A 111195-nucleotide genomic window follows, 5' to 3' on the forward strand; every position below is an offset into this window, starting at 1 on the left:
CGAGACCGAGCCGACCATCAAAGGCCAGACGGCTGCGTCCTCCTACAAGCCGGCGATGCTGGAAAACGGCGTGCGCGTGATGGTGCCGCCTTTCATCACGGCCGGCGAGAGGATCGTCGTCGACACCAACGAGATCGCCTACGTCAAGCGGGCCGAGTAGGTACGGCTCACACGACATGGCAAGATCGGCAATTCTCAATGTGATGGTGCGCGCCGCCACCAAAGCGGGGCGCGTGCTCGCCCGCGACTTCGGCGAGGTCGAGCACCTTCAGGTGTCGCGCAAGGGGCCGGCGGATTTCGTCAGCGCTGCCGACCGGCGCGCGGAGGAAATCATCCGCGAGGAACTGGAGCGCGCGCGGCCCGGCTATTCCTTCCTGATGGAGGAATCCGGCGAGAAGATTGGCGAGGATCCTCAGCACCGCTGGATCGTCGACCCGCTCGACGGCACCACGAACTTTCTGCACGGCATTCCGATGTTCGCCGTCTCGATCGCGCTCGAGCGCCAGGGGCGACTGACGGCGGGTGTCATCTACAATCCTGTCACGGACGAGCTCTATACCGCGGAGCGTGGGTCAGGAGCCTTCTTCAACGATCGACGCCTGCGCGTCGCCCAGCGCCGCATCTTTGCGGAGACGGTCATTGCGACCGGAATCCCGCATTTCGGCCGCGGCGAGCATGGGCCTTATCTGCGCCAGATGGCGGCGGTCATGGCGGAGGCTGCTGGCATCCGGCGGTTCGGCGCGGCTGCGCTCGATCTCGCCTGGGTCGCCTCCGGCCGCTTCGACGGCTTCTGGGAGAGCCATCTGTCGGCCTGGGATATGGCGGCGGGCATCCTCCTCATCCGTGAGGCGGGCGGCTTCGTCACCGATATCAAGGGTGGGGACGCCATGCTCACCTCCGGCACCATCGTTGCCGGCAACGAGGCGGTGCACCAGCATCTTGCCGGATTGCTCAAGGGCGCTGGCGGATAAATCGCCGGAATCGGCCGCGACTGTTTCGTCCTTCCGGCAAATCACGCTAGATTGGACCAAAGCGCGGCCGAACCCTGGATAATATGGCGAAAGAATACGATCCCTACCGTCTCTCTTCGCCCCGAATCTTTCTGGTTCGGATGCTCATCTTTCTGGTGATCGCGGCCTTCGTGCCGCTCATCCTGTATCGCCAGATCGCCGTCGGCTTCATGTCCAATCCGGGCCTCAACGGGCTCATCATCGGCGTGCTTCTGATCGGCGTGCTGCTCGCCTTCCGGAGCGTCATTATGCTGATGCCGGAAGTCAAATGGGTGAATTCCTTCCGCCGGCAGGAAGCCGGCTTTTCCGAGGATTCGCCCAGGCTTCTCGCGCCGATGGCGACGCTTCTGCGCGACCGGCGCGAGGCGATGCTGTCGACCTCCACCTGGCGTTCGATCCTCGATTCCATCGCCACGCGGCTTGATGAAAACCGCGAGATCCTGCGCTATCTGACCGGGCTTCTCGTCTTTCTCGGCCTTCTCGGCACGTTCTGGGGGCTGTTGCGCACCGTCGGCTCGGTCAGCGAGACGATCCAGTCGCTCAGGGTCGATTCCGGGGAGGCGGGCGTCATCTTCGAAGATCTCAAGGCCGGGCTCGAAGCGCCGCTTTCCGGCATGGGCATCGCCTTTTCGTCCTCGCTCTTCGGCCTTGCCTCCTCGCTCGTCCTCGGCTTTCTCGATCTCCAGGCCGGGCAGGCGCAGAACCGCTTCTACACCGAGCTCGAAGACTGGCTCTCCACGATGACCGACCTCGAGGATTTCGACCTGGAGGATGCGGAGACGGGCAATACGGTGCAGGAGATCCGCCTCGCAGTCGAAAGGCTGTCGCGCAACATGGAGGGCGGGGGACGGCCTTCGATTGCGGCGATGGCCAATCTCGCGGAAGGCATCCAGGGCCTCGTCCAGCATATGCGCAACGAGCAGCAGATGGTGCGCGACTGGATGGAGGGGCAGGCCGAGCAGCGCGAGTATCTGCAGAACACGCTCGATGCCATCGCCGAGCGGCTCGGCCATGACGGAGCCGAGGCCAAGACGCGGCGGATGCGCGAGGAAGACAAGCCCTATCCGCAGCGCATGCCGGGCCTGACGGAAACCGGCAGGGAGCGCTGATCCATGGCGCTCGCGCGCGCACGGCGCATGCAGCGCACGGATTACTGGCCGGGCTTCGTCGACGCCATGGCGACGCTCTTGCTCGTCTTCGTCTTCCTGCTCACCGTTTTCTTCATCGCGCAGTTCTTCCTCTCCCAGGAGATTTCCGGGCGTGACGAGGCGTTGAACCGCCTCAACGCGCAGATCGCCGAGCTGACCGAGCTTCTGGCGCTGGAGCGCACCGACAATCGCGACATGACGGAGACGATCGCCTCGTTGCAGGCGAGCCTTTCGAGCGCCGAAGGCGAGCGCGACCGGCTGCAGGGACTGTTGTCGTCCTCGTCGGGGGCCGCCGGCGAGGCGGAGGAGCGCATTTCCGGGCTCACCAGCGATCTCGCCAACGAAAAGGAAGTGAGCCAGCGCGCGCTGGCGCAGGTCGAGCTTCTGAACCAGCAGCTTTCGGCACTTCGCCGGCAGATCGCGGCCTTGGAAGATGCGCTCGAAGCCTCCGAAACGCGCGACCGGCAGAGCCAGACCAAGATCGCCGATCTCGGCCGACGGCTCAACGTGGCGCTCGCCCAGCGGGTGCAGGAACTGTCGCGCTATCGCTCCGACTTTTTCGGGCGGCTGCGCGAAATCCTTGCCGGGCGCTCCGACATCGAGGTGGTGGGCGACCGCTTCGTCCTGCCCGCCTCCGTGCTCTTTCCGACGGGGACGGACGAGATCACCGATTCCTTCAAGCCCGATCTCAACGAGCTTGCCGACGCCATCAAGGAGCTGGAAGCGGAGATTCCGAAGGAGATCAACTGGGTGATCCGCGTCGACGGCCACACCGACAAACGCCCGGTCTCGGGTGCCGGACGTTTCCAGTCGAACTGGGATCTTTCGGCGGCACGCGCGATCGCGGTCGTGCGCTATCTCATCGACCAGGGGGTGGAGCCGCAACATCTCGTCGCCGCGGGATTTGGCGAATACCAGCCGCTCGACGAGGGCGATACGGAAGCCGCCTATCGCAGAAACCGGCGGATCGAGCTGAAGCTGACGGAGCGGTGAGGGCGATCGAGCGTCTCGACCTGGAGGATTATCAATGATCGCGATCAAGCTGCATCCAAGCTTCGCGCTGCGTCCGGGCGGAGACGATGTTGCGGATGCAGGCGGCGCATGATCTTGCCAAGGCGCGCACGCATGAGGACGAGATCAAGGTCGAACGGATAACGCCGGCAGCCTAAGCTGGTAGCCTAAGCCGGTTCCCTACGACGTTGCGCTGGCGCTTCTCGATCCCACCGCGCGCTCGAAGAGATGCCAGGTGGCGTGGCCGAGCACCGGCAGGACGATAAACAGGCCGAGGAAGGTCGGCGCGAGCGCCAGGATGGTGAGTGCGCCAACGATCACGCCCCAGGCGAGCATCGGGCCTGGATTCTTGCGTACCGCCTTGAAGCTCACGATCATCGCCGAGACGAAGTCGAGCTCCCGGTCGAGGAGGAGCGGCATCGCGATCACCGTCGACGAGAAGAGGACGAGTGCCAGAAAGGCGCCGACCGCTGTGCCGACGAGGAGAAAACCCAGCCCCTCCGGCGTCGTCGTGACGACGGCGAAAAAGTCGGCAAGGCTCGAAAAGCTCTTGAAGCCGAGGAAAAGCGCCAGAAGCAGGCGGACCTGATAGATCCAGATCCAGAAGATGAAGAGGATGACGAAGGCCATCCAGCTCATCTGCCGCTGGCGCTGGCGGGAGACGGTCGTCAGCACGCGCCGCCATCCCGGCCTCTCGCCGCGGGCGCGGCAGCGGCTCACCTCGTAGAGCCCGGCGGCTACGAAAGGACCCAGCAAGGGAAAGCCGACGCCGAAGGGCAGGATCATCCAGGGCATGTCGAGAGCGATGAGGAGGCCGAGGACGACGAAGCCGCCGGCCACGAAAATCGCCGCAAAGAACAGGCCATAGAGAGGTTCGGCGAGGAAATCCGCGAACCCGTCTTTGAGCGCGGCCTTGAGATCGGCAAAGCCGATCTCGCGGACATCCGGCATGCGCGGCGCCTCGGCCGCGCGCGGCTCTCCCGTCATCGTCACAGCGTCCCTCCCAGGACCGTATGGACTTCTCTCAGCGGCCGTTCCGGCTCGTCTTGTTGAAAAATCTAGAGCGGTTCGCGTTTTGACGGAAGCTCTTGTGTCGCGTAGCGGATGGACGAGGCGGCGGAGAAAAGCTCCCGAAGACTGCGAAGGCGGCGCGTTTTGAAGGCCGCCGTTTCGAAATTTAATTATTGCATTTCAAAGTCAGATTTTTTAGCTGTGCCCGTGATCTTCCAAAGGACGGGTATGCTCGCTTCCTTCCTCATCATGCTGCGCGAGGGCCTCGAAGCCGCTCTGGTGACCGGCATCATCGCGACTTATCTGCGTCAGACCGGGCGTTCCGCATGGATGCCGCTCGTCTGGGTCGGGATTTTTCTCGCCGTCGCCCTGTCGCTTTTCGTGGGCGCCGCCCTGCAATGGGTGAGCGCGGAATTCCCGCAGAAATATCAGGAGCTGTTCGAGGCCTGCGTCGGTCTCGTCGCCGTCGTCATCCTGACCTCGATGGTCTTCTGGATGCGCAAGGCCGCGCGCTCCATCAAGGCGGAATTGCACGATTCCATCGATGCGGCGCTGTCCGCGCCCAAAGGTGCGGCCTGGGCGCTGATCGCCATGGTCTTCTTCGCGGTGGCGCGGGAAGGCCTTGAATCAATCTTCTTCCTTCTCGCCATTTTTCAGCAGAGTTCCGGCCCCGGGGTGCCGCTTGCAGCGCTTGCCGGCGTACTCGTCTCCGTCGCTGCGGGCTTTGCGATCTATGTGGGCGGGCTCAGGCTCAATCTGCGCCGCTTCTTCCGCTGGACGGGCGTCTTCATCCTCTTCGTTGCCGCCGGCATCCTGGCGAGCGCGCTCGGCAATCTGCACGAGGCGGGGCTGTGGAACGAGCTGCAGACGCCGGCCTACGACCTCAGCCGCGTTCTGCCGGTCTCCAGCGTCGTCGGCACCATCCTGTCGGGCATCCTCGGCTACCAGGAGAGCCCGAGCGTCGGCGAGATCCTTCTCTATGTCCTCTTCCTCGGCGTGAGCCTCTTCTTCTTCCTGAAGCCTGCACGGCCAGGGAAAGAGGCGAGCGTCTACGCGCCGAGCCCAACCGCGGAGCGTCCCAATGCCGGCGCCTGAGCCTCAGCCCAAAACGCCTCGTTCGGGGCTCATGTCCCTTGCCATCGCCGGCGCAGCGCTTCTCGCCATCGCCGGCGGTGCGGCCTTCTATTATGCGAGCCAGCATGCCGCGGGGCAGGCAGACACGGCCGATCAGTTCCGCGTCGCCGTCAGCGCCACGGCCTGCGAGCCGAACGAAATCACGGTGCCCGGCGGCAAGCGCTCGTTTGAGATCCTCAACACGTCGGAGCGGCCGATCGAATGGGAAATCCTCGACGGCGTCATGGTCGTGGCGGAGCGCGAGAACATCGCGCCCGGCTTCAAACAGACGCTGACGGCGCAGCTTCGCCCGGGCGATTACGAGATCACCTGCGGCCTTCTCTCCAATCCGCGCGGCATTCTGCATGTAACGGAATCGGAAGAGGCGCGGACGGCCGCGAGCACCGTCGGCCTCAGAAATTTTCTCGGGCCCTTGTCGGAATACAAAGTCTACCTCGTGCAGCAGGGGATGGCCGCCGTGTCCGCCAGCGAAGCGCTTGCCGAGGCGATCAAGGCCGGCAACCTGCAGGAGGCAAAGGATCTGTGGGTGGAGGCGCGGCTTCCCTATAAGCGCGTGGAGCCGGTCGCCTACCGCCTGTCGGATCTCGAAAACGCCATCGATCCGGTCGCGGATTATCTGGAAAAGCGCGAAGCCGATCCGGCGTTCACCGGCTTCCACCGTCTCGAATACGGGCTCTTCTCCGAGGAGACGACGGAGGGGCTGGCGCCGGTCGCCGACGAACTCGTCGCCAATATGGGCGAACTCAAATCCCGCCTCGGCAAGCTCAAGCTCGACCCGGCGCTTTTGATGGCGATCCCGGGCGACATGGCGCGGCAGCTTTCGGGCGGGAAGATCGAGGCCGGCGAGGACCATTACGCCCACACCGACCTTGCCGATTTCGCCGCGAATTTCGAGGGCATCGCCAAGATCACGGGGCTTTTGCAATCCGTCGTGGAGCCCGTCGATCCGGCTCTCGAGAAGGAGATCGACGCGAAGCTGAAGGCGGTGGAGATGAAGCTCTCAGAGCTTTCCGGGCCGGATGGCTACCCGTCCTACGACAGCGTCGACGAGGCCGCGCGCGCCTCCCTCTCTGCGGCCTTCCAGGAACTCGCCGACGTCCTCGACCGGCTCGACCAGGTGATCGGAGTGAGCTGAGATGACAGATAGGATCAAGGACAACACGGCGCGTTTGGGCTTCGGCTGCCCGTTTGCGAGCCGCCGCCAAGTGCTCCTCGGGCTCGGTGGCGCCGGCAGTGCGCTTGCCTTGGGAGCGGTCCCGTCACTGGCCGAAGAGGGGGACGGGCATCAGGTCACCGATGCGCCGACGGGTCTCAACAGCACGTCGGAGCGGGTGCCGTTCTATGGCAAGCATCAGGCGGGGATCGTCACGCCGCGACCGGCGACCGGCATCATGGCGGCTTTCGATGTCGTCGCACGCACGCCGGACGACCTGGAGACGATGCTGCGCAAATTGACGGAGCGCATCGTCTTTCTGACACAAGGCGGCGAGGTGCCGGAGCTCGATCCGAAGCTGCCGCCTCCGGATTCCGGGATTCTGGGGCCGGTGGTGGCCCCGGACAATCTGACGATCACCGTCGGGCTCGGCGCCTCCTTGTTTGAACGCCGGGAGTTTTTGACCCCTCTGAAGCCGCGCACGCTTCAGCGCATGACGCAGTTCCCGAACGACGCGCTCGATGCGGAGCGCTGTCATGGCGATCTTTCGCTGCAGTTCTGCGCCAATCTGCAGGACACCAATATTCACGCGCTGCGCGACATCGTGAAGAACCTGCCGGAATATCTGGTGCTGCGCTGGATGCAGGAAGGCGATGTCCCGGTCATTCCGCCAAAGCCCGACGGGGAGACGGAAAGCGCGCGCAATTTCCTCGGCTTTCGCGACGGCTCCGCCAACCCGGATTCCAATGATCGCGACCTCATGCAGAAGGTCGTGTGGGTCGGCGAGGGCGATGACGAGCCGCAATGGGCCCATGGCGGCACCTATCAGGCGGTGCGCATCATCCGCAATTTCGTCGAGCGCTGGGATCGCACGCCGCTCAAGGAGCAGGAAGAGATATTCGGGCGCAAGAAGGATAGCGGCGCGCCCTTCGGCGGGACGCATGAAAGCGATGTGCCGGATTATACGCGCGATCCGCAGGGCGAGCTGACGCCGCTCGATTCCCATATCCGGCTTGCCAATCCGCGCACGCCGGAGGCTGACGACAATCTCATCCTGCGGCGGCCATTCAATTATTCGAACGGCGTCACGAAGTCCGGCCAACTCGACCAGGGGCTCCTGTTCATCGCCTACCAGGCGGATCTGGAGAAGGGCTTCATCGCCGTTCAGACGAAGCTCAATGGCGAGCCGCTGGAGGAATACATCAAGCCCGTCGGCGGCGGGTACTTCTTTGTCCTGCCCGGGGTCACAAGCCCCGATCGCTATCTCGGACAGGACCTCATCGAAGCGGCTTCGACCGCCGATACGCCGATCTGAATTCACCCAGGGAAAGGAAAGACACCCTTATGAACTTCACCCGACATCTGCGCGCAGGCGCCCTGGCATTTGCCCTCAGCACCACGGCTCTCACCGGGGCCATGGCGCAAGACGCCTCCCTCGACCTCGTTGAGCCGCTCGCCCAATACAAGATCTACGTGGCCGAAAACACCGCAGAGCTGGTGAAGGACACGCAAGCGTTCGTTAAAGCGATCAAGGACGGCGACGTGGAGAAGGCGAAGGAGCTCTTCGCGCCGACGCGTACGAGCTACGAGGCCGTGGAGCCGATCGCCGAGCTCTTCTCCGATCTCGACGTCTCGATCGATGCTCGCGCCGACGATTACGAAAAGGGCGAAGAGGATCCGACCTTCACCGGCTTCCACCGCCTCGAATACGGGCTGTGGGAAGAGGGCTCCACGGAAGGGCTCGATGAATATGCCGACCAGCTTATGTCGGACGTGAAGGATCTCAACAGCCGGATCAACGAACTCACCTTCCCGCCGGAAGTGGTCGTCGGCGGCGCGGCGGCGCTCATGGAAGAGGTTGCCGCGACAAAAATCTCGGGCGAGGAAGACCGTTACAGCCGCACCGATCTGTGGGACTTCAAGGCGAATTTCGACGGCGCCTACAAGATCTTCGATCTCTTGAAGCCGGTTCTGGAAGAGAAGGATTCCGAAGAGTTCCTCAAGACGGTGCAGGGCAATTTCGACGACGTCTATGAGGTGCTCGAAGAGTACGAGACCGACGAGGGTGGCTACGTCTCCTACACGAAGCTCAGCGACGAAGATCGCAATCTCCTCTCCACCAAGGTGAATACGCTGGCGGAAGATCTTTCCACGCTGCGCGGCAAGCTCGGCCTCGGCTGAGCTCTCTGCGGAGAGTGGGAAAGGCCGTCTTCTCCGACGGCAGTTCACAACACGCGTGAAACAGAAAGCCCCGCTGCGGTTGGTCCGCAGCGGGGCTTTTTCGATGCGTGGCTCGGATGCGGCGTGACGCGCCGTCCCTATTCGGCGGCGGCAGATTCCGGTTCGCGGCCACCGTCGTTGAACTGCAGCTCGGCGAGGCGCGCATAAAGGCCGCTCTTGGAAATGAGCGCCTGATGCGTGCCTTCCTCGACGAGCGCGCCGTTCTCCATCACCAGGATGCGGTCGGCATTGCGCACGGTCGCGAGCCTGTGGGCGATGACGAGGCTGGTGCGGTCCTTCATCAGCGTTTCGAGGGCGGCCTGGACGGCGACCTCGCTTTCCGCGTCGAGCGAACTCGTCGCCTCGTCGAGGAGAAGGATCGGCGCATCCTTCAAAAGCGCGCGGGCAATGGCGATGCGCTGCTTCTGGCCGCCCGAAAGGGTGATGCCGCGCTCTCCGAGCACCGTGTCGTAACCTTCCGGAAGCGCGCGGATGAATTCGTCGGCATTGGCGGCCTTGGCGGCTGCCTCGACGTCTTCGCGGCTTGCCGTCTCGTTGCCGAAGCGGATGTTGTCGAAGGCGGTCGCGGCAAAGATCGCCACGTCCTGCGGCACGAGCGCGATGCGGCGGCGGACCTCTTCCGGGTCCGCCTCGGTGATCGGAACGCCATCGACCATGACGGAGCCCGTCTGCGGGTCGTAAAAGCGCATGAGGAGAGCGAAAACCGTCGATTTGCCGGCGCCCGAAGGGCCGACGATCGCCACTCGTTCGCCGGCTCGGATGTCGAAGGCGACATTGTGGAGAACCGGACCTGAGCCTTGCGGATAGGCGAAGGAGAGGTCGTCGAAGCGCACCTCGCCGCGGGCCGGGGTGGGCAGGGCCACAGGATTTTGCGGCTTCTTGATTTCCGGTTCCGTCTCCAGAAGCTCGACGATCCGCTCGGTGGCGCCGGCTGCCTGGCTGATCTCACCCCAGACCTGGCCGATCTCGCCGAGGCCCGCGGCTGCAAACACCGAATAGAGAACGAACTGGCTGAGGCGACCGCCCGTCATGGTGCCGTCGACGACCGCCTGCGCGCCCCACCAGAGGACGACGACGACGCTCGCAAAGACGATGAAGATGGCAAAGGCGGTGAGGGCCGCACGCGCTGCCGTGGCGCTGCGAGCAGCCTGGAAGGCATCCTCGATGCGCACGCCGAAATAACGCCGCGCCGGGGTCTCCTGATTGAAGGCCTGGACCGTGCGGACGCCCGAAATCGCTTCGGAGGCATAGGCGGAGGCCTCCGCCAGGCGATCCTGGGCGAAGCGCGAACGCTGGCGCACGCGCCGCCCGAACCACAGGATCGGCACGACGATGAAGGGGATCGCAGCAAGCACCAGAGCCGACAGGCCCGGGCTCGTCACCACCATCATGACGACCGAGCCAAGGAACATCATGATGTTTCTGAGCGCGACGGAGGCGGCAAAGCTGATCGCGGCGCGGATCTGTGTGGTGTCGGCGGTGAGGCGCGACAAAATCTCGCCCGAGCGCGCCGTGTCGTAGAAGCCTGCCGAAAGCTGCATCATCCGCGTGAAGAGACCGTCGCGCAGGTCTGCGACGATGCGCTCGCCAAGCGTGGTGACGAGGTAGAAGCGCGCGGCGCTCGCACCGGCGAGGACCGCGACCACCACGAGCAGCATGGTGAAGTAACTGTCGATGAAGCCGGCGTTATCGGCGGAGAAGCCGAAATCGACGACACGCCTCACCGCCATCGGGATCGCGAGCGTTGCCAGTGTCGCAAGGATCAGCGCCGCAAGCGTTGCTGCGACACGTCCGCGATATCTGGCGAAATAGGGGACAAGCGCCTTGAGAGGGCGCAACGACGAGCGGCCGGCCTTGCGCGGCCTTTTAGAAGAGCGATCGGTCATTTGGTTTTGCAGGGAGCACGATTGGACATGTGGTGCAAGGGCTGCTGCACGGACTTGATAGCGCATGCCGGCTTCTGTATATCGCCGACGACAATTGCCTTTCTGCGCGGTGAAAGCCGTGGCATGACGATGGGCGCAGCGACGTAGGGCACGGACCTTGGGCGAAAGCGCCGAAGGCAGGCGGGCCGCTCCAACCGACGAGACGAGACATGAAGAAAGACATCCATCCGGATTATCATCCGGTCAAGGTCGTGATGACCGACGGCACGGAATACTGGACCCGTTCGACCTATGGTGAGGATGGTGCCTCGCTGCAGCTCGATATCGATCCTTCGACGCATCCGGCCTGGACCGGCGGCGGCCAGCACCTCATCGACCGCGGCGGTCGCCTGTCGCGCTTCAAGAACAAGTACGCCGGCTTCCTCGGCTAAGTCGCGTTGGCCGCTCCGAAAGGGCCCTTTCCCTAGGGAGCGGCAAGGCGCGGCAGCCGCAAAACGCCGCCTGCGTTCGTTGAACGTCAGAATCAAAAAGGCCGCTCCGAAGGGGCGGCCTTTTTTGCTGGCGCGATGTTTGTCGGTGGCATCTTTGTCGGCGGCATCTTCGTAGGCGGCGTCGGCGAAGAACGCCGGCAATGCCGATGTGCGAGCCGAAACTGCGCCCCGGCGAGGGGCGTCGTTTCGCGGGGCGGCTCGAGCGTGCTTTGCCTTGCAGGCGTCAGCCGACACGTTTCTCGAAGGCGTCCTGAAGGGCTGCAAGCTGGCTTGCCACCGGGCTCGGCGCTTCCTCCAGGGTCGAACGACCATCGTCGAAAAGCGCCGCGTCGATCATCTGCACCCGCTTCTGCAGGGACACGGAGCGGTCGATCAGCGCCTTGAACCCTTCCGGAAGCTCTTCCCAGCCGGGACCGCGCATGGCGGTCAGCGCCTGATCGAGGTGGATCTTGTGCTTTTCTTCCGCCGCCTGATCGAGCGTCATCTCACCTTCGTTCACAGCGCGATGCAGGAGGAGCCAGGAGGCGAGCTGCATCAGCCGCGTGGTGAGACGCATGGATTCCGTTGCATAGACGATGGACGCGGGACGATTGAGCCCGGACGCGGCCGCGCGCCCGTCCCCATCGAGATAGGCTGCCGTCTCCTCGACGAGCTGCATGCCCGCCTGGAACAATTCGCTGAATGTCTGCGAATGCGCATATGCGCGCCCGAAAGACAGTGGCTCTTCGCGGCTACCCGTTTGACGCATGGACTTGATCCCTTTTGGCTATTCAAAGCCGAGGGCCGCGCCTCGGCAAGTGCGGGAGCCGGGTTCTCCACCGGCTTCTCGATCGTGGAGCCAGTTCAGACACCCCGACGAGGCCGAATTCAAACGGATTGTAATCAAATAGTAAAGATCGCGACGCGGCCTAAAAAAAGAGCCGCTGGGCGGCTCTTAGGCTGATACAGGGAGGCGTCAAACAGAGTGAACAGGATCACTCAGATCCAAACCTGATTGGATGGTGTCATTAGAAATTAGAAAGGTTAATCCGCGGTTAAGCGGGGAACGACAAGCTGAACGATCGGCCTTCAGCGCTTGAAAACCGCGTCCGCCGCGGCGCGTCCGCCCTTCTTGCGCGTCAGCTCCTGTTGGATGCGCGCAATCTCGGCCTCGCAAAGCGCGATGCGTTCTTCGAGCTCGTGTTCTGAAAGGAGCGAGAGGTCTTCCCCCACCGTATGGACCGGCTTTTTCACCGGCCTGTCGTCGTCTGCAAACATCGTCGCCCATCTGGTTTCGGCCTTTGGCGCGAAGGATAACGCTGCATCCGCTGGCTGTCAGCGTTTCATTGTCGGCGCTTCACCCATTCAAAATCCGACTTCCACGCGCTAGGTTCACGGCAGATTGTGGGGAGGATGCATGAACATTCCGCAGACGATGGAAGCCGTTGCCATCACCGAGCCGGGCGGGCCGGAGGTGCTGGCGCTCGAAGAGCGCGCCGTGCCGCAGCCGGGAGAAGGCGAGCTTCTCGTCAAGGTCGCAGCGGCGGGCATCAACCGGCCGGACGTCCTGCAGCGGCTCGGCCGCTATCCCGTGCCGAAAGGGGCCTCCGATATTCCGGGGCTCGAAATCTCCGGTCATGTGGTGGCGGCAGGCGAGGGCGCGGAACGCTTCAGCATCGGCGATGCGGTGGTGGCGCTTCTGCCAGGCGGCGGCTACGCCGAATATGCGACGGTGGCGGAGACGAACGCTCTGCCGCTGCCGCAAGGCCTGTCGCTCATCGAAGGCGCGGCCTTGCCGGAAACGACTTTTACCGTCTGGCACAATGTCTTCGAGCGCGGCTCGCTCAGGCCCGGCGAGACGCTCCTCGTTCATGGCGGCACGTCGGGCATCGGCACGACGGCGATCCAGCTCGCCAAAGCCTTCAACGCCCATGTTCTGGTGACGGCGGGGTCGGATGAACGCTGCGAGGCGGCGAGGCGCATCGGTGCCGACCGGGCGATCAATTACAACAGCGAAGATTTCGTCGAGGTGGTGCGCGAGTTCACCGGCGGCGACGGCGCTGACGTCATCCTCGATATGGTCGGTGGCAGCTATACGCAGCGCAATTTGCAGGCGGCGGCGGTCGACGGACGGATCGTGCAGATCGCCTTTCTCAAAGGGCAGCGCGCGGAGGTCGATCTCGCGCTGATCATGCAGAAACGGCTCATCCTGACGGGCTCGACTTTGCGGCCGCAATCGGTGGACGCGAAGGCCGAACTCGCGCGCATGCTGGAGGAAACGGTGTGGCCGGCGATCGCGGCTGGACGCTACACGCCGGTCATTCACGCGGTGGTGCCATTTGCCGATGTCGTGGAAGCGCACCAGATGATTGATGCTGAACATGTCGGCAAGATCGTCTTGAAAGTCGATCCGCGCGCATAGCTTTGCGACCTCAAGCTTATCGCAACGGCGCATTGCGTGCTTCGCCGGGTGCCCGTATATGTCGGGCAACTTCCCGTCCACCGACGTGAATCACGCTCTGCCGGAGACACTCCGGCAGAGAACACAGGAGGATCATGCCATGGCGTCAACGCCTCTGATGCCGAAAGCGACCGCCGTATGGCTGGTCGACAATACTTCGCTCACCTTCGAGCAGATCGCACATTTCTGCCGGCTGCACCCTCTCGAAGTCAAAGCGATCGCCGATGGTGACGCCGCCCAGGGTATCAAGGGGATCGATCCGGTGATCGGCGGACAGCTGGCGCGCGATGAGATCGAAAAGGCCGAACGCGATCCGACCTATCGGATGAAAATCCTGGTCTCCAAAGTGCGCGTGCCGGAGACGAAGCGGCGCGGACCGCGCTACACGCCCGTTTCCAAGCGGCAGGACCGGCCGAACGCCATTTTGTGGCTGGTGCGCAACCATCCGGAACTGAAGGATTCGCAGATCATCCGTCTCGTCGGCACGACGAAGCCGACGATCGAGGCGATCCGCGAGCGCACGCATTGGAACTCGGCGAATCTGCAGCCGGCCGATCCCGTCACGCTCGGCCTGTGCTCGCAGCTCGAACTCGACCTCGAAGTCCGCAAAGCGGCGAAAAACGCCCCGGCCGTGGAAGAAGAGGGCGCACGCCTTCTGTCCGCGGAAGAGACGACGCGCCGTCCGCAGCCTTCCGAAAGCGATACCGGACACGAGCGCGAGCCCGACATCGATCCGGATTCGGTTTTCGCCAAGCTCAAGAATTTGAAGTCGAGCGACGTCACCTGATCCCGCGTGAGCTCAGTTGTGAGCAGCTGAGTTTTCGGGAGGGCTTGTGGAGAAAATTCTGACGGTGGCGGGTGATCCGCCACCCTTTCTTTGACCCTGGTGGTGCTCGTTGCCGGCACCGTCAGAGGCTTTGCCGGGTTCGGCGCCGGCCTCGTCTTCGTCCCCTTTGCAGGATCTCTGATCGGACCTCGCGCCGCGGTCATCGTCTTGTGGGCGATCGATTCCCTGCCGACGCTTCCCATCCTCATTCCGGCTTTGCGTGTGTGCAATTACCGCTCCGTCCTGCCGGCGGCAGGCGGTGTGGCGCTGTGCGCGCCCTTCGGCGCCTATCTCCTTGCGACCGCGGATCCGCTCGTCTTGCGCTGGGGCATGTCGGGGGTGGTTCTCGCGCTCGTCGTCCTGCTCGGCTCCGGCCTGCGCTTCACCGGGCCACGGCGTCCCGCCTCCGCTTTCGGCGTCGGCATGCTGTCGGGGCTTCTCGGCGGTGCGACGCAGCTCTCCGGGCCGCCGGTCGTCGTCTATTGGATGAGCGGGCACGAGGCGGCAGCGGAAATCCGCGCCAATCTCATCGTCTTCTTCGCGCTGTCGACGGTGATCACGGGGTTGTCGTTCTGGGCGAACGGCATCTTCAGCGAAGACGCGCTGATACGTGCGGCGGTCGCCGCGCCCGTCTATTTCGTCGCGCTCATTCTCGGACAGAAGATGTTCGGCTTTGCCTCCGAAAAAGTGTTCCGGAGGGTGGCGCTCGGCCTCATCGTCGCCGCCGCCATCATGGCTTCGCCCGCCTTCGACGGGGTGCTGCGGTAAGCGTGCAATGCAGCCGGCCGGACGCCGGCTGCTGATTTTGGCGCGGTCTTTCCGAAGCCGCGTTTCTCAGATGCTCAGGCGGCGGAGAGCCGCTCCATGACATCTGCATCGACGTCGAAGTTCGCATAGACGTTCTGCACGTCGTCGTCGTCTTCGAGCGTGGCGATGAGCTTCATCAGCGTGCCGGCCTTTTCTTCGTCGACCGGTGTCAGGGTCTGCGGCTTCCAGATGGCGCGCACGGATTCCGCATCGCCGAGCGTTTCGGCAAGCGCGGAGGAGACGTCGCCCAGATCCTCGAACTCGGTGAGGATGGTGTGGCCTTCCTCGTCGCTTTCGACGTCGCTCGCGCCGGCTTCGATCGCGGCTTCGAGCACCTTCTCCGGGTCGCCGGCGGAGGCCGGGTAATAGATCTCGCCGACACGCTCGAACATGAAGGCGACGGAGCCGGTTTCACCGAGCGAGCCGCCGTTCTTGGCGAAATAGGAGCGCACCGCGCCGGCCGTGCGGTTGCGGTTGTCGGTCATCGCCTCGACGATGAAGGCGACGCCGCCCGGGCCATAGCCCTCGTAACGGATCTCTTCGTAATTGTCGCCGTCGCCGCCGGTCGCCTTCTGGATCGCACGCTCGATGTTGTCCTTCGGCATCGACTGCGCCTTGGCATTCTGCACGGCCAGGCGCAGGCGCGGATTCGAATTCGGATCGGGATCGCCGACCTTGGCGGCGACGGTGATCTCCTTCGACAATTTGGAGAACAGCTTGGAGCGGGCCGCATCCTGGCGGCCCTTGCGGTGCATGATGTTCTTGAACTGTGAATGGCCCGCCATTGCGGTTTTACCTGCGTCTTGTCGTGAATGTCTCTGGGGAACGGAGGATATAATGGGGAGTGGCGAAGGCGTCTAGGTGGGGAAGGAGACGATCGACTGTCGCCGCGCCGCATTTTGCGCCTGCGGCATAGCGGTCACTTGCCGCAATTGATGCCTGTGAGTAGGTGCTGAGGCAACGCGCGGGGTTTTGCCGCGCGATGGAGCCTTGATGCTGGAGATTGTCAGAGCCCTCTGAGGCTCCCCTGGACGTTTATCCAGGTGGAGACGCGAAGCGGCAGAACGAACGGGCGCGGCCTGAGGGCGGCGTGCGCGCTCTGCCCCGTGCTTTCTCCGATCCAGGCATTTTCCATGAATATCTCGAAGTTCGAGCAGCGCGTGTTGCACGCGCTCGCTCAGGGCGGACGCATTCGTCATGAACGAAGCGGTGGTCGCAAGATCACCCACGTCACCTGTTTTACCCGCGACGGTTTCGTGCTCTCCGATTGCACCTTGCCGGTCTTTTCCCGGCTTCTGTCGAAGGGGCTGATCGAATCGCGCGGCGGCGCGCCCTATCAGATTTCTGAACGGGGCCGCCGCAGCGTGCGGGCACAGCTCGATAATCGGTGAAAACCGCGGGCGGTGAAGGAAACCGTGGGCGGGGCGCTCTCCGGCTCTACGCCGTTTTGACCAGCAGAATACGGGTCGGTGGCCCGCCTTCATAAGACATCTCGGCATTCAGGCTCCTCGCCATGGCGGTGACGAGCTTGGTGCCGAGACCCGTGCCGGTGGGGGTTGCTGTGCCGTTGAAGCCTTTGCCGTCGTCCTCGACGCTGAGGCGGAAGCCGCCCGGCAGGGTCGTGAGATCGACGCGGATGTCGCCGTCCTCTTCCTCTCCATAAGCGTATTTGCAGGCATTGGAGACGAGCTCGTTGACGACGACGCCCAGCGAGACGGCCTGATCGGTGGTGAGGCGCAGCCCGTCGGTGGTGAGATGGACGCGCCGCGCCGCGGTCTCGCTCGACCAGGTCTCTTCCAGGCCGGCGGTGAGCGCGCTCAGATAGTCGCCCATGTCGACGCTGTTGATGTCCTGCGAGGTGTAGAGCCGGCGATGCACCTGGCCGATCGCATAGACGCGCTGCTGGGTGTCCTTGAGCGCGATCTTCGCCTCTTCCGCCTCGACGGCGTTGGCCTGCATCTGGATGAAGGAAGAGACGATCTGGAGCGAATTGGCGACGCGGTGGTTGGCCTCGCGCAGAAGCGCCGAGAGGCGCTCATTGGAGGCTTTGAGTGCGTGCTCCGCCTCATGCTGGGCCGCGATCAGACGCTGATGTTCAAGCGTCGTCGCGAAGGAGGAGGCGAGAAGGTCGAAGAATTCCTCACCGACGGTCTTCACGACGTAGTCTTGGGCGCCGGCCTTGAGAGCCGCCACCGCGATGGAGCTCTCCTCCGAGCCGGTGACATAGACGACCGGAGGAGGCGAGGGCAGCGCGTTGATGAGAGGAAGCGCGTCGAGCCCCGTCTTGCCGGGCATGTAATGGTCGATGGCGACGAGATCGAACCTGTCTTTCTCAAGAAGGGCGAGACCTTCGTCAGCGCTTCCGGCGGTGGTGAGTTCGTAACCTCGGCGGGCAAGCGCGCGGCGCGTCAGGCGCCGTAGCCCCTCGTCGTCGTCGATATAGAGAATGCGGGGCATTTCATCCGGTCTTCAAGGGGTAAATCAGGCTTCGATTTCGGGTTCGGGAACCTGGATAACCGAAATGAACAGGCCGAGCTGACGGATCGCCTGGGCGAAGGATTCGTACTCGACGGGCTTGGTGATATAGACGTTGGCGCCAAGATCGTAGCAGCGCTCGATCTCCATCTTGTCGTCGGTGGTCGTCAAAACCACGACGGGCGTGCGGCGGAGAGGACTGGTTTCCTCCTTCATCCTTATCAGGATGTCGGTGCCGCTCATGTCGGGCAGGTTGAGATCGAGAAGCACCAGTGCCGGGCCATTATGGGTCGGGCCCTCGGGGCTGTTGAAGAGGAATTCGACCGCGGCCGTTCCCTCGACGAAATGGCGGACCGGGTTGTTGACGCCTGCGCGCCGGATGTTTTTTTCGATGAGACGCGCATGCCCCTCATCGTCTTCGATCATGATGATGGTGACCGGTTGATGGCTCGACACGACGGGTTCCTACGCTTTCTGCAATTCTGGCGGCATTGAAAGGCGGAAGGTTGCGCCTTCGTCAAGCGTCGAATCGCACTCGATCGTTCCACCCAGGCGGTAGGCCAAAGCACGGACATGTGCGAGCCCGATGCCTTCGCCCGGCTGATCCTGCGATCCGGAACGGCGGAAGAGGTCGAAGATGCGCTCGTGATCCTTCGGATCGATGCCGCGTCCGTTGTCCTGGACCTCGATGATGATGCGCCCGGATTGCTGGCGGCCCCGCACCTTGATGAGGCCGGGGCGCCCGGGCTTCAGATATTTGACGCTGTTTTCCACGAGATTGGAGATGATCTGCTCGATCGCCAGGCGATCGGTCACCAAAGTCGGTATCTGCTCGATGCGGATCTCGGCGTCGAGCTCCTGCAGGCGGTGCTGCAGCGTGTCGGCGATGCCGGAGACGAGGCCGTTCATGTCGATTTTTTCCGGCGACAGAACCCGGCGTCCGGCCCGCGACAGATGCAGGATGGCGTTGATGAGGCGGTCCATCTTTTGCGTCGACGAGCGGATGAAGCCGATGGCCTCGGGCAGATCCTCCTCGATCGTCTGCCGCACCTCTTCGGTGACGAGGTCGGGCGCCTCTTCGCGGGCTTTTGCGATCAACTCCGTCAGGGGCTTGATCGCCACCTCCAACTCGCTGGTGAATCCCATGACGTTGACGAGCGGTGAGCGCAGATCGTGGGAGACGATGTAGGCGAAGCGCTGGATCTCGTCGTTCGCCCGCTGCAATTCCGCCGTGCGCTCGCCGACAGCCGATTCCAGATCTTCGTTGAGGAGCTGCAAGCGCTCGCCGGCGGTCGTCAGGGCATGCACGTTGCGGCGCGTCGCCCAGATCGTGCCCCCTGCGAGAGCCACGAAGATGATGCTCGATAGCGCCAGCACGACATAAGAGAGCTGCACGTTGCGGAATTGGCGGGCGCGCCGCTCGACCAGCAGAGCCTCTTCCGCCTGCAGCATATCGGCGGCTGCGGCGCGAGCCCGGCGGATGACAGCGATATCCTCGTCATCGAACGTCGTCGTGCCGGCCGCGGCGCCTGCCCTCTGGCGGCGATTTTGAAGCGTGTCGCGGGCATAGGCGAGATGGGTTGCGACGAGTTCCCGCAGGGCTTCGAGGCGCTTCTGCTGTTCGGGATTGTCGGTAATGCGGGCTTCGACCGCATCCATGCGGGTCTCGATCTCGCCGGCGAGCTCTTCGAAGGCGTTGGCAAAACGCTCGTCCGCCGAGAGAAGATAGCCGCGCCGCGCCGTCTCCGAGCGTTCGAGCGCAGCGCCGAGCTCGGCAAGGCTTGCGGCGACTTCCTGCGTGTGCACGACCCATTCCGCACTGACCTGGGTCTGGCGCAGCACGACCAGAAAGCTGACGCCTGCGGCAAGCAGCACGAGAAAGCCGCCGACGATTGCAGCCAAGATGAAGCGGCTGATGCGCCGTTCCGAATTTTTCATGGTTCTGGGTCACCCGGCAGGAAGAGAAGAGGCCATAGCCCGCTTGCAGGCGCGGCTCAATCGGCGGGAGGGACGCCGGCTAAATTGATCGCCTGGTCTTTCGAGCGGCGGCCGGCGATGGATCGACTGGCCGGGGTTCGGCCTCTCGTCGCCGTTTTCGGCGCGGTGACCAAGGCGCACGGCCGTAGCCCTCAATTGGCCTCCTGGTCGGGCTCCGGATAGACGTCTTTGAGAACGGCGTCGAAATGATGTTTGACGGCATCGTTGCACTTGCACGAGCGTGCATGGAGCGCGGAATGATCGCGCACCAGCAGCGAGCCGCGCTGCGTTTCCAGAATGCCTTCCGCCTTGAAGGTCTGCATGACGCGGCTCGTATAGGAGCGACCGACGCCGAGCATGCGGGCGAGCTGCTCATGCGTCAGCGGAACGATGTGGTCGCCTGTCCGCTCCATCGTCGCGACGATCCATTTCGCCGCCCGCTGGTCGACGGAATGAATGGCATTGCAGGTGATCGATTGCAGCATCTGTGCGACCAGGCAATCGGCGTAGCGCGCAAAGAGGTGCCGCACCGCCCGCGATTGCTGCTTCGCCGCCTCGAGCTCCGAGAGCTTCAGGGCGACGAACGGGCCTTCGAATTTGACGATGATGCGGGAAAATGCGGGGAGACGGCCGGCGCTGACAATGCCGCCGACGGCGCCTTCGCGGCCGATCAGAATGGTCTCGGTGTCTTCGCCGTCCTCGTTGGCGACGAGAAACGAGGCGAGCGCCGGTCCGCACGGAAAGTAGACGATGTCGACGTTATCGCCCGGATTGTACATGACATGGTCGCTGTTGCGGTGCAGCAGCTGGAAATGCGGTGCGAGAAGGGCGTAATCTTCGTCCTTCAGCACCTTCAGGAGATTGTTGAGGGGGCGCGTCTCCGCCGAAGTCTCCCGGGCCGGATCGTGTAACATTGGCGCTCGTCCCGCGCGTGTCTCAGTTTCCCGGTTTTATGTGTGGTAGTGAACACAGCGCAACCCATGATGTGTGGCGATTGTGCCGCACTCCGTCGCATCTGGAGGCGAGCTTGTTGCCTCTTTGCAGAGCGCTGTCACCCCCGCAGGACGCCCGGGAGGATGAGTAAACCCCGCAAAAGGCCGGTTTTTCGAGCCCTTTGCGGGTAAATAGGTATCCTTGCCCTGCCTTGTGTTCACAAGTGAACAGACAGCGGGGCGGAGTTCGTGCTTGCTAGCGGCCCAGAGCTGGCCGAATTCGTGCGTCAGATTCGCTCCGCCCACCGCATCTGGGCGTAACAGCCAGTGGCACGTGATGCGGTTGCACCCGACTGTTCGTTAGGAAATTCTTTCATTGAGGTCTGTCCGCGCTCTTCTGCACGCCGCTACGGCCGAGCTTCATGCCGAGGTCGAAGCGCGTCTCAATCCGATGCTCGTTCAAGGCGAGACGGGGTATGCTTCGTTTCTGCGCGCGAATGCGGCCGCGATCCTCCCCGTCGAAGAGACGCTGGAGATTGCCGGCATCGAGGCGCTGCTTCCAGACTGGGACGAACGCCGGCGGAGTGCGGTGCTTCTCGACGACATCCAAATTCTTGGGGCGGAGCGCCCGCAACCCGTTTCTGCGCCTGAAATGCACGGCGAAGCCTTCATGCTGGGGGCGGTCTATGTGCTGGAAGGCTCGCGCCTCGGCGCGAAGATCCTGACACGAGACATCCTCGCCGAGGCGGGCCCGCGGATGAAGGTGGCCTCACGGTTTCTTCGTCACGGCGAAGGCCGGAAATTGTGGCCGAGCTTCGTCGAAAGACTGGAGGAATCGGCCGCCGTGCACGACGCGCCGGACGAGGCTGTGAAGGGCGCCGAAGCCGTCTTCGCGCTTTTCGATGCGGCAGCAGAGAGCGTTGCAAAGGCCGACCGAGTGCTCGCCCATGTCTGATCCGACCCAATTCGAAGTCGATCTTACGAATTGCGATCGCGAGCCGATCCATCTTCTCGGGGCGGTACAGCCGTTCGGATTCCTCGTGGCTGTGTCGCGCTCGAGCTGGGTGGTGACGCGCGTCTCGCGCAACGCGGCGGAGTGGCTCGGACGTCTGGGCGAGGAGCTCGTCGGTCTGCCGATCGACCAGGTCTTTCTCGGGCAGGCCGTGCACACGATCCGCAACAATCTGCAGGGCGCGGTGATGGGCGAGACAGTGGCGCGCGCCTTCGGCGTGACAGTCACGGAAGCTGGCCTCGTCTGCGACATGGCGGTGCATCTCTCCGGCGACGAGGTGGTCGTGGAGTGCGAACGCTCCGTGGCCGAGCCCGCCGCCAATGCAGCCGCCATGGTGCGGGGCATGGTGGCGCGACTGCAGCGCACCGAGGATCTGAGGAATTTCTACCGCATCGCCGCGCGCGAAATGCAGGCTCTGACCGGCTTCGATCGGGTGATGATCTACCGTTTCGATCATGACGGGTCGGGCGAGGTGATCGCGGAATCGGCGCGCTCCGGCATCGGCTCGTTTCTCGGGCTGCACTATCCCTCGACCGATATCCCGCGCCAGGCGCGCATTCTCTACGAGAAGAACTGGCTGCGGATCATCCCGGATATCTCGGCGGAGCCGTCGCCCGTCGAGCCGGCGCTCGACCGCAACGGTGAGCCACTCGATCTGTCGATGAGCATTCTGCGCAGCGTGTCGCCCATTCATATCGAATATCTGCAGAATATGGGCGTCGATGCCTCCATGTCGGTGTCGATCCTGCGCGAAGGCCGTCTGTGGGGTTTGTTCGCCTGCCATCATTACGCGCCGCATCACGTCACCTTCGAGCGGCGGACGGCGGCGGAACTCTTCGGTCAGATGTTCTCGCTTCTGGTGGAAAACCGCGAGCGCCAGACCGAAGCCGAATATGAGGAGCGCTCCAGCAAGCTGCACAATCAGCTCGTCGCCGTGATGGCGACCGAAGCGACGCGGTTTGAGAGCATCGTCGACCATCTCGACGAGATCGCCGACCTTCTCGTCTGCGACGGCATCGGCCTGTGGGTGGAGGGGCGCGCCACGTTGCGGGGCCTGACCCCAAATGAAGACGACTTTGCCGGGCTTGCGGGGTATCTGCGCGACAGGGGCGTGAACGCGGTGTGCGCCGAGCACGAGATCGGGGCGAAATACGAACCCGCACGGCGCTTCTCAGATCGTGCCGCCGGCATGCTCGTCGTGCCCCTGTCTCGGCAGCCGGGCGATTATCTCGTCTTCTTCCGCAAGGAGGTGACGCGCAGCGTCAATTGGGCGGGAAATCCCGAAAAACCGGTGAGCGTCGGACCGCTCGGGGCGCGGCTCACGCCGCGCAAGAGCTTCGAGATGTGGAAGGAGACGGTGAGCGGACAGTCGATGCCGTGGTCGCCGGTGGAGGAGCGGATCGCCGAGGGCCTGCGCGTCAGCCTTCTGGAAGTCATCCTCCAATTGTCCAATCTGACGGAAGCGGAGCGCCGCCGCGCGCAGGAGCGGCAAAAGCTCCTCATCGCCGAACTCAACCATCGCGTCCGCAATATCCTGAGCCTCATTCGCGGCGTCATCAACCAGAGCAAGGACGCGACCAGCATCGAAGCCTTTACGGAAGTCGTCGGTGGACGCATCCAGGCTTTGGCGCGTGCGCATGACCAGATCACCTCGGACGATTGGAGCCCGGCTTCATTCCGCAATCTGGTGACGACGGAGGCGGGCGCTTATCTGGGCGGCAAGGCCGACCGGGTCGTGCTGACCGGCTCCGACGTGCTCGTGCAGCCGGAGGCGTTTACGACCGTCGCTCTCGTCATCCACGAGCTCATCACCAATTCGGCGAAATATGGCGCGCTGTCGGACAGCCGCGGCCAGATCGACATCATGACCGATTTCGATACGTTCGGCCGGCTCGTCATCGATTGGGGCGAGCGCGGCGGCCCACCGGTCAAGCCGCCGAGACGCTACGGCTTCGGCTCCACGGTGATCGAGCAGTCGATCGTGCACGACCTCGGCGGCGAGGCGAAAGTCGATTACGAACTGACGGGGCTCAAGGCGCGCTTCGTCATTCCGCCCAAACATTTTCAACGCAGCGAGATCGTCGTGGACACAGTGAAAGAGGCCGTCAGGGCCAACGAGGGGGAGATCGCCCTTCCGACGGACGTTCTCGTCGTCGAAGACAACATGATCATCGCGCTCGACACCGAACAGATGCTTCTGTCGCTCGGTGTCGGAAATGTCCGCACCGCGAGCGGCGTGAGGGATGCGCTGAAGGAGATCGAGCGTCAGGCGCCGGAATTCGCGCTTCTCGACGTCAATCTCGGCGCGGAGACGAGCCTCGAAATCGCCGAGCGGCTGGCGGAGATGGGTGTGCCCTTTGCATTCGCGACCGGCTACGGCGAGCAGGCGGCACTGCCCGCGCCTTTCGACGTCACGCACAAAGTGCGCAAGCCTTACAGCGCGCAGTTGCTGCAGGAGGCGATGGTCGGCGCCGAGCGGGCCTAGCCCGAGTGCTCTACGAGGTCGCCTGGAAGGCCTCGTCGAAGACGATCTCGCCGGCGGGCAGAGTGTCGGTGAAGGGAAGAGCGAGCAGGTTTTCCGGCGGCACGCCCGGAATTTGAAGCTGCGGCAGATTTTCGAAGCCGAAGCGCTCGTAATAAGCCGGATCGCCGACGAGCAGGCAGCCCTTGCTGCCGAGCGCGCGCAGCTTCGTCAGGCCAACTTCCATCAGCACCGAGCCGACGCCCTTCTTCTGCACCTCCGGAAGGACGGCGATGGGACCGAGCCCGTGCCAGCCAGTTGTCACCTGACCGTCGCTGCCGGTGATGGTGACGGGCGAGAAGGCGGCCTGGCCGAGGATGCGGCCATCGGCTTCCGCGACGAGGGCGATCGTCGCCATGCCGCGCGTCCATAGAGCGTCGATGATGAAGGCTTCGGTGCCCGCCGCGTACGGCTTATGAAGGAAGGCCTGTCGCACCACTTCCTTGACGGCGGTGCGGTCGGCCTCGTTTTGATCCCGGATCTGCAGCTCGCTCATCGTCCTCATCCGCCAGTCCGCGTTCGGGGCAGATAAAGGCAATTATTTCAAGGCGCAAGCGAGGCGCGAGGCCGCGGGAGAGAGGTTTGGAGGGAGCGCCCTCAGGCGCTCCCTCCCTGCGGGTGTCAGCCTGCGATCATGGCTTGCAGGCGCTTCAGCCCCTCGCGGGCGAAATCGAGGATGGCGGGGTCGACGAGACGACCGTCGCGCACCTTGTCTCCGACATTGCCGATGACGATCTGCGGCCCGCCGACGAGCCGACATTCGGCGGCGTGGAGCGTCTCGTTGAGCTGCGCCTGCGCCCTGACGCCGCCCGTGAAGGCGGGTGAGGCAGAGACGACCAGAACCGCCTTGCCCATGAGAGAGGACGATCCGCGCGGGCGGGAGGCCCAATCGAGGGCGTTCTTCAAGACGCCCGGAATGCCGTGATTGTATTCTGGCGTGGCGATGACGAGGCCATCGCTTGCCGCGACCGCCTCACGGAATTCGCGCACCGCCTCCGGTGCGTCGTCGCCATCGAGATCGGCATTGTAGAGCGGCAGATCGACATGGCCGATCTGAAGTTCGACCGTGCCATCATTGTCTGCCGCGAGGCCCTGCAGAACGGCGCGGGAGTAGCTCTCGCGGCGAAGGCTCCCGGGCAGTCCGAGGAGTTTCGTTTTCGTGGCTGACATCGTTCAGGCCTGCGGCATGGCCGGGCCGGTGCCGGCACCGGTCGTTTCGATGGCCTTGGCGATGTCAGCGAGATCGTCTTTGGTCAGCTCGAGCGTTGCCGCATCGATCCAGCCATCGACCTGACCCGGATTGCGGGCGCCGACGATGGCCCCGGTGACGCCCGGCCAGGCGAGCGTCCAGGCAACGGCGACGGCCGGCACCGTGGTGCCGTGCTTGTCCGCGATCGGCTTCAGGCTGTCGGCAAGCGCCAGGTTCTTTTCAAGCTTTTCGCCAGTGTAGTCGGGGTTTCTGGAGCGCCAATCGTCTGCCGGCAGGGCCCGCGCGCGCTCGACACTGAAGCGACCGCTCAAGAGACCCGACTGCATCGGCGAATAGACGATGACGCCCGTCTCATGTGCATCGCACCAGGGCAGTTCCTTTTCTGCCACCTCGCGTTTGATCGCCGAAAACGGCGGCTGCAGCGTGTCGACATGGCCAACGGCCTCGGCCTTTTGCAGCTGCTCGGCATTGTGGTTGGAGAGGCCCGCAGCGCGGATCTTGCCTTCCTTTTTCAGCTCCAGAAGCGTCTGCCAGTATTCTTCCACCGGCGTGCCGTCATTGGCCGGCCAGTGCATCTGGTAAAGATCGATGCGCTCCACGCCGAGGCGCTTCAGAGAGGCTTCCACCTCGCGGCGCAAGCTGTCGGCGGCGCCGATGCGCTCCGGCATTTTTTTGCGGTCGTTCTCGTCCCAGACGAGACCGCATTTGGTGAAGACATAGGGGCGTTCGCTGGCCGGGACATCGGCGAGCGCCTTCTTCACCACCTCTTCGGAATGGCCGAGGCCGTAGACGGCGGCGGTGTCGACCCAGTTGATGCCGCGGGATACGGCGTGACGGATGGCGGCGACGGATTCGGAATCGTCCTGCGCGCCCCAGCCGACGGCCCAGTCGGGACCGCCGATCGCCCAGGCGCCGAAGCCGACGCGGGTGATGTTCATATCGGTGCGGCCGAAGCGTTTCGTCGGCAGGTTCGTCTTCGCTGGTGTGTCGAGCATGGGGGAACTCCCGTTGTTTCCGTTGCGGTGCACATAAGGCCCGATCGGGGTTCTTCAAAGCGGGAGGCTGGATTGCATGACCGGCCGGCGCGGATTTCAGGCGGCGGCCTCTTCGACGATTTGCTCGGTGATCACCTTGAAACCGGCGAGACGCGAGGCGCCGAAACTCGTGGAGATCGCGACGTCGGTCGCATCGCGCCCGCGCGCCATGAGGATGCGCCCGATGCGCGGATGGTTGTGGCGGGCATCGAACGTGTACCAGCGACCGTCGAGATAGGCCTCGAACCAGGCACTGAAATCCATCGGGTTCGGATCTTCCGGCACGCCGATATCGCCGAGATAGCCCGTGCAATAGCGGGCGGGAATATTCATGCAGCGGCACAGGGCGACGGCGAGATGGGCGAAATCGCGGCACACGCCCGTCTGCTCGTAATTGCCGTTCACGGCGCTGCGCATCGGATCGGCCTTCAGATAATCGAAGGTGATGCGCTCGTGGGCGTAGTCGCAGATGGCTTCGACCATCCGCCAGCCTTGCGGGACGTGCCCGAAGAGCGACCAGGCGAGATCGGTCAGCCGGTCCGTCTCGCAGTAGCGACTGCCGAGAAGGAAGAGGAGCACGTCGTCGGGGAGTTCGTCGACCGGTGTCTGGCGGGCGTCGGGCGCGACCTCGTCGGGCAGGCCATCGTCGCGGATGGTGAATTGCGTCGACATGCGCAAAAGCCCGGCCGGCGCCACGATGCGGGTGCAGATGTTGCCGAAATCATCACGGTAATCGCGCGAGGGGATCTCCGGTTCGAAGGTGATATGGTGCGGGGTTTCAAGGTCTCGGAGCCGCGAGGGATGCACCGACAGGGCAAGCAGCATCGGAGTCGGCTGCTGGCACTCGTATTCGATTTCAAAACCGGCTCTGATCTTCATTTAACCTCAAGTGGTTGGAGGGTCGTGCGGTTCCCGCGGAAGCGGGCGCAATTTTAGGCAAACTTCACCCTTCATCCTCACGCTCGACTTTGACCATCACCTCCATGCCGAGATCGTCGTCCGGCATGCCGAGATACGAGCCCGACAGGGGCAGGGCTTCGCTCGGGTCGCGGGCGACGGCGATGCGGATCAAACCTTCATTGCCGAGGATGGCATTGGTCGGGTCGATGTCGATCCAGCCGGCGCCGGGGAGATAGACCTGCACCCAGGCATGGGTGGCGCCGCCGCCATGGATGTCGTGGCTGTCGCGGGCCGGCACGTAGAGATAGCCCGAGACGAAGCGTGCGGGCAGGCCGAGGGCGCGCAAAGCCTCGATCATCAATTCTGTGAAATCGCGACAGGTGCCGCTGCGCAGCGTGAGCGTTTCGGCGGGGTCCTGGATGCCGTGGTCGCGCCGACTATAGGCATGGTCGTGCCGGATCGCGTGGATCATCGCGGTCAGAAGCTCGAAGGTCGGAAGCGGCTCCGACGGGTCGAGGAAGCTTTCCGCCCAGCGCAACAATGTGCCGTCGGGGTCGGGATAGCGGCGGACAAGGAAGGGGCGCAGATCCTCCTTGTCCTCGTCGCTGAGCGAAACCGGCAGGAAGCGCGCCTCCTCGTCGAGATTGATGCCGGCGGGATGCGCGCGGAAATGGGCGACGCGGATGACGCTTTCGAAGACGAGCGACGGGGCGAGGACGGAATTGCTGCCGCCACTGAAGCGTGCGACGCCGACACGGTTGCCGAGCGCATCGTCGTGCCAGCGCAGGCTGACCGGCTCCGGCGTGATGGTGAGCGTGGAGGAGAGGAGATGCTGATCGTGCCCCTCGCGCGGCAGGAACATCATGCGATGCTCCCCGAAGCCGACCCGCTTCCGGTAGCGATAGGTCGTGAGGTGAGTGACTGTATAGATCGGCACGACGCTGCGCTTACCTCTCCTCGGGCGTTCCGGCAGGGTGTTCTGCGGGCGTCCTTCTGGGTGTTCCGGCTTTTGCTCCAACCATCATAGCGCCAAAACGCTTGCGCCGGCGTGGCGATCGCAACGTCCGCCTGCTCAGCCGCGGAATTGCCGGGGATGCGGCGTCAGGGGTGGGGCGCGTCCGGGCGGTGGCGGGTGTCGTCGTCGTATTTCGCCAGAGTGTCGTCGAGATGCAGCCAGAAGAGTTTGGCCGTCACATAGGCGTGGCGGTCCGGCGAGAGGCGGTCGGCCTCGTCGAAGAGCCCGGCATGGATGTAGATCTCGCCGGGCAGGCGAGAATCCAGATAGGTCAAGGGCGTGCCGCAATCGGCGCAGAAGGAGCGGGTGACACCCGGAGAGGATTGCCTGTCTTTCGGGGCGCCGTGCCAGACGACGAGATCGCTCGGAAACCCGGCCCAGACAACGGCGGGCGCGCCGGTCTGACGCCGGCAGTCGCGGCAATGGCACCATGAGACCTGAAGGGGTTCGCTTTTCGCCTCAAAGCGAACGGCGCCGCAAAAGCAGCGCCCGTGCAAAGGCAGGTCGACCATTTTACGCGCCTTTCTCTCGACGACCGGCCCGGGGGGCGGCGAGTGCTCGCTCAGTCTTCGTCGTCCCAGAAGGTCGGTACGGATCGTTCCAGATGCGGCCCGAGCCTCACGGCCGCGACCTTCCTCGCCAGCCCGGTCGTATCATCGACGTCGACGGCGATCCCCGACAAGGTCGCTTCTTCCATGGCAGGCCCGAGACGGCCGGAAGAAATTTTCGTCACAGCGCGGTGCAGAGGTTCGTCTTTCTGCATGCCGATGATGGAATCGTAATCGCCGCACATGCCGATGTCGGTCATCATGGCCGTGCCGCCAGGCTGAATGCGGTAATCGGCGGTCGGAACATGCGTATGCGTGCCGACGACGAGGCTCGCCCGGCCGTCGAGGAAAGCCGCCATGACCTGCTTTTCGCTCGTCGCTTCGGCGTGGAAATCGACGATGATGGCGTCGCAGTCGCGGCCGAGCGGCATCGCAGCGATTTCCCGCTCCACGGCGGCGATCGGGTCATCGAGGGCGGTCATGAAGAGCTGCCCCATGACGTTGATGACGAGGACGCGCGCACCGGAACGGGCCGTATAAATGTTGGCGCCGCGGCCCGGCGTCTGCGGCGGATAGTTGAGCGGACGCAGGAACCGCTCCTGCCGTTCGGCAAAAACGAGTGCTTCCTTCTGATCGAAGGCGTGGTTGCCCGTGGTGATGCAATCGGCGCCCGCGTCGAGAAGCTCCTGAAAGATCTTTTCGGTGATGCCGAAGCCGCCGGCGGAGTTCTCGCCATTCACGACGACGAAATCGAGCTTCCAGCGCTCGACCATGGAGGGGAGGTGATGTCGGACTGCCTTGCGGCCGGAGCGGCCGATAACGTCACCGAGAAACAGGATCCTCACAGGGCCTCCGTGGGCTTGGCGGTGGTGTCGATGAGCTCGTCTTCGGTGGCGATGAGGGGCAGGGGGATATCGTGGTCTTCCATGGGAACAATATCGACCTCCTGACACGAGAAGGCGAGCCCCACAAGACGAGGTGCGTGACCGCGCTCCCGCAGCTCGGCCAATGCAGTGTCGTAATAGCCGCGTCCATAGCCGATCCGCCCGCCGGCGCGATCGAAGGCTGCGAGCGGCGCAACGATCAGATCGGGCATCGCTTCGCCGTGATGGGGCGAGGGATGCCTCGTGCCGAAAGTGCCGGCCTCGAGGCCTTCTTCATCGAGAAAATGGCGGAAGACGAGGCGGTTCTCGACGATTGCCGGCAAAGCCGCTGTGCCCTCCTGTGCCGCGATCAGCGGCAGGAGCGGGCGCGGATCGATCTCGTCGCGGATCGGCCAGAAAAGCGCCACCGTCTCTTCGGGGCGCAAGAGCTTTTCGATGTGGCGGACAGCGTGGGCGGAGCGCAGGCGCCGCTCGCTCTCGCCGAGGGCTGCGCGCCGCAGCAATGCCTGCGTGCGAAGCTTGGCCTTGGCTGAGGAGACGTCCATGAGAAAAATCGACGAGGAAGGGGGTTGAGAGCGCGGCCGCCATGGCCGGTGGAGTGTACGATCCCGGGAAACCTACAAAGTAGGTGGGCGCCGTTTTGGTCAAGCCCACGGGCGAGACCAGGGACAGCTCCCTTCGAGATCGATAAGGCCCCGGGGAATGTGACTCCTGTCGAACCGGGCAGCCGCGCGAAGGCGAGATATAGGGAGAGGCTCAGGCCTCGGCAAACGAAACCTGATGGCGGGGTTTCGATATCCTCCAAAGAAGCTTGCGGCGGAGCGGTCTGAAAAATTGTCCGCGGGAGAGATGCGGGGCCGAGACAGGATGCCGCGCCGGTGTGTGCGTAACGGCGCCTCGTCGAGCCGCGTTTCTTTCTGGCCCACATGACCTAGGCTTAGGGACAGCACGACCAGGGAGGCTTAAGATGTTTCGGACCATTCTCGTGCCTGCGGATCTTGCCCATGCCGACAAGCTCGATCGAGCTCTGGAGGCTGCCGCGGGCCTTGCCAAACAATACGGCTCGCGCCTCATACTGGTGGGTGTCTCGTCTGCCCTTCCCGGCTCTCTTTCACATAATCCGGCAGAGTTCGCCGAAAGACTTAGTGAATTCGCAGCTCGGCAGAGCGATAAGCACGGCGTTACATTTGAAGCCAAGGCGGTGACAAGCCACGATCCGGCGCGAGATCTAGACCAGACGTTGAGCGAGCAGGTTCATGAGACGGGCGCCGATCTCGTCGTCATGGCTTCGCATGTGCCCGGTTTCGCCGAGCACGTTTTCTCTTCGCGTGCCGGCTATCTCGCGACGCATAGCGAGATTTCCGTCTTTGTCGTTCGCTAAGCGGACGGCAATCGGACGAGAGGGTGCGGCAAGGCCGGAGCTACCAGGAGGTGATTGTCGGCCGAGCCAGCGGAATGTACCAATTGACGGGGAGGAAACACATATGACAAGCCGATATCACGAGGTTTACAAGTCCTGGGAAGAGGATCCGGAAGCCTTCTGGGCCAAAGCCGGCGAAGAGATCGACTGGTCGAAGCCGGCCGATAAGATCTTCGATCCCGAGATGGGCATGTATGGGCGCTGGTTTGCCGGTGCCGAAACCAACACCTGTTACAATTGCGTCGACCGGCATGTGGAGCGAGGCCGTCCCGGCCAGCCGGCGATCATCTACGACAGCCCCATCACCGGTGCGAAACGCACGATCACCTATCAGGAGCTCCTCTCCGAGGTGGAGGCTCTCGCCGCTGTGCTGCGCGAGAAGGGCGTCGAGAAGGGCGACCGCGTCATCGTCTACATGCCGATGGTGCCCGAGGCGCTTTTTTCCATGCTCGCCTGCGCCCGGCTCGGAGCCGTACATTCGGTGGTCTTCGGCGGGTTCGCGGCAAACGAGCTTGCGACGCGCGTCAACGATTGCGAGCCGAAGGCGATCATCTCCGCCTCCTGCGGCATCGAGCCGAACCGGGTGGTGAAGTACAAGCCGCTTCTCGACCATGCGCTCGACATTGCCCGCCACCAGCCGGAGTTCTGCCTTGTCGTGCAGCGCGAGCAGGGCCCGTGCGAGCTGACCGAAGGGCGCGACTACGATTACCTGGAGCTCGTCGAGGCGGCCAAGAATGCCGGCACGAAAGTGCCGCCGGTGCCGGTCGCGGCGACCGATCCGCTCTACATCCTCTACACCTCCGGCACGACCGGACGGCCCAAGGGCGTCGTGCGCGACAATGGCGGGCACATGGTGGCGCTGAAATGGTCGATGAAGGCGATCTACGACATCGATCCGGGCGAGGTTTTCTGGGCCGCGTCCGATGTCGGCTGGGTCGTCGGCCATTCCTACATCGTCTACGCGCCGCTTCTGCACGGCTGCACGACGATCGTCTTCGAGGGCAAGCCGGTCGGCACACCCGATGCCGGCGTCTTCTGGCGCGTCATCGAGGAGCATAAGGTGTCCGCGCTCTTCACGGCACCGACGGCCTTCCGCGCGATCAAGAAGGAAGATCCGCAGGGCGAGCATGTCGGCCGCTACGATCTCAGCCAGATGCGCACGCTGTTTCTGGCGGGCGAGCGCGCCGATCCGGATACGATCCGCTGGGCGCAGGACCAGCTCGGCGTGCCGGTGATCGACCATTGGTGGCAGACGGAAACGGCCTGGGCGATCGCCGCCAATCCCGCCGGTCTCGGCCTGTTGCCGGTCAAGTACGGTTCGCCGACGGTCGCCATGCCGGGCTACAAGATCGAGATCCTCGACGATGCCGGCCATCCGGTCGGCGCGAACACGCTCGGCAACATCGTCGTCAAACTGCCGCTGCCGCCGGCGTGCCTGCCCACCTTGTGGAACGCCGATGAGCGCTTCAAGGAGAGCTATCTCCTGGAGTTCCCGGGCTATTACAAGACGGCCGATGCCGGCATGCTCGACGACGAGGGCTATGTCTACGTCATGTCGCGCACCGACGACATCATCAACGTCGCCGGTCATCGCCTGTCGACGGGCGCGATGGAGGAGGTGCTCTCTAACCATCCGGACGTCGCCGAATGCGCCGTCATCGGTGCCGCCGATGCGCTCAAGGGGCAGATGCCGATGGGCTTCGTCGTCCTGAAGGCGGGACGCGACCGCGACCCGATGGAGATCCAGAAGGAATGCATCCGTCTGGTGCGCGAGGAGATCGGACCGGTGGCCGCCTTCAAGACGGTGCATGTCGTGCATCGCCTGCCGAAGACGCGTTCGGGCAAGATCCTTCGTGCCACGATGCGCCATATCGTCGATCACGAGGATTTCCGCATGCCGGCGACGATCGACGATCCGGCGATCCTCGACGAGATCAAGGGCGTCGTGGAACACGTCGATCAGATGCGGGCGAGCTGAGACTTTTCTGGGCCGCCAGGGTTTCGCTGGTGGCCTTGATTGCTTCGCGTGAATGAGGTTGCTGCGGCCGCTTTCGAGCGGCCGCTTTTTTTTCTCGCCCGTTCCCGAACTTCAATCGGCCGCGGGTGAGGGGGATACCGTCACAGATGGCGGTGGCGTGTGTCCCGTTACGCCGGCTCGAAGCGGACGAGGCCGTGGCGTTCGCGGCCCAGATAGCGCGTCGTCAGAAGCACGGCCGCGGCGGCCAGCCCCGAAGCCAGACCCCACCAGACTCCAACGCCGCCCCAGTCCAGGACGAAGCCGAGGACATAGGCGGTCGGCGTGCCGATCACCCAGTAGCTGACGATGGCGATGATCATCGGCATCCGCGTGTCCTTGAGGCCGCGCAGGATGCCGGCTGCCACCGCCTGCAGCGAATCGACGATCTGGAAGACCCCGGCCACCAGGAGCAGCGGTACCGCATAGGCCAGCACCTCGTCGGCATTGACATTGGCGGGGTCGAGATAGAGCCCGATCAGCTCTTCCGGCAGCAGGCGGAAGGTGATCGCGGCGCCGACCGCGATCGCCGCGCCCATCACCAGAGCGACCGTGCCGGCACGCCCGAGCCCGACCTTGTCGGCTCGCCCGAACGCCAGGCCGACGCGTACCGTGGCCGCGCTCGCCAGCCCCAGCGGAATCATGAAGGTGATCGAGGAGATCTGCAGCGCGATCCCGTGGGCGGCGAGCGGCACGGCGCCGAGCCAGCCGATCATCACCGAGGAGGCGGCGAACAGTCCGACTTCGGCGATGATCGTGGCGCCGATCGGCCAGCCCAGCCGCACGATCTCGCGAAAGCCGTACCAGTCGGGGCGCCAGAACCGAACATAGAGTTCATAGCGGCGCAGCCCTTCCGCCTGTGCCGAATAGGCTGCGAGCAGACCCGCCATCAGCAGATTGGACACCAAGGTGGCGATCGCCGCGCCCACCAGGCCGAGCGCGGGGGCGCCGAGATGGCCGAAGATCAGGACGTAGTTCAAAAGCGCATTGGCGAGCGCGCCGACGATGATGACGGCGAGCACCAGATAGGCGCGGCCCACCACCGTCAGATACGAGCGCAGGCCCATGATCAAAAGGCTCGGAAACATCGACCACTGGGCCACATGTATGTAATCGGCCGCCATCGCGGCGAGATCCGGTTCCTGGCCGAAGGCGAGGAGGATCGCCTCGATCTCCCACAGCGGGATCATCATCGCTGCGCCGTAGAGCCCAAGAACCCATAGGCTCATTCGGACCGAGCGGCGCACGCCGCGCAGGTCGCCACGGCCCTCGGCATTGGCGGCGAGCGGCAGCGCGGCCTGGGCGAAGCCGACGCCAAACATGAAGCAGAGGAAGAAGCTCTGGGTGGCAAGCACCGCTGCGGCGAGCTCGCGCGCGCCCAGCCAGCCGATCATCACCGTGTCGGTGACGTTCATCGTAATCTGGGCGAGCTGTGCGCCGATTAGCGGCAAGGCCAGGACGGCGGTTGCGCCGGCATGGCCAAGCCACGACAGTTCGTTGCCGCCGGAGACGGCGGCCGGTACTTCGTATGCCGTCACTTCGCGTGGAGGACGGGTGCGATTCTCGCGTTGCATGTTTCACCACCAGGAGCCTGGGGGAGTACATGGCAAGGGCGATGAAAGCCAACCGGCTTTCGGTTGAGCAGAAAGGCCGTATTCAACCTATCGGTCGGAGAATGTCCGTCTGCACTGGACGGCGAGAGGGCGAGCGCTAGGCTAGTAAGCCGGCTCCTCGACCTTCAAGTATCATCCCCACATGACAGACAACGCGTTCACGCCGATCGAAGATCACGCCATCATCGGCGACATGCAGACGGCGGCGCTCGTCGCGCTCGACGGCACGATCGATTTCTTCTGCTATCCGAATTTCGATTCGCCCACCGTCTTCGCCTCGCTCCTCGACCGGGAGAAGGGCGGGCATTTCAAGCTGCATGCGGCCTGCGACGGGCTTCGCTCGCGCCAGCTCTATCTGCCGGACACCAATATCCTCATCACCCGCTTCCAGGGCGACGAGAGCGTGGCGGAGGTCTCCGACTTCATGCCGCTCGACGGGTCGGGACGGATCGTTCGGCGGGCGAAAGCGATCCAGGGCGATGTCGATTTTGAGCTCTCCTGCGCGCCGCGCTTCGATTATGGGCGCGGCACGACGCATGCTGAGGCGATCCCGTATGGGGTCAAGTTCTCCGATGGGGAAAGACAGCTTTTCCTCTATAGCCGTGTCGAACTCGGCATCTCGGACGGGGCGGCCGAAGCGCGTTTCCGTTTGAAGGAGGGTGAGCACGCCTTCGTCGTGCTTTGTCCCGGCCGCGCCGACGCTCCGCCGATCGATGCCGATTACGTTTCGAGGAGCTTCGTCGAAACGAGCGATTTCTGGCACGGTTGGGTGGCAAAGGGTCACTATCCGTCGCGCTGGCGCGATGTCGTGGTGCGCTCCGGGCTCGTCCTGAAACTCCTCTCCTCGCAGAAACACGGCTCGATCGCGGCGGCGGCCACTTTCGGGCTGCCGGAAGTGCCGGGCAACAGCCGCAACTGGGATTACCGCTATTGCTGGGTCCGCGACGCGGCATTTTCCGTCTACGCGTTCACCCGTCTCGGCCGCTACGAGGAAGCGCATCAGTTTACGACCTTCCTTCTCGGTCTGACCGAGGGGCGCGACGATGGCGAGATGCAGATCATGTACGCCATGGACGGACGCCACGATCTCAATGAGGTTTCGCTCGACCATCTGGAGGGCTGGCAGAATTCGCAGCCCGTGCGGATCGGCAACGCCGCCTACGAGCAATTGCAGCTCGATATCTACGGCGAGCTTTTGGACACGATCTATATCTCGGCGAAATCGCTCGGCCAGCCTTCGATCCGAGCCTGGCGGGAAATCGTCAAGATGCTCGACTGGCTCAAGGAGAACTGGCGTCGGCCGGACGAGGGCATCTGGGAGGTGCGTGGACCGAGGCGGGAATTTCTGTCTTCGCGGCTGATGTCATGGGTGGCCTTCGACCGCGCGGCCCGCATGGCGGTGAAATATTCTCTGGCGGGGCCGGTGGAAGCCTGGCGGGCGGAGCGCGACACCATCTATCGCTCCATCATGGAAGAGTTCTGGGACGAGGAAATCGGCGCCTTCGTGCAGTATATGGGCTCCAAGACGGTGGATGCCTCCGTCCTCTTGATGCCGCTCGTGCGCTTCATCAATCCCCGCGACCGCTACTGGCTGCGAACGATGCGTGCCGTGGAGCAGCGGCTCGTCAAAGACTGCCTCGTCCTGCGCTACGACGACGAGGCGGAGGGCGCCGAGGACGTCGACGGGCTTTCCGGGCGCGAAGGTGCCTTCACCACCTGCGCCTTCTGGTATGTGGAGGCCTTGGCGCGGACGGGCGATCTGCCGCGGGCAAGGCTTTTGTTCGAAAAGCTGCTCTCCTACGCCAACCATGTGGGCCTCTACGCGGAAGAGCTCAGCCCATCCGGGAGGCATCTCGGGAACTTCCCTCAGGCGCTCACGCATCTGTCGCTGATTTCCGCGGCGCACTGGCTCGAGCGGGCGCTCGACGGCGATGAGGGAACCCGGTTCGCAGCCTGACGTTCGCCACCCAAGGGGCGAAGTTTCAATGCAACGCTCCATCGGGAGACGTTCGACGAAGAGACTTTCCAACGGGACGCGGGACGGTTCAGGGTGCCGGCGGCTTCTTATGAGGTGATCCGCCGTAGCGAGAGGCTGCTCGGCCGACACCGCTTGCGTCCTTCCACGCATTCACGATCAGGAGGGGCTCAGTGGCAGCTCAAAACGGACTAAGCCTGGAAGGCCAGAACGCCGTCGTGACAGGGGCAAGCTCAGGAATCGGAGCGGCCGTTGCGGCGGGGTTGGCGAAGGCGGGTGCCGATGTCGTCATCAACTTCCATTCCGACGAGGAAGGGGCGGAAAAGACCCTCTCCGCCGTCGAGCGGGCCGGCAGCCGGGGCGTCATCATCCGCGGCGACGTCGGACGTGAGCGCGATGTCCACAAACTTTTCGATTGCTGCGAAGCGGAGCTCGGTCCGGTCGACATCGTCTTCTCCAACGCTGGCATCCAGCGCGACTGTGCCTTTGGCGAGATGTCGCTCGACGATTGGGAGGCGGTCATCTCCACCAATCTCACTGGGGCCTTCCTGGTCGCCCGTGAGGCCGTCAAACGCTTCCGCAAAAAGGGGTTGCGCGAAGAGGTGAGCCCGGCGCTCGGCAAGATCGTCTTCAATTCCTCCGTCCATGAGCGCATTCCGTGGGCTGGGCGCGTCAATTACGCGGCCTCCAAGGGGGGCGTTTCCCTTCTCATGCAGTCTCTCGCGCAGGAGGTGGGACATGAGAAAATCCGGGTGAATTCGGTGGGCCCCGGTGCCATCGCGACCGACATCAATGCCGATGAGCGCGCCGACAATGCGGATGCGATCCGCAGCCTCATCCCCTATGGGCGGATCGGCGATCCGGAGGATATCGCCCAGGCCGTCGTCTGGCTCGTTTCGGACGCTGCCGATTATGTGCACGGCCATTGTCTGTTTGCCGATGGCGGCATGACGCTTTATCCCGGCTTCATCGGCAACGGCTGAGGCGAGTCGGCCGCTGCCGATGGGCCGGAACGGGCCACAAGGGAAGATGCCAATGTCGCTGGAAAACAAGGTCGCCATCGTGACCGGTGGAGCGAAGGGAATCGGGCGTGCCGTCGCCAAGCGCTTCCTGTCTGAAGGGGCGCGGGTGGTCCTCGCCGATATCGACGACGATGCAGGCAGCGCTTCGGTGGAGGCGCTCGGCGACCTCGGGCCTGTGCGCTTCGTGCATTGCGACGTCGCCGAAAAGCTCTCGGTGCGCAATCTGCTGGCGACGACGGTCGACGCCTATGGGGACATCGACGTCCTCGTCTCCTGTGCCGCGATCGCGCTCAAGGCGGATTTCCTGGCGCTGACGGAGGAGGAGTTCGACCGCGTCCTCAACGTCAATTTGAAGGGAGCGTTTCTCGTCGGCCAGGCCGTCGCCAAGCGCATGGTCAAACAGATCGAAGCGGGCGGCGATCCGGGCGTCATCATCCATATGAGCTCGGTCAATGCCGTCGTCGCGATTCCCGACCAGGTGCCCTACACGGTCTCCAAGGGGGGCGTGAACCAGCTCACCAAGGTGATGGCGCTTGCCCTTGCGCCGCATGGGATCCGCGTCAACGCGATCGGGCCGGGCTCCATCATGACCGACATGCTGGGGCATGTGGCCGACGATGCCGAAGCCCGTCAGCGCATTTTGACGCGCACGCCGCTGCGCCGTATCGGCGAGCCGAGCGAGGTGGCCGCGGTTGCCGCTTTTCTCGCCTCCGACGATGCAAGCTATATGACCGGGCAGACGGTTTATGTCGATGGCGGGCGCCTGCCGCTCAATTTCACGGTTTCGGCCGAGGATGCGTAAGCTGCGCCGTTCCTCCCGGTCTTCGCTATGATCGGCCGATGAAGCAGACGATTCGCATCATCGGCATCGACCCTGGCCTGCGCCGCACCGGTTGGGGTGTCGTCGATATGTCCGGCACACGTCTCGCCTTCGTGGCGGCCGGCACGGTGCGCTCCGACGAAAAAGACGCGCTGTGTGACCGACTGGCGGCGCTCTATGACGGGCTCGTCGCCGTGATTTCCGAACACAGCCCCGGCGAAGCGGCGGTGGAAAACACCTTCGTCAACCGCGATGCGGGCGCCACGCTGAAGCTCGGGCAGGCGCGCGGCATTGCCCTTCTGGCGCCGGCGAAGGCGGGGCTCGAAGTGGCGGAATACGCCCCCAACATGGTGAAGAAGTCGGTCGTGGGCGCCGGCCATGCGCAGAAGGGGCAGATCCGCACGATGGTCTCCATCCTGATGCCGAAGGCGACCTTTGACAGCGACGATGCCGCCGACGCGCTCGCCATCGCCATCTGCCACGCGCATCACCGCGGCAGCGCCGTGGCCCAGGCGGGGGCAAACCCTGCGCTCGAGGCGAAGAGCCGGCGTGGCGGTCGGGGGATCGAGGCGATCAAAGGCTCCCGCACCGCGAACGAACATCTTTCGTCGGACGAACTCATGCGGTTGGTGCGCGGCCGGGGGTGAAGCCCAGGAGAATGCGCCTCGTCGCCTTGCCGACGTTTCTGTAATGTTCTATTCTTACTGCGCGAGGTAAGAGTGCCGAAGAGTTCGACGACCGTGACGACGAAGGGTCAGATCACCATTCCGAAGGGGATCCGTGATCGTCGCGGCATTGCGGTCGGGACGCGCTTTGAGGTGAGCGAACGTGGCGAGGAGATCGTCCTGCGCCGGGCGGGGCCGGCCGCGCCAGACACGGCGGAGGATGCGGAATTCGACGCCTATCTGGAGCGAGCCCGGGGCTCTCTGCGGACCGGCATGAGCACTGACGCCTTCATAAAGCTCCTGCGCGACGAATGAGCGAGACGCTGGTCGACACAAACATCCTGATCGATGTGTTGCAGGAAGACGCGGAATGGGCGGCGTGGTCACAGGCCCAGCTGCGTCAGGGACGGCAGCGGGGCGGGCTCGTCATCAACCCGATCATCTACGCCGAAGTCTCCTGCGGCTACAGCACCCAGCGCCAGGCGGAGCGGGCATTGAGCCCGGCGATCTACCGGCGCGAGGCACTGCCATGGGATGCAGCCTTCGCGGCAGGCCGTGCCTTTCTCGCCTATCGGCGCGCCGGCGGCGCCAGACGTTCGCCACTGCCGGATTTCTATATTGGGGCGCACGCCGATTTCGGGGGGTATTTCCTGCTGACCCGTGATCCGGAGCGCTATCGGCAGTACTTTCCGCTCCTTCAGATCATCTCGCCGGACACCCATCCATGATTGGCAAACTCAAAGGGCGCATCGATTCCTACGGACCCGACTGGGTCATCGTCGATGTCGGCGGCGTCGGCTATGTCGTGCATTGCTCGACGCAGACGCTGCAGGCGCTGCCGTCGCCCGGAGAGGCGGCGACGCTTTCGATCGAGACCTATGTGCGCGAGGACCAGATCCGGCTTTTCGGTTTCTCCTCGGATGTGGAGCGCGAATGGTTCCGGCTGTTGAATTCGGTGCAGGGGGTGGGCACGCGAATGGCGCTCGGCGTGCTCGGCACGCTGCGGCCGGCCGATCTTTCCTCCGCGATCGCGCTGCAGGACAAGGCCATGATCGCGCGTTCGCCCGGCGTCGGGCCGAAGCTTGCCGGGCGCATCTGTTCGGAGCTCAAGGACAAGGCGCCGGCGCTCGGCAGTGGCATCGGTGGCGATCCGTCGCTGTCGCGCCTGCAATCGGATCTCGGCGATCAGGTCGCGCCGCAGCCAATCGCCGATGCGGTTTCCGCCCTCGTCAATCTCGGCTATGCCCAGGCGCAGGCCTCGGCCGCGATCGCCAAAGCGATGCGTGATGCGGGCGAGGGGGCCGAAACCGCGAAATTGATCAGGCTCGGCCTGAAGGAGCTCAGCCAGTGAGCACAGACCGTCTCGTCAGCGCCGATGCGCGCGTCGAGGACAGCGATCCCGACGCCTCGTTCCGGCCGGAGCGGCTTGCCGATTTCGTCGGCCAGGAGAAGGCGCGGGGCAATCTCAAAGTCTTCATCGAGGCGGCGCGGTCGCGCTCGGAGGCGCTCGACCATGTGCTTTTCGTCGGGCCGCCAGGGCTCGGCAAGACGACGCTCGCGCAGATCGTGGCGCGCGAGCTCGGCGTCAATTTCCGTTCCACGTCGGGACCGGTCATCGCCAAAGCGGGCGATCTCGCAGCCCTTCTCACCAATCTCGACGAGCGCGACGTGCTCTTCATCGACGAGATCCACCGCCTCAACCCGGCAGTGGAAGAAATTCTCTATCCGGCGATGGAGGATTTCGAGCTCGATCTCATCATCGGCGAAGGGCCGGCGGCGCGTTCGGTGAAGATCGATCTCGCGCCCTTCACTCTGGTCGGCGCGACCACGCGGCTCGGGCTTTTGACGACGCCGCTCCGAGACCGCTTCGGTATTCCCGTGCGGCTCGATTTCTATACCGAGGCGGAGCTTGAAAAGATCGTGCGCCGGGGGGCGCGCATTCTGGGCGCGCCGATTTCCGATGAAGGGGCGAGCGAGATCGCCCGGCGGGCGCGTGGCACGCCGCGCGTCGCCGGCCGGCTTCTGCGGCGCGTGCGCGATTTCGCGGCTGTGGACGGGGCGGAGCGGATCGAACGCTCTCTAGCCGACAAGGCACTTCTCGCGCTCGAGGTCGATGCCCGCGGGCTCGATCTCCTCGACCGGCGCTATCTTTTCATGATTGCGGAGAATTTCGGCGGCGGGCCGGTAGGGATCGAGACGATTTCGGCGGCGCTGTCGGAGCCGCGCGATGCCATCGAAGACATCGTCGAGCCCTATCTGATCCAGCAGGGGTTTATCCAAAGAACGCCGCGTGGCCGCCTGCTGACGCCGAGAGCCTTCCAGCATCTGGGCCTGGCCGTGCCGACGCAGGACCGGGCCGCGCAGATGGGACTTTTCTTGAATGACGACGACAGCTGACGCGCCCGCCGAACTTTCCGGCCGGCTGACGGCGGATGGGCATATCCTGCATCAACGGGTCTATTTCGAAGACACGGATTTTTCCGGCCTCGTCTATCACGCCCGCTATCTGCATTTTCTGGAGAGGGGGCGCTCGGATTTTCTACGCCTTCTCGGCGTGCATCATCACGTGCTTGCCGCGGACAGCCTTGCCTTTGCCGTGCGGCGGATGACGATCGAGTTCGAAAAGCCGGCGCGTATTGACGATATCGTGACCATTCTCACGAGGCCCGAAAAGGTGGGCGGGGCGCGGGTCACGCTGGCGCAAGAGCTGCGCTGCGGTGACGCCATTCTCGTCAAGGCTGTCGTTGAAGCGGCGCTTCTGACCGGGGAAGGCCGTCCGGCGCGCCTGCCGGTGAAAGTGCGAGAGGCTTTGAGCGCCTCTTTCAAACAAAGCCCGTAAAAATTTACGCGGCCAGTCCTCCGAGAGCGACCAGGAAGACGGAGAGGCCAAGCGCAGAAACGACCAAGGTGTCGGTGAAGCGCGAGTCGGTCTCGGTCGGCTGATTTGCAGTCTGATCAAGGCGGGCGTCAAAGCGCGACATGGGATTCCTCTTGGCCTCAATGGCCTGCTGTTTCGAATTCCAAACGCCTTCCGACTCCAACGGTTCCAATCGTTTATCGTGGATAAGAAAAGTTTGCTGTGAGGACACGCTCCTAACGGTTCGTTAACCGTGATGATCTCTCATCCTTTAGACTGGTTTCATCAGGGCAGGCTCTCTAAGGCCGTGCTTTTGTCACATTCGGCGGTCAAGAGCCGCCAAGATCGAAAAAGAGCGATCTCATTCCATGGATCAAGTTGCCCAGACAGCGCTCGCCGATCCGGCGGGTGGCTTTTCCCTGCTATCTCTATTCTGGCAGGCGCATATCGTCGTGAAGATCGTCATGCTCGGCCTGCTCGGAGCTTCCGTGTGGTGCTGGGCGATCATCATCGACAAGACGCTCCTCTACCGCCGGATGAAGGGTCAGCTCGACAAGTTCGAGGACACGTTCTGGTCGGGACAGTCCCTCGAACAGCTCTACAACCAGGTGTCGGCGCGCGAAGCGCACGGCATGGCGGCGCTTTTCGTCGCCGCGATGAAGGAGTGGAAGCGCACCTATGAGGGGGGCGCGAAATCGCTCGCAGGCCTCGGGCAGCGCATCGACCGGGTGATGGATGTCACGATCGCACGTGAGGTCGACCGGCTCGAACGGCGGCTCCTGGTGCTCGCGACCGTCGGCTCGGCCGGCCCGTTCATCGGCCTCTTCGGCACGGTGTGGGGCATCATGACCTCGTTTCAGGCGATCGCGGCCTCGAAGAACACCAATCTCGCCGTGGTGGCGCCCGGTATTGCCGAAGCGCTTCTTGCGACGGCGTTCGGCCTTTTCGCCGCCATTCCGGCCGTCATGTTCTACAATAAATTCGCCAGCCAGGTTTCCCGGCTCGCCACGCGCATGGAGGGTTTTTCCGACGAATTCGCGGCGATCCTGTCACGCCAGATCGACGAGCGGAGAGCGGCCTGATGGGTGCCGGGATGATCGCACCGAGCAGGGGCGGCAGCAGCCGCCATCGTCTGCGCCGCCGCCATGCGCTGGTGGCGGAGATCAACGTCACGCCGTTCGTCGACGTCATGCTGGTGTTGCTAATCATCTTCATGGTGGCGGCGCCGCTTCTCACCGTCGGCGTGCCGATCGACCTGCCGGAAACGCAGGCGAAGGCGATGGATGCCGACACCGAGCCGTTGACGGTGTCGGTCAATGCCGATGGGTCGATCTATCTGCAGGAGCAGGAGGTGTCGTCCGACAAGCTGGTGGCGACGCTGCAGGCACTTGCGAAAAACGGACTCAACGAGCGCATTTTCGTGCGCGGCGATCGCAATGCCGATTACGGCACGATCATGCGGGTGATGGGCCGTCTCAATGCAGCCGGCTATCGCCGGATCGGTCTCGTCACCCTGCAAGAGACTGATGGGTAAGGAATGCGTGTCGGCCTCGGCGTCTCACTTGCGGCTCACCTGGCGCTGATCTCGCTCGGGCTCTTCGCGTTTCCGGACGCGAAGCCTTTCAGCGTGGATCACACGGAAGCCCTGCCTGTCGATCTCGTGCCGATTTCCGAAGTGACCGATCTTCTTGCCGGCTCCAAGACGGCAAAGCCGAAACCTGACGAAAAGCCTCAGCCCAAGGCGCAAGCCAAGGCGGATCGGCCGGACCCGAAACCGGCGGAAAAGCCGGCGCCGAAGCCTGTTCAATCGGTGAAGGAACCGACGCCGCGGCCGACGCCGAAGGTGGAGGAAAAGCCGAAACCGGAAGAGACCAAGGTCGCCTCTGTGCCGCCGGAACCCGAGCCCGAGCCGGAGCCCGCGCCACGTCCCGATGCGCAGCCGGAGAAGGCGCCAGAAGCGACGCCGCAAGAGGCGGCGCCCGCGCTCGATACCCTGCCGAAGATGCGCCCGACGCCGCCCAAGGACATCAAGCCGCCGAAGCCGGCGGAGACCAAACCCGCACCGGAAAAGCCCGTGCCGGAAAAGCCGAAGGTGACGCAAAAGCCCGAGCCGAAGCGGGATTTCCGGCCTGACGATATCGCGGCACTTCTCGACAAGCGCGATCCGACGGGCGGCGGGGACCCCGATCCCGCTCCCGATCCGCAGACGTTCGGCGCGCGCGAGGGCAAGGCCGAGGCAGCGATGACGCAAAGCGAGATCGAGGCGCTGAAGGCACGGCTTTATCAGTGCTGGAACCCGCCGATCGGCGTGCGCCAGGCGGGCGGGCTTCGGGTGACGGTCGCCATCAGCCTGCAGCCGGACGGAACGCTTGCGGCACCGCCCCGCCCGGTCGGCGGTGGTTTCGACGAGCTTTCCCGCGTGGCGATGGAGAGCGCTATCCGCGCCGTCCACGAATGCGCCCCTTACGACATACTACCGCCAGAGAAATACTCCTTGTGGCGGGATATCGAATTCACCTTCGACCCGAGCGAAATGCTCGGCGGATGAGATTTGACGGAGCTTCACGCCCATGTCCTTTACCGACCGCTTGAGAAGTCGGGCTTTCCCCTTCGCCATCGCCGCAGCGCTCGCCCAGTTCGCGCTGGTTGGCGCTCTCATTGGCAGCGCATCGGCGCAGCTGCGCGTCGACATCACGCGCGGCACGATCCAGCCGATGCCGATCGCCATCCCGACCTTCGTCGGGACAGGCGGCCAGCCCGATCAGCTCAGCCAGCAGATCTCTGACGTCATCACCGCGGATTTGAAGAATTCGGGGCTGTTCGCCCCGGTCGATCCGGCCGCCTTCATCCAGCCGACGATCCCGCCGGACGTGACGCCCGATTTCGCCAATTGGCGTCCGCTCAACGCGCAGGCGCTCGTCTCCGGGCGGGTCGAGGCGACTGCGGACGGACGCGTGCAGGCGGAATTTCGCCTCTGGGATATTTTTGCCGGCCGGCAGCTGACGGGGCAGCAATTCGTGGCAAGCCCCGACAATTGGCGGCGGGTGGCGCATATCATCGCCGATGCGATCTATGAGCGCCTGACCGGTGAGAAGGGCTATTTCGACACCCGCATCGTCTTCGTCGACGAATCCGGCTCCAAGGAACGGCGCATCAAGCGGCTGGCGCTCATGGACCAGGACGGCGCCAATGTGCGCTATCTGACCGACGGCAGCGATCTCGTGCTGACGCCTCGCTTCTCGCCCACGCGCCAGGAAATCACCTATGCGGCTCTTTCGGGCGATCAGTGGCAGGTGTTTCTCCTCAACACGGAGAACGGGCAGCGGGAGAAGATCGGCAATTTCTCCAACATGACCTTCTCGCCGCGGTTTTCTCCGGACGGTCAGAAGGTGGTTCTGTCGCTCGCCCAGGGAGGCAATTCCAACATCTATCTGCTCGATCTCAGGAACCGGCAGATGACGCGGCTGACCGATTCGCCGTCGATCGATACGGCGCCGTCGTTTTCGCCGGACGGTCAGCGCATCGTCTTCGAATCCGACCGGGGCGGCACGCAGCAGCTCTACGTGATGGGTGCGAATGGCGGCCCGGCGCAGCGGATTTCCTTCGGGCAGGGACGCTATGCGACGCCCGTCTGGTCGCCGCGCGGCGATCTCATCGCCTTCACCAAGCAGGAAGGCGGCCGCTTCGGCATCGGCGTGATGGCGCCGGACGGGTCGGGCGAGCGTGTCATCACGGAAGGTTTCCACAACGAGGGTCCGACCTGGGCGCCCAACGGCCGCGTGTTGATGTTCTTCCGCGACCAGTCCGGCGGCGGCGGCCCGCAGCTCCTTTCCGTCGACATCACCGGCTATAACGAGCGGGTCGTGCCGACGCCGAATTATGCCTCCGATCCGGCGTGGAGCCCGCTCCTCGATTGATGCTGGCGGCCCGGTGCCGGAGGGCAGGCAAATTCCATGAGCTCATATTGCGATGAACGCCTGGCGGGTCTTTACGACCTGCTCAATCCGCCGGGCGAGGACACGCGCTTCTACATTCAGCTTGCCGGACAGCTCAAAAGGCAGGCCGAGGGAGAGCTTGAAGCGCAGGGTGAAGAACAGAGCGGCGGACGCGAGCCGCTTGCGATCCTCGACATCGGCTGCGGCACTGGCGCCCTGGCGCGTGCCCTCGCCAGACGCGGGCACAGGGTGACGGCGGCCGATCCGGCGCCGGCGATGCTGGCGGTTGCACGCCGCGGGGCCGGCGCGGAGCGGGTCGATTGGGTGGAGGGCGATGCCACCACCCGTCACGCGGCGGCGCCGTTCGATCTCGTCCTGATGACCGGACACAGCTTCCAGTGCCTGTTGAGCGACGAGGTCATCGAGGCCGCCTTAAAAACGGTGCGGGAGCAGCTTTCACCGGGCGGCCGGTTCGCTTTCGAAAGCCGCAATCCGATCGTCGAGGGCTGGCGGCAATGGACCCCCGGGCGCAGCCGTCGCCTCATTCGTCCGATCGGGAGTGCGAGCGTGGAGACCTATCTTTCCCTGGTGTCAGCGGAAGACGACATCATCGCCTACCGCACGCATCTGCGCTTTCCCGGCGAGGAAGAAGTCATCCTGGAAGATCAAGTGCGGTTCACGTCCTGCGATCTTCTCAAGGAGAAGCTGGCCGAGGCCGGGTTTTCGGAGGTCAATCTCTACGGCTCCTTTGACCGCAGCGAGTTCGGCCCAAAAAGCCCGGAGATCATCGTCGTCGCGGGATAAGGCCTGGCTCATCGGCAATTGAGGCGCCGAGGCCGCGCTTTGTGGCCAAAAAGGTGCGCGAGCGCCAAGCTTCCGCCGTATTCGGTGGCCACCGCTCTCTTTCGGACATTTTGTTTTGCGTCGCCCATCTGTCTGCGTTCACGCCTTCTTAACCCTAATCGTTCATGAGGCCTTAACCCTGTCAGGGTTATCAAAGCCCTTCGATTCCACCAGGAGCTTGCGGCGATGAGCTTTCGCCTGAACATCCGTATTCTAGCTGCTGCCTTCGGCGCAGCCCTTCTTCTGACGGCTGGCGGTTGCGCCAACCAGCAAAAGGCGTTGGATCTGGCCGGTTCCGGAGGAGGCGCAGGTGCGGCCACGCCCGGCAGCCCACAGGACTTCCAGGTCAATGTCGGCGACCGCGTCTTCTTCATCGTCGATTCCTCGTCGCTGACGCCGGAAGCACGGGCGACGCTCGACCGCCAGGCGGCTTGGCTGAACCAGTATCCGAATTACACCATCACCGTCGAAGGCCATGCCGACGAGCGCGGCACGCGCGAGTACAACCTTGCCCTCGGCGCCCGGCGCGCGGCCGCAACGCGCGATTATCTCGCTTCGCGCGGCATCAATCCCGGCCGCATGCGCACGATTTCCTACGGCAAAGAGCGTCCGGTCGCGGTCTGCGATGCGGCCTCGTGCTGGAACCAGAACCGCCGCGCTGTGACCGTTGTGGGCGGCGCCGGCAGCTGATCGCCGTCGCAGTCCTGCCACAGAGGTAAAGAAAAGGCGGCTTCGGCCGCCTTTTTTGCGTTCCTGTCACAAGTGTCGAAGTTTGGCCGAATTGATCTGGAGGTGGTGGAGCCTCACTCAGTCATGCTAGCGACCTTGTCATGAGCGGACGTATTCTTTTTGTATTTGCCGGCCTTCTCCTTTTCCCGGGTCTTGCCCAGGCGCAGAGCCCGCAGGAGATCGGCCAGATGCGGCTCTACATCCAGCAGCTGGAAGAGCGGGTGCGCCAGCTGACCGGTGAGGTGGAGCAACTTCAGCACGAACTGCAGGTCACCCGCCGTCAGGCCGGTATCGCCGGCCCGCCGCAAAGCGGGGAAGATGCCCCAATGGACCAGAGCTTTGGCTGGAACGGCGGACAGCCGGGCGCCCAGCCGAACGCCCAGCCCGATGGTGGCCAGCAATTCGGGGCCGGCTCCAACACCTATGGTGGCGCGACCTATGGCGGCGCGACGGGCGGCAGCGTCAATCCTTCCAACAATTCCAGCAGCGTGGCAGGCGCGCCGCCGCAGGATCTCGGCACGGTGGGCATCTCTCCGGATGATCCGCGCATCGCGCAGGACGGCGAGGGCGGCTTCGATGCCGGTGCGCCGATCGATCTCTCGACGCTTGCGGGCGGTGGTCCGGAGGGGCCTGCCCCGGCCGTCGGTCCGGTCGATGAGATGGGTAGCGGTGGCGAACAGCCTCAAGGGCCAGCGCTCGCCTCTCTCTCCGGTGATCCCAGGCAGGATTATGATTTTGCCTATGGCTATATCCTGACCGGCGATTATTCCGAGGCGGAGCGGAGTTTCGCGGCCTGGCTGGAACGCTTCCCGAACGAGGCGCAGGCGAACGATGCCCGCTTCTGGTTGGGCGAGAGCCAGCTGCAGCAGAACAAGGACAGGGCGGCGGCGAATACGTTTCTGGAGCTTTACAAAACCGCTCCGAAGAGCCGTAAGGCGCCGGACGCTCTGATGAAGCTCGGCATCGCTCTTGCCGCGCTGGGCGAAAAGGACGCTGCCTGTGCCACCTTCGACGAAGTCGGCCGCAAATATCCGGACGCGTCCGGTGCGCTCACCAACCGCGTTGCCGCAGAAGCGAAACGCGCGGGCTGCTGAGGGCGCGATCGATGCGGCCGAGGCGGAGCCGCTCCTTCGCGAATGGCTCGACCGGGGAGCGCTGATCGCGGTCTCCGGCGGGCCGGATTCCCTGGCGCTGCTGGCGCTTGCGGCAGAGATTGCCGCGCATCGCGGCGCGCCGGCGCCGCAGGCTTTCACCTTCGATCACGGCCTGCGGGCGGAGAGTGCCGCCGAGGCGCGGATGGTGGGAGATGTCTGCACGCGGCTTCACCTCCGCCACCATGTGCGTCGCTGGGAAGAGGCGGAGCGGCCGCAAAGTGGTATCGCCGCGGCCGCCCGGCTGGCGCGCTATGCGGCGGCCATCGAAGTGGCGACGCGGGCAGGCTGCCGCGCCATCCTGACCGCCCACCATGCGGACGATCAGGCCGAGACGGTGCTGATGCGCATGGCACGCACCGCCGAGCCGCGTGCGCTCAAGGGGATCGAAGCCGCGTTAAGACGGGAGGGATGGCCGACGATCGCGCGGCCGCTCCTACAATTCTCGAAAGCCCGGCTGCGCCTGAGCGCGGAGGCTCGCAAGCTTCCGTTTTGCGATGATCCGACGAATTCTGATCCCGCGCAGGAGCGGGCGCGTGTGCGCCTTGCCGCGCCGGAGCTTTCTGCCATCGGGCTGACGGCCGAACGGCTCGCCGTCTTCGCCGCGCGCGAAGGGCACATCCATCAAATGTTTGAGCGCGCGGCGCTTCAGGCTGCCGAAAGCGCCACGGTGAGCGAGGCCGGAGCGATCACGATTTTGCGACCGGTTTCGGTGCGCCGGGAGATGGAATTCGAAGCCTGGCTCGCGCTTCTGCGCCGGCTTTTGATGGCCGCATCCGGTCGCGTGGCGACGCCTTTGCGCGAGGCGCTCGTTTCGCTCGATGAAAGGCTGAGTGCGATGGTGGGGGGCGGAGGCTCCCTCGTTGCGACACTGCACGGAGCCCGGCTCGATCTCAGCGAGGATCGTCTCGTCGTCAGCCGCGAATGGGGCCGGCAGGGGCCGGGAGATTGCGATCTCGAAGCCGGGCGCGATGTGGTCTTCGACGGGCGTTATATCGTCGCGCCGCACGCGCTCGCCGGCGAAGACGCCCGTGTTCGTGGCTTCGGGCGGTGCGGACGCGGCAATGCATTCGAGCGGACGATGCCGGCGCTGTTTGCTGGGGACACCTGCATCGCCGTTCCGCCTCTCCTCGGGGCCAAGGGGGATGCCGGATGCCGCACGGATCTCGGCATTCGACAAATTGTCGACGACCGGCTTTGCGATCCCCATATCGGGGGTCTCTACGATCGGTTGATGGTGGAAAACCGCTTGCCGCCAAGACCGGCCGAGATGCACAATATCAATTAGTTGAGCGCGTGACGGGCTTACCGCCTTGCCGGAAGCTGCCGTTTGCGGGCCGCACTCTATTTCTGTGCCTTCACATCAACCCCCTCGCAACCTATCTAGGGGATGTTTGACAGGACGCCCTCACGGATCCGGCGCCGAAAGCGCCATCGGGGAAAGCCAGAATGAACCAGAATTTCCGGAATTTCGCGCTGTGGATCGTGATCCTGCTCCTCTTGGTGGCGCTCTTTAACTTGTTTCAGAGCCCGTCCCGCCAGGGTACGACGCAGGAAATCACTTATTCGCAGTTCCGCAGCGAAGCGATCGACGGCAACATCAAGAACGTCACGATCAGCGGCCAGCAGATTACTGGCACCTACAGCGACGGCAAGCGCTTTACGACTTACGCGCCGGACAACTCAGAATATGTGACGCTGCTTGAAGACAAGGGCGTCACCATCAAGGCCGAGCCCGACGAGAGCGAGATGTCGTTCTTCTCGGTGTTGATTTCCTGGTTCCCGATGCTGCTTCTCATCGCGGTGTGGATCTTCTTCATGCGGCAGATGCAAGGCGCCGGCGGCAGAGCCATGGGCTTTGGCAAGTCCAAGGCAAAGCTTCTGACCGAAGCGCATGGCCGCGTGACCTTCGAGGACGTGGCCGGTGTCGACGAAGCCAAGGAAGACCTTGAAGAGATCGTCGAGTTTCTGCGTGATCCGCAGAAATTCCAGCGGCTTGGCGGCCGTATTCCCCGCGGCGTGCTCCTCGTCGGCCCTCCGGGCACCGGTAAGACGCTGATCGCCCGCGCCGTGGCGGGTGAGGCGGGCGTGCCGTTCTTCACCATTTCCGGTTCCGACTTCGTCGAGATGTTCGTGGGCGTCGGCGCAAGCCGTGTGCGCGATATGTTCGAGCAGGCGAAAAAGAATGCGCCGTGCATCATCTTCATCGACGAAATCGACGCCGTCGGACGGCATCGTGGCGCAGGCCTCGGCGGCGGTAACGACGAGCGCGAGCAGACGCTCAACCAGCTGCTCGTCGAGATGGACGGCTTCGAGGCGAACGAAGGCATCATCCTGATCGCCGCCACCAACCGTCCGGACGTCCTCGACCCCGCGCTTCTGCGGCCGGGCCGCTTCGACCGCCAGGTCGTGGTGCCGAACCCGGACGTCGTCGGCCGCGAGAAGATCCTGAAGGTGCATGCGCGCAAGGTGCCGCTCGCGCCCGACGTCAATCTCAAGACGGTGGCGCGCGGGACGCCGGGCTTCTCCGGTGCCGATCTCATGAACCTCGTGAACGAGGCGGCGCTGCTTGCGGCACGACGCGGCAAACGGCTCGTGACGATGCTCGAGTTCGAAGATGCCAAGGACAAGGTGATGATGGGTGCCGAACGGCGCACGCTCGTCATGACCGAGGACGAGAAGCGGCTGACGGCGTATCACGAAGGCGGCCACGCCATCGTTGCGCTCAACGTGCCGTCGACCGATCCCGTGCATAAGGCGACGATCATCCCGCGCGGACGTGCGCTCGGTATGGTCATGCAGTTGCCGGAGCGCGACCAGCTCTCCATGACCTACCAGCAGATGACCTCAAGGCTCGCCATCATGATGGGCGGTCGCGTGGCGGAGGAGATCACCTTCGGCCATGACCGGGTCACCTCCGGTGCGGCCTCCGATATCGAGCAGGCGACGAAGCTTGCGCGGGCGATGGTGACGCGCTGGGGCTTCTCCGAAGAGCTCGGACGCGTCGCCTATGGCGACAACCAGGAAGAAGTCTTCCTCGGCCATTCCGTGGCGCGGCAGCAGAACATCTCCGAGCAGACGTCGCAGAAGATCGACCGCGAGGTCCGCCGTCTCGTCGACGAAGGTTACGACAAGGCGCGTGAGATCCTGACCACGCATCACGATCAGCTGGAGACGCTGGCACAGGGTCTGTTGGAATTCGAAACCCTTTCGGGCGAAGAAATCCGCGCGCTCCTCAACGGCAAGCGTCCGGTGCGCGAGGATCCGAGCGACGATCTTCCGCCGGCCAAGGGCTCGGCCGTTCCGACAACGGGGTCGCGGCCGCGTCCGGGCAACGATGGCGGGTTGGAGCCACAACCCACGTGATATGCCAGAGGTCCGTTGCAACTTCGTAACGGACGCGCTGATATATTCGTATACACAAAGTGAGGCCCGGAGATCGCTCCGGGCCTTTATTGTTCCTTGAGAAAAATGCGGCACCGTTTCGTTTTCGACGGTGCAGACCGAACGAGCCGGGGCGCGAGCAACCGCGCAGCGCAGGAGAGGGCGCAGGCAAGAATGACACGAAGCTATTTCGGAACCGACGGCATCCGCGGTACGGCGAACGCCTTCCCGATGACGCCGGAGATCGCCATGAAGGTGGCGCAGGCGATCGGCCTCTATTACCGCAACGGCCATCGCCAACGCGTCGTCATCGGCAAGGATACGCGGCTGTCCGGCTACATGCTGGAGAACGCGCTGGTCGCGGGCTTTACGTCCGTCGGTGTCGACGTGTTTCTGCTCGGACCGATCCCGACGCCTGCCGTTGCCATGCTGACGCGCTCCATGCGCGCCGATTACGGCGTCATGATTTCCGCCTCCCACAATCCTTTCGACGACAACGGCATCAAGATTTTCGGCCCGGAAGGCTTCAAGCTTTCCGACGAGGTCGAGACGGCGATCGAGGAACTCGTGGAATCGGATCTGTCGCGCCGGCTTGCGGGTCCGCGCGAACTCGGCCGCGCCAAGCGCGTCGACGGGGTCGTCGACCGCTACATCGAATTTGCCAAGCGCACCCTGCCGCGCCACCTCGACTTCGATGGGCTGCGGGTCGTCATCGACTGCGCCAATGGTGCCGCCTACAAATCCGCTCCGAACGTTTTATGGGAGCTCGGTGCGGAAGTGATCCCGATCGGCATCGAGCCGGACGGCTTCAACATCAACCGCGATGTCGGCTCCACCTCGCCGGCGGCGCTCGCGCGCAAAGTGCATGAGGTGCGCGCCGATCTCGGCATCGCGCTCGACGGCGACGCGGACCGGGTCGTCATCGTCGACGAAAAGGGCAACGAGGTCGACGGCGATCAGCTGATGGCCGTCGTGGCTTCTTACTGGCAAGCCAAAGGGCGGCTCGCCGGAAACGGCATCGTCGCCACCATCATGTCCAATCTCGGTCTTGAACGCTTTCTCGGCGGCCTCGGCCTGTCGCTGGCGCGCACGCCCGTCGGCGACCGCTATGTCTCCGAATATATGCGCCAGCACGGCTTCAATGTCGGCGGCGAGCAATCCGGGCACATCATCCTGTCGGATTATACGACGACGGGCGACGGCCTCGTGGCTGCGCTGCAGGTGCTTGCCGTCGTCTGCAAGGAGGCGAAGCCGGTCAGCGAGGTCTGCCACCGCTTCGATCCCGTGCCGCAGGTGAAGAAGAACATCCGCTACAAGGGCAATCTGCCGCTTGAGCAGGAGCAGGTGCAGAAGCTCATCATCGCGGCGCAGACGAAGCTTGGAAATTCCGGGCGTCTCGTCATCCGGCCCTCGGGCACGGAGCCCGTGATCCGGGTGATGGGCGAGGGCGATGATCGCGATGTCGTCAACTCCGTGGTCGACGATATCGTCTCCGTGTTGCAGAGTGCGGCCTGAGCGCGCAATTCCTGCAAGGCTGCCATTCTCTTATGGCTTGCGACACAAGGACGGCGCGACGCAAACGACGTTGACTTCCAGGACCGATTTCGCCACGAGTTCGCCCATGCAAGAACGTCCGAGCCTCAGCGATTTCGCGCTGCCCGCAGGCCCCGCTCAGCGGCGCCAGTCGGTTGCCGTCAACGTCGGTGGCGTGATGGTCGGAAGCGATCATCCGATCGCCGTCCAATCCATGACCAACACCGATACGGCCGATATCGATGCGACCGTCGCACAGGTGATGGCGCTGGCCCGGGCCGGCTCCGAGCTGGTGCGGGTCACTGTCGATCGCGAGGAGGCGGCTGCGGCCGTCCCGCAGATTCGCGACAAGGTGCGCGCGGCCGGCGTCAACGTGCCTTTGATCGGCGACTTCCACTATATCGGCCACAAGCTTCTGGCCGAATATCCGGGCTGCGCCGAGGCGCTCGACAAATACCGCATCAATCCGGGCAATGTCGGCTTCCGCAAAAAACGCGTGAGCCAGTTCGACGCCATCATCGAGACGGCGCTGCGCTACGACAAGCCGGTGCGGATCGGCGTCAATTGGGGGTCGCTCGACCAGGAGCTGCTGACGCTCCTCATGGACGAGAACGGCCGCCAGGCGCATCCGATCTCCGCCACTGCGGTGATGCGCGAGGCGATGGTGCGCTCTGCACTTCTCTCCGCCGCGCGTGCCGAAGAGATCGGCATGCCGCGCGACAAGATCATTCTGTCGGCGAAAGTCTCCGACGTTCAGCAGCTCATCACCGTTTACCGCATGCTGGCGCAGCGCTGCGATTACGCGCTGCATCTCGGCCTGACGGAAGCGGGCATGAGCTCCAAGGGGCTGATCGCCTCTTCGGCTGCCATGGGCATCCTGCTGCAGGAAGGCATCGGCGACACGATCCGTTATTCGTTGACGCCGGAGCCGGGCGGCGACCGCTCGCTCGAGGTGAAGGCGTGCCAGGAGCTCCTGCAGAGCATGGGCTTCCGCCAGTTCCTGCCGATCGTTTCGGCCTGCCCCGGATGCGGGCGCACGACCTCGTCACTCTTCCAGGAGCTGGCGCGCGACATCCAAAACCATATCGCTGCACGCATGCCCGTCTGGAAAGAGACCTATCCGGGCGTCGAGGCGATGTCGGTTGCCGTGATGGGCTGCGTCGTCAACGGGCCGGGTGAATCCAAGCACGCCGATATCGGCATTTCGCTGCCGGGCACGGGCGAACAGCCGGCCGCGCCGGTCTTCATCGACGGCGAGAAGGCGACGACCCTGCGCGGGCCGAAGCTTGCGGAAGATTTCACCGCGCTCGTCGAAGACTATGTCGCGCGCCGCTATGGCGGTGCTACCCGGCAGGACGATGCGGCCTGAGGCGGAGCGCCTCGCGGACCGTTTTCTCGAGGTCATCGAGACCGATATCCTGCCGTTGACCGAGGCAGGGGTCGCCGCCGGCAACAAAGTGTTCGGCGCGGCGATCCTGAAGAAGTCCGATTATTCTCTGGTCGTCGCCGCCTCCAACCAGGAGCGGACGAACCCGCTCTTTCACGGCGAGGTCGCGGCCCTCAACGCCTTCTACCGCTTGCCGGATGCGAGACGTCCGGCGACCGCCGATTGTCTGTTTCTCGCCACGCACGAGCCCTGTTCGCTGTGTCTTTCGGCGATCACCTGGGCGGGCTTCGACAATTTCACCTATCTCTTTCCCTATGAGGTGACGCGCGACGCCTTTGCGATCCCGCACGACCTCGCCATCCTCAAGGAAGTCTTCGGGATCAAGGACGGGGCCTATCGCGGCACCAACACCTTCTGGACCGCGACGGCGCTCGTCGAACTGATCGACGCCTCCTCCGACGATGCGCAGGTCGCCTTCGCCGAGCGGGTCGCGCGGATCAAAGATGCGTATCAGCGGCTTTCGGGCGCCTATCAGGCGGAAAAGTCGGGCTCCGGTATCGCGCTTTCCTGAAAGAGGCCTCCGGCGCCCTTGCGCGCGGCAGACGACGGCCCAAATTTCCGCCCGGATCCGGTTGAAGATTTCGGGGCGATGCGGCGTTTCGGCAAAACACTTCTGGCTTTCGCGATCGTGGGGCTTTCGGCACCACGGGCGATCGCGTGGGAGGAAGGTGCCGTCGTCGGCATCGGGCCGCCGGCGAATGTGCCGCCCGCTTTCGAAAAGGTTGCCGCCGAACCCGAGGCGATCTGCGCGTCGATCGAGCTGCAGGCACGACGCTTCGGGCTCGATGCCGCCTATTTCGCCCGGCTCATCTTCAAGGAGAGCCGCTTTGATGCCGGTGCCGTCAGCCCGAAAGGCGCGGAGGGCATCGCCCAGTTCATGCCGGCGACGGCGCGGGCGCGCGGCCTTGCCGATTCCTTCGACATCGCCCCGGCGCTTTATCATTCGGCCTCGTATCTGCGCGAAAACTGGAGCCTCTTCGGCAATTGGGGATTGGCGGCGGCCGCCTACAATGCCGGACCTAACCGCGTGAGAAGCTGGCTTGCCGGCGACAGCGGTCTTCCCTTCGAGACGCAGAATTTCGTTCTCTCCATCACCGGCGAGCCGGCGGAACGCTGGCGTGAAAGAGAAGCCAAGCTCGGCGATCTCAGTCTCGACCCCGACCTTTCCTTCCTGGAGGCGTGCCGGAAGCTGCCCGCGGCGCGCACGAGCCCGCGCATGGCCATTGCCTCCGGCGACTGGAAGCCGTGGGGCGCGCAGGTCGCCGGCAGCTTTTCGCAGGCTGCGGCTCTGTCGCAGTTTCAAAGGCTGAAGGGCCGCTACGCTTCGCTCTTCGGCGACGAGCCGCCTATGGTGGTGCGGGCGAAGACGCCGGCGCGCGGTCGCGCTTCGATCTATGCCGTCCGGCTCGGAGCCGACAGCAAAGCGGAGGCGAGCCGGATCTGCGACCGGCTGCGCGCCAAGGGAGGGGCCTGCGTGGTGATGAAGAATTGAGCCGCATCGACAGCCTCGACGATATCGCCAAAGGCCTTACGCATCTCACCCGCGCCGATGCACGGCTGGGGCCGGTGGTGGCGCTTGCCGGCGACGTGCCGCTGCGCCGTCATCACGGCGGCTATGAGGGGCTCGCCTCCATCATCGTGGCGCAGCAGGTTTCCAAGGCGGCGGCCGACAGCATCTGGCGACGTCTTGCCGACAAGCTTCAGGAGGTTGGGCCGCAGAGTGTTCTCGCCGCCGATGAGGAGGAGCTCAAGGCTTGCGGTCTGTCGCGGCCGAAGATCCGCACGCTGCGGCGGCTTGCCGAGAGCTGCGTCGCCGATTTCCGCTTCGAGGGGCTGGAAGACCTGCCGGCGGAGGAGGCGATCGCCGAAATGACGGCGCTTCATGGCGTCGGGCGCTGGACGGCCGAGGTCTATCTTCTCTTCTGCTGCGGCCATCGGGACATCTTTCCAGCCGGCGACATTGCGTTGCAAAATGCCGTGCGCCACGCCTTCACGATGGTGGAGCGACCCTCGGAAAAGGAATTGCGGGGGATCGCGGAAGCCTGGTCGCCGTGGCGCGGCGTCGCCGCCCGCCTGTTCTGGCGCTATTACGCCGTCACTGCCAAAAAAGACGTGATACCTCTCGGAGATTCCTGATGCCTTTAACCCTCCTCGACGGACCGCGAATCGCCCCAGCCTCGGGAGGCGCGGCAAAAAGTCTCGTCGTCTTCCTTCACGGCTTCGGCGCGGACGGCAACGACCTCATCGCGATCGGACGTGAATGGGCGCAGGCGCTGCCGGATACCGCCTTCGCCGCGCCGCATGCGCCGGAGCCGTGCGCGGCCGCGCCGATGGGCCGGCAATGGTTCGATCTCACGCGCCAGGACCCGGACGTCTATAAGCTCGGTGTGGCAGAGGCGGCACCCTCGCTCGACCGTTTCCTCGATCAGGAAATGCAGCGGGTCGGCGTCGACGAGACGAAGACGGCGCTCGTCGGCTTTTCGCAGGGCACGATGATGGCACTCCATGTCGGGCCGCTGCGGCCGAAAAAGCTAGCCGGTATCGTGGGTTTCTCCGGTCTTCTCGCCGACAAGGCGGCGATCGCGGCGCCTGCGGCGCAGAAGCCGCCGGTGCTTCTCGTGCACGGCGATAGCGATCAGCTCATCCCGGTGCAGGCGCTCTTCATGGCGAATGAGGGGCTGACGGACGCTAAGATCCCCGTCGAATGGCATATCAGCCAGGGGATCGGCCACGGCATCGGGCCGGACGGGCTCAGCCTGGCGCAGCAGTTTCTGCAGCGGGTGCTCGGCGCGGCCTGAGGAAGGCCGAGACGCAAGCGCTGCCTCTTTGCGGCGCTTGCAAGATCCTTATTCGCCGACGTGACAGATGAGCTTCACAAGCGTGTCACAGAGCGTATAGACTATGCCTGCGACTAAGAGGAGGCCGTTGACTTCGATGGCATTAGCGCAGCGCCATGACGATACACGTCTCGCCTAACGCGCATCCCGCACTCGTTCTGAACGCCGATTATCGGCCGCTCAGCTACTATCCTTTGTCGCTCTGGTCGTGGCAGGACGCCATCAAGGCGGTGTTTCTCGACCGAGTGAATATCGTCTCCGAATACGACTTCCAGATCCGAAGTCCGAGCTTCTCCATGAAGCTTCCTTCCGTCGTATCCTTGAAGACCTACATCAAGCCCTCCAGAAATCCCGCCTTCACACGCTTCAACGTCTTTCTCCGCGACCGCTTCGAATGCGCCTATTGCGGCTCGGAAGACGATCTCACCTTCGACCATGTGATCCCGCGCTCGAAGGGCGGCCAGACCACCTGGACCAACGTCATCACCGCCTGTGCGCCGTGCAATCTGAAGAAGAGCAACAAGAGCTGCGAGGAGATCAAGATCTGGCCGCGGCATATGCCGTTCGAGCCGACGACCTACGATCTGCATCGCAACGGCCGGCTCTTCCCGCCGAACTATCTGCACGAAAGCTGGATGGATTATCTCTACTGGGATACGGAGCTGGAGCCGTAAGCCGCTACGGCGTTGGCTCCATATCGGCTCAGCGCCGCTTAGCCAGCGTCCTGTAAAGCGCGTAGATCGTCAGCGCGACAAGGAACAGCGAGGCGACCGCATTCCAGCCGGCGAAGGAGAGGCCGAAGAGGTGCCACAGCGCCTCGTCGCAGCTCGGCCCCGACACCCCGCTCTGCAGGGAATTGAACATCGACGCGGCATCGCCCGGACCGCCCGTCTGCACGCAGGTGTCCGGCCCCTTCCACCAATGATATTCGACGCCGGCATGATGCACGCCGAGCCCGAAGCTGACGGCCCAGATGATTGCGAGAACGCCGAAGAGGGCCGCGAGGAGGCCACGTGGCGCGCCCCGCCAGACCGCCAGCACCGTCACCAGCGTGATCGGCAGAGCGACGTAATAGGGCAGGCGCTCGCGCAGGCAGAGGGCGCAGGGCTGATAGCCGCCGATATGTTCGAAGCCGAGTGCGGTCAGAATGGTGGCGCCCGCCGCCAGAAAGAGGAGGAGGGCCAGAAGGCGCAGGGTGCGATCGGTTGCAGCCATCAATGTGAGCCTGGCAGGATATATTTGATGATGATGAAGCCTCCCACCAGGAGCAGCAGGAAGACGGTGAAGACGAGCCCGAGCCGCTTTTCGATGAAAGTCCTGATCGGCGGCCCGAAGGCATAAAGGAGGCCGGCGACCGCGAAGAAGCGGATGCCGCGGGCGATGACGCTCGCCACCATGAAGACGACGAGCGACAAATGTGTGGCGCCCGAGGCGATGGTGATCACTTTGTAGGGAAAGGGCGTGACGCCGGCGATCAGGACGGCCCAGGCACCCCATTCGTTGTATTTGGCGGCAAATGCCTCGAAGGCGTCGCCATAGCCGTAAAAGGCGAGAATGGGCGCCGCGACGGCCTGATAGAGAAAGGCGCCGATGAGATAGCCGAAGAGGCCGCCGATGACGGAGGCGATGGTGGCGACGGTCGCGTAATACCAGGCCTTCGACCGGTCGGCGAGGATCATAGGGATGAGGAGCGCGTCCGGCGGGATTGGAAACACCGAACTCTCGACAAAAGAGACGCCGGCAAGCGCGGCCGTCGCATGGCGGCTCGCGGCGAGGTTCATCGTCCAATCATAGAGGGCGCGAAGCATGGGCCTTGCCGGTCGGGGAGTGATGAGGGCTTATCGCCTTCCGTCGCTGCGGGCTCAAGCCCTAACTTTTGGAGATGGCGGCGCCGGCTGCGCGAGCCCGCTTCGCCTGACCAGGCTTTAGCTCGGTCGCTTCTGCGGGTGAGATTTCTTTCCGCGTCTTGAGGAAATCCTGGCGCACAGCATCTTGCGCTGACGGCCGGCAACGCCTAAGCATCTGCGCGGATTTCCGGACGCCCCTTGCGGGCCGGCCGGGACCCTTGCGGGCGTGGCGGAACTGGTAGACGCGCTGGACTCAAAATCCAGTTCTGGTGACAGAGTGTCGGTTCGATTCCGACCGCCCGCACCACCCTCTCTCTCTCCGACCCTCAGAGCTTTGTCGCGCCGCCTGGCGCCGATGCGGATGAACCATCTGGCGCGGCACGACTTTTGACCGTGCAACGAAGCTCGCGATAAGCTCTGGTGATGTCTGTCGCGGCGCACGTCGATGCCGGAGGAAGAATGCCCGCCCCACATCTCGATCGCTCACTGGTGAAAGATCTCGGCGTTTTTGCCTCGCTCTCAGACGAGGATCTCGAAGCGGTCCTCGCCTCCGCCACGACGCGGCGGATTCCGATCAACACCGCGGTCTTCAATCAGGGCGATCCGGCGGGAGAGTTTTTTGCCCTCTTGCATGGGCGCCTCAAGGTGACGCAGTCGACGCCCGACGGGCAGCAGATCGTCGTGCGCCACGTCAATCCGGGCGACATTTACGGCATCGCCAAGGCGATCCGGCGTCCGGACTATCCCGGTACGGCGACGGCGGTCGCCGACAGCCTGACACTCGCCTGGCCGATGAGCCAGTGGGACACGCTCGTCGCGCGCTGCCCGGCGCTTGCCGTCAATGCGCTGGCGACGGTCGGACAAAGGCTGCAGGACGCCCATACGCGCATCCGCGAACTCTCCACCGAAGAGGTGGAGCGGCGGGTCGCGCATGCCCTTCTGCGCCTCGTCAAGCAGGCGGGCCGCAAGACCGACGAAGGCGTTCTGATCGATTTTCCGATCACCCGTCAGGACGTGGCGGAAATGACCGGCACGACGCTGCACACGGTGAGCCGGCTCCTGAGTGCCTGGGAGGCGAGGGGCCTCGTCTCGAGCGGCCGCAAGAAGATCGTGGTGTGCGATCCGCATGCCCTCGTCGTCATCGCCGAGGGGGCCGAATAAGGACGACTGAACCCCGATTCGTTTTATTGAGGCGCCCTGGGGCTGTGGGCCGCTGCGAGATCGGTGAGCGTGAAGCAGGTCCGGCGGAGGAGATGTCCCTCTTCGTCGACCACGAAGGTCGCGCGCCGGTCGTGATGGAAGAAGACGAGCCGGAAGGTGCCGGCGTCGCGGTCCTGGCCGCGCTCGAGCCGGCTCTTGATCTCGCCCTGGCGCATGAGCGTGCGCACCTCTTCGACCTCGAGCGCGAAGGCATCGGCGAGGAGGCCGGCATCGATGTCGAAGCCGTGATCGGTGCGTGTGATCGGCTTGCCGGTCTCGGCGGGATTTCTCATGGGCATAGGATTCAAGGCCCCTCCTTTCGCGGCTCGGACGTTTCGGCCTGATACTCCGGGCGCTCATGCGGGATCATGTGCTCTGCAAGCTCGCGCAGAAGCGGTTCCGGCTCGATTCCGTGCTCGGTGCAGGCGTCGCGCACGGAGTGCATGTGGCCGAACGGACAGCCGATGCACAAGAGCCGGCGGCGCATGAAGACCGGGATGGCGTTTTTGTACCGGGTGAGGAATTCGTCGACGGCCATGTCGGCGACGTTCCACGACAAAGGCGGTGCGGGCATTGGTGTCTCCTCTCGAACCGAAAGGATCCTATGCCGGGTCGCGGCCGCTCTTCTTTGTCGGGCGACAATCTCGAGGGCGGCTCATGGGCTCGCGCCGCAGAGGTCGCAGGAGACTGCCGACGCGGTGCAGAACGCTCCGCGTCGGCGATTGTCAGAGAAAATGGCTCAGCCTCACCAGGAGGCGATGACGGCACCGTTGAAGCGCTCGTTGATGAAGTCGCGGATCGCGTCGTCATGATAGGCCTTGACGAAGCGCTTCACCCATTCGGCGTCCTTGTCTTCGCTGCGCACGGCGATGACGTTCACGTAAGGCGACTTCGCCGATTCCTTGGCGATGGCATCGGCGCGCGGGTCGAGGCCGGCTTCCAGCGCATAATTGGTGTTGATTGCGGCCGCATCGACATCGGGCAGGGAGCGCGGCAGCTGCGCTGCGTCGAGCTCGATGATGTCGATGTTCTTCGGGTTGTCGGTGACGTCGAGCGGCGTCGCCTTCAGGCCGGCATCCGGATCAAGCGTGATGAGGCCGGCATCCTGGAGGAGGAGAAGCGCGCGGCCGCCATTGGTCGGATCGTTCGGGATGGCGACCTTCGCGCCTTCCGGAAGGTCGTCGATCTTCTCCACCTTGTTGGAATAGATGCCCATCGGCGTGTTGATCGTCGGCGCGACGGCGACGATGTCGAAGCCGCGATCGGCGATCTGGGCGTCGAGATAGGGCTGATGCTGGAAGGCGTTGGCGTCGAGCTCGCCGTCCGCCAGCGCCTGGTTCGGGACGACGTAGTCGGAGAATTCCAGGACCTTGATGTCGAGGCCGTCTTTGGCGGCGATTTCCTGGACCTTTTCCATGATCTCGCCCTGCTCGCCGGGCGTCACGCCGACGGTGATGGTTTCTGCGAGAGCGGGAACGGTGAGGCCGAGGGCCAGCGAACCTGCGAGGAAGAGTGTTTTCAAAGCCATGACGATACTTTCCGTTTTGAGGGGTCTTTGAAGCTCAGTTGCTGCGGCTGCGCTTGTCAAAATGGCGGGCGAGCTTGTCGCCCGTCGACTGCACGGCCTGAACGAGGACGATGAGGACGACGACCACCGCCAGCATCATCTCCGGCATGAAGCGCTGATAGCCGTAGCGGATGCCGAGATCGCCGAGGCCGCCGCCGCCGACGGCGCCGACCATGGCGGAATAGCCGATGAGGCTGACGACGGTGAGGGTGAGGCCGAGGGTGATGGAGGGCCGCGCTTCCGGCACCAGCACTTTGAGGACGATCTGCAGCGGGCTCGCGCCCATGGCGCGCGCCGCCTCGATCAGGCCCGGATCGACCTCGCGGATCGAGGATTCGATGAGGCGCGCGACGAAGGGGAAGGTCGCCACCGTCAGGGGCACGATGGCCGCGGTGGTGCCGATCGAGGTGCCGGTCAGAAGCCTCGTGAAGGGGATGATAGCCACCACCAGGATGATGAAGGGGGTGGAGCGCAGGGCGTTGACGATGGCGCCGAGGATGCGGTTGAGGATGGGCGCGGCGAAGAGCTCGCCCTTGCGGCTGGTGGCGAGAAAAATGCCGAGCGGTGCGCCGATGGCGACGCCGATGAGGGCGGAGACGGCCACCATGAAGAGCGTATCGAGCGTCGCCGACCAGAGCAGCCAGAACATGTTAGCGGACATAGCCGAGGACCTCCGAGGTCAGGCCGCGCTCTTCAATGAGCGCCTGCGCGGGGGCGAGCGCCGCCTGGTCGAGCGAGACGACGAGTGTGCCGTACGGCTTGCCGGCGATTTCGTCGACAGCGCCCGCCAGAATGTTGACGTCGGTTGCGAGCGTCTTGCCGATTTCAGCGAGGATCGGGTCGGTTGCGGTCGGACCGGTGAAGACGATTTTGACGACCGCGGCGGCGCCCGGCTCCGGTTTGCTCGTCATCTTTTCGGTCACGAAGGCGGGCAGGCGCACGCCCGTCACGCCTTCCAGGAAGGTGCGTGTGACCGGGTGCTGCGGCCGGGCGAAGACCGAATAGGTGTCGCCTTTTTCCACGATGCGGCCGCGATCGAGAACGGCGACCTGGTCGGCGATTTCGCGCACCACCTGCATTTCGTGGGTGATGAGAAGAACGGTGAGGCCGAGCTCTCGATTGACCTGTTTCAGAAGCGCTAGAACGGAGCGGGTCGTCTCCGGATCGAGCGCGCTCGTCGCCTCGTCCGACAGGAGAACCTTGGGGTTGGTCGCAAGTGCGCGGGCGATGCCGACGCGCTGTTTCTGCCCGCCCGACATTTCGGCGGGGTAACGGTCGCGCTTGTCGGCGATGCCGACGAGCTCGAGGAGCGGCGTGACGCGCTTGGAGATCTCGGCCTTGGAGACGCCCGCGATTTCCAAAGGCAGCGCCACGTTGGCATAGGCCGTTCGCGACGACAGCAGGTTGAAATGCTGGAAGATCATGCCGACGGACCGCCGCAGCGTGCGCATCTTGCGCTCGTCCATCGCCGCCACGTCGATGCCATCGACGATGACCTGCCCGGAGCTCGGCCGTTCCAGGCCGTTGACCATGCGGATGAGTGTCGATTTGCCGGCGCCGGAGCGCCCGATAATGCCGGTGATGCTGCCTTCGGACACGGTGAGGTCGATGTCTTCGAGGGCGACGAATTCGGCGCCACCGTCCGGTGCCGCAAAACGCTTGCCGGCCGAGGCGAAGCGCACGATCGCAGTCTCGTCTGCCGAACCGCTTTGGGGGCCGCCTGGCGCGCTTTTGTCTGAATGTGGAGAAAGCTGAAGCATAAGGTCTCGGCTCTTAGCAGCGCAGCGGTCGGTTAAGGAAGCGGCCTCGGTCGCAGCGCCCGCACCTTTTGTGCGCGAAAGCCTGCTCGCACAAGGAATGGCTTTTCACGAGCGGAACCAGGCTTTCGAAAAACTTGCCGCAGAGCCGAGAATTTTGAGACCTCGGCCCGCGGGCTTCATCCCGCCTCGGCAAATTGACCCGCGATCACGAAGATGCCGGCGATGGTGGTGCAGATGGCGACGACGTAGAAGTCGAGCAGGAGCCTCCAGCCTCGGGAGGCCTCTCCGATCTCCAGAAACCAGCGCAGGATCGCCATCGCCTTGGCCGCGGCAAGGGCGAGGATGAGGGCTGCCGACACGGCACCGGCGGTGCTGCTGGTGCCGAGCGACAACAGTGTCAGCGCGACGAGCGCGAGCCATGCCAGATCGATGTCCCGCATCTCCCTCACCGCAGCAGATAAAGGGTCGGGAAGATGAGGATCCAGACGAGATCCACCATGTGCCAGAACGCGGTCCCGGTTTCGATGTTCTCGGCACTGTTCTGCCACGCGACGATGGCGAGCACGATGATGCCCATCACCACGTGGAGCGCATGGAAGCCGGTGATCAGAAAGTAGAGGGTGAAGAAGGTGTCGGTTTCGATGCCGATGCCGGCCGCAAATTCGCGGCCGTATTCGATGCTCTTCAGGACCAGGAAGCCGCTGCCGATCAGCATCGCCGCGACAAGCTGCGGGCGCCCGCTCTCTCCGCGCCGGACGCAGTGAAGCGCACGAGCCGCAAGCCAGCCGCTCGTCACGAGCGTGATCGTGGCGAGGCCGGCGAGGAGCGGATGGAGATGCGCCTGCGAGGCCGCGAACTCCGCCGGGTGAAGCGCTCTCGCGATGCTGAAGCCGGCGAGGAGGATGGCGAAGACCAGCATTTCTCCGAGGATCAGGATCCACATCATCGGATTGCCGGGCAGGCCGTCGAGCGGGCCCCAGCCTTCCGCAATCTCCTCTGCTGCACCCGTCCTCGCCGCCTCCGTCATCGCCGAAGTCCTCTGATGTTCCGTAAGGGCGGATAGCAGGGGCGAGCGTGCGCGACTTTGCGCAAACACAAGCTCGTGGCCCCGCGCATATGGCGCCGTTCCGAGCACGAAGCTCCTGCCGCTTCCAAAGTTTGCGTTTCTGCAAAGAGCGCCACGGCGTGGCTGCGTAAGTCGTCTGCCCATCGACACGAGTGCCTGCAGCAAGAGGAACGCCATGCCTGCCTGTCACCGGAGCCACGCGCGATGAGCGAGCGCTTCACCAAATCCGCGGCCCGCAACATTTTCTATGGCGGGTCGATCTTCTTTTTCGTCGCCTTCGTCGGCCTGACGGCGGAGAGCCACTGGCACATCGTGAGCCAATCGACCGACACGGCGACGCTCACGCCTTCCGTCGCGCACGGCAAGAGGGTGTGGGAAAAGAATGCCTGCATCGACTGCCACACGCTGCTCGGCGAAGGCGCCTATTTCGCGCCCGAGCTCGGCAATGTCTGGGTGCGCTACGGCGGACGCGACGATCCAGAGATCGCGCGCGAAGGCCTCAAAGCCTGGATCCGCTCCATGCCGACCGGCATCGAGGGCCGCCGGCAGATGCCGCACTTCGATCTCAGCGAAAAAGAACTGAACGATCTCATCGACTTCTTGGAATGGACCAGCCGCATCGACACGCAGGACTGGCCGCCGAACGACGCCGGCTGAAGGAACAAAACCCATGAAATACGCATCGCAAAGAGTGGCGTACTGGTACTTCGCCGGCGCCATGAGCTTGTTCGCCGTCCAGCTTCTCGCCGGCACGTTGGCGGGGACCGTCTACGTCCTGCCGAACTTCCTGTCGGAATTGCTGCCGTTCAACATCATCCGGATGATTCACACCAACGCGCTGATCGTCTGGCTTTTGATGGGCTTCTTCGGCTGTGCCTATTACCTCGTGCCGGAAGAGGCGGAGCGGGATATCGAAAGCCCGTTTCTCGCCTATGTGCAGCTCGGGCTCTTGATGTTCGGGGCGCTGTCGGCCGTCGCGGGCTACACGGTCGGTATCCATGAGGGCCGCGAGTTCCTGGAACAGCCTTTGTGGATCAAGGTGGCGATCGCCGTCGTCGCGGTGATCTTCCTCTACAATATTTCGATGACGGTGCTGCGCGGTCGCAAGACGGCGGTCACCAATGTCCTGCTTCTGGGCCTCTGGGGCATCGCCGTCTTCTGGCTGTTCGCCTTCTACGAGCCCACCAACATCTCTCTCGACAAGGTCTACTGGTGGTACATCGTCCATCTGTGGGTCGAAGGCGTGTGGGAATTGGTAATGGCCTCCGTCCTCGCCTTCCTGATGATCAAGATGACCGGCGTCGATCGCGAAGTGATCGAAAAATGGCTCTATTCCATCGTCGGACTGGCGCTGTTTTCGGGGCTCCTGGGCACCGGCCACCATTATTACTGGATCGGTGCGCCAGGGTACTGGCAGTGGGTCGGCTCGATCTTCTCAGCGCTCGAAGTCGCGCCCTTCTTCGCCATGGTGATCTTCGCCTTCTCGATGGCCTGGCGCGGCCGGCGCGATCATCCCAACAAGGCCGCGATGTTGTGGTCTCTCGGCTGCACGGTGGGTGCCTTCTTCGGCGCGGGCGTGTGGGGCTTCCTGCACACCCTGTCCTTCGTGAACTATTACAGCCACGGCACGCAGCTCACCGCAGCCCACGGGCATCTCGCTTTCTTCGGCGCCTATGTGATGCTGAATCTTGCCCTCATCACCTATGCGATGCCGTATCTGCGCGGCCACAAGCCTTACAACCAGTCGCTCAACATCCTCTCCTTCTGGATCATGACGACGGCGATGACGGTGATGACCTTCGCGCTCACCTTCGCGGGCATCGTCCAGATCCAGCTGCAGCGCGTGATGGGCGAAAGCTACATGGAGGTGCAGGACCAGCTCGCCATGTTCTACTGGATCCGTCTCGGCTCCGGCGCCCTCGTGGTCGTGGCCGCGCTTCTCTACCTCTATTCGATTTTCGGTCCCGTGCGGGAACGCGGTGCCAGTCGGACTGCGGCCTTGCAGCCCGCCGAATAGATTGAGCCAGCGCCGGGCGGGATCCCGCCCGGCGTCTCTTCCCGAGCAGCCGAAATTTTTAGAAACTCGCCGGAGCCCATCATGTCCGCGCTGATCAACACAGCCCTGTCCGAGCCGGAGCTTCCCTTCTACGCGCCCTCGGGCTCCGAATGCCTTCTCTTCGAACACGCCTATCGCAACCAGCTGCCGGTGCTTCTGAAGGGGCCGACCGGCTGCGGAAAGACCCGCTTCGTCGCGCATATGGCCGAAAGGCTCGGGCGGAAGCTCTACACGGTCTCCTGCCACGACGACCTGACGTCGGCGGATCTCACCGGGCGCTATCTTCTGAAGGGTGGTGAGACGGTCTGGGTCGACGGGCCGCTGACGCGGGCGGTGCGCGAAGGCGCGATCGTTTATCTCGACGAGGTGGTGGAGGCCCGCAAGGACGTGACGGTCGTCCTGCATCCGGTCACCGACGACCGCCGTCTCCTGCCGCTTGAACGCACCGGCGAGCTCCTCGCCGCGCCGCCAGAATTCATGCTCGTCGTGTCGTATAATCCCGGTTACCAGAATGTCCTGAAATCCTTGAAGCCGAGCACGCGCCAGCGTTTTGTGGCGCTCGAGTTCGGCTTTCCGGCACCTGAGGAAGAGGCGCGCATCGTCGCCAGCGAAAGCGGATTGCCGCGCGAGCGCTGCGTGCCGCTCGTACGGGTCGCCAATGCGCTGCGCGAACTCACGGGACAGGACATCGAGGAAGGCGCCTCGACGCGTCTCGTCATCCATTGCGCGAGCCTGATCGCAAGCGGCATCAAGCCGGAGATCGCGATCGAGGCTGCGCTCTTGCAGCCGCTGACCGACGATCCCGACGTGATGACGGCGCTTGCCCGCATCGCAGAAATCGCGCTCGGCTGACGGCGATGTCGATCTTCGAGCCCGAGGAGACGGTCGGCGTCTTCTGGCACCGGCTTGTGGGCGGTGTCAGCACCTATCGGCATCATCCGGAGGCGGCCGTCCGTCTCGACGAGGTGCGCACGCGGCTCGGCGTCATGTTTCGCGCTTTCGGCGGCAGCGGTGCCGTCCGCATCGCCGAAGGGGCGGCGAGCGTCTCCTTGCACCGGCTGCCGCTCTTGCAGAAGGTCGGGCTCGGGGCGGAAAGGATGCCACGGGCGATCCTCGATGCGGAGACGCTGCGGCTGCCGGATGTGCTCGACGTTTTTCCGGCCCGCGCCGACAACGAGGCGCTTTATGAATGGCTTGCGGCCTGGTTTGCGCATGCCGGGGCGACACCGACGGCCGCCGATCCGCTCGTTGCGGACGTCTTGCGGCTGCGGGCCGCGGTCGCCGCAATCCGCACGACGCTGGTGGCCTGGCCCGGATTGCGGACGACTTATCAGCGCTTGCGGCAGGCGACACTGGAGGTGCGCCCGCGCCGGGCTCTCTCCGGCTCTGAGGCCGAGATCGAGGCTGCGATCATGAGCCTTCTGGGCGGCCGCCGGGCCGATGGCGGACGGTTTCTGGCGCTGATCGAGGACGCGCATATTGCCATTGCCGGCCTCTCAGCCCCGCGGGGTTACCGGCCGTTTCTGCCGGTGCCGCTCTGGGGCGAGGTGATGGCCGGCGACGGGTTGGCCCGCGCGGAGGAGGGTGACGAGCCGGGCGGGGAATCCGTCACGGTCGATGCCAGGCGCAGGCGGGCCTCGCGCCACGAGAGCGAGCAGAGCGACCGCGGCGATTCGCTGATTCTGCACCGTTTCGAGACGATCTTCAGCGTCGCCGAAATGGTCAACGTCAACCGCAAGGTCGAAGACGACGACGAGGACGGCGCCCGTCAGGCGGCCGACGATTTGCCCGAACTCAGCATCGGCTCGAACCGGCAGCGCGCCGCAAGTCGGGTCAAAATGGATCTCGATCTGGCGCCGGCAGCGGCCGAAGGGGAGGTGCTTTCTGCGAGCCTCACCTATCCCGAATGGGACTTTAAGCGGCATTGCTATCGCCGCGATCATTGCCGGGTGATCGCCGGACCAGCGGCCGAAGAGGGCGAGGACTGGACGCCCGACGCGGAGATGCAACGGCGCATTCGCCAGGTCCGGCGGCAGTTCGAGGCGCTCCGCCCGAAGCGTCAGATCTTTTACGGCGAGCCCGATGGCGAGGATATCGATCTTGCGGCGATCGTGCGCGATGTCGCCGAGCGCCGGGCTGGCGGGGCCGGCTCGGAGCGTGTGTTCACGACTGCGCGGGCCACTGACCGCGATCTCTCCATGGCCGTCCTCATGGACGTCTCTTTATCGACGGATGCGTGGCTGGGCGGCCACCGCGTGCTCGACGTGGAGAAGAGCGCGCTCCTCGCCCTGACGCACGGGCTCACCGCCTGTGGCGACGAGCATGCGATCTTCACCTTCACCTCCAGGCGCCGAACGTCTGTAAGCGTTGCAAGCGTCAAGGATTACAACGAGCCGCTCGGCGCGCGGGTGATCCGGAGGGTCGAGGCGCTCAAACCTGGCCAGTATACCCGCATGGGTGCCGCCATCCGGCATGTTGCCGCCGGCCTCAAAGAGCGGCCGCAGCGGCACCGGCTGCTTCTGCTTCTGACCGACGGCAAGCCGAACGACATCGATTATTACGAGGGCCGCTACGGCATCGAGGATACGCGCATGGCGATCCGCGAGGCTCGTAAGGACGGCATCCGCGTCTTCGGTGTCACCGTCGATGAGGCGGCGCGCGATTACTTTCCCTATCTCTTCGGCCGCGGCGCCTATGCGATCGTCCCGCATGGCGAGCGGCTGCCGGCGGCTCTGCCGGCGATCTATCGCCATCTCACCGCCTGAGAGACGGGCCGGTGGCGCCGCGTCAAATGTCCAAGTGTTTGTGATTGCACAAAGTTTGTCGGTCGGAAGGGCTCTATCAAGACGCCATGGCGCACCCCCGGACGCCGCAACGACAGGACCATGATCATGACCCTCGCCAAGACCTCTCTCGCCGCTTTCGCCGCCAGCCTCGCGCTCGCATCCTTTGCGCTCCCGGCTCAGGCGGAAGAGTTCGACGTCAAGATGCTCAACAAGGGCGAAAAGGGCGTCATGGTCTTCGAACCGGATTTCGTGCGGGCGCAGCCGGGCGACACGATCAATTTCATCGCCGCCAATCCTGGGCACAACGCCGAAACCATGAAGGGCATGCTCCCGGAGGGTGCTGAAGCCTTCAAGAGCAAGACGAGCAAGGATTTCTCCGTGACGCTCGACAAGGAAGGCGTCTACGGCGTTCGCTGCACACCGCATTTCGCCATGGGGATGGTGGCGCTCATCGTCGTCGGCGATCCCTCGAGCAATCTCGAAGAGGCCAAAGCCGTGAAGACGCCGGGCATGGCGAAGAAGAAGTTCAGCGCGCTCTTCGACCAGGCGGCCGAGCACGATGTTGCCGCCAAATAGGCCGCGCCCGAGACAGTCTGGGCCGGAGGGGATGCCCCTCCGGCCACTCAGCTCTCGGCGGCCACTCAGCTCTCGGCGGCCGCTCAGCGTTCGGTGCCATAGTTTCTCTCTGGCGAGACGGCGCCTCTGTGACAAAGACGCGCTGTGGAAATCGGGCGTTCCTGGCGTGGCCAGAAACCGCCGTTTCACGCGCCTTCACGGCCGTGTGAACAGGAGATTTTGATATCGCTCTGCCGCAAGCGAAAGCGGTACGAGGCGAGGCCGGTCGTGCGATTGCACTTGGAAGTCGCCGAGGAGTCTGGTTTCTTGCGCCCCCATGGCCGCTGCTGTTTCGCGCGGTGAAGCAAGGGGGAACGAAGAGCGTATGGAGTGGCTGACAGAGCACAAACTGCCGATCGGCGCATTGGCGCGCGACGGCGTCGACTGGCTGACAGCCAACGCCTCCGGCTTCTTCGATAGCATCTCCTTTGCCCTCAGCTATGTGATCGACGCGATCCTGTTTCTCCTGCAAAAGCCACCGGCGTTTGCGGTCATCGCGTTCACCGCGGTCCTGGCTTTTCTCCTGAGGCGCTCGCTGGCTTTTGCGATCTTCGTGGCGGCGGGTCTCCTTCTCATCGTCAATCAGGGCTATTGGGAAGAGACGACGGAAACGCTCGCTCTCGTTCTGTCCTCCGCCATCATCTGCATGGTGATCGGCGTGCCGATCGGCATCGCGGCCGCGCGACGGCCCTGGCTGATGCAGGGGCTGCGGCCGATCCTCGATCTGATGCAGACGATCCCGACCTTCGTTTATCTCATCCCGGCGCTCATTCTCTTCGGGCTCGGCATGGTGCCGGGGCTGATCGCCACAGTCGTCTTCGCCATTCCGGCACCTATCCGCCTCACCCAGCTCGGCATCGTTTCGACGCCACGGCCTTTGATCGAGGCGGCCGATTCCTTCGGGGCCACCTCCTGGCAGCGCCTCTTCAAGGTCGAGCTTCCCTATGCTTTGCCGCAGATCATGGCGGGGCTCACGCAGACGATCATGCTGTCACTCTCCATGGTGGTGATCGCCGCCCTGGTCGGTGCCGACGGTCTCGGCGTGCCGACGCTGCGAGCGCTCAACCAGGTCAACATCGCCCGCGGCTTCGAGGTGGGCGTGGCGATCGTCCTCGTCGCGATCATCCTCGATCGCCTGTGCCGCGGCCAGACGGACAAAAAGGCATGAGCGAGAGATCCTCACGCCAGCCGGTCGTCCGCTTCAAAGGCGTCGATATCGTCTTCGGCGATCACCCGGCGAAAGCGCTGCCCTTGATCGATGCCGGCAAGAGCCGCGCCGAGATCCAGGACGAGACCAACCAGATTGTCGGGGTCAAGAACGCCGATCTCGACGTCTATGACGGCGAGGTCGTGGTGCTGATGGGGCTTTCCGGCTCCGGCAAGTCGACGCTTCTGCGCGCCGTCAACGGGCTCAATCCGGTGACCCGCGGCGAAGTCTTCGTGCATGACGGCGAGAGCGACGTGCCGGTGCATTCCTGCGGAACGCGGCAATTGCGCAAACTCAGGCGCAACCGCGTCTCCATGGTGTTCCAGCAATTCGCATTGCTGCCGTGGCGGACGGTGCGCGAAAACGTTGCGCTCGGGCTCGAACTCTCACATGTCGGGCGACGCCGTCGGCGCAAGGACGTCGAACGCCAGCTCGAGCTCGTCGGCCTCGGCGGCTGGGGCGACAAACGCGTGGAGGAATTGTCGGGCGGCATGCAGCAGCGCGTCGGGCTTGCCCGTGCGCTCGCCAACGATGCGCCGATCCTTCTCATGGACGAGCCGTTTTCGGCACTCGATCCTCTGATCCGCGACCGCCTGCAGGACGAGCTTCTCGATCTGCAGCGGCGGCTTCAGCGCACCATCATCTTCGTCAGTCACGATCTCGACGAGGCTTTGAAGCTCGGCAACCGCATCGCCATCATGGAAGGCGGCATCATCGTCCAGGTCGGCACGCCGCAGGAAATCGTGCTGTCGCCGGCGAGCGAGTATGTGCGCGCCTTCGTCTCGCATATGAACCCGCTCAACGTCCTGCGGGCGCAGGAGGTGATGCGGCCTCTGCGGGTGAGCGGAGAGGGGTCGACGACCACGGGCGAGGGGGCAGGAGCCGAGAACGGCGGCGCCGAGAGCTACGAACTCGTCTCGGATGGAATCGTGCGCAACGGTGAGACGCTGCCGCTCATCGATCTGCAAAATCTCCGTTCTGGTTCTCTGGCGCCCGGAAGTCTGGTGCGGGTCGGCCGCGAGACCGGGTTGCGCGATCTGATCGATGCGCGGCTGATGCATCGGGGAGATTTCGTCGTCGTCGGTGACGACGGCGTCAAAGGTGTGATCGGCGACGAGGAGCTGTTCGGTGCGCTCATCCGCGGCCGCAGCGAGCTTCAGGCGCGATAGGCGACGAGGAAGGTGCCGCCGGCAATGGCGGCGATCCCGAGCCAGTTGAGCGCGCTCAGTTTCTCTCCGAGAAAGGTGACGCCGAAGATGGCGACCAGAAGCACGCTCAATTTGTCGATCGGGGCCACCTGCGAGGCGTTTCCGAGCTGGAGCGCGCGGAAATAGCAGAGCCAGGATGCGCCGGTGGCGAGGCCCGAGAGAACAAGAAAGGCGTAGCTGCGCGCCGGGATCTCCGGCAGCCCGCGAAATTCACCGAGGGCTATGAGGATCCCGCCCAGAGCCACCAGGATGACCACCGTGCGGATGAAGGTGGCGAGATCGGAGTTGACGTTTTCCACGCCGATTTTGGCGAAGATCGCCGTCAGGGCGGCGAAGACGGCGGCAAGAAGTGCCCAGACCTGCCACGACAGAATGGGGGAAGGCATGCCGGTTCTCCTGCTATTTTGCTGGGATCGTCCCAAAGAGAGCGAGCATAGGTGGCGGGGAGGCGCGCGTCATGCCGACAAAGCGCAGATTCTCCCTCTGCGGATTGACAAAAGGCGCTGCCCGCGCATATCTCACCGCCGAAAACGAGCACGGGCGCGCGCCTGAAGGGCGCTGCGAGAGATCAATGAAAATTCGCAATTCGCTGAAGACGCTGAAGAACCGTCACCGCGAGAACCGCATGGTTCGTCGCAAGGGACGCATCTACATCATCAACAAGACGCAGAAGAAGTTCAAAGTCCGCCAGGGCTGAACCCTTCCGGTGGCCGTCTTTGCACGGCCCTCTTGTTGCATTTTCCCCTTTGACGCCGATGTCGGCAGGCTCTAGCTTTCCGGCATGAGGAAACTTTTGTGCCTGAGCGCCGGCTGTGCCGCGCTCCTCGCCGCTCTCATGATCCCGTCTCAGGGCAGGGCGCAGGAGCTGCCGCGGGCCAACCCGTTTGCGGAACATCCCTCGTCCATCATGCGCCATGAGGCGCCGTCGCTGCGCGATCTCTCGCAAGATGACCTCTTCGAGATGCTCAAGGCCGCGCCGAACGAGGCCTCCGCCAAGCCGGCGGAGAGCGAGCTGCTGCGCCGTTTCCGCGAATCCGACAGCGACACGATCGATCTGTTCATGGGCTGGGCGAGCCGGGCGATGAATGGCGAGGAATGGGGCGCCGCTTTGGACGTGCTCGACCGGGTGGTGATTCTCGATCCGGGTTTTGCCGAAGGCTGGAACAAGCGGGCGACGGCGCATTTCGCGCAGAAGGAATACGGCAAGTCGATCGCCGATATCGAGCGCACGCTGCAGATCGAGCCGCGCCATTTCGGGGCGCTTGTCGGGCTCGGTATGATTCTGCGCGAGCTCGACGAGAAGGACGAGGCGATCGCCGCGTTCAAGGCGGCTCTTGCCATCCATCCCCAATTGACGGAAGCGCGCGAGGCGCTCGAAGAGCTGGAAAAGGAACAGGCCGGCCAGGAGATCTGATCGCTGGCCGTGCGTCTTCTGGCTCGGCGTCTGTGGGCAGACCTCTCCTGACAGAGCGTCTGGGGCGTCAAATGCCGGCTGCAGCAGATCAGGCGCCGAGAGGTTCGGCGCCTTTTCTCTTTTCAGATGCTGGCCAGAGGCCGGCCTTACATCCCTGAATGACCGTCCGGGCTGACAAAGGCGAGCCGGAGGAGATTGGTCGACCCCGGCGTGCCGAACGGGACGCCGGCCGTCGTGATGATCCGCTCTCCCGGAGCGGCGAAGCCCTCGTTGTAGGCAACGGAGCAGGCCCGGTCGACCATCTCGTCAATGTCCATGACGTCGTCGCTGACGACGCAATGCAGTCCCCAGACGAGGGAGAGCCGACGCGCCGTCTCGCGCACGGGCGACAAAGCGAGGATCGGCACGGTCGGCCGCTCGCGCGAGGCGCGCATGCTCGTCGAACCCGACGATGTGAAACAGACGATGGCCGCAAGCGACAGGGTCTCGGCGATCTGGCGCGCTGCGGCCGTAATGGCATCGGCACCGGTTGCCAGCGGTTCGGCCCGCTGGGCATTGATGATCATCGGATAATACTGATCGCGCTCGACCGCTTCGGCGATGGAATTCATCACGCGCACGGCATCGACGGGATGCTCGCCGGATGCCGATTCGGCCGACAGCATGACGGCATCGGCCCCTTCGAAGACGGCGCCGGCCACGTCCGACACCTCGGCGCGCGTCGGGGTTGCCGCGCCGATCATCGATTCCAGCATCTGCGTCGCCACGACGACCGGCTTGCCGGCGGCCCGGCCGGCCCGCGTGATGCGCTTTTGAATGCCCGGCACCTGCTCGAGCGGGATTTCGACGCCGAGATCGCCGCGCGCCACCATGATGGCATCGGCGAGCTCGATGATCTCGTCGAGCTGTTCGACGGCCTGGGGTTTTTCGATCTTGGCGAGCACGCCGACGCGCCCGCGCGCCAGCTTGCGCACTTCGGCGATGTCGTCCGGGCGCTGAATGAAGGACATCGCGACCCAATCAATGGGTTCTTCGAGCGCGGCTTCGAGATCGCGCCGATCCTTTGGGGTGAGGGCCGAGGTCTTGAGCGTCGTGTCCGGCAGGCTGACGCCCTTGCGGTTGGAAAGCTGCGAGCCGGCGATCACCTCGGTTTCCGCCTGGTCCGGCGCGTTCTTGATGACGCGCAGCTGGACGCGGCCGTCATCGAGGAGAACGCGGGCGCCGGGGCGCAGGGATTCCATCACGTCGCGATGCGGCAGCTGCACACGATTCTTGTCGCCAGGTGTCGGGTCGCTGTCGAGGATGAGCTTCTGACCGATTTCGAGCGGGATGCGGCCTTCCGCGAACTCACCGATCCTGAGCTTTGGACCCTGCAAATCTACGAGAATGCCGATCGGGCGACCGTGCTCGGCCTCCACATTGCGGATGAGGCGCACCAGGCGGCGCATTTCCTCATGGGTGGCGTGGCTCATATTGATGCGGAAAATATCCGCTCCGGCCACGAAGAGTGCGCTGATCGTCTCAGCGGTGTTCGAGGCAGGACCCAGAGTTGCCAGGATCTTGACCTTGCGATTGCGTCTCATTGGCTATCCACGCCCCCGCTCGTCTGTTCTGTCAATTGTACTGTCCAGCTTGCCTGTTCGCCGGTGTCGACCTCGAAAAAGCCCGTTCTTTGGAAGCCGCGGGCGACGCAGTCGCCGACACTGGTGATGGTGAATTCCTTGTCCCGCGTGCACATGAAGGCCTTGCCGCCCCATTCGCCACCGCGGTCGTAGTCGACGGCGTAAATGTAATAGTAGCGGGCTGACAGGGCCCCGGCGAGAAGCGTTTCGCATACGCCGGGATCAATGTTCCACCAACCTTCCGTCTGCCAGTCGTCGGCTCCCTTGTAGCCGATTGCAACCCCGACGCGGCTCGAGGTCTTGTTGCACAACCGAAGGTCTGCCAAGGCGGTTCCGGCTGTCGCGGCGAGGAAGGCGGCTAGGGTGGTGACCATCAGCCCGAGACGTACTGGCGTCATAAGGTCTCTCGACGTTCTCACATTCTCGGCTGCCCCAGCGCGGGTTTTGCGCAGTGAGCGCGGCTTGTCAACGAGGTGGTGCGGCAAAGTCGTTGCTGCAACGGCGAGATTTTGGGCAGATGGTCGTGTGGGGAGCACTCAGAGCGGCTTGGTGACGGGGCGATGCGTGCGGGGCCGCGCAAAGATGACACCTGCGAAGATCGCGGCCGCACCGACCGCCTGGAGGGCGCCGAGCGATTCGTTGAAGACGAGATAGCCGAGGAGAGCCGCGGCAACCCCTTCCAGAAAGATCACGAGTGCCGAGAAGGCGGCCGGCAGATGGCCGAGGGCGAAGGCGAGAAGGCCCTGGCCGCCGGAATGGCTGATGATGGCAAGCGATAAGAGGGCGCCGATCGCGGCACCGCTTTGCGGCCAAAGCTGCGCTTCCATCGAGACGGCTTCCACGGCGAGAACGGAGGCGGTGACGATGGAGGACAGAAACAGCGTCCGGCCGCCTCCGAGGACCCGCCGCGCACGGCGCACGGCGATGAAATAGCCGCCGAAAAAGAGCGAGGTGATGAGGCCATAAATATCGCCGGCGAGATTTTCCGGCGAGACGGAGAGGCTCTCGCCGATGAGGAAACCGCCGCCGAGGAGACACAGGCCCAATCCGACGACAAGCCGGCGGTCCACCGGCTCGCCGAGGAAGAGGCCGGACCCGAGCGCCACCCAGACCGGCGCGAGCGTCGCCATGAAGGTGGCGTTGGCGACCGTCGTGTTGAGAACTGCGAGATGCCAGAAGGTGAGGTCACCGGCAAAGAAGATGCCGGCCAGTGCCAGCGATCCGGCGACGGGCCGCCAGGAGGGCGCGGTGCGGCCGGACGGGGTTTCGAGCCTCGCCCAGATCCACAAGAGCGGCAGGGCAAGTGCGACGCGCCAAAAGGCGCTCGTCAAAGGGCCGACTTCGGCAAAACGGACAAAGATCGGGGAGGCGCCCATGGCAAAGGCGCCGAGCACCAGCGCGGACATCGGGATGATATCCGGCATTGCGGTCACGAGACCGCTACGTTCACCAGCTTCGCTCAAGACAATCTCCGGCACGCCTTGGCCTCGAAGCCGGGCGGCGTTATGGATGGCAGGGCCTAACATGGCCGGGCCCCTTGCGAAACTGCTTCACACGGACAGATGAACGATACGAATGCGGCGCGGGCCGTGACCGAGACCGCGCCTGCCGATTCCTACAAGGTTGTCCCGGGTGATCCGGGTGGCGGACTTCTGATCCTCTGCGATCACGCTTCGCGGCGCATGCCTCCGGAATATCGTGATCTCGGCATGCCGGCGGAAGAGCTCGAGCGCCACATCGCCTACGATATCGGCGCCGGTGCGTTGAGCGAGGAGCTCGCCGAACGTCTGGATGCACCGGCGGTTCTCACGCAATTCTCCAGATTGCTGATCGACCCCAATCGCGGCGAGGACGATCCGACCCTCGTCATGCGAATTTCCGACGGGGCGGTGGTGCCCGGCAATGCCCGCATCGGAGCTGATGAGCGCGCGCGGCGTCTTGAGCGCTTCTATCGGCCGTACCATCGCAAAGTGTCGGAGACGATTGATCAGATGATCGAGGCGGGGCGTCCGCCGGTCATCTTTTCGGTGCATTCGTTCACGCCGGATTGGAAGGGAACGCGGCGGCCCTGGCATGCAGGAATTCTGTGGGACAAGGATCCCCGCCTGCCGCTGCCGCTCTTGGAGGCGCTCAGGGGCGAGCATGGTCTCAGGATTGGCGACAACGAGCCTTACACGGGGGCTCTCGCCGGCGACACGCTTTACCGGCACGGCACGTTGCGCGGCCTCGCGCATGCCCTCGTCGAAGTCCGCAACGACCTTATCTCCACCGCTTCCGGCATCGCGGAATGGGCCGAGCGCCTGGAAGCGCTCCTGCGCCCACTTCTCGCCAATGAGGAGCTCTACGAGATCCGTCATTACGGCTCGCATGCCGATGCGCAAGCGTGAAAGGAGAGACAGTGAGCGAAGATAGGGAGCGAAGCGAGATCGAGGCGGCCGTCTTTCGCCGGCTTGTCGAGCATCTGCGCGCACGCAGCGACGTGCAAAATATCGACCTCATGAATCTTGCCGGCTTTTGCCGCAACTGCCTGTCGAACTGGTATCAGGAGGCGGCGGAGGAGAGGGGCCTTGCGCTCAGCAAGGCCGAAAGCCGCGAGATCGTCTACGGCATGCCGTACGAGGAGTGGAAGAGCCGTCACCAGACGCCGGCGAACGCCGACCAGCAAGCCGATTTCGAGAAGAACAAGCCACAGCATTAAGGGCAGGCCGGCCCGCCGCGTGGAAAACGTGGATGAGGTCTTTCCGGCATTGACCGAAGCGGGCATCACCTGCACGCGAAACCCAAGAACTTGAATCTCAGGAGAAAATCATGGCCGAAGAGTCATCCGGACCGGGCGGGGTGGCCGCCGGCCAGCTGCGCGCCTTTATCGAACGCATCGAGCGGCTGGAGGAAGAAAAGAAGACCCTGTCTGAGGATATCCGCGAGGTCTATGCGGAGGCCAAGTCGAACGGCTTCGACACCAAGGTGATGCGCCAGGTCGTCCGCCTCAGGAAGCAGGATGTCGCCGAGCGGCAGGAGCAGGAGGCGATCCTCGACCTTTATATGCATGCGCTCGGCATGGCGCCGGCGGCGCTCGACGACGATGAGGCCGCCTGACCCGTCCGATGAACGAGGATTGCGCCGCGCCCGTGTGTGAGCCTTGCGAGGCGAGACGGGCGCGATCGACCTTTCTTTCCCGCCCCTTTCTTTGCCTCCCGCAGGAGCCTCTATCATGACGCCGAGCTACGACATTCTTGTTATCGGAGGCGGCGTCAACGGATGCGGCATTGCGCGGGATGCGGTCGGGCGTGGCTGGTCGGTTCTCTTATGCGAGATGAACGATCTCGCCAGCGGCACCTCGTCGTGGTCGACGAAGCTCATTCACGGCGGTCTGCGCTATCTCGAATATTACGAGTTCCGTCTGGTGCGCGAAGCGCTGATGGAGCGGGAGAGGTTGTGGGCGATCGCGCCGCACATCATCCATCCCTTGCGTTTCGTGTTGCCGCATCATCGCGGGTTGCGCCCAGCCTGGTTTCTGCGGCTCGGACTTTTCCTCTATGACCATCTGGGCGGGCGAAAGAATCTGCCGGCGACGAAGACGCTCGATCTCAGAAACGACCCGGCCGGGGAGCCGCTTGCCGGCGATTATCGCCGCGGCTTCGAATATTCCGACTGCGCGGTCGACGATGCGCGGCTTGTGACGCTCAACGCCTGCGATGCCCGTGACCGGGGCGCGACGATCGAAACGCGGACCAAGGTCGTCAAGCTGGAGCGCGTCGAGGGCGGCTGGAAAGCCATTCTTCGCACGTCAGATGGCGAGGAGCGCGAAGTTCGCGCCCGGCTCGTGGTCAATGCGGCCGGTCCCTGGGTCGACGACGTCCTGGAGACGGCCGCGGATGCGCAGCAGCAGCCCATTCGTCTCGTGCAGGGCAGCCACATCGTCGTGCCGAAACTCTACGAGCACGACCGCGCCTATATCTTTCAGAATGCCGACGGGCGCATCGTCTTCGCGATCCCCTATGAGAGGGAGTTCACGCTGATCGGTACAACCGATCGCGATTACGACGGCGATCCCGCCAAAGTCCGCATCACGGCCGAAGAGACCAGTTATCTGTGCGAGGCGATCAGCGCTTATCTCCGTCGCACGGTGCGCCCGGACGAGGTGGTGTGGTCGTTTTCCGGTGTCCGTCCGCTCGTCGATGAAGGCAGCGGCTCAGCGCAGGCAGCGACCCGCGACTACGTTATCAAGGTCGACGATGGCGACGGCCGAGCGGCGCTCGTCAATGTTCTGGGTGGCAAGCTGACCACCTACCGGCGTCTTGCCGAGACGGTTCTTCTGCGCATCGAGGCGGTGCTCAACGAAAAGCGGGGCAAGCCCTGGACCGCCGATGCGACTCTGCCGGGCGGCGATTTTCCGATCGACGGTCTCGCCGCGCTGGAAGAGAAGGTGGCCGGCCAGCATCCGGGCCTGCCTCGTCCGCTGATCGCGCGGCTTGTGCGCGCCTATGGCACGAAGACGTTCGAGCTCCTGGAAGGGGTCTCATCGCCAGCCGATCTCGGACGGCATTTCGGCGCCGACCTCTATCAGAAGGAGGTCGAGTATCTCCGCCGTGCGGAATTCGCGGTGAGTGCGGAGGATATCCTCAACCGCCGTTCAAAACTCTGCCTGCACGTTTCGGCGGAGGACCGGGAGGCGCTCGGTCGCTATCTCGGCGAAGGGATTGCGAGCGCGGTGACGGCGCCCGCCACGTAAGCGGACGGGTCGGCGCGCACTCTTGAGCGCCGATACCACTGAGTGATCTCTGGGATCTGCGTCAGTCCAGCGACGCGACGAGAAGATAGACCTGATCGGGTTCGTCGATGAAGGCGAGGTCGTCCTTCGTGGCGAAGCGATCGGTACGCAGCTGCTCTGCCTTGCTGATCGCCCGGGCGACGCCCTCATTCACCGGAATGGCAAAGAACTCGACCGCGCCGGAGGGTCGCGGGGCCTGCAACAGGGCGAAGATGAAGGTCCGCGTCGTATCCTTGCCCATCAGGCGTGAGAGATCGCCGGAATCGGGCCTTTGGGTGATGAGGCGAGCGAGCGGTGCCGCCGGCGCCGTGATCTCGACGGCTGCAGCGAGGCTCAGCGGGGTCTCCTGCGGAATGGCGAGGCCGGCGGCTTCTTCGAGCGCGGCTGGCGCCTCGGCGCTATCCTGGGCGGGGCGATCCTGGGCGGGGCGATCCTGGGGAGAGGCATAGGCGAGCGTCGCCTCCTCTTCGGCGGCGATCCCGGTTTTCGATCCGGCGAGACCCGCAGCGGCGTCGATGGCATCAAAACCCTGTGGCTCGGCGCCGAGCGAGGCCGTCACGATCGGACGGGCTGCCGGCAGAGCGATTTCTTTCGCCGTATTCGACGGCGCCATCACGGCATTCGCCAGGACGAGGCCGGCCGTCGCCTGCGCATCGCGCGGGGAGGCGGTGGCCGGATCGGCGTTGGCAAGGGCGCGCTCATAAAGGGCCGTCAATTCGCTGGCGTCCTCGGCCGTCGCCGGGCCTGCCGTCTCAGGCATGACGGCTGGGAGGCCGTCCGGGCGGGCCTGCGCCATCGCCGCATAGGCGAGAAGACCGACAGTGTCTTGCTCGGCGATCTGAGGCGCTGCAGGTGCGGTCGGATCCGCCGTCTCCGTCCGCGTCGCCACCGCGATCGCCCGGATGGCGGAAGGAGCGGCGCGTGGCAGCATCTCCGGAGGAGACAGCTCTTGCGGCGCAACGCTGGCGACCTGAACTTCCTGAGGTGCGGAGCGTGCCGTCTGGACAGGAGCAAGGGCCCGCGCCGGAGCTGTCTTGGAGCGCATCGGGCGGGTCTGATCGCCCTCGTCCTCGTCGCCGTCGAAGACATTCTTCAGCCAGGCGACGACGGTCGCCTTCTCGTTCGGGTTCGACGATCCGCCAGATCTTCCGAGCGTCTCTTTCTTGCCGCTGCGGCCATATTCGGCGAGCACGATCTTGTAGCCCGGCAACGGTTTGCCGTCGGACGGGATGTGCAGGGTCTTGCCGTCCGGGAAGAGCGCCAGGAGCTGCTGACGCGTCATGCGCGGCCAGTGGCGGACGCTGCCGACGTCGAGATGCACGAAGGGCGAGCCGGACGTCGGATAATAGCCGACGCCGCCGACCTGTTTCTTCAATGCGATCTTTCGGAGTCTTTCGAGGGGCACACCGGGGATGAAGAAATCCATCGCCTTGCCGGCGGTGTGCTGACTGCGCTTGGCGACGCCGGAGGAGCGCTTGCGCAGCATGTTGTTGGTCTTCAGAGAGCGGAAAGCGGAGACGACCGTGACAGGGCTTTGCGCGCCGGCCTCCTGATAGACCTCCCAGACGAGGTCGAAGAGGCGCGGATCCATGTCGGTCGGCTCGTCGGCACGCCAGTCGCGCAGAAAATAGTTGAGGCGCTTCAGCTCGCGCTGGTCATAGCGGCCGTTGCGACGGAAGGTGAACTCGCCGCGTTCGCCCGTATGGGCGAAAAAGAGCTTCAGAGTTCGGTCGCCGGAACGCGATAGGGACGGATCGGAACCTCCGAGAAGGAGGGCGAAGGCCAGCGTCAGGCACACCATTGGGCCGCGCAGGCGCGAGAGTTTGAACTCGGCCGGTATCAGCAAGCGTGATCGCCTTCTTTTGCGGGAAGCCCCTTCCCCATCCCCAGGCACGAGAGCGAATTCTCGCTTCTCTTGCTTAACGCTCAATTACAAAATGGAAAGCTGTGGCGAAAATGCGACTGAGGCGCCATTTTCTCGCCTCAGCCTAGGTCATGGTTACAGATTGAGTAACTTAGCCAGCTTCTCGTCATAGCCATAAACGTCGGGAACGGTCTTCAAGCTTCCGTCTGCTTCCGGGATCATCGTGAAGTACGCAAGGAAAACCGGCAGCTTCTGCTGCAAGTTGATGCGCACTTCCTGGTTCGAATACATTCGTTTCAGTCGCGTAGAATTCCACTGGTCGTCGTGGGCCAGGATAGAGTCCGCGAACGCCATCGGATCTTGCACGCGCACGCAGCCATGAGAAAAAGCCCTCGAGGATCTCTTGAACAGGCTTTTCGCGGGTGTGTCGTGCAGGTAAACGGCGTGCCGGTTCGGGAACATGAACTTGATGCGGCCGAGCGCATTGCGGTCACCCGGCGGCTGACGAATGCGAAGCTGCCGCGTGTCGACCGCGTACCAGTCGATCCGCGTCGGATCGAGCCGGTACGTCTTGCCGCGGATGTCGGCGAGAAGCTGGTAGCCCGTCGAGTTGAAGTATCCATAAGGATCCTTCCGGATCTTGGGCAGCATTTCCGCGGTGACGATCGAATTCGGCACGTTCCAGTAAGGATTGAGGATGAGATGGTCCATCTCGTCGCCGAAAAGCGGGGTCGGATGCGACCGCTGGCCGACGACGACACGCGTCTCGTGGTTGAGCGCGCCGTCGCGGTAAACACGGACCATGAATTCCGGCACATTGACGAAGATATAGTCGTCGCTGAAGTCGCGCGGCATCCAGCGCCACCGCTCCATATTCACGATGACGGTCTTGATGCGGTTCTCGCGGCTCGCGCCGTTCAGGGTCTCAAGCGTCTGCGGACCGACCATGCCGTCGACCGAAAGGCCGTTTTCGCGCTGGAAGTCTTCGACGGCGGCGACGACCGTCTCGTCATAGAGCATCGCATCGTTGCCGGCGCGATAGGCGACCGGCGTCGGATCGAGCTTGAGATCGGCGCTGTAATCGTGCGCCTTCTCCATGAACCCTGCCGGGGGCTGTGACCGCGAGGCCTCATCCATCTTGGTGGAAGACGCGGTCTGAGCTAGCGAGCCCGTCGTTTCCGGTTCCGGCATGTCCACGGCCGGGACGGGGGCAGACTGCGCTTTCTGTGGCGGTTCCGGGATCTCGATGCCGAGCCGCTCGCGCAATGTGAGGACGCGCGGGTCGCGCTGGCCGACCTTCAAGGTCGGGCCCTCGGCGATGTGCGGCAGCGGCTTGCCGTCGCTCTCGCGCAGCTTCGCGAGCTTCGCCTTCAGCGCCTGATATTGCGGATGCGGGGGCGCAAAGGCGGAGATCGTGGCGTCGACATCCTTCGCCATGGTCGTCTTGGCGAGGGCTTCACCGAGATCCGGCAGGGCCGGCGCGTAATAGACTTCCTTGTTGACCGACTTCGGCAGAACCCGGCCGATCGCAAGATGCGTGATGAAGCGGGCGGCGTTCTCGCTGAGGGCCACGTCTTTTGCCGCAATGGCATCGGCATCGGTGAGCTCGTCTTGCGGCAGCTCGATCGCCCCATAGTCGGAAGGAGCAAGGCCGTCCTCAGCCGCGCGGGCCATGCGGTCGAGCAAGGCACGGGCCTGCTCCGTCGCTTTGCCGTCATGAATCCACACGGGAGCGAAAGACCGCTCTTCGTAGAAACTGCGCACCGACGCGGCGATGTCTTTGGCGCGCGGATCGGAATATCCCGGCTGATGGGCGAGAGCGGCCCGGATCGCTGCGGCTTCCGTCGTGATGGCCGGTGACGACGTCTCGGCGGCGTCTTCGACCCCGACCGTGGCAACCTTTAGGGCCGGTGCCGCTGCGACAGGTGTCGCCGCCATCAACGCCAGGAAAACCGCCGTGCCTCTCAATCGCATCCAACTCTCCAGTTTGTCATTCCTTGGCGAACGCGCGCCTCAGGCCGCATCGACGGCGGCCGTCTCGATCCCGTAGTCTTTCAGCTTCCGATAAAGCGTCGAGCGGCCAATATGCAGGCGCCTTGCCACTTCGCTCATTCGTCCGCCGTAATGCTCGACGGCAAAGCGCACGGCTGCCTCCTCGAGCGCATCGAGCGCCCGCATTTCACCGTCCCGATCCAGAAGATGCAGGAGACCATAAAGGGGGGGCGAGATTTTGTCAGCCGATGCGACAGGCCTGTCAGGTGTTTCCCTCTCGCGATGGTGCGCGCGTGCAACATGACCTGTGCCCGATGCCCGCGTGCTGGCCGCGGCGGCGCCCTCGTTCTGCCAGGCTTTGACCAGTTCCGGGATGGCGCCGGCATCGAGAGCCGTCTGGATCTGCGGGAAATCCCAGGGGCGCAAAAACTCTCCCTCGCACAGGATGACGGCGCGGTAGACGGCGTTTTCGAGCTGGCGAATATTGTCGGGCCAGTGGAAGGCGGCGAGAAGCGCTTCCGCCTCGGGCGCCAGCCCCTTGAGGCGAGGGCGACCCTCTTCCGCGGCGAAGCGGGCGAGGAAGGTGGCGGCGAGTGGGAGAAGATCCTCGATGCGGTCGCGCAGCGGCGGCAGCCAGATCGGGAAGACGTTGAGCCGGTAGAACAGGTCCTCACGGAAGACGCCCTCGGCCACGCGGTCGACAAGCCGACGGTCGGTCGTGGCGATGAGGCGAAAGTCGGCGCGGGCCACGCGTTCGCCGGCGAGAAGCGGGAGGGTGCCCTCTTCAAGAACGGCGGCAAGGCGCGCCTGCACGCTCGCCGGCAGGTCTGCGATCTGCCGCAAGAGCAGGGTGCCGCCCTGGGCCTCGTGAAGGCGGCCGCGAAGGGCCGGCGTCGCACCCGTCGCGGGGCGGCCGAAAAGAAGCGTTTCGATATCGTCGGCGGTGTCGGCCCCGCAATCGACGCTGACGAAGGGTCTCGCCCGGCGCGCGCTTTCGCCATGGATGGCGTGTGCGAACCATTCCTTGCCGGTGCCGGCCTCGCCCTCGATGAGGACGGGGATGGCGGAACGTGCCGCGCGCTGGCCGAGCTCCATGGTGCGCATCATCGCCGGTGCGGATGCGATCATGTCGTCGAAGGAGACGGTCTCTTCGCGCCGGTGGCGCAGGCGCTGGACCTCGCCCTGCAAAGCCGAGAGCTTGAGCGCATTGGCGATCGAGACCCGCAGGCGTTCGGGAGCCGCCGGCTTGACCAGAAAATCGAAGGCGCCGGCGCGCATCGCCGAGACGGCGGTGTCGATGCCGCCTTGCGCAGTCTGGACGATGACGGCCGGGGGCGCCGGCATTTTCTTCAGTGTTTCGAGCACCATCATGCCGTCGACATCGGGCATGACGAGGTCGAGGATCACGACATCGATCGGAGATGAGGCCGTATCTTTGATGCGGTCCAGAGCGGACTGACCGCCGGATACCGATTCCGACAGATAGCCGAAGGATTGCATCATGCCTGCGAGCAGACGCAGGGTGATCGGGTCGTCATCGACCAGAAGCATACGAGCTGGCATCAAGCGTCTTCGTGGGCACGAGAGCGTTTCATTTCGCATCAAGCTGCCCCGACTCAGGTTAAGGGGTTGTTACCCATGACGCGGAAGCGGTGGAATTCTTGCCCGCCGAGATCGCTTGCGCCGTGCCGAAATTTTCGGCCGCAGGCGTGGGCCGCGCCCGCAAAGCTTGCTCTTGCCGCACAAATTGCCAGATGAGAGGCTGGGCGCTACGCCGTCTGCACCAGCTATCAAGGAGAATGATTGATGCGCACCGAGCAGAGTTTGCTGCAATTCCAGCCTGGCTTCGATGTGACGAAGGAGGGTGCGCAGGTCGCAGACGAGGGCCTCGGCGCTCTCCCGGAATGGGATCTGACCGACCTCTACCCGTCGATGGATGCGCCGGAAGTGGCCGCCGATATCGCCAAGGTCGACGAAAAGGCGACGGCCTTCGAAGGGGCCTATAAGGGCAAGCTTGCCGAGATCGCGCAAAGTGCGGATGGCGGCAGCCGCCTTGCCGGTGTGATCGAGGAATTTCAGGCGATCGAAGAGATCATCGGCCGGCTGGTGAGCTATGCGGGGCTCGTCTATGCCGGCGATACCAGCGATCCGAAGCGGGCAAAATTCAACGGCGATCTGCAGGACAAGCTGACGGCGGTTTCCACGAAGCTCTTGTTCTTCCCGCTGGAGCTCAACCGGATCGACGATGCGGTGCTCGACAAGGCCATGGCGAGCCCGGAGCTTGCGCATTGGAAGCCGTGGCTCGACGATCTGCGCGAAGAGCGCCCCTACCAGCTTTCAGACGAGATCGAGAGGCTCTTCCATGAGAAGTCGCTGACGGGCCGCGCAGCCTGGAACCGGCTCTTCAACGAGACGATGGCGGCGCTTCGCTTCAAGGTGAACGGCAAGGATCTCACCCTGGAGCCGACGCTCAATCTTCTGACCGACCACGACGAGGCGCAGCGCAAGGCCGCCGCCACCGCGCTTGCCGATACGTTTCGCGAGAATCTGCGAACCTTCTCTTTGATCACCAATGTGCTGGCCAAGGACAAGGCGATCTCCGACAGCTGGCGTGGCTTCACGGATGTTGCGTCCGCGCGCCATCTCGCCAACCGGGTGGAGCCGGAGGTGGTCGATGCGCTGGTGCAGGCCGTGGCGACCTCCTATCCGAAGCTGTCGCACCGCTATTACGCGATGAAGGCGAAATGGCTCGGCAAGGACAAGCTCGACCATTGGGACCGCAATGCGCCTCTTCCGGAGACGTTGAAGCGGACGATCGACTGGCAGGAGGCGAAAGAGACGGTGCTTTCCGCCTATGGCAGTTTCGATCCGCGCATGGCGGAGATTGCCGGGAATTTCTTTGACAAAAGCTGGATCGATGCGCCGACGCGTTCGGGCAAGGCGCCGGGCGCCTTCGCGCATCCGACGGTGCCGAGCGCACATCCTTACGTGCTCCTCAATTACCAGGGGAAGGCGCGGGACGTGATGACGCTCGCCCACGAGCTCGGCCATGGTGTGCACCAGGTTCTGGCCGGAGAGCAGGGGCTGTTGATGGCGCAGACTCCGCTGACTTTGGCGGAGACGGCGAGCGTTTTCGGCGAGATGCTGACCTTCCGTTCCATGCTCGACAATGCCGCGACGCCGAAGGAGCGTAAGATCCTGCTCGCCGGCAAGGTCGAGGACATGCTCAACACGGTCGTGCGCCAGATCGCCTTCTATCAGTTCGAGCGCCGCGTCCACACGGCGCGTCGCGAGGGCGAACTGCCGGCCGAGGTGATCGGCGACATCTGGATGGAAGTGCAGAAGGAGAGCCTTGGACCTTCGATCCGGCTCGGCGAAGGCTATGAGGTGTTCTGGGCCTATATCCCGCACTTCGTGCATTCACCGTTCTACGTCTACGCTTATGCCTTCGGCGACTGCCTGGTGAACTCGCTCTATGCCGTCTACCGCGATGCCGAGACCGGCTTCCAAGACCGCTATTTCGACATGCTGAAAGCCGGCGGCACCAAGCGCCACAAGGAGCTCCTGGCGCCCTTCGGGCTCGATGCGTCCGATCCGGCCTTCTGGATGCAGGGGCTGTCGGTCATCGAAGGGCTGATCGACGAATTGGAGAGTGTGCAGGCTGCGTAGGCCGTGGCAGACCACGCGAATGGCGGCTTTTTCATCGGGCCTACAAAATTTGCGGATCTCGCAAATTTTGTGCTTGCCAAGCAGCCGCTTGGTGGAGAAACTCAGAATTGGTCGAAACAGCTTGAAAGGAGGTGATCCAGTGTCGAGTGAGAATGGATGGGGTATTTGCCTGATCGGTCACAGGACGGTGGAGCAACCTCTGTCGCTTTCGTGATCGAGTAAATTCTGGGCAAATCGCCCGCTTCTCGCGGAGGGCCGCCGTTCTGGCGGCCCTTTTCCTTTTGGGGAATGCGTTTTGCGGCAGGGTCCGTTTGCGGCAGGGTCCGTTTGCGGCAGGGTCCGGGCGCCCCTCACGGTCAGGCTGGGGGTGAGCCCCGCTCGCGGACAACCGCCCCCGCTTCCTCGCCCCTGTGCCGCAAAAGTTTCAGCCCGGCAATGCGCGAAAGGCGGATGCAGGTCAGCCTCAGGCACCCTATCTAGCGGATACGAAGACGCGCGCGTGTATGACGTAAAGGGTTACCTCTATGCCTGTTGATCCGCCTCGTGACGACGAACGCAACCGCTTTACCGGCCGCATGACGCGCTATGCGCGGGTCGGCGCGGGAATGGGCGGTATTGCGGCGCGTATGGTCGGTTCGCGCGCCTTGGGTCGCGAGATCGATCCGAGCCGTAACGCGCAGGAACTGGCGCAGGCGCTGGGCGGTCTCAAAGGCCCGATCATGAAGGTGGCCCAGCTGATGGCCACGATCCCGGACGTGCTGCCGCCGGAATATGCCGCCGAACTGACGCAGCTTCAGTCTGATGCGCCGCCGATGGGTTGGGCGTTCGTCAAGCGGCGCATGACGGCGGAGCTCGGGGCTGGCTGGCAAAGCCGCTTCCAGGAATTTGAGCATCAGCCGGCCGCCGCCGCCTCACTCGGCCAGGTGCATCGCGCCGTCGATCACGACGGGACGAAGCTCGCCTGCAAGCTGCAATATCCGGAGATGGCGAGCGCGGTCGAAGCCGATCTCGGCCAGCTGTCCGTGCTCTTCTCGTTGCACCGGCGCATGGATACGGCGATCGATACGCGTGAGATGGCCGAAGAGATCGCGGCACGTGTGCGCGAAGAACTCGATTACGAGCGCGAGGCCAAACACATGGCGCTCTACGATGCCGTCCTTGCGGACGAGCCGCGGGTGCGGGTGCCGAAACTGCGGCCGGAGCTTTCCACCCGCCGGCTTCTCACCATGACCTGGCTCGACGGCAAGAAGCTCCTCGACTACCGCGACCATTCGCTGGAGGAGCGCAATCATCTCGCCGCTTCGATGTTCAAGGCCTGGTGGCAGCCTTTCAGCCATCAGGCGATCATTCACGGCGATCCGCATCTCGGCAATTACACGGTCTTCGAGGAAGAGGGGAGCCCCGCCGGCATCAATCTCCTCGACTATGGCTGCGTGCGCATCTTCCCGCCGCATTTCGTGGAAGGTGTGATCGAGCTCTATCGCGGCCTGCAGACCGACGATCGCGACCGCATCGTCAGCGCTTACGAGACCTGGGGGTTCCGCGGGCTTTCCAACGAACTCATCGATATCCTCAATATCTGGGCGCGCTTCATCTATGGGCCGCTTCTCGACGACCGGACGCGGGCGATTGCCGACGGCATCTCGCCTGCGCAGTACGGACGGGGCGAGGCCTACCGCGTGCATATGGCTCTCAAGGAGAAGGGGCCGGTCACCGTGCCGCGCGAATTCGTCTTCATGGACCGTGCGGCGATCGGTCTCGGTGGGGTCTTCCTGCATCTGCGTGCGGAGATGAATTTCCATCGTCTCTTCAACGAGGAAATCGACGGATTTTCCGTCGACACGGTCACCCGCAACCAGGCGGCGGCGCTTCGAGCCGCGAATCTTGTCGTTGAATCTGCGGGATCAAATTCGCGGCAAGGGCATTAAAGCAGCAATGAACTGCTGGAGGCTCAATTTGCAAACCCGTTACGTTACCGCTGCCGTCCTTCTTTCCGCGGCCTTTCTGGCCGGCTGTCAAACGGGCATCGGGGGACGAGAGATTTCATCGCCTGTCGAGGGGCGCTGGATGTCCAGCGACCGGGTCTTCGTCTCGACCTTCTCGAACGGCTCCATGACCACCGAAGACGCCAAGACGGGCGCCCAGCTCGCCACCGGCAGCTACAATATGGCCGGTCCGCAGACCGTCGAGATCAGCTGGTACTCCATCGCCACCAAGCAGCAGCGCGCGGCCACCTGCACGCTTGCAGGCTCAAGCAGCATGACCTGTCGTCAGCCGGGCGCGTCCTTCACCTTGCACCGCGTCTGATTGCACCGCGTCTGAGACGCCCATCTTTCCGTCTTGTGACGGCGCCCACGGGGCGCCGTCTTCGTTTGTGCGTCGGCCTGTATTCGAAGCCCCTGCGGCATTTGGAGGTTTACCCGGCGTTGCCCTTGTCTAAGATGGCGTGGTAAGGCCGGCGATATATCCCGCCAATCTATGCAAGGGCAGTAGCGCATGGCTGAACAGGTGATGGCGTCGGCAGGTTCCGCAATGGATTACGAGCACCACGAGAAGACGTACGACAGGTTTCTGTCGCTCCTCATCTTGGGTATCATACATGTCGTCACGATCGTCCTGATCGTCGCTATTTTCGGCCTTGGGGGCGCCCTGTGGCTCGGCTCTATCGCGCTCGCGCTGACGCTCGCCACGCTGTTCTACGGCCTGTTCAGGCAGAGCAGATGGGGGCCCTCCGCGGTCGTCCTCGGGATTACTTTCGTCTTCTTCCTCTTCGCAGTGGCCTGAGCTAAATCATTATGCGCATTGCAGTTCTTAAGGAACCGCGGGACGACGAGCCGCGTGTCGCGGCAACTCCCGAATCGATCAAGAAATTCAAGACTCTCGGCGCCGATGTGGTCGTTGAGAGCGGCGCCGGGGCAGGCTCTTCGCTTGCCGACGAGGTCTTCGCCGAAGCGGGCGCGGACGTCGCCCAGACCCGGCAGGCGGCGCTTCAGGGCGCCGACATCGTCCTCACCGTTCGCCGTCCGGACGATTTTTCCGGCTTTCCGGAAGGCGCGGCCGTCGTCGCCCTCATGGATCCGTACGGCCATGAGGAGGCGTTGAAGAAGATGGCCGCGGCGAAGCTTTCCGGCTTTGCGCTCGAGCTCATCCCGCGCATCACCCGCGCCCAGTCGATGGACGTTCTCTCCTCGCAGGCGAACCTTGCGGGCTATCGTGCCGTCATCGAGGCTTCGGAAGCCTATGGGCGCGCCTTGCCGATGATGATGACGGCCGCCGGTACGGTTCCGGCCGCCCGCGTCTTCGTGATGGGGGCTGGCGTTGCCGGCCTGCAGGCGATCGCGACCGCCAAGCGCCTTGGCGCCGTCGTCACGGCGACGGATGTGCGCCCGGCGGCCAAGGAGCAGGTGGAGTCCCTCGGGGGCAAGTTCGTCGCGGTCGAGGACGAAGAGTTCAAGGCGGCGGAGACGGCCGGCGGCTACGCCAAGGAAATGTCGGCGGAATACCGCGCCAAGCAGGCGGAGCTGGTGCGCGAGCACATCGCCAAGCAGGACATCGTCATCACCACGGCGCTCATTCCCGGCCGTCCGGCCCCGAAGCTCGTCGACGCCGAGATGGTGAAGTCGATGAAGGACGGTTCCGTCATCGTCGATCTCGCCGTGGAACGCGGCGGCAATGTCGAGGGCGTGGAAGCCGACAAGCAGGTCGTGAAGGACAACGTCACGCTCATCGGCATCGTCAATATGGCGGGGCAGATCGCAGCGTCCGCTTCGGCGCTTCTCGCCCGCAACATCTATGCCTTCGTCGAGCCGATGGTCGACAAGGAGACGAAGGCCCTTTCCATCAACCGTGAAGACCAGATCGTGGCGGCGACGCTGCTCACCCATGGCGGGGCCGTCGTGCACCCGCAGTTTGGTGGCGAGCCGGTGAACGCGCCGAACGAGAAATAGGGGATAGCCGATGGCTGAAGAAACAGTAAGGCAGGCTGTCGAACAGGCGCAGTCGGCCGCAGAGGCGGCGCGGGAAGCCGCCTCGCAGGCGCTCAATGCGCTGGGAGACGGGGAGGCCGTGGGTCAGCTCGCGCATGCTGCGAGCGGTGGCATGATCGACCCGTTCGTCTTCCGCTTCTCGATTTTCGTGCTGGCGATCTTCGTCGGCTATTACGTCGTCTGGTCCGTGACGCCGGCGCTGCATACGCCGCTCATGTCCGTGACCAATGCGATCTCGTCGGTCATCGTCGTCGGCGCGCTTCTCGCGGTCGGCGTCGACCTCGTCGCGGACGGTTCCAGCACAGCGCGCTGGTTCGGTTTCTTTGCGGTGATGCTGGCGAGCGTCAACATTTTCGGCGGCTTTCTCGTCACGCAGCGCATGCTGTCCATGTACAAGCGGAAAGAGCGGTAAAATGAGCCAGTTTTCCAAGGCTCGGGCGGCAGGCGCCGCCGCTGAGGGAGTGCGCGCCTGATGTCTGCCAGCGTCACAGCCTTTCTTTATCTGATTGCGGGTGTCCTTTTCATTCTGGCACTGCGCGGTCTTTCACACCCGGAAACCAGCCGCCAGGGCAACCAGTTCGGCATGGCCGGCATGGTCATTGCCGTGCTCACGACGCTGATCGGGCATCCCCCGGCCAGCTTCGGATCCTGGGGTCTCATCATCCTGGCGATCGCCATCGGCGGTGGCGCCGGCGCGGTGATCGCCAAGCGCATCGCCATGACGGCGATGCCGCAGCTTGTGGCCGCGTTCCATTCGCTCGTCGGCCTCGCCGCCGTTCTGGTGGCCGCAGCCGCGCTTTATGCGCCGCAGGCCTTCGGCATCGGCGATCCCGGATCGATCCACGGAGCAAGCCTCATCGAGATGTCGCTCGGCGTGGCGATCGGCGCGATCACCTTCACCGGCTCGATCATCGCGTTTCTGAAGCTCGACGGGCGCATGAGCGGCAAGCCGATCATGCTGCCGATGCGCCATCAGGTGAATATCGGCCTCGGCGTCTTCCTGCTTCTCTGCATCATCATCTTTGCGGCCAGCGAGAGCCACACGGCTTTCTGGCTGATCACCATCGTCAGCCTGGCGCTGGGTGTTCTGATCATCGTCCCGATCGGCGGGGCGGACATGCCCGTCGTCGTGTCGATGCTGAACTCCTATTCGGGGTGGGCGGCCGCCGGCATCGGCTTCACGCTCGGCAACACCGCGCTCATCATCACGGGTGCGCTCGTCGGCTCGTCGGGTGCGATCCTGTCCTACATCATGTGTAAGGGCATGAATCGCTCCTTCATCTCCGTCATCCTCGGCGGCTTCGGCGGCGAGACCACGGCTGCGAGCGGCGGTGCGGACGATCGTCCGGTCAAGCAGGGCTCGGCGGAAGATGCGGCCTTCCTGATGAAGAACGCCTCCAAGGTCATCATCGTGCCGGGTTACGGCATGGCGGTGGCACAGGCGCAGCACGCGCTTCACGAAATGGCAGCGGCTTTGAAGAAGGAGGGCGTGGAAGTGAAATACGCCATCCATCCGGTCGCTGGTCGTATGCCGGGGCATATGAACGTGCTGCTGGCTGAAGCGAACGTGCCCTATGACGAGGTCTTCGAGCTCGAAGATATCAACTCCGAGTTCAGCCAGGCCGATGTCGCCTATGTCATCGGCGCCAACGACGTCACCAACCCGGCCGCGCGCGACGATCCGCAATCGCCGATCTACGGCATGCCGATCCTCGACGTCGACAAGGCGGGCACGGTGCTCTTCGTGAAACGCTCCATGTCGTCGGGCTATGCCGGCATTCAGAACGAGCTCTTCTTCCTCGACAAGACGATGATGCTGTTCGGCGATGCTAAGAAAATGACGGAAGCGATCGTCAAGTCGCTCGGCTAGGGTCCGAGAGATTTTCCGTTTTCCAACGGCCGCAGCGCATGCTGCGGCCGTTTTTTATTGTCTGACGAAGTTGACGGTCGGCGGCTGAAGGCGGCGGCTCTGTGGAGAGATTGCTCGCCTTTTAATCAAGTTTTTCACTTGGTTTGATCCCGCACATCGGATTTATGGGCTCCATAAAGTCGAAGAGACGCCGTTCCCCCTTCCTGGAAATCGCGCCGCATGAGTGAAGCGGTCGGCACCAGGGGAGGGCGGCACCATTGAGGGATCGCCTCATGGATGTGATGAACGTTCTTTTGCTGTTTTTGGAGCTGACCGTCTATTTCGCGGTCATGGCCGGTCTCTTCAGGCTTCGTCATCGGCTGGGGATCGGCATCTTCTTCTGCGCCCTCGGCGCCATGCATTTTTTGGAAACCTATCTGGCGGCGATCCTCTACGTGCCTTTCGCGGAGGGGACTGCAATTTCACCGGGCTCGACCGTTCTCTTCGCCGGCAAGCTTGTGCTCCTACTCCTCGTCTATATCCGCGAAGACGCTTCCACCGTTCGCCAGCCGATCTACGGGCTCCTCATCGGCAATTTCCTGACCGTCGCTCTCGTTTTCCTGGCGCGCCATCACATCGTCGCGCCGGCGACGGGGCAATTGCCGGATTTCAGCTTCATGAACGACATGGGCTGGCTGATGGTGTGGGGAACGGTGCTTCTGTTCGTCGACAGCATCCTCATCATCCTGCTTTACGAGCGGCTCGGCCGGATCATGCGGCAGAGCATTGGCCTGCGCATCGCGCTCTGCGCCATGGTGGTCCTCACCTTCGATCAGATCGGCTTCTATTCGGCGCTCTGGGCGCTTCTCGATGCGCCGATCGACGTTCTGGTCGGCGGCTGGCTCGCCAAGATGGTGACGGCCTGCATCTATGGGGTGCTTGCCTGGTTTTATCTGCGCTATCTCGAGCGCCCGCCGCTGGTGGCGCCGCGGCAGAAGCGGATCTCCGACATTTTCGACATCCTCACATATCGGGAAAGATACGAGGATCTTCTGAAGCGGGTGGGACGGGACGAGCTGACCGGCGTTTTCGACCGCAGCCGGCTTCCGGGCGAAGGCAAGGATGCGCTCAACTGCACCCCCGAGGCGGGGCGGCCGTTCAGCGTGCTCGTTGTGGACATCGACGAGTTCAAGGCGATCAACGACGATTTCGGCCATGCGTGCGGTGATCTCGTTCTCAAAGAGATGGCCGCGACGATGCAGGGCGTCCTGCGAAAGGAAGATGTGCTGGTGCGCTACGGGGGCGACGAGTTCGTCATCTGCTGCAACGACCTCGACCGCTGGGAGGCGACATCGCTTGGCGATCGGCTGATGCGCCGGGTTGCCGCGCTGCAATTGCCGCCGCTGGGCCGGCCGGTGACCGTCAGCATCGGCCATGCGACATCGCCCGATGAAGGGCGCACATTCGAGGAATTGTTCGCGGCCGCCGACCGGTCGCTTTACCGGGCGAAGCGGCGGCGGCACGGGGAAAGCTCAAAGCTGCGGGCGGAAGGAGACCTTGCACGAGATCCGGGCGTGCAGCCTGACAGCGCTCAAGATCCCGAAGGCCTCGGGACCGAGCTCGTCTGAGCCCTCGAATCTGCTGTCACCTGTGACTGGTGCGCTTGTGACTGGTGCGCTTGTGACCGGGGCTCTCTTGCTGGCAGATGGCTGCGCTTTCAGACTCGCTCGATGCGCGGCACGTCGGCGCCTCGTCGCTTTTCATCCATGCATCGACGCTGACCACGGCCGGCAGCCGAAGATGGTGGAAACTCGCGTGGGCATAGCCCGCGACCGAGGCCAGCGTCAGCGCAGTGGCGACCAGAATGCGAAACAACATTTGGAGCTCTGTCCGCTCGCCTTGTCGAAAGGCTCAATGATAGGTGCGGGCGATCTGTGGCTCAGATTCCGGTGGCTCAATCAGGCCCCGAACCACCTCGCACGGCACCGACATCAGCCGCTGGCCGTGTGAGTCGAGCGCCGATGCGAAGCCGAGCGCTGCCTCAAGCGGTTCGCGATGATCGGCAAAGCCGCAAAAACGCTCCAGACAATAATCGAGGCAGGAGCCGTCTCGATGCTGACAGGCGGCGATCATCGCTACGGCGAGACATTCGTCGCGGCAGATATGGGGGCAGCCTGAGCTGAAGCACTGGATCGGGTCCGTGCGCCAGAGGAAGACGGAGCGCACCCAATGGGCAAGCTGGGTGACGGAATGGCGTGCCGGGCCGTGACCGAATTTTTCGGAGAAGAGATTCCAAGCCTCGCTCCAATGCTCGATGTCGCCCGTCTGATAGCCGGCGACCCACAGCCTGAAGCCGTTGACCACGAGGGCTTCCGGAGGGCGCTTGAGATAGCCGCAGGCCCCGGCGAAAGGACATTCGTGCATGGGCTATTCCTGTTCGCGGAGAGAGAGGTGTGTCGCTTGGAGACGCGCCCGAAGACGCGGCGCACGGGACGGTTCTGGGCCATCGGCCAAACCGGCTGCGTGAAGGAGGGGCGGATGCGCCTGATCCGCTGCGGTCGCGCAGAAAAATCTCATTTATTTCCTCCAATCGAAAGGGTTCAAGGCCCTGACATCAAAGGACGTTGCGACGGGTGTCGCGACCTTGCGAACGAACCAGAAGGCCCGAGCAAAATCAAACACTATGTTCTGGATCTATTCTAAAGAGAGCGGCGCTCCCTCGGAGTTCGGTTCGCGCGGCCAGAGCGTGGTGAAGGGCTCCGACACGTTGCTGAACCCGCGATTGCGGGTAGGCTTTCGTTAAGGTTTAGAGGCGTGGTTAATCTTCATAGTTAAGTGCTTCTTAAGTGATTGCGGCTAAACCTTGTCAACATCAGTGGGTGATTTCGGGCTGCCGGACGCGCCGCAAAAGACGAGGACCACTATGTTGAAACGCGCCACTCTTGCGCTTGCTGCCAGCGTGACGGCCTTGACCACGGCACCGGCAGTTTTTGCTGCTGATCTTCCGCTTCCGCCGATCGTCGAGCCAGAGCCGCTGCCGCCGGCCGCGCCTTCCTTCAGCGGCTGGTATTTGCGCGGTGACATCGGCATCACCAATCAGCGGGTCGACAAGATCACGAGCAGCCTCATCGATCAGGCGATCGCGAACGGCGACACCGTCAGCTTCGTCAATGATCCGGAATTCGACAGCGGCGGCTTCGCCGGCGTCGGTATCGGCTATCAGATCAATCCCTGGGCACGTGTGGACCTGACCGGCGAATATCGCGGCAAGACGAGCTTTTCCGCCTTCGACACCTATGTCGGCGCAGATCCGGCGTTCGTCGGCTCGAACGAATACGAGGCCATGAAGTCGGAATGGCTGTTCCTGGCTAACGCCTATGTCGATCTCGGCAGCTGGCACGGCTTCTCGCCCTATGTCGGCGCGGGTGTCGGCGCCTCGCGCAACACGATCAGCGGCATGCGGGACATCAACACGCCGAACGGCTACACGTCCTATGGTGGCGATCACAGCGAGTGGAATCTCGCCTGGGCGCTGCATGCCGGTGTCGCCTATCAGGTCACACCCAATCTCGCGCTCGATCTCGGCTATCGCTACGTCAATCTCGGTGACGCGGAATCGGCCGACATGGTCGGCTACGACGGCAACAACGACAACGTGAACCCGATCAAGTTCAAGGACATCGATTCCCACGATGTGAAGCTCGGCGTGCGCTACACCTTCGGGGGGCCGGCCGCCGAACCTGACCCGTATTACGGCGAGCCTGCCGTCGTTAAGTACTGAAGCTCCAGTCCTGAGCCTCTCTCTGGCTCTGCTCCAGGAACGGGTCGGCTTTGCCGGCCCGTTTCGCGTTTTGCTGCCTTTTTCTCATGCCGCGCGGCAGAGGCCCTGACGCGCAGGCTTCGTTCAGCCCGGAGAGGGCGGCAGACGGCTCGGAGAGAAGAACGCGGCCAGGCGCCATGCAGCGAGCGTCGACAGGCCGGCGACGGCTGAACAGGCGCGCACGACCGACCATGTCTCGATCGCGTGAAGCGGCACCTGCAGTGCGACGAGCGGCGAAATCGCAAAGAAGACGATGGCCGGGGCGAGAAGCCCGAAGAGGCCGAAGGCGAGCGCCAGTTTTGCAAGCAGGCTCGCCAGAAGAACCAGAAAAAACACGATCAGGACGATTGCGGCGAGCCGCTCTGCGAGGGGCGGCGTGCGCCATTTCCAGCTGACGGGATCATGCAGTTCCGCCACCGCGGCGCCGCACGCCAATGTGGCGGCCGAATAAAGCAGGAGCGTCACAGCGCCCGACATCACATCTTCCCCAACCCGCGTCTCTGCCACCCCCGAAAGGATCGGATCGACGCTTCCCCGACGACACTCTTCTGAAAACGCATTCTCTATATTGAGGCAAGCGCGCAACAGACATGGCTGCTCTCCGGCGGCCCACAATAAGTCAGTTGCGTTGTCACCCCCATTTCTGTAAAGGCGGCGGCGGGACACTCCGCCCCAACGCGGAGCGCCTATCTGAAAGGGTAGACTGACATGACGATGATTTCGCAGCCGGCAGAGCGCCCGGCCAATCCCCGCTTTTCTTCTGGACCGACTGCCAAGCGCCCCGGTTGGACGCTTGATGCACTTTCCGACGCCTTCCTCGGCCGTTCGCACCGCTCCAAGGGCGGCAAGGCCAAGTTGAAGCAGGCGATCGAAGAAACCCGCGACATTCTCGGCGTTCCCGCCGACTACAAAATCGGCATCGTGCCCGCCTCCGATACCGGCGCCGTGGAAATGGCGCTGTGGTCGATGCTCGGCGCCCGTGGCGTCGACGTTCTTGCCTGGGAGAGCTTCGGCTCCGGCTGGGTGACGGACGTCGTCAAACAGCTGAAACTCGAAGATACGCGCACGCTCAAGGCCGAGTATGGCGCGCTCGTCGACCTCGGAGAGGTCGATTTCAAGCGCGATGTGGTCTTCACCTGGAACGGCACGACCTCTGGCGTGCGCGTGCCCGATGGCGAATGGATCCCGGCCGACCGTGAGGGGCTGACGATCTGCGATGCCACCTCCGCCGCCTTTGCGCAGAAGCTGCCGTTCGACAAGCTCGATGTGGTCACCTTCTCCTGGCAGAAGGTCCTGGGCGGCGAGGCGCAGCACGGCATGCTGATCCTGTCGCCGCGCGCGGTGGAACGGCTTGAGAGCTATACGCCCGCCTGGCCGATGCCGAAGATCTTCCGCATGGTGAAGGGCGGCAAACTCAACGCCGAGATCTTCGAAGGCGCGACGATCAACACGCCCTCGATGCTCGCCGTGGAAGATTATCTCGACGGGCTCGCCTGGGCCCGGTCCGTCGGCGGCCTCAACGGCCTCGTCGGCCGCGCCGATGCGAATTTCGCCGTCATTTCCGACTGGGTGGCGAAGACCCCCTGGGTCGATTTCCTGGCGCATGAACCGGCGATCCGCTCCAACACCTCCGTCTGCCTTGTCATCGTCGACGATGAGGTGAAGGCGCTTTCCGAGGCCGAGCAGGCCGCCTTTGCCAAGGCGCTGACTTCCCGTCTCGACAAGGAAGGCGTCGCTTTCGACATCGGCGCCTATCGCGATGCGCCGGCCGGTCTCCGCATCTGGTGCGGCGGAACGGTCGAAAAGGCCGATCTGGAAAAGCTGACGCCCTGGCTCGACTGGGCCTTCGCCACGGAAAAGAGCGCGCTCAAGAAAGCCGCCTGACCTTTTCTTCGCCTGCGGGACAAGCGCCCGCGGGCGCTTCCCCGATCTTTCACGAATTGACCGGCCTCCGGCGTGTCGAAACGACCACCGCAGCAGGCCCGACGAGGATTTTCGCCATGAGCAAACCCCGCGTACTCATTTCCGACGCCCTTTCCGAAACCGCTGTCGCCATCTTTCGCGACCGCGGAGTGGACGTCGATTTTCAGCCTGCCCTCGGCAAGGACAAGGATGCGCTGATCGCCGCCATCGGTGAGTATGACGGTCTCGCCATCCGCTCCGCCACCAAGGTGACCGACAAGGTGATCGCCGCTGCCAACAAGCTGCGGGTCATCGGACGGGCCGGCATCGGCGTCGACAATGTCGATATCCCGGCGGCGACGGCCAAGGGCATCATCGTGATGAACACGCCCTTCGGCAATTCCATCACCACGGCCGAGCATGCGATCGCCATGATGTTCGCCTGCGCCCGCCAGATCCCGAAGGCCGATGCTTCGACCCAGGCCGGCAAATGGGAAAAGTCGAAGTTCATGGGTGTCGAGATCACCGGCAAGACGCTCGGCATCATCGGTTGCGGCAATATCGGTTCCGTCGTGGCGCGCCGGGCGCTCGGGCTTTCCATGCGCGTGGTCGCCTATGACCCGTTCCTGTCGGAAGACCGGGCGGCCGATCTCGGTGTCGAAAAGGTCGAGCTCGACGAGCTGTTCCGGCGTGCCGATTTCATCACGTTGCACACGCCGCTGACCGACCGGACGCGCAACGTCATCAATGCCGATGCGATCGCCAAGATGCGCGACGGCGTGCGCATCATCAATTGCGCGCGCGGCGGGCTGATCGACGAGCAGGCGCTGCGCGATGCGCTCGACGGCGGCAAGGTGGCGGCTGCGGGCGTCGACGTCTTCGCCCAGGAGCCGGCGAAGGAAAACGTGCTCTTCGGTGCGCCGAATGTCGTCTGCACGCCGCATCTTGGAGCTTCCACGATGGAAGCGCAGGAGAATGTGGCCCTGCAGGTCGCCGAGCAGATGGCCGATTACCTGACGACCGGTGCGGTGACGAACGCCCTCAACATGCCGTCGATTTCGGCCGAAGAGGCGCCGCGGCTCACGCCCTTCGTCAAGCTTGCCGAACAGCTCGGCTCGTTTGCCGGTCAGCTGACGGAGACGGGCGTGCGCCGGGTCCGCATCGAATATGAGGGCACGGTTGCGGAGATGAACACCAAGGCGCTGACCTCTGCGGCGCTGACGGGCTTCCTGCAGCCGCTGCTGCAGTCCGTCAACATGGTCTCCGCGCCGGCCGCCGCCAAGGAGCGCGGCATTCAGGTGGAAGAGACGCGCCGCGAACAGCACGGTGCCTACGAAACCTATATCCGCCTCACCGTCGTGACCGACAAGCAGGAACGCTCCGTCGCCGGGACGGTCTTCGCCGACGGCAAGCCCCGCATCATCCAGATCAAGGGCATCAATATGGAGGCGGAGCTGTCGGAGCTGATGCTCTACATCACCAACAACGACAGGCCGGGCTTCATCGGCCGAATCGGCACGCTCCTCGGTGAGAACGGCATCAACATCGCCCGCATGCAGTTCGGCCGCGACTTCGAGGGCGGCAACGCGATCGCCCTCGTTTCGGTCGACCACAAGATCTCGCCGGAGCTGATGGAGGCGATCAACCGGATCGAGAACGTGCAGCAGGTGAAGCCGCTCGTCTTCTGACGCGCTTCGATGCCCGATCGGCGGCCGGCCTGACCGGCCGCCATCATGCGAGAGCCGGCGCCGCTATGCGGGGTCCGGCTCTTTTGCTGCCCGCAGGCCCCGGCACGGGCGGCGCTCACCGCCATGCCCTGCACCTCAGACAGGGCCGCCATCCGCTGCAACGCTTGACGGAAGGGGCCAAAGCAGGGCACTCGCGGTAGGAATTCCTGAAAGACGCTGGACGCAGAAAGGCCTCGTGTCATGGCCAATGTGGTGGTTGTCGGCTCGCAATGGGGCGACGAAGGTAAGGGCAAGATCGTCGACTGGCTGTCGGAGCGCGCCGATGTGGTGGTGCGTTTTCAAGGCGGCCACAATGCCGGTCATACGCTCGTCATCGATGGCGTGTCGTTCAAGCTGAGCTTGCTGCCCTCCGGAGTGGTGCGACCGGGCAAGCTTGCCGTCATCGGCAACGGCGTTGTGCTCGACCCGCACGCCTTGATTGCGGAGATCGACCGCCTCGCCGAGCAGGGTGTGACCGTGACGCCCGAGACGCTCCGCATCGCCGATAATGCCGCCCTCATCCTGTCGCTGCACCGTCGTCTCGACGGGCTCAGGGAGAATGCCGCCGCGCCCGAGGCGAAGATCGGCACGACCCAGCGCGGCATCGGGCCGGCCTATGAGGACAAGGTCGGCAGGCGCTCGATCCGGGTCATGGACCTTACCGAACCCGAGACGCTGCCGGCCAAAATCGATCGGCTTCTCGTCCACCACAACGCGCTTCTGAAAGGCCTCGGCGAGCCGGAAGTCTCGCGCGAGGACATTCTTGCCGAGCTCGAGGAAGTGCGCGAACGGGTCATCCCGTTCTGCGATACCGTGTGGGCATTGCTCGATGCGCGGCGCAAGGCGGGCGATCGCATTCTCTTCGAGGGGGCGCAGGGCGCGCTCCTCGACATTGATCACGGCACCTACCCCTATGTCACCTCCTCGAACACGGTGGCGGGACAGGCCTCGGCCGGGTCGGGGATCGGGCCTTCGGCGCTCGATTACGTGCTCGGAATCACCAAGGCCTACACGACCCGGGTCGGGGAGGGGCCGTTCCCGACCGAAGACAAAGGCGAGATCGGCAATTTCCTCGGCGAGCGCGGCCGCGAATTCGGCACCGTCACGGGCCGCAAGCGGCGTTGCGGCTGGTTCGATGCGGCGCTCGTGCGCCAGACGGTCAAGGTCTCCGGCATCGACGGCATCGCCTTGACGAAGCTCGACGTGCTCGACGGCCTGAACGAGATCAAAGTCTGCGTGGGCTACGAGGTGGATGGCCGCCGCGTGTCCTGGCTGCCGGCGGGCGCTGCGGCCCAGGCGCGGTTAAAGCCGATCTACGAAAGCCTCGAAGGCTGGCAGGAATCGACAGCCGGCGCACGAAGCTGGGTCGATCTTCCCGCTCAGGCGGTGAAATACGTCCGGCGCATCGAAGAACTCATCGAAGCTCCGGTCGCTCTTCTGTCGACGAGTCCGGAACGAGCCGATACGATCCTTGTCCGTGATCCATTTCAGGACTAAGCCTTGCCGTTAATCCACGGTTACACAGTTCTTCAAGCGTTATGCCCGATTACGTAGCGATCCTTAAACGCTCCATCGCCAGTCTTCCCGATGACGGGCCGGACATGCGCCAGGCGGTCTATGACCGCGCCCGCTCTGCGTTGGCGCGCCAGCTCACCGCCGTGGAGCCTCCGCTGCCCCCCGAAGATATCGAAGGGCATCATGCGGCGCTCGAAGATGCGATTGCCGTCGTGGAGGAAGATTTCGCGGCCGAGAGTGCCGGTGTCCAGGAGCCCGACGAGGAGCCGGCACCACCGCCGCCTCCACCCCCTCCGCCACCACCTCCTCCTCCGCCGCCACCTCCGCCCCCGCCTCCTGCAAAAGAGGCGCCTCGGGCGGAGCCGCCGCACGCCCGGGCCGTGCCGCAATATGGGGAGCGCGACCTTCGTGGAAGCGGCTCTGTTGGGGGCGGTGCTGCTGGCGGCGATTTCGCGGGAAGCCGGGAGCCGAAGCGGCCGGATGCTGCGGCCGGGGCCGGCCCCGCCGGCGCGCCCGTGCCGAATGTGACGTCCGAGGGCAAAGACGATTACCCCCACGACGCCCGGATCGATGGCGCCGGTGTCGAGGACGAAACGCCTTCTGCCCGCAAGTCGCGTTGGAAGAAGGAAAAGAAGCCCAAGGCCAAGGGCGAAGCCAGAGACGAGGTTAGGGACGAGGCCGTTGCGGCGCCGCGCCATGACGATGGTTCAGAGAAGGTGCGGACATCGCGGGCGCCGGCGCTGATCGCGACCGTTCTGGTTCTGTTGATCGCGCTCGGCATCGGAGCGGTCGTCTATTCGCAATGGGATACGATCGTCACCGCGTATGACGATATCTCCGGCCAGGTTTCCTCCGACGAGACGGCACAGGGAACGGCTCCGGGGAACGCCGAGGACAACACGTCCTCGTCGCCTTTGACGGGCCTCATTGAGAGCCAGGGCGAACGCGTGGAAGGCAAGGACGAGGATCGTCTCCTCACCGGGCCGGAAGCCGAGACGCCCGATGCCGGACCTTCCACGAGCCAGGAAGAGCCGATGGATGCGCCTCTCGACGGTGCGCCCAGCGACGAAGGTCTGCCGGACGACACAGGCGAATCAGATGGCGCGGGCCTGCCGGCAGACGAGACGCCGCCGGGAACGCCGGACGAGCTCTCCGAGACGGCGCCCTCCAGCGGGAATGCCGCGGGACAGGCCGCGAGCGGTTCGCTCGTCGGGCAAAGGGCGATCTTCTACGAGCAGGGCGAAGACGGTGCCGCCGGCAAGGCGGTGAACGGCGCCGTGTCGTGGTCGACGGTCAAGCGCGACGACGGAGGCTCTGCCATCCAGGCGAAGATCGACGTGCCGGAGCGTGAGGCCGAGGTCACGATCACCATTTCCAAGAACAACGACGTTGCCCTGCCGGCGAGCCATCTCATCGAGATCGCCTTCTCCGGGACGCTCGACGACACCGCGGTCGTGCAGCGTGTTCCGGCCTTGGTGATGAAGCCGAACGAGCAGGCGCGTGGACAGCCGCTCGCAGGCGCTGCCGTCGACGTGACCGGTGACCTCTACTGGATCGCGCTTTCTGATACGCCCGATCAGGTGGAGCGGAATCTGGAGCTTCTTCGCAGCGGTTCCTGGTTCGACCTGCCGATCCTGTTTGAGGGCGGAAAGCGGGCCCTGATCACCTTCGAGAAGGGTATTCCGGGCGACAAGGTGTTTGAGAATGTGATGCAGAGCTGGGGCGATTCCTGATCGCCCCAGCCTGACTGGCTTTCACCGAACTGGCTTTCACTGAACGGGCCTTTACCGAACGGCCTGGGCGTAGCTTTCCAGCTCCGGCACAGTCTCGATCAGTCCCTGATCCTTCATGAATTCCGCGAACCGCTGATAGCGGCCGGCATCGAAGGCGCCGGGGCTTTTCGAAAAGCGGGCGACCGTATCCATGAACGCGCGGCGGTTGAGTTCGTCGCCGAGATCGGGATGTGCTTTCGTGAAGATCTCGAGGGCTTCCTCGGGATGGTTGGTCAGATAAAGCGTGGCGCGCTCGATCGCCTTCAGGAAGCGCGGCAGCCTGTCGTCGTCGAGCTTGTCGGAGCGTGCGATGAAGATGAGCTCGTCATAGGGCGGCACGCCGTGCTCCTCGGGATAGAAGGCGCGGCCGGGCTTGCCTTCGATGTCGAGCTGGTTGAGCTCGACATTGCGGAATGCGCCGATGACGGCATCGACGCGTCCTGCGAGAAGGGCCGGTGAGAGTGCGAAGTTGACGTTGACGAGATCGACGTCGTCGAGGGTCACGCCGCTTTCTCCGAGCATCATCTTCAGAAGCACATCCTCGAAGCCTCCAACCGAGAAGCCGACCGTCTTCCCCTTGAGATCGGCGAGCGTCGTCACATCGCTGTCTTCCAGAACCACGAGCGAGTTGAGCGGCGTTTCGACGAGCGTTCCAAAGCGCGCCAGCGGCAATCCTTCGGCCACCTGAAGATAGAGGTTGGGCTGGTAGGAAATGGCGACATCGCCTTCACCTGCCGCAACGAGGCGGGGTGGGGCGCTCGGGTCGGCCGGCGGGATCATTTCCACATCGAGGTCTTCCTCGGCGAAATAGCCCTTTTCCTGCGCGACGACGAGCGGCGCGTGGTCGGGGTTCACGAACCAATCGAGCAGCACGGTCAGGTGGTCCGCGGCCGCGGCGGGCGATGCCGTCAAGATGAGCGCCAGAAGCATCAGGCGCAGGCGGTCGAGCATGGTCATTTCCTCTCTTTTCGGATCATGTCGGGTTTAGGCGGATCGTCAGGCGATGCTCGCTTCTCCCGGCACCCAGCCGAGGAGGCGGCGCAGGAAGAGGTCGATCAGGGCGCGCAGCAGGATCGCCATGGCGGCGAGCAGGAAGAGGCCGACGAAGACGCGGTCGGTCTGCATGCGGGCATTGGCCTGCAGCATGACAAAGCCGAGGCCAGCCGAGGCGCCGACCCATTCCCCGACGACGGCGCCGATCGGCGCGATCGCGGTGGCGACCCTGAGCCCGGAGGCGAGGGCGGGCAGGGCCGCGGGAATGCGGATGTAGCGGAAGGTGTCGCGCCTGGAGGCGCGGTTGAGCCTTGCGAGATCGAGAAGGCCCGGATCGGTGCGCTTCAGACCATCGGCAAACGAGGTGGCCACCGGAAAATAGATGATGAGCCCGGCCATTACGACTTTGGACGCCATGCCGAAGCCGAACCAGATGACGAGAAGAGGCGCGATGGCGAAGACCGGGAGCGCCTGGCTCGCCGCCAGGATCGGCATGGCGAGCCTTTCAAGCGCGGGAGAGGCAACGACCAGGATCGCCGTCAATGCGCCGACCAGCGCTCCGGCGAAGAGGCCGACCACGATCTCCGTCGCGGTGACGGCGGCATTGCCGAGATAATAGAAGGGGAGGGCGGAGAAAGCCGTCACGAGATCGCTCGGCGCCGGCAGGATGAAGCGCGGTACGCCGGTTGCGCGCACGAGGCCTTCCCAGATGGCGAGGAGTGCGATCGCGATCGCGAGACGGATTGCGAGAATGGCCAGCACGCGCCCCTTTCATGGCAGAGATCATGCGTGCTGGAGAGACTGAGGCCCGTCCCTTCGCCGGCATGACCCGGATCAGGTTCAAAGGGTCCGGCCGCCATCACGGCCATCTCAGCGCGGTTTGTCCGCACACCCCTCGGAAGCGTCCACCATAACTCTCCGGCCGAGGCTTGCAAGCCGTCTCACTCCGCCACTGGGGCGCGTTTGGGCGCTCATCCATGGTCCCGGTGGATGACAAATTTGCCGCAGAGGAATAGAGGCGGGGAAATGCGTGTCCTCTTTGCCCCTTTGCGTTGGCTTTTCGATCAACCCTATCTGCTCTTGACGCTGACCTCGCTCTTCTGGGCCGGCAATGCGGTGGTCGCGCGGGCGGTGATCGATGATTTCTCACCGATCCTTTTCGCGCAGCTGCGCTGGGGTGGGGCTGCGCTGTTGATCCTGCCTTTCGCCATGAAGGCTCTGCGCGCCGACTGGCCGGTGATCCAGCGTCATCTCGGCGTGCTGACGCTGATGGCTTTGTGCGGCATCACGCTCTTCAACACGCTTCTCTACTGGGCTCTCGAATATACGACGGCGCTCAATGTCGTGCTTCTGCAGGCGACGACACCGCTCGCCATCGCCTTCGTCGTTTTCATGCTCTTCCGCGAGCGGCTCACCTTCGGCCAGCTTGCCGGGATCGTCGTCTCCCTCATCGGCGTCGTGGTCATCGTCTCGCGCGGGCAATTGCAGGTGCTGGCGCATCTGCGGCTCAATCCGGGCGACGTGATCATGCTGATCGACGTCGTCATCTATGCCACCTATTCCGCGCTTTTGAAGCGGCGGCCGCCTCTTCACTGGCTGAGCTTCCTGGCGATCACCATCGGATGGGGCGCCATCATGCTCCTGCCAGCAAGCGCGCTCGATCTTTTGCGTGGCGGCCATATCGACATCAATGCAGCGAGCCTTGCCGCGCTCTTCTACGTCGCCGTTTTTCCCTCAGTGCTCGCCTATATCTGCTTCAACCGGGGCGTCGATCTCATCGGTCCGAACAGGGCGGGGCCCTTCTTCCATCTGGTGCCGTTCTTCGGCGCCATTCTCGCCGTCTTCGCTCTTGGCGAGACTTTTACCTACGCCCACGCTTTCGGCGGCGTGTGCATTCTCGGCGGCGTCTTCCTGGCGAGCCGGAGGCAGCGCCTCAAGAATCGGGTGGAGCCGGAGAGAAGCCTCTCTTAGGGCTCGTCACATGGACGCCAAAACCCTCCCCACATCTTCTCGCGCCGCGCCAGCGGAGGCTTCTCTCGATCTCGGCAGCCTGACGCTTCTTCTCCTTCTGTCGCTCCTCTGGGGCGGCTCGTTCCTGTTCATGCGCGTCGCGGGTGCGGAGGTGCCGGTCTTCACGCTCGTGCTCTTGCGCGTCGGCATCGCGGCTGCGGCACTCTGGGTCGTCATCATCGCTTCGGGGCGGCGCCTGCCGAGCCGGGGTGGTATTTATCTGCGCGCGCTTTTGATGGGTTTTCTCAACAACGCCGTGCCGTTTTCACTGATCACCTTCGCGACCGTCGAAATCGGTGCGGGAGCGGCCTCCATCCTCAACGCGACGACGCCGATCTTCACCGTTCTCATCGCGCATGTTCTGACGGCCGACGAGAAGATGACGACGAACAAGGTCACGGGCGTCGTTCTCGGTTTTCTGGGTGTTGCCGTGATGATCGGCCTGCCGGCCCTGCGCGGGCTGACGGCTGATTTTCTGGCCGTTCTGGCGATGCTTGCCGCGGCGACGTCTTATGGGTTTTCGGCGGTCGTCGGAAAGGGATTTCGGGCGACCGATCCCGTCGTGGCGGCGGCGATGCAGCTTTCCGCATCGACCCTTTTGATGGTTCCGGTCGCATTTCTCATCGACCGGCCCTTCGCCACGGCAATGCCCGGCATGGCCGCGATCCTTTCGATCCTCGGCCTGGCACTTCTGTCCACGTCCTTAGCTTATGTGCTGTTTTTCCGGATTCTGGCGCGCGCCGGCGGCACGAACGCGATGCTCGTCACGCTTCTCGTGCCGGTGAGCGCGGTGACGCTCGGCGTCGTGCTTCTCGGAGAAAGCCTGTCGGCGGGGCAGTTCGCCGGCATGGCGATGATCGGCGCAGGGCTCGTCGTCATGGACGGACGGGCCCTGCGGCGGTTGCGGGGCGGTTGACGCGCCTGGCGGGTGAAGCGCGGCGCGATTAAGCGCTTGGGCGGGTGCTCCGCCTCAGGCGTCGGCGAGGAGGCGCTGCTGGGCGCCGCGGTCGCGTTCCTTGGAGGCGCGGATCATCGCCTTCTGCACCTTTTCGAAGGCCCTGACCTCGAGCTGGCGCACACGCTCGCGCGAGACGCCGAACTCGCCCGACAGCTCTTCCAATGTCAGCGGTTCGTCGGAGAGACGACGCGCCTCGAAGATCCGCCGTTCGCGCTCGTCGAGCACCTCGATCGCGTCCTTCAGCATGGCGCGGCGCTGCTGGAGTTCGTCCTGGGCAATGAGGTTCGTCTCCTGGCTTTCCGTCTCATCGTCGGACAGCCAGTCCTGCCATTCGCCGCCTTCGCCTTCATTGGCGCGGATCGGCGCGTTGAGCGAGGCATCACCGGACAACCGCCGGTTCATGGAGATGACCTCCTCCTCGCTCACATTGAGACGCTTGGCGATCGTTGCCACCTGCTCGGGCTTCAGGTCGCCTTCTTCCAGCGCCGAAATCTGGCTCTTGGCCTTGCGCAGGTTGAAGAAGAGCCGCTTCTGATTGGCCGTCGTGCCCATCTTCACGAGCGACCATGAGCGCAGGATATATTCCTGGATCGCGGCGCGGATCCACCACATCGCATAGGTGGCGAGGCGGAAGCCCTTGTCCGGATCGAAGCGCTTGACGGCCTGCATCAGGCCGACATTGCCTTCCGAAATGACCTCGCCGATCGGCAGGCCATAGCCGCGATAGCCCATGGCGATCTTGGCGACGAGGCGCAGATGGCTCGTCACCAGACGATGCGCGGCATCGCGGTCGTCATGCTCCTGATAGCGCTTGGCGAGGATATATTCCTCTTGCGGCTCGAGCATGGGGAATTTGCGAATCTCGTCGAGATAACGAGACAAACCGCCTTCGGCGGTGGATACGACGGGGATGTTGCCTGTGGCCATCGGGATTGCCTGTCATCAGAAGAGTCGACACCGGGAGGCGCCGCGGAGCGGCCGCATCCTGTGCACTCGTGGATTGTCTTGGAGCAGAGCTTTCGACCCCGCCTGTCTAACTTTTGTCACGTCCTGGGTTGCGTCAAGCCTATCACGGCTCTTGCGATGCTTCCTAATTACGGCCTTGTAAGGCTTCCGAAGGCTTTCTTAAGGCGTTCAGAAGTGTCTCGAAATCGCTCGGCAGTTGCGAATGGAAGAGCACTGTCTCGCCGGTTTCGGGATGGCGAAAGCCGAGCGAGCGGGCATGCAGGGCCTGGCGGGCGAGGCTGTGAAGGGCGTCGGCCGCGTCTGCGGGAAGTTTTGCGACCTTCGACTGAAAGCCTGAGCCGTAAAGTGCGTCGCCCAGAAGCGGATGGCCGATATGGGCCATGTGCACGCGAATTTGATGGGTGCGACCGGTCTCGAGACGGCAGGTGACGAGGCTTGCGAGCCCGTTCTGAAAGGTTTCCTCCACCCGGTAGTGTGTGACGGCATGACGGCCGCCGCGGCGGACGGCACGTTTTTCGCGGTTCTTGGTATCGCGGTCGAGCGGGGCATCGACCGACCCGGCGCGCAATTGCGGCACGCCCCAGACGAGCGCGCAATATTCCCGCTTCAGCGGGCCTTCGCGGCCGTGATCGGCAAATTGCGCCGAGAGATCGCGATGGGCGACATCGTTCTTGGCGATCACCAGAAGACCGCTCGTGTCCTTGTCGAGGCGATGGACGATGCCCGGACGGCGAATGCCGCCGATGCCGGAAAGCGTGTCGCCGCAATGGTGGAGGAGGGCGTTGACGAGTGTCCCGTTGTGAGCGCCGGGCGCGGGATGAACGACCATGCCCGCCGGCTTGTCGACGACGACGAGATCATCATCCTCATAAACGATCGCAAGCGGGATCTCTTCCGGCCGCGGGGTGGCTTCTTCCGGCTCCGGCAGGTCCACTTCGACCGTCTCGCCGGGTTTGACCCGGTAGTTCGGCTCGTCTAATTTCCGCGCGCCGACGCGGACATGGCCGTCCTTGATCAAAGCCTTGAGGCGGCTGCGCGACAGACGATCGGCGCGGGCAGCCAGAAAGGCATCGAGGCGCAGGCCGGTTTCGTCCGGCTCCACAGTGTAATCCAACACGCTTTCGTGATCCTTCATGACGCCT

The 111195-nt window shown here is 64.0% G+C and carries 113 protein-coding genes, 1 tRNA gene, 1 other RNA gene, 1 pseudogene and 1 riboswitch (2 of these 117 cut by a window edge); of the genes and pseudogenes, 73 read left to right on the plus strand and 43 right to left on the minus strand.

What is annotated here, in order from left to right:
- The 4 genes from efp to EO094_RS03890 form a co-directional block, all read left to right on the plus strand.
- Window positions 1–160, plus strand: the 3' portion of a protein-coding gene (gene efp, locus EO094_RS03875; protein WP_128290973.1) for an elongation factor P. The gene continues 404 nt to the left of window position 1, outside the view; the window shows 160 of its 564 coding nt (coding positions 405–564); its start codon lies beyond the left edge, outside the window; it ends in the stop codon at window positions 158–160.
- Window positions 161–176: 16 nt separating this feature from the next.
- Complete coding sequence (locus EO094_RS03880; protein WP_128290974.1) at window positions 177–971, plus strand: inositol monophosphatase family protein; 795 nt, start codon at window positions 177–179, stop codon at window positions 969–971.
- Window positions 972–1054: 83 nt separating this feature from the next.
- Entirely contained in the window at window positions 1055–2119 is a 1065-nt protein-coding gene (locus tag EO094_RS03885) for a flagellar motor protein MotA (RefSeq protein ID WP_234629065.1), read from the plus strand.
- Window positions 2120–2122: 3 nt separating this feature from the next.
- Window positions 2123–3151: a peptidoglycan -binding protein gene (locus EO094_RS03890; protein WP_128290975.1), complete on the plus strand. Its 1029-nt coding sequence runs from the start codon at window positions 2123–2125 to the stop codon at window positions 3149–3151.
- A 198-nt stretch (window positions 3152–3349) separates the two neighbouring features.
- Here the strand turns inward: EO094_RS03890 and EO094_RS03895 are convergent, their stop codons facing one another.
- Entirely contained in the window at window positions 3350–4156 is an 807-nt protein-coding gene (locus EO094_RS03895) for a DUF2189 domain-containing protein (RefSeq protein WP_205649855.1), read from the minus strand.
- Between the two features lie 252 nt (window positions 4157–4408).
- Between EO094_RS03895 and efeU the strand changes: the two genes are divergently transcribed.
- The 4 genes from efeU to efeO (EO094_RS03915) are packed head-to-tail and all read left to right on the plus strand — an operon-like array spanning window position 4409 to window position 8648.
- Entirely contained in the window at window positions 4409–5275 is an 867-nt protein-coding gene (efeU, locus tag EO094_RS03900; protein ID WP_128290976.1) for an iron uptake transporter permease EfeU, read from the plus strand.
- Window positions 5276–5306: 31 nt separating this feature from the next.
- The gene (gene efeO / locus EO094_RS03905) at window positions 5307–6449 is read left to right on the plus strand and encodes an iron uptake system protein EfeO (RefSeq protein ID WP_246008354.1); all 1143 of its coding nucleotides are present in this window, start codon (window positions 5307–5309) and stop codon (window positions 6447–6449) included.
- A 1-nt stretch (window position 6450) separates the two neighbouring features.
- Window positions 6451–7782, plus strand: a complete 1332-nt coding sequence (gene efeB / locus EO094_RS03910; protein WP_128290978.1) for an iron uptake transporter deferrochelatase/peroxidase subunit — start codon at window positions 6451–6453, stop codon at window positions 7780–7782.
- A 29-nt stretch (window positions 7783–7811) separates the two neighbouring features.
- The gene (gene efeO / locus EO094_RS03915) at window positions 7812–8648 is read left to right on the plus strand and encodes an iron uptake system protein EfeO (RefSeq protein ID WP_128290979.1); all 837 of its coding nucleotides are present in this window, start codon (window positions 7812–7814) and stop codon (window positions 8646–8648) included.
- 137 nt (window positions 8649–8785) lie between these two features.
- On the opposite strand, the gene EO094_RS03920 is transcribed toward efeO (EO094_RS03915), so the two are convergent.
- Window positions 8786–10594 (minus strand): ABC transporter transmembrane domain-containing protein, encoded by a 1809-nt coding sequence (locus EO094_RS03920; protein ID WP_246008355.1) that lies wholly within the window; start codon window positions 10592–10594, stop codon window positions 8786–8788.
- Between the two features lie 209 nt (window positions 10595–10803).
- Between EO094_RS03920 and rpmE the strand changes: the two genes are divergently transcribed.
- On the plus strand, window positions 10804–11025 hold the full coding sequence (gene rpmE / locus EO094_RS03925; protein WP_092816464.1) for a 50S ribosomal protein L31: 222 nt from the start codon (window positions 10804–10806) through the stop codon (window positions 11023–11025).
- 283 nt (window positions 11026–11308) lie between these two features.
- Here rpmE and rcdA read toward each other — a convergent pair whose 3' ends face one another.
- A complete protein-coding gene (gene rcdA, locus EO094_RS03930) occupies window positions 11309–11833 on the minus strand; it encodes a protease adaptor protein RcdA (RefSeq protein WP_128290981.1) in 525 nt (174 codons plus the stop codon).
- Window positions 11834–12153: 320 nt separating this feature from the next.
- Window positions 12154–12342, minus strand: a complete 189-nt coding sequence (locus tag EO094_RS03935) for a DUF1192 domain-containing protein (RefSeq protein WP_128290982.1) — start codon at window positions 12340–12342, stop codon at window positions 12154–12156.
- Between the two features lie 139 nt (window positions 12343–12481).
- Here EO094_RS03935 and EO094_RS03940 point away from each other — a divergent pair, with 139 nt between their 5' ends.
- From EO094_RS03940 to EO094_RS03950, 3 genes are all read left to right on the plus strand, one after another.
- Window positions 12482–13486, plus strand: coding sequence for an NAD(P)H-quinone oxidoreductase (locus EO094_RS03940; protein ID WP_246008356.1), 1005 nt, complete (start codon window positions 12482–12484; stop codon window positions 13484–13486).
- Window positions 13487–13625: 139 nt separating this feature from the next.
- Complete coding sequence (locus EO094_RS03945) at window positions 13626–14312, plus strand: DUF1013 domain-containing protein (protein WP_092815458.1); 687 nt, start codon at window positions 13626–13628, stop codon at window positions 14310–14312.
- Between the two features lie 99 nt (window positions 14313–14411).
- Entirely contained in the window at window positions 14412–15119 is a 708-nt protein-coding gene (locus EO094_RS03950) for a sulfite exporter TauE/SafE family protein (protein ID WP_246008423.1), read from the plus strand.
- Between the two features lie 74 nt (window positions 15120–15193).
- Here the strand turns inward: EO094_RS03950 and EO094_RS03955 are convergent, their stop codons facing one another.
- Window positions 15194–15943, minus strand: coding sequence for a YebC/PmpR family DNA-binding transcriptional regulator (locus EO094_RS03955; protein ID WP_128290984.1), 750 nt, complete (start codon window positions 15941–15943; stop codon window positions 15194–15196).
- A gap of 348 nt (window positions 15944–16291) precedes the next feature.
- Between EO094_RS03955 and EO094_RS03960 the strand changes: the two genes are divergently transcribed.
- Window positions 16292–16549, plus strand: coding sequence for a YjhX family toxin (locus EO094_RS03960; RefSeq protein ID WP_128290985.1), 258 nt, complete (start codon window positions 16292–16294; stop codon window positions 16547–16549).
- 46 nt (window positions 16550–16595) lie between these two features.
- Here the strand turns inward: EO094_RS03960 and EO094_RS03965 are convergent, their stop codons facing one another.
- The 4 genes from EO094_RS03965 to EO094_RS03980 form a co-directional block, all read right to left on the minus strand.
- On the minus strand, window positions 16596–17615 hold the full coding sequence (locus EO094_RS03965) for a histidine kinase dimerization/phosphoacceptor domain -containing protein (RefSeq protein ID WP_128290986.1): 1020 nt from the start codon (window positions 17613–17615) through the stop codon (window positions 16596–16598).
- 24 nt (window positions 17616–17639) lie between these two features.
- Window positions 17640–18059, minus strand: a complete 420-nt coding sequence (locus EO094_RS03970; protein ID WP_205649856.1) for a response regulator — start codon at window positions 18057–18059, stop codon at window positions 17640–17642.
- 39 nt (window positions 18060–18098) lie between these two features.
- Window positions 18099–19571, minus strand: a complete 1473-nt coding sequence (locus EO094_RS03975; protein ID WP_128290988.1) for a sensor histidine kinase — start codon at window positions 19569–19571, stop codon at window positions 18099–18101.
- A gap of 191 nt (window positions 19572–19762) precedes the next feature.
- Window positions 19763–20524, minus strand: coding sequence for a Crp/Fnr family transcriptional regulator (locus EO094_RS03980; protein ID WP_128290989.1), 762 nt, complete (start codon window positions 20522–20524; stop codon window positions 19763–19765).
- 394 nt (window positions 20525–20918) lie between these two features.
- Here EO094_RS03980 and EO094_RS03985 point away from each other — a divergent pair, with 394 nt between their 5' ends.
- Together EO094_RS03985 and EO094_RS03990 are read left to right on the plus strand one after the other, a co-directional pair.
- Window positions 20919–21497: a biliverdin-producing heme oxygenase gene (locus EO094_RS03985; protein WP_128290990.1), complete on the plus strand. Its 579-nt coding sequence runs from the start codon at window positions 20919–20921 to the stop codon at window positions 21495–21497.
- A complete protein-coding gene (locus tag EO094_RS03990) occupies window positions 21490–24039 on the plus strand; it encodes an HWE histidine kinase domain-containing protein (protein WP_128290991.1) in 2550 nt (849 codons plus the stop codon). Before EO094_RS03985 ends, EO094_RS03990 begins: the two co-directional genes overlap by 8 nt.
- A 10-nt stretch (window positions 24040–24049) precedes the next feature.
- On the opposite strand, the gene EO094_RS03995 is transcribed toward EO094_RS03990, so the two are convergent.
- The 9 genes from EO094_RS03995 to ssrS form a co-directional block, all read right to left on the minus strand.
- A complete protein-coding gene (locus tag EO094_RS03995) occupies window positions 24050–24571 on the minus strand; it encodes a GNAT family N-acetyltransferase (protein ID WP_128290992.1) in 522 nt (173 codons plus the stop codon).
- Window positions 24572–24696: 125 nt separating this feature from the next.
- Window positions 24697–25245 (minus strand): NADPH-dependent FMN reductase, encoded by a 549-nt coding sequence (locus EO094_RS04000; protein WP_128290993.1) that lies wholly within the window; start codon window positions 25243–25245, stop codon window positions 24697–24699.
- Between the two features lie 3 nt (window positions 25246–25248).
- Complete coding sequence (locus EO094_RS04005) at window positions 25249–26280, minus strand: aldo/keto reductase (protein ID WP_205649813.1); 1032 nt, start codon at window positions 26278–26280, stop codon at window positions 25249–25251.
- A gap of 96 nt (window positions 26281–26376) precedes the next feature.
- The gene (locus EO094_RS04010) at window positions 26377–27198 is read right to left on the minus strand and encodes a transglutaminase-like domain-containing protein (protein ID WP_128290994.1); all 822 of its coding nucleotides are present in this window, start codon (window positions 27196–27198) and stop codon (window positions 26377–26379) included.
- A 64-nt stretch (window positions 27199–27262) separates the two neighbouring features.
- The gene (locus EO094_RS04015; RefSeq protein WP_128290995.1) at window positions 27263–28156 is read right to left on the minus strand and encodes a transglutaminase family protein; all 894 of its coding nucleotides are present in this window, start codon (window positions 28154–28156) and stop codon (window positions 27263–27265) included.
- 164 nt (window positions 28157–28320) lie between these two features.
- Window positions 28321–28746 (minus strand): GFA family protein, encoded by a 426-nt coding sequence (locus EO094_RS04020; RefSeq protein WP_128290996.1) that lies wholly within the window; start codon window positions 28744–28746, stop codon window positions 28321–28323.
- 50 nt (window positions 28747–28796) lie between these two features.
- Complete coding sequence (locus EO094_RS04025) at window positions 28797–29627, minus strand: TIGR00282 family metallophosphoesterase (protein ID WP_128290997.1); 831 nt, start codon at window positions 29625–29627, stop codon at window positions 28797–28799.
- Entirely contained in the window at window positions 29624–30211 is a 588-nt protein-coding gene (locus tag EO094_RS04030) for a 5-formyltetrahydrofolate cyclo-ligase (RefSeq protein ID WP_128290998.1), read from the minus strand. Before EO094_RS04030 ends, EO094_RS04025 begins: the two co-directional genes overlap by 4 nt.
- A gap of 29 nt (window positions 30212–30240) precedes the next feature.
- Window positions 30241–30399: non-coding RNA, 6S RNA (gene ssrS, locus EO094_RS04035), on the minus strand.
- 234 nt (window positions 30400–30633) lie between these two features.
- Here ssrS and EO094_RS04040 point away from each other — a divergent pair.
- Both EO094_RS04040 and EO094_RS04045 read left to right on the plus strand, forming a co-directional pair.
- The gene (locus tag EO094_RS04040; protein WP_128290999.1) at window positions 30634–31047 is read left to right on the plus strand and encodes a universal stress protein; all 414 of its coding nucleotides are present in this window, start codon (window positions 30634–30636) and stop codon (window positions 31045–31047) included.
- A 103-nt stretch (window positions 31048–31150) separates the two neighbouring features.
- A complete protein-coding gene (locus tag EO094_RS04045) occupies window positions 31151–33064 on the plus strand; it encodes a propionyl-CoA synthetase (RefSeq protein WP_128291000.1) in 1914 nt (637 codons plus the stop codon).
- 167 nt (window positions 33065–33231) lie between these two features.
- Here EO094_RS04045 and EO094_RS04050 read toward each other — a convergent pair whose 3' ends face one another.
- Complete coding sequence (locus tag EO094_RS04050) at window positions 33232–34674, minus strand: MATE family efflux transporter (protein ID WP_128291001.1); 1443 nt, start codon at window positions 34672–34674, stop codon at window positions 33232–33234.
- 181 nt (window positions 34675–34855) lie between these two features.
- Between EO094_RS04050 and EO094_RS04055 the strand changes: the two genes are divergently transcribed.
- The 9 genes and pseudogenes from EO094_RS04055 (at window position 34856) to EO094_RS04095 (ending at window position 42034) form a co-directional block, all read left to right on the plus strand.
- On the plus strand, window positions 34856–36670 hold the full coding sequence (locus EO094_RS04055) for a glycoside hydrolase family 15 protein (RefSeq protein WP_128291002.1): 1815 nt from the start codon (window positions 34856–34858) through the stop codon (window positions 36668–36670).
- Between the two features lie 191 nt (window positions 36671–36861).
- A complete protein-coding gene (locus tag EO094_RS04060; RefSeq protein ID WP_128291003.1) occupies window positions 36862–37671 on the plus strand; it encodes an SDR family oxidoreductase in 810 nt (269 codons plus the stop codon).
- Between the two features lie 52 nt (window positions 37672–37723).
- Window positions 37724–38512, plus strand: a complete 789-nt coding sequence (locus EO094_RS04065) for an SDR family NAD(P)-dependent oxidoreductase (protein WP_128291004.1) — start codon at window positions 37724–37726, stop codon at window positions 38510–38512.
- 38 nt (window positions 38513–38550) lie between these two features.
- A pseudogene (ruvC, locus tag EO094_RS04070) lies at window positions 38551–39045 on the plus strand (crossover junction endodeoxyribonuclease RuvC); the annotation flags it as partial.
- Window positions 39046–39249: 204 nt separating this feature from the next.
- Window positions 39250–39510, plus strand: a complete 261-nt coding sequence (locus EO094_RS04075; RefSeq protein ID WP_164879551.1) for an AbrB/MazE/SpoVT family DNA-binding domain-containing protein — start codon at window positions 39250–39252, stop codon at window positions 39508–39510.
- Entirely contained in the window at window positions 39507–39923 is a 417-nt protein-coding gene (locus tag EO094_RS04080; RefSeq protein WP_128291007.1) for a type II toxin-antitoxin system VapC family toxin, read from the plus strand. The genes EO094_RS04075 and EO094_RS04080 overlap by 4 nt, the downstream gene beginning before the upstream one ends.
- A complete protein-coding gene (ruvA, locus tag EO094_RS04085; protein WP_128291008.1) occupies window positions 39920–40546 on the plus strand; it encodes a Holliday junction branch migration protein RuvA in 627 nt (208 codons plus the stop codon). The genes EO094_RS04080 and ruvA overlap by 4 nt, the downstream gene beginning before the upstream one ends.
- Complete coding sequence (gene ruvB / locus EO094_RS04090; RefSeq protein ID WP_205649814.1) at window positions 40543–41592, plus strand: Holliday junction branch migration DNA helicase RuvB; 1050 nt, start codon at window positions 40543–40545, stop codon at window positions 41590–41592. The genes ruvA and ruvB overlap by 4 nt, the downstream gene beginning before the upstream one ends.
- Complete coding sequence (locus tag EO094_RS04095; RefSeq protein ID WP_128291010.1) at window positions 41576–42034, plus strand: YbgC/FadM family acyl-CoA thioesterase; 459 nt, start codon at window positions 41576–41578, stop codon at window positions 42032–42034. Before ruvB ends, EO094_RS04095 begins: the two co-directional genes overlap by 17 nt.
- 4 nt (window positions 42035–42038) lie before the next feature.
- Here the strand turns inward: EO094_RS04095 and EO094_RS18395 are convergent, their stop codons facing one another.
- Entirely contained in the window at window positions 42039–42176 is a 138-nt protein-coding gene (locus tag EO094_RS18395; protein WP_164879552.1) for a hypothetical protein, read from the minus strand.
- Between the two features lie 244 nt (window positions 42177–42420).
- Between EO094_RS18395 and tolQ the strand changes: the two genes are divergently transcribed.
- From tolQ to EO094_RS04175, 16 genes are all read left to right on the plus strand, one after another.
- Window positions 42421–43134, plus strand: coding sequence for a protein TolQ (tolQ, locus tag EO094_RS04100; RefSeq protein WP_128291011.1), 714 nt, complete (start codon window positions 42421–42423; stop codon window positions 43132–43134).
- On the plus strand, window positions 43134–43586 hold the full coding sequence (gene tolR / locus EO094_RS04105) for a protein TolR (protein WP_092815545.1): 453 nt from the start codon (window positions 43134–43136) through the stop codon (window positions 43584–43586). Before tolQ ends, tolR begins: the two co-directional genes overlap by 1 nt.
- 3 nt (window positions 43587–43589) lie before the next feature.
- Entirely contained in the window at window positions 43590–44600 is a 1011-nt protein-coding gene (locus EO094_RS04110; protein ID WP_128291012.1) for a cell envelope integrity TolA family protein, read from the plus strand.
- A 22-nt stretch (window positions 44601–44622) separates the two neighbouring features.
- Entirely contained in the window at window positions 44623–45969 is a 1347-nt protein-coding gene (gene tolB, locus EO094_RS04115) for a Tol-Pal system beta propeller repeat protein TolB (RefSeq protein ID WP_128291013.1), read from the plus strand.
- A gap of 36 nt (window positions 45970–46005) precedes the next feature.
- Complete coding sequence (locus tag EO094_RS04120) at window positions 46006–46791, plus strand: class I SAM-dependent methyltransferase (RefSeq protein ID WP_128291014.1); 786 nt, start codon at window positions 46006–46008, stop codon at window positions 46789–46791.
- Between the two features lie 225 nt (window positions 46792–47016).
- Entirely contained in the window at window positions 47017–47520 is a 504-nt protein-coding gene (gene pal / locus EO094_RS04125) for a peptidoglycan-associated lipoprotein Pal (RefSeq protein WP_128291015.1), read from the plus strand.
- 140 nt (window positions 47521–47660) lie between these two features.
- Window positions 47661–48653 carry a tol-pal system protein YbgF gene (gene ybgF / locus EO094_RS04130; protein ID WP_128291016.1) on the plus strand — a complete coding sequence of 331 codons (993 nt, stop codon included), beginning with the start codon at window positions 47661–47663 and terminating at the stop codon, window positions 48651–48653.
- Window positions 48604–49998, plus strand: coding sequence for a tRNA lysidine(34) synthetase TilS (gene tilS / locus EO094_RS04135; protein WP_164879553.1), 1395 nt, complete (start codon window positions 48604–48606; stop codon window positions 49996–49998). The genes ybgF and tilS overlap by 50 nt, the downstream gene beginning before the upstream one ends.
- 161 nt (window positions 49999–50159) lie before the next feature.
- A complete protein-coding gene (gene ftsH, locus EO094_RS04140) occupies window positions 50160–52076 on the plus strand; it encodes an ATP-dependent zinc metalloprotease FtsH (RefSeq protein ID WP_128291018.1) in 1917 nt (638 codons plus the stop codon).
- 192 nt (window positions 52077–52268) lie between these two features.
- Window positions 52269–53609 (plus strand): phosphoglucosamine mutase, encoded by a 1341-nt coding sequence (gene glmM / locus EO094_RS04145; RefSeq protein ID WP_128291019.1) that lies wholly within the window; start codon window positions 52269–52271, stop codon window positions 53607–53609.
- A gap of 106 nt (window positions 53610–53715) precedes the next feature.
- Complete coding sequence (gene ispG, locus EO094_RS04150; protein WP_128291020.1) at window positions 53716–54996, plus strand: flavodoxin-dependent (E)-4-hydroxy-3-methylbut-2-enyl-diphosphate synthase; 1281 nt, start codon at window positions 53716–53718, stop codon at window positions 54994–54996.
- Window positions 54986–55585 (plus strand): cytidine/deoxycytidylate deaminase family protein, encoded by a 600-nt coding sequence (locus EO094_RS04155; RefSeq protein WP_128291021.1) that lies wholly within the window; start codon window positions 54986–54988, stop codon window positions 55583–55585. Before ispG ends, EO094_RS04155 begins: the two co-directional genes overlap by 11 nt.
- 78 nt (window positions 55586–55663) lie before the next feature.
- A complete protein-coding gene (locus EO094_RS04160; protein WP_128291022.1) occupies window positions 55664–56566 on the plus strand; it encodes a lytic transglycosylase domain-containing protein in 903 nt (300 codons plus the stop codon).
- Window positions 56563–57210, plus strand: a complete 648-nt coding sequence (locus EO094_RS04165) for a DNA-3-methyladenine glycosylase family protein (protein ID WP_128291023.1) — start codon at window positions 56563–56565, stop codon at window positions 57208–57210. Before EO094_RS04160 ends, EO094_RS04165 begins: the two co-directional genes overlap by 4 nt.
- On the plus strand, window positions 57210–57872 hold the full coding sequence (locus EO094_RS04170) for an alpha/beta hydrolase (protein ID WP_128291024.1): 663 nt from the start codon (window positions 57210–57212) through the stop codon (window positions 57870–57872). The genes EO094_RS04165 and EO094_RS04170 overlap by 1 nt, the downstream gene beginning before the upstream one ends.
- A gap of 155 nt (window positions 57873–58027) precedes the next feature.
- The gene (locus EO094_RS04175; protein ID WP_128291025.1) at window positions 58028–58585 is read left to right on the plus strand and encodes an HNH endonuclease; all 558 of its coding nucleotides are present in this window, start codon (window positions 58028–58030) and stop codon (window positions 58583–58585) included.
- Window positions 58586–58613: 28 nt separating this feature from the next.
- On the opposite strand, the gene EO094_RS04180 is transcribed toward EO094_RS04175, so the two are convergent.
- Together EO094_RS04180 and EO094_RS04185 are read right to left on the minus strand one after the other, a co-directional pair.
- The gene (locus EO094_RS04180) at window positions 58614–59126 is read right to left on the minus strand and encodes a disulfide bond formation protein B (RefSeq protein ID WP_128291026.1); all 513 of its coding nucleotides are present in this window, start codon (window positions 59124–59126) and stop codon (window positions 58614–58616) included.
- A complete protein-coding gene (locus tag EO094_RS04185; RefSeq protein WP_128291027.1) occupies window positions 59126–59719 on the minus strand; it encodes a YqaA family protein in 594 nt (197 codons plus the stop codon). Before EO094_RS04185 ends, EO094_RS04180 begins: the two co-directional genes overlap by 1 nt.
- Before the next feature lie 259 nt (window positions 59720–59978).
- Between EO094_RS04185 and EO094_RS04190 the strand changes: the two genes are divergently transcribed.
- Both EO094_RS04190 and EO094_RS04195 read left to right on the plus strand, forming a co-directional pair.
- Window positions 59979–60065: transfer RNA gene (locus tag EO094_RS04190), tRNA-Leu, on the plus strand.
- A 152-nt stretch (window positions 60066–60217) separates the two neighbouring features.
- A complete protein-coding gene (locus EO094_RS04195) occupies window positions 60218–60919 on the plus strand; it encodes a Crp/Fnr family transcriptional regulator (protein ID WP_128291028.1) in 702 nt (233 codons plus the stop codon).
- Window positions 60920–60942: 23 nt separating this feature from the next.
- On the opposite strand, the gene EO094_RS04200 is transcribed toward EO094_RS04195, so the two are convergent.
- The 7 genes from EO094_RS04200 to EO094_RS04230 form a co-directional block, all read right to left on the minus strand.
- Window positions 60943–61257, minus strand: coding sequence for a DUF6522 family protein (locus EO094_RS04200; protein ID WP_205649815.1), 315 nt, complete (start codon window positions 61255–61257; stop codon window positions 60943–60945).
- Between the two features lie 5 nt (window positions 61258–61262).
- On the minus strand, window positions 61263–61532 hold the full coding sequence (locus tag EO094_RS04205; RefSeq protein WP_128291029.1) for a DUF1858 domain-containing protein: 270 nt from the start codon (window positions 61530–61532) through the stop codon (window positions 61263–61265).
- A gap of 171 nt (window positions 61533–61703) precedes the next feature.
- On the minus strand, window positions 61704–62480 hold the full coding sequence (locus EO094_RS04210; protein WP_425455857.1) for a MetQ/NlpA family ABC transporter substrate-binding protein: 777 nt from the start codon (window positions 62478–62480) through the stop codon (window positions 61704–61706).
- Window positions 62481–62520: 40 nt separating this feature from the next.
- Window positions 62521–63186, minus strand: coding sequence for a methionine ABC transporter permease (locus EO094_RS04215; RefSeq protein ID WP_092815597.1), 666 nt, complete (start codon window positions 63184–63186; stop codon window positions 62521–62523).
- Entirely contained in the window at window positions 63176–64285 is a 1110-nt protein-coding gene (locus EO094_RS04220; RefSeq protein WP_128291031.1) for a methionine ABC transporter ATP-binding protein, read from the minus strand. Before EO094_RS04220 ends, EO094_RS04215 begins: the two co-directional genes overlap by 11 nt.
- Window positions 64286–64461: 176 nt before the next feature.
- A complete protein-coding gene (locus EO094_RS04225) occupies window positions 64462–64725 on the minus strand; it encodes a cytochrome C oxidase subunit IV family protein (RefSeq protein ID WP_128291032.1) in 264 nt (87 codons plus the stop codon).
- A 5-nt stretch (window positions 64726–64730) separates the two neighbouring features.
- The gene (locus EO094_RS04230) at window positions 64731–65312 is read right to left on the minus strand and encodes a cytochrome c oxidase subunit 3 family protein (protein ID WP_128291033.1); all 582 of its coding nucleotides are present in this window, start codon (window positions 65310–65312) and stop codon (window positions 64731–64733) included.
- Window positions 65313–65555: 243 nt separating this feature from the next.
- On the opposite strand from EO094_RS04230, the gene EO094_RS04235 reads away from it, so the two are divergent.
- From EO094_RS04235 to choV, 7 genes are all read left to right on the plus strand, one after another.
- A complete protein-coding gene (locus EO094_RS04235) occupies window positions 65556–66008 on the plus strand; it encodes a c-type cytochrome (RefSeq protein ID WP_128291034.1) in 453 nt (150 codons plus the stop codon).
- 13 nt (window positions 66009–66021) lie between these two features.
- Window positions 66022–67368 (plus strand): cbb3-type cytochrome c oxidase subunit I, encoded by a 1347-nt coding sequence (locus EO094_RS04240; RefSeq protein ID WP_128291035.1) that lies wholly within the window; start codon window positions 66022–66024, stop codon window positions 67366–67368.
- 81 nt (window positions 67369–67449) lie between these two features.
- Window positions 67450–68259, plus strand: a complete 810-nt coding sequence (locus EO094_RS04245) for a CbbQ/NirQ/NorQ/GpvN family protein (RefSeq protein ID WP_128291036.1) — start codon at window positions 67450–67452, stop codon at window positions 68257–68259.
- 5 nt (window positions 68260–68264) lie between these two features.
- Entirely contained in the window at window positions 68265–70172 is a 1908-nt protein-coding gene (locus EO094_RS04250) for a nitric oxide reductase activation protein NorD (RefSeq protein ID WP_128291037.1), read from the plus strand.
- Window positions 70173–70298: 126 nt separating this feature from the next.
- Window positions 70299–70769 carry a pseudoazurin gene (locus tag EO094_RS04255; RefSeq protein ID WP_128291813.1) on the plus strand — a complete coding sequence of 157 codons (471 nt, stop codon included), beginning with the start codon at window positions 70299–70301 and terminating at the stop codon, window positions 70767–70769.
- A gap of 364 nt (window positions 70770–71133) precedes the next feature.
- Window positions 71134–71976, plus strand: a complete 843-nt coding sequence (gene choW, locus EO094_RS04260; protein ID WP_128291038.1) for a choline ABC transporter permease subunit — start codon at window positions 71134–71136, stop codon at window positions 71974–71976.
- Window positions 71973–73184 carry a choline ABC transporter ATP-binding protein gene (gene choV, locus EO094_RS04265; RefSeq protein WP_128291039.1) on the plus strand — a complete coding sequence of 404 codons (1212 nt, stop codon included), beginning with the start codon at window positions 71973–71975 and terminating at the stop codon, window positions 73182–73184. The genes choW and choV overlap by 4 nt, the downstream gene beginning before the upstream one ends.
- Here the strand turns inward: choV and EO094_RS04270 are convergent.
- Complete coding sequence (locus EO094_RS04270; protein WP_128291040.1) at window positions 73172–73609, minus strand: EamA family transporter; 438 nt, start codon at window positions 73607–73609, stop codon at window positions 73172–73174. The genes choV and EO094_RS04270 overlap by 13 nt on opposite strands.
- Before the next feature lie 185 nt (window positions 73610–73794).
- Between EO094_RS04270 and ykgO the strand changes: the two genes are divergently transcribed.
- On the plus strand, window positions 73795–73920 hold the full coding sequence (gene ykgO / locus EO094_RS04275) for a type B 50S ribosomal protein L36 (protein ID WP_092815928.1): 126 nt from the start codon (window positions 73795–73797) through the stop codon (window positions 73918–73920).
- An 84-nt stretch (window positions 73921–74004) separates the two neighbouring features.
- Window positions 74005–74637 carry a tetratricopeptide repeat protein gene (locus EO094_RS04280; protein WP_128291041.1) on the plus strand — a complete coding sequence of 211 codons (633 nt, stop codon included), beginning with the start codon at window positions 74005–74007 and terminating at the stop codon, window positions 74635–74637.
- Between the two features lie 146 nt (window positions 74638–74783).
- Here the strand turns inward: EO094_RS04280 and pyk are convergent, their stop codons facing one another.
- The 3 genes from pyk to EO094_RS04295 form a co-directional block, all read right to left on the minus strand.
- The gene (gene pyk / locus EO094_RS04285; protein ID WP_128291042.1) at window positions 74784–76220 is read right to left on the minus strand and encodes a pyruvate kinase; all 1437 of its coding nucleotides are present in this window, start codon (window positions 76218–76220) and stop codon (window positions 74784–74786) included.
- On the minus strand, window positions 76217–76633 hold the full coding sequence (locus EO094_RS04290; RefSeq protein WP_244514634.1) for a DUF1036 domain-containing protein: 417 nt from the start codon (window positions 76631–76633) through the stop codon (window positions 76217–76219). The genes pyk and EO094_RS04290 overlap by 4 nt, the downstream gene beginning before the upstream one ends.
- Before the next feature lie 162 nt (window positions 76634–76795).
- Window positions 76796–77722 (minus strand): DMT family transporter, encoded by a 927-nt coding sequence (locus EO094_RS04295; RefSeq protein WP_246008357.1) that lies wholly within the window; start codon window positions 77720–77722, stop codon window positions 76796–76798.
- Window positions 77723–77821: 99 nt separating this feature from the next.
- Here EO094_RS04295 and EO094_RS04300 point away from each other — a divergent pair, with 99 nt between their 5' ends.
- The 4 genes from EO094_RS04300 to glpD all read left to right on the plus strand — a co-directional run bounded on the left by EO094_RS04300 (window position 77822) and on the right by glpD (window position 80991).
- The gene (locus EO094_RS04300; RefSeq protein WP_128291043.1) at window positions 77822–78646 is read left to right on the plus strand and encodes an N-formylglutamate amidohydrolase; all 825 of its coding nucleotides are present in this window, start codon (window positions 77822–77824) and stop codon (window positions 78644–78646) included.
- Between the two features lie 11 nt (window positions 78647–78657).
- A complete protein-coding gene (locus tag EO094_RS04305) occupies window positions 78658–78957 on the plus strand; it encodes a DUF1244 domain-containing protein (protein WP_128291044.1) in 300 nt (99 codons plus the stop codon).
- Window positions 78958–79067: 110 nt separating this feature from the next.
- Window positions 79068–79355 carry a DUF2312 domain-containing protein gene (locus tag EO094_RS04310; RefSeq protein ID WP_128291045.1) on the plus strand — a complete coding sequence of 96 codons (288 nt, stop codon included), beginning with the start codon at window positions 79068–79070 and terminating at the stop codon, window positions 79353–79355.
- Window positions 79356–79470: 115 nt separating this feature from the next.
- Window positions 79471–80991, plus strand: a complete 1521-nt coding sequence (glpD, locus tag EO094_RS04315; RefSeq protein ID WP_128291046.1) for a glycerol-3-phosphate dehydrogenase — start codon at window positions 79471–79473, stop codon at window positions 80989–80991.
- 61 nt (window positions 80992–81052) lie between these two features.
- Here glpD and EO094_RS04320 read toward each other — a convergent pair whose 3' ends face one another.
- The 3 genes from EO094_RS04320 to EO094_RS04330 all read right to left on the minus strand — a co-directional run bounded on the left by EO094_RS04320 (window position 81053) and on the right by EO094_RS04330 (window position 86449).
- The gene (locus EO094_RS04320; protein WP_246008358.1) at window positions 81053–82876 is read right to left on the minus strand and encodes a peptidoglycan L,D-endopeptidase MepK; all 1824 of its coding nucleotides are present in this window, start codon (window positions 82874–82876) and stop codon (window positions 81053–81055) included.
- Between the two features lie 153 nt (window positions 82877–83029).
- Window positions 83030–84868: a L,D-transpeptidase family protein gene (locus EO094_RS04325; protein WP_128291047.1), complete on the minus strand. Its 1839-nt coding sequence runs from the start codon at window positions 84866–84868 to the stop codon at window positions 83030–83032.
- Window positions 84869–84907: 39 nt separating this feature from the next.
- Entirely contained in the window at window positions 84908–86449 is a 1542-nt protein-coding gene (locus tag EO094_RS04330) for a sigma-54-dependent transcriptional regulator (RefSeq protein ID WP_205649816.1), read from the minus strand.
- Between the two features lie 243 nt (window positions 86450–86692).
- Here EO094_RS04330 and EO094_RS04335 point away from each other — a divergent pair, with 243 nt between their 5' ends.
- The 8 genes from EO094_RS04335 to EO094_RS04370 all read left to right on the plus strand — a co-directional run bounded on the left by EO094_RS04335 (window position 86693) and on the right by EO094_RS04370 (window position 96018).
- Entirely contained in the window at window positions 86693–88555 is a 1863-nt protein-coding gene (locus tag EO094_RS04335; protein WP_128291049.1) for a M3 family oligoendopeptidase, read from the plus strand.
- Between the two features lie 524 nt (window positions 88556–89079).
- The gene (locus EO094_RS04340) at window positions 89080–90483 is read left to right on the plus strand and encodes an ABC1 kinase family protein (protein WP_128291050.1); all 1404 of its coding nucleotides are present in this window, start codon (window positions 89080–89082) and stop codon (window positions 90481–90483) included.
- A gap of 139 nt (window positions 90484–90622) precedes the next feature.
- Window positions 90623–90862: an Omp10 family outer membrane lipoprotein gene (locus EO094_RS04345; RefSeq protein WP_128291051.1), complete on the plus strand. Its 240-nt coding sequence runs from the start codon at window positions 90623–90625 to the stop codon at window positions 90860–90862.
- A gap of 189 nt (window positions 90863–91051) precedes the next feature.
- Window positions 91052–91339: an aa3-type cytochrome c oxidase subunit IV gene (locus tag EO094_RS04350; RefSeq protein WP_092815669.1), complete on the plus strand. Its 288-nt coding sequence runs from the start codon at window positions 91052–91054 to the stop codon at window positions 91337–91339.
- Window positions 91340–91350: 11 nt separating this feature from the next.
- Window positions 91351–92502 (plus strand): Re/Si-specific NAD(P)(+) transhydrogenase subunit alpha, encoded by a 1152-nt coding sequence (locus tag EO094_RS04355; protein ID WP_128291052.1) that lies wholly within the window; start codon window positions 91351–91353, stop codon window positions 92500–92502.
- Between the two features lie 10 nt (window positions 92503–92512).
- Window positions 92513–92953, plus strand: a complete 441-nt coding sequence (locus tag EO094_RS04360) for an NAD(P) transhydrogenase subunit alpha part 2 (RefSeq protein WP_092815675.1) — start codon at window positions 92513–92515, stop codon at window positions 92951–92953.
- Window positions 92954–93013: 60 nt separating this feature from the next.
- On the plus strand, window positions 93014–94411 hold the full coding sequence (locus EO094_RS04365) for an NAD(P)(+) transhydrogenase (Re/Si-specific) subunit beta (protein WP_128291053.1): 1398 nt from the start codon (window positions 93014–93016) through the stop codon (window positions 94409–94411).
- Window positions 94412–94692: 281 nt separating this feature from the next.
- The gene (locus tag EO094_RS04370; RefSeq protein ID WP_246008359.1) at window positions 94693–96018 is read left to right on the plus strand and encodes a GGDEF domain-containing protein; all 1326 of its coding nucleotides are present in this window, start codon (window positions 94693–94695) and stop codon (window positions 96016–96018) included.
- Between the two features lie 16 nt (window positions 96019–96034).
- Here the strand turns inward: EO094_RS04370 and EO094_RS04375 are convergent, their stop codons facing one another.
- Both EO094_RS04375 and EO094_RS04380 read right to left on the minus strand, forming a co-directional pair.
- Complete coding sequence (locus EO094_RS04375; RefSeq protein WP_128291055.1) at window positions 96035–96268, minus strand: hypothetical protein; 234 nt, start codon at window positions 96266–96268, stop codon at window positions 96035–96037.
- Between the two features lie 33 nt (window positions 96269–96301).
- Window positions 96302–96814 carry a hypothetical protein gene (locus EO094_RS04380; RefSeq protein WP_128291056.1) on the minus strand — a complete coding sequence of 171 codons (513 nt, stop codon included), beginning with the start codon at window positions 96812–96814 and terminating at the stop codon, window positions 96302–96304.
- A gap of 499 nt (window positions 96815–97313) precedes the next feature.
- Here EO094_RS04380 and EO094_RS04385 point away from each other — a divergent pair, with 499 nt between their 5' ends.
- Window positions 97314–98171: an outer membrane protein gene (locus tag EO094_RS04385; RefSeq protein WP_128291057.1), complete on the plus strand. Its 858-nt coding sequence runs from the start codon at window positions 97314–97316 to the stop codon at window positions 98169–98171.
- A gap of 123 nt (window positions 98172–98294) precedes the next feature.
- On the opposite strand, the gene EO094_RS04390 is transcribed toward EO094_RS04385, so the two are convergent.
- On the minus strand, window positions 98295–98687 hold the full coding sequence (locus tag EO094_RS04390; protein WP_128291058.1) for a hypothetical protein: 393 nt from the start codon (window positions 98685–98687) through the stop codon (window positions 98295–98297).
- A 231-nt stretch (window positions 98688–98918) separates the two neighbouring features.
- Here EO094_RS04390 and EO094_RS04395 point away from each other — a divergent pair, with 231 nt between their 5' ends.
- The 4 genes from EO094_RS04395 to EO094_RS04410 all read left to right on the plus strand — a co-directional run bounded on the left by EO094_RS04395 (window position 98919) and on the right by EO094_RS04410 (window position 105087).
- A complete protein-coding gene (locus EO094_RS04395) occupies window positions 98919–100094 on the plus strand; it encodes a phosphoserine transaminase (protein ID WP_128291059.1) in 1176 nt (391 codons plus the stop codon).
- A gap of 116 nt (window positions 100095–100210) precedes the next feature.
- On the plus strand, window positions 100211–101800 hold the full coding sequence (gene serA, locus EO094_RS04400) for a phosphoglycerate dehydrogenase (RefSeq protein ID WP_128291060.1): 1590 nt from the start codon (window positions 100211–100213) through the stop codon (window positions 101798–101800).
- A gap of 240 nt (window positions 101801–102040) precedes the next feature.
- A complete protein-coding gene (locus EO094_RS04405; RefSeq protein WP_092815699.1) occupies window positions 102041–103336 on the plus strand; it encodes an adenylosuccinate synthase in 1296 nt (431 codons plus the stop codon).
- 41 nt (window positions 103337–103377) lie between these two features.
- Window positions 103378–105087: a hypothetical protein gene (locus EO094_RS04410; protein ID WP_128291061.1), complete on the plus strand. Its 1710-nt coding sequence runs from the start codon at window positions 103378–103380 to the stop codon at window positions 105085–105087.
- A gap of 51 nt (window positions 105088–105138) precedes the next feature.
- Here EO094_RS04410 and EO094_RS04415 read toward each other — a convergent pair whose 3' ends face one another.
- Both EO094_RS04415 and EO094_RS04420 read right to left on the minus strand, forming a co-directional pair.
- Window positions 105139–106077 carry an ABC transporter substrate-binding protein gene (locus EO094_RS04415; protein WP_211098109.1) on the minus strand — a complete coding sequence of 313 codons (939 nt, stop codon included), beginning with the start codon at window positions 106075–106077 and terminating at the stop codon, window positions 105139–105141.
- Between the two features lie 45 nt (window positions 106078–106122).
- The gene (locus EO094_RS04420) at window positions 106123–106881 is read right to left on the minus strand and encodes an ABC transporter permease (RefSeq protein WP_342772728.1); all 759 of its coding nucleotides are present in this window, start codon (window positions 106879–106881) and stop codon (window positions 106123–106125) included.
- Between the two features lie 32 nt (window positions 106882–106913).
- Window positions 106914–107025, minus strand: a riboswitch (TPP riboswitch).
- A gap of 120 nt (window positions 107026–107145) precedes the next feature.
- Here EO094_RS04420 and EO094_RS04425 point away from each other — a divergent pair.
- Entirely contained in the window at window positions 107146–108090 is a 945-nt protein-coding gene (locus EO094_RS04425) for a DMT family transporter (protein WP_128291063.1), read from the plus strand.
- A 10-nt stretch (window positions 108091–108100) separates the two neighbouring features.
- Complete coding sequence (locus tag EO094_RS04430) at window positions 108101–109045, plus strand: DMT family transporter (RefSeq protein WP_128291064.1); 945 nt, start codon at window positions 108101–108103, stop codon at window positions 109043–109045.
- A gap of 54 nt (window positions 109046–109099) precedes the next feature.
- Here the strand turns inward: EO094_RS04430 and rpoH are convergent, their stop codons facing one another.
- Together rpoH and EO094_RS04440 are read right to left on the minus strand one after the other, a co-directional pair.
- On the minus strand, window positions 109100–110014 hold the full coding sequence (rpoH, locus tag EO094_RS04435; protein ID WP_092815711.1) for an RNA polymerase sigma factor RpoH: 915 nt from the start codon (window positions 110012–110014) through the stop codon (window positions 109100–109102).
- Between the two features lie 163 nt (window positions 110015–110177).
- Entirely contained in the window at window positions 110178–111188 is a 1011-nt protein-coding gene (locus tag EO094_RS04440) for an RluA family pseudouridine synthase (protein WP_128291065.1), read from the minus strand.
- On the opposite strand from EO094_RS04440, the gene EO094_RS04445 reads away from it, so the two are divergent.
- Window positions 111187–111195 carry the beginning of a hypothetical protein gene (locus EO094_RS04445; RefSeq protein ID WP_128291066.1) on the plus strand. 402 nt of this gene lie beyond the right edge of the window, so only the first 9 of its 411 coding nucleotides appear in the window; its start codon is at window positions 111187–111189; its stop codon lies off the right edge, out of view. The genes EO094_RS04440 and EO094_RS04445 overlap by 2 nt on opposite strands.

This window comes from Afifella aestuarii, assembly GCF_004023665.1.
GTDB lineage: Bacteria > Pseudomonadota > Alphaproteobacteria > Rhizobiales > Afifellaceae > Afifella > Afifella aestuarii.

Bases quoted from the DNA above. Each gene is read 5' to 3' on its own strand.
- EO094_RS04240 (WP_128291035.1), top strand. From the start codon at position 66,022: ATGAAATACGCATCGCAAAGAGTGGCGTACTGGTACTTCGCCGGCGCC.
- EO094_RS04250 (WP_128291037.1), top strand. From the start codon at position 68,265: ATGTCGATCTTCGAGCCCGAGGAGACGGTCGGCGTCTTCTGGCACCGG.
- EO094_RS04170 (WP_128291024.1), top strand. From the start codon at position 57,210: ATGCCTTTAACCCTCCTCGACGGACCGCGAATCGCCCCAGCCTCGGGA.
- EO094_RS04345 (WP_128291051.1), top strand. From the start codon at position 90,623: ATGTCCAGCGACCGGGTCTTCGTCTCGACCTTCTCGAACGGCTCCATG.
- EO094_RS04095 (WP_128291010.1), top strand. From the start codon at position 41,576: ATGACGACGACAGCTGACGCGCCCGCCGAACTTTCCGGCCGGCTGACG.
- glpD (WP_128291046.1), top strand. From the start codon at position 79,471: ATGACGCCGAGCTACGACATTCTTGTTATCGGAGGCGGCGTCAACGGA.
- EO094_RS03965 (WP_128290986.1), bottom strand. From the start codon at position 17,615: ATGCCCCGCATTCTCTATATCGACGACGACGAGGGGCTACGGCGCCTG.
- choW (WP_128291038.1), top strand. From the start codon at position 71,134: ATGGAGTGGCTGACAGAGCACAAACTGCCGATCGGCGCATTGGCGCGC.
- EO094_RS04175 (WP_128291025.1), top strand. From the start codon at position 58,028: ATGACGATACACGTCTCGCCTAACGCGCATCCCGCACTCGTTCTGAAC.
- EO094_RS04405 (WP_092815699.1), top strand. From the start codon at position 102,041: ATGGCCAATGTGGTGGTTGTCGGCTCGCAATGGGGCGACGAAGGTAAG.
- glmM (WP_128291019.1), top strand. From the start codon at position 52,269: ATGACACGAAGCTATTTCGGAACCGACGGCATCCGCGGTACGGCGAAC.
- ykgO (WP_092815928.1), top strand. From the start codon at position 73,795: ATGAAAATTCGCAATTCGCTGAAGACGCTGAAGAACCGTCACCGCGAG.
- EO094_RS04395 (WP_128291059.1), top strand. From the start codon at position 98,919: ATGACGATGATTTCGCAGCCGGCAGAGCGCCCGGCCAATCCCCGCTTT.
- EO094_RS04340 (WP_128291050.1), top strand. From the start codon at position 89,080: ATGCCTGTTGATCCGCCTCGTGACGACGAACGCAACCGCTTTACCGGC.
- EO094_RS04335 (WP_128291049.1), top strand. From the start codon at position 86,693: ATGCGCACCGAGCAGAGTTTGCTGCAATTCCAGCCTGGCTTCGATGTG.
- EO094_RS03955 (WP_128290984.1), bottom strand. From the start codon at position 15,943: ATGGCGGGCCATTCACAGTTCAAGAACATCATGCACCGCAAGGGCCGC.
- EO094_RS04325 (WP_128291047.1), bottom strand. From the start codon at position 84,868: ATGCGATTGAGAGGCACGGCGGTTTTCCTGGCGTTGATGGCGGCGACA.
- EO094_RS03940 (WP_246008356.1), top strand. From the start codon at position 12,482: ATGAACATTCCGCAGACGATGGAAGCCGTTGCCATCACCGAGCCGGGC.
- EO094_RS04410 (WP_128291061.1), top strand. From the start codon at position 103,378: ATGCCCGATTACGTAGCGATCCTTAAACGCTCCATCGCCAGTCTTCCC.
- EO094_RS04050 (WP_128291001.1), bottom strand. From the start codon at position 34,674: ATGCAACGCGAGAATCGCACCCGTCCTCCACGCGAAGTGACGGCATAC.
- EO094_RS04290 (WP_244514634.1), bottom strand. From the start codon at position 76,633: ATGGTCACCACCCTAGCCGCCTTCCTCGCCGCGACAGCCGGAACCGCC.
- EO094_RS03995 (WP_128290992.1), bottom strand. From the start codon at position 24,571: ATGAGCGAGCTGCAGATCCGGGATCAAAACGAGGCCGACCGCACCGCC.
- efeO (WP_128290979.1), top strand. From the start codon at position 7,812: ATGAACTTCACCCGACATCTGCGCGCAGGCGCCCTGGCATTTGCCCTC.
- tolR (WP_092815545.1), top strand. From the start codon at position 43,134: ATGGGTGCCGGGATGATCGCACCGAGCAGGGGCGGCAGCAGCCGCCAT.
- EO094_RS04430 (WP_128291064.1), top strand. From the start codon at position 108,101: ATGGACGCCAAAACCCTCCCCACATCTTCTCGCGCCGCGCCAGCGGAG.
- efeB (WP_128290978.1), top strand. From the start codon at position 6,451: ATGACAGATAGGATCAAGGACAACACGGCGCGTTTGGGCTTCGGCTGC.
- EO094_RS04270 (WP_128291040.1), bottom strand. From the start codon at position 73,609: ATGCCTTCCCCCATTCTGTCGTGGCAGGTCTGGGCACTTCTTGCCGCC.
- pyk (WP_128291042.1), bottom strand. From the start codon at position 76,220: ATGAGACGCAATCGCAAGGTCAAGATCCTGGCAACTCTGGGTCCTGCC.
- EO094_RS04425 (WP_128291063.1), top strand. From the start codon at position 107,146: ATGCGTGTCCTCTTTGCCCCTTTGCGTTGGCTTTTCGATCAACCCTAT.
- EO094_RS04200 (WP_205649815.1), bottom strand. From the start codon at position 61,257: ATGCCCATGAGAAATCCCGCCGAGACCGGCAAGCCGATCACACGCACC.
- EO094_RS03935 (WP_128290982.1), bottom strand. From the start codon at position 12,342: ATGTTTGCAGACGACGACAGGCCGGTGAAAAAGCCGGTCCATACGGTG.
- EO094_RS04300 (WP_128291043.1), top strand. From the start codon at position 77,822: ATGAACGATACGAATGCGGCGCGGGCCGTGACCGAGACCGCGCCTGCC.
- choV (WP_128291039.1), top strand. From the start codon at position 71,973: ATGAGCGAGAGATCCTCACGCCAGCCGGTCGTCCGCTTCAAAGGCGTC.
- EO094_RS04380 (WP_128291056.1), bottom strand. From the start codon at position 96,814: ATGCACGAATGTCCTTTCGCCGGGGCCTGCGGCTATCTCAAGCGCCCT.
- EO094_RS04225 (WP_128291032.1), bottom strand. From the start codon at position 64,725: ATGCGGGACATCGATCTGGCATGGCTCGCGCTCGTCGCGCTGACACTG.
- EO094_RS04155 (WP_128291021.1), top strand. From the start codon at position 54,986: ATGCGGCCTGAGGCGGAGCGCCTCGCGGACCGTTTTCTCGAGGTCATC.
- ruvA (WP_128291008.1), top strand. From the start codon at position 39,920: ATGATTGGCAAACTCAAAGGGCGCATCGATTCCTACGGACCCGACTGG.
- EO094_RS04010 (WP_128290994.1), bottom strand. From the start codon at position 27,198: ATGAAGATCAGAGCCGGTTTTGAAATCGAATACGAGTGCCAGCAGCCG.
- EO094_RS04030 (WP_128290998.1), bottom strand. From the start codon at position 30,211: ATGGACGTCTCCTCAGCCAAGGCCAAGCTTCGCACGCAGGCATTGCTG.
- rpoH (WP_092815711.1), bottom strand. From the start codon at position 110,014: ATGGCCACAGGCAACATCCCCGTCGTATCCACCGCCGAAGGCGGTTTG.
- EO094_RS04110 (WP_128291012.1), top strand. From the start codon at position 43,590: ATGCGTGTCGGCCTCGGCGTCTCACTTGCGGCTCACCTGGCGCTGATC.
- EO094_RS04370 (WP_246008359.1), top strand. From the start codon at position 94,693: ATGAACGTTCTTTTGCTGTTTTTGGAGCTGACCGTCTATTTCGCGGTC.
- EO094_RS04195 (WP_128291028.1), top strand. From the start codon at position 60,218: ATGCCCGCCCCACATCTCGATCGCTCACTGGTGAAAGATCTCGGCGTT.
- tolQ (WP_128291011.1), top strand. From the start codon at position 42,421: ATGGATCAAGTTGCCCAGACAGCGCTCGCCGATCCGGCGGGTGGCTTT.
- EO094_RS03970 (WP_205649856.1), bottom strand. From the start codon at position 18,059: ATGATCGAAGACGATGAGGGGCATGCGCGTCTCATCGAAAAAAACATC.
- EO094_RS04365 (WP_128291053.1), top strand. From the start codon at position 93,014: ATGTCTGCCAGCGTCACAGCCTTTCTTTATCTGATTGCGGGTGTCCTT.
- EO094_RS04355 (WP_128291052.1), top strand. From the start codon at position 91,351: ATGCGCATTGCAGTTCTTAAGGAACCGCGGGACGACGAGCCGCGTGTC.
- EO094_RS04000 (WP_128290993.1), bottom strand. From the start codon at position 25,245: ATGTCAGCCACGAAAACGAAACTCCTCGGACTGCCCGGGAGCCTTCGC.
- EO094_RS04230 (WP_128291033.1), bottom strand. From the start codon at position 65,312: ATGACGGAGGCGGCGAGGACGGGTGCAGCAGAGGAGATTGCGGAAGGC.
- efeO (WP_246008354.1), top strand. From the start codon at position 5,307: ATGTCCCTTGCCATCGCCGGCGCAGCGCTTCTCGCCATCGCCGGCGGT.
- EO094_RS04020 (WP_128290996.1), bottom strand. From the start codon at position 28,746: ATGGTCGACCTGCCTTTGCACGGGCGCTGCTTTTGCGGCGCCGTTCGC.
- EO094_RS03975 (WP_128290988.1), bottom strand. From the start codon at position 19,571: ATGAAAAATTCGGAACGGCGCATCAGCCGCTTCATCTTGGCTGCAATC.
- EO094_RS03945 (WP_092815458.1), top strand. From the start codon at position 13,626: ATGGCGTCAACGCCTCTGATGCCGAAAGCGACCGCCGTATGGCTGGTC.
- EO094_RS03890 (WP_128290975.1), top strand. From the start codon at position 2,123: ATGGCGCTCGCGCGCGCACGGCGCATGCAGCGCACGGATTACTGGCCG.
- EO094_RS04245 (WP_128291036.1), top strand. From the start codon at position 67,450: ATGTCCGCGCTGATCAACACAGCCCTGTCCGAGCCGGAGCTTCCCTTC.
- EO094_RS04205 (WP_128291029.1), bottom strand. From the start codon at position 61,532: ATGCCCGCACCGCCTTTGTCGTGGAACGTCGCCGACATGGCCGTCGAC.
- EO094_RS04180 (WP_128291026.1), bottom strand. From the start codon at position 59,126: ATGGCTGCAACCGATCGCACCCTGCGCCTTCTGGCCCTCCTCCTCTTT.
- EO094_RS03880 (WP_128290974.1), top strand. From the start codon at position 177: ATGGCAAGATCGGCAATTCTCAATGTGATGGTGCGCGCCGCCACCAAA.
- EO094_RS04215 (WP_092815597.1), bottom strand. From the start codon at position 63,186: ATGTCCGCTAACATGTTCTGGCTGCTCTGGTCGGCGACGCTCGATACG.
- EO094_RS04390 (WP_128291058.1), bottom strand. From the start codon at position 98,687: ATGTCGGGCGCTGTGACGCTCCTGCTTTATTCGGCCGCCACATTGGCG.
- EO094_RS04185 (WP_128291027.1), bottom strand. From the start codon at position 59,719: ATGCTTCGCGCCCTCTATGATTGGACGATGAACCTCGCCGCGAGCCGC.
- pal (WP_128291015.1), top strand. From the start codon at position 47,017: ATGAGCTTTCGCCTGAACATCCGTATTCTAGCTGCTGCCTTCGGCGCA.
- ybgF (WP_128291016.1), top strand. From the start codon at position 47,661: ATGAGCGGACGTATTCTTTTTGTATTTGCCGGCCTTCTCCTTTTCCCG.
- EO094_RS04220 (WP_128291031.1), bottom strand. From the start codon at position 64,285: ATGCTTCAGCTTTCTCCACATTCAGACAAAAGCGCGCCAGGCGGCCCC.
- EO094_RS04385 (WP_128291057.1), top strand. From the start codon at position 97,314: ATGTTGAAACGCGCCACTCTTGCGCTTGCTGCCAGCGTGACGGCCTTG.
- EO094_RS04255 (WP_128291813.1), top strand. From the start codon at position 70,299: ATGACCCTCGCCAAGACCTCTCTCGCCGCTTTCGCCGCCAGCCTCGCG.
- EO094_RS04360 (WP_092815675.1), top strand. From the start codon at position 92,513: ATGGCTGAAGAAACAGTAAGGCAGGCTGTCGAACAGGCGCAGTCGGCC.
- EO094_RS03980 (WP_128290989.1), bottom strand. From the start codon at position 20,524: ATGTTACACGATCCGGCCCGGGAGACTTCGGCGGAGACGCGCCCCCTC.
- EO094_RS04120 (WP_128291014.1), top strand. From the start codon at position 46,006: ATGAGCTCATATTGCGATGAACGCCTGGCGGGTCTTTACGACCTGCTC.
- serA (WP_128291060.1), top strand. From the start codon at position 100,211: ATGAGCAAACCCCGCGTACTCATTTCCGACGCCCTTTCCGAAACCGCT.
- EO094_RS04440 (WP_128291065.1), bottom strand. From the start codon at position 111,188: ATGAAGGATCACGAAAGCGTGTTGGATTACACTGTGGAGCCGGACGAA.
- EO094_RS04045 (WP_128291000.1), top strand. From the start codon at position 31,151: ATGACAAGCCGATATCACGAGGTTTACAAGTCCTGGGAAGAGGATCCG.
- EO094_RS04080 (WP_128291007.1), top strand. From the start codon at position 39,507: ATGAGCGAGACGCTGGTCGACACAAACATCCTGATCGATGTGTTGCAG.
- EO094_RS04415 (WP_211098109.1), bottom strand. From the start codon at position 106,077: ATGCTCGACCGCCTGCGCCTGATGCTTCTGGCGCTCATCTTGACGGCA.
- EO094_RS04280 (WP_128291041.1), top strand. From the start codon at position 74,005: ATGAGGAAACTTTTGTGCCTGAGCGCCGGCTGTGCCGCGCTCCTCGCC.
- EO094_RS04160 (WP_128291022.1), top strand. From the start codon at position 55,664: ATGCGGCGTTTCGGCAAAACACTTCTGGCTTTCGCGATCGTGGGGCTT.
- EO094_RS03990 (WP_128290991.1), top strand. From the start codon at position 21,490: ATGTCTGATCCGACCCAATTCGAAGTCGATCTTACGAATTGCGATCGC.
- ispG (WP_128291020.1), top strand. From the start codon at position 53,716: ATGCAAGAACGTCCGAGCCTCAGCGATTTCGCGCTGCCCGCAGGCCCC.
- EO094_RS03920 (WP_246008355.1), bottom strand. From the start codon at position 10,594: ATGACCGATCGCTCTTCTAAAAGGCCGCGCAAGGCCGGCCGCTCGTCG.
- EO094_RS18395 (WP_164879552.1), bottom strand. From the start codon at position 42,176: ATGTCGCGCTTTGACGCCCGCCTTGATCAGACTGCAAATCAGCCGACC.
- EO094_RS03885 (WP_234629065.1), top strand. From the start codon at position 1,055: ATGGCGAAAGAATACGATCCCTACCGTCTCTCTTCGCCCCGAATCTTT.
- EO094_RS04310 (WP_128291045.1), top strand. From the start codon at position 79,068: ATGGCCGAAGAGTCATCCGGACCGGGCGGGGTGGCCGCCGGCCAGCTG.
- rcdA (WP_128290981.1), bottom strand. From the start codon at position 11,833: ATGCGTCAAACGGGTAGCCGCGAAGAGCCACTGTCTTTCGGGCGCGCA.
- EO094_RS04055 (WP_128291002.1), top strand. From the start codon at position 34,856: ATGACAGACAACGCGTTCACGCCGATCGAAGATCACGCCATCATCGGC.
- EO094_RS03895 (WP_205649855.1), bottom strand. From the start codon at position 4,156: ATGACGGGAGAGCCGCGCGCGGCCGAGGCGCCGCGCATGCCGGATGTC.
- EO094_RS04040 (WP_128290999.1), top strand. From the start codon at position 30,634: ATGTTTCGGACCATTCTCGTGCCTGCGGATCTTGCCCATGCCGACAAG.
- EO094_RS04350 (WP_092815669.1), top strand. From the start codon at position 91,052: ATGGCTGAACAGGTGATGGCGTCGGCAGGTTCCGCAATGGATTACGAG.
- ftsH (WP_128291018.1), top strand. From the start codon at position 50,160: ATGAACCAGAATTTCCGGAATTTCGCGCTGTGGATCGTGATCCTGCTC.
- efeU (WP_128290976.1), top strand. From the start codon at position 4,409: ATGCTCGCTTCCTTCCTCATCATGCTGCGCGAGGGCCTCGAAGCCGCT.
- rpmE (WP_092816464.1), top strand. From the start codon at position 10,804: ATGAAGAAAGACATCCATCCGGATTATCATCCGGTCAAGGTCGTGATG.
- EO094_RS04235 (WP_128291034.1), top strand. From the start codon at position 65,556: ATGAGCGAGCGCTTCACCAAATCCGCGGCCCGCAACATTTTCTATGGC.
- EO094_RS04330 (WP_205649816.1), bottom strand. From the start codon at position 86,449: ATGCCAGCTCGTATGCTTCTGGTCGATGACGACCCGATCACCCTGCGT.
- EO094_RS04065 (WP_128291004.1), top strand. From the start codon at position 37,724: ATGTCGCTGGAAAACAAGGTCGCCATCGTGACCGGTGGAGCGAAGGGA.
- EO094_RS03960 (WP_128290985.1), top strand. From the start codon at position 16,292: ATGAATATCTCGAAGTTCGAGCAGCGCGTGTTGCACGCGCTCGCTCAG.
- tolB (WP_128291013.1), top strand. From the start codon at position 44,623: ATGTCCTTTACCGACCGCTTGAGAAGTCGGGCTTTCCCCTTCGCCATC.
- EO094_RS04375 (WP_128291055.1), bottom strand. From the start codon at position 96,268: ATGTTGTTTCGCATTCTGGTCGCCACTGCGCTGACGCTGGCCTCGGTC.
- EO094_RS04005 (WP_205649813.1), bottom strand. From the start codon at position 26,280: ATGCTCGACACACCAGCGAAGACGAACCTGCCGACGAAACGCTTCGGC.